At 72.8% G+C, this 115,343-nt stretch carries 97 protein-coding genes, 2 tRNA genes, 1 other RNA gene, 1 pseudogene and 1 riboswitch (1 of these 102 running past the window's edge); of the genes and pseudogenes, 64 read left to right on the forward strand and 37 right to left on the reverse strand.

What is annotated here, in order from left to right; all coding sequences use genetic code 11:
• Window positions 1-142: 142 nt before the first annotated feature.
• Window positions 143-346: pseudogene (locus tag IF651_RS18360) on the forward strand (type I restriction enzyme subunit R domain-containing protein); the annotation flags it as partial.
• A gap of 72 nt (window positions 347-418) precedes the next feature.
• The gene (locus IF651_RS11500) at window positions 419-1,192 is read left to right on the forward strand and encodes a type I restriction endonuclease subunit R, EcoR124 family (protein WP_422110480.1); all 774 of its coding nucleotides are present in this window, start codon (window positions 419-421) and stop codon (window positions 1,190-1,192) included.
• Window positions 1,193-1,200: 8 nt separating this feature from the next.
• On the opposite strand, the gene IF651_RS18245 is transcribed toward IF651_RS11500, so the two are convergent.
• The gene (locus tag IF651_RS18245; RefSeq protein ID WP_191829275.1) at window positions 1,201-1,782 is read right to left on the reverse strand and encodes a phosphatase PAP2 family protein; all 582 of its coding nucleotides are present in this window, start codon (window positions 1,780-1,782) and stop codon (window positions 1,201-1,203) included.
• Window positions 1,783-1,972: 190 nt separating this feature from the next.
• Between IF651_RS18245 and IF651_RS11510 the strand changes: the two genes are divergently transcribed.
• Window positions 1,973-3,685: a glycosyl hydrolase family 18 protein gene (locus IF651_RS11510; RefSeq protein WP_191829276.1), complete on the forward strand. Its 1,713-nt coding sequence runs from the start codon at window positions 1,973-1,975 to the stop codon at window positions 3,683-3,685.
• A gap of 68 nt (window positions 3,686-3,753) precedes the next feature.
• Entirely contained in the window at window positions 3,754-4,245 is a 492-nt protein-coding gene (locus tag IF651_RS11515) for an NUDIX hydrolase (RefSeq protein ID WP_191829277.1), read from the forward strand.
• On the opposite strand, the gene IF651_RS11520 is transcribed toward IF651_RS11515, so the two are convergent.
• The 3 genes from IF651_RS11520 to IF651_RS11530 form a co-directional block, all read right to left on the reverse strand.
• Window positions 4,230-4,406 carry a hypothetical protein gene (locus IF651_RS11520; RefSeq protein ID WP_191829278.1) on the reverse strand — a complete coding sequence of 59 codons (177 nt, stop codon included), beginning with the start codon at window positions 4,404-4,406 and terminating at the stop codon, window positions 4,230-4,232. The genes IF651_RS11515 and IF651_RS11520 overlap by 16 nt on opposite strands.
• A 179-nt stretch (window positions 4,407-4,585) precedes the next feature.
• Window positions 4,586-5,824, reverse strand: coding sequence for an acetyl-CoA C-acyltransferase (locus IF651_RS11525; protein WP_191829279.1), 1,239 nt, complete (start codon window positions 5,822-5,824; stop codon window positions 4,586-4,588).
• A gap of 76 nt (window positions 5,825-5,900) precedes the next feature.
• On the reverse strand, window positions 5,901-7,142 hold the full coding sequence (locus IF651_RS11530) for an acyl-CoA dehydrogenase family protein (protein ID WP_191829391.1): 1,242 nt from the start codon (window positions 7,140-7,142) through the stop codon (window positions 5,901-5,903).
• Between the two features lie 88 nt (window positions 7,143-7,230).
• Here IF651_RS11530 and IF651_RS11535 point away from each other — a divergent pair, with 88 nt between their 5' ends.
• A complete protein-coding gene (locus IF651_RS11535) occupies window positions 7,231-7,644 on the forward strand; it encodes a DUF6221 family protein (protein WP_191829280.1) in 414 nt (137 codons plus the stop codon).
• A gap of 37 nt (window positions 7,645-7,681) precedes the next feature.
• Here the strand turns inward: IF651_RS11535 and pnuC are convergent, their stop codons facing one another.
• Together pnuC and IF651_RS11545 are read right to left on the reverse strand one after the other, a co-directional pair.
• Window positions 7,682-8,380 carry a nicotinamide riboside transporter PnuC gene (gene pnuC / locus IF651_RS11540; protein WP_191829281.1) on the reverse strand — a complete coding sequence of 233 codons (699 nt, stop codon included), beginning with the start codon at window positions 8,378-8,380 and terminating at the stop codon, window positions 7,682-7,684.
• A 94-nt stretch (window positions 8,381-8,474) separates the two neighbouring features.
• Window positions 8,475-8,598, reverse strand: a riboswitch (FMN riboswitch).
• Between the two features lie 100 nt (window positions 8,599-8,698).
• Window positions 8,699-9,472 (reverse strand): TetR/AcrR family transcriptional regulator, encoded by a 774-nt coding sequence (locus IF651_RS11545; RefSeq protein ID WP_191829282.1) that lies wholly within the window; start codon window positions 9,470-9,472, stop codon window positions 8,699-8,701.
• A gap of 62 nt (window positions 9,473-9,534) precedes the next feature.
• Between IF651_RS11545 and IF651_RS11550 the strand changes: the two genes are divergently transcribed.
• On the forward strand, window positions 9,535-10,077 hold the full coding sequence (locus IF651_RS11550) for an MOSC domain-containing protein (protein ID WP_191829283.1): 543 nt from the start codon (window positions 9,535-9,537) through the stop codon (window positions 10,075-10,077).
• Here IF651_RS11550 and IF651_RS11555 read toward each other — a convergent pair.
• Window positions 10,059-11,201 carry a class I SAM-dependent methyltransferase gene (locus tag IF651_RS11555; protein WP_191829284.1) on the reverse strand — a complete coding sequence of 381 codons (1,143 nt, stop codon included), beginning with the start codon at window positions 11,199-11,201 and terminating at the stop codon, window positions 10,059-10,061. The genes IF651_RS11550 and IF651_RS11555 overlap by 19 nt on opposite strands.
• Window positions 11,202-11,360: 159 nt before the next feature.
• Here IF651_RS11555 and IF651_RS11560 point away from each other — a divergent pair, with 159 nt between their 5' ends.
• The 5 genes from IF651_RS11560 (at window position 11,361) to IF651_RS11580 (ending at window position 19,184) form a co-directional block, all read left to right on the forward strand.
• On the forward strand, window positions 11,361-12,887 hold the full coding sequence (locus tag IF651_RS11560) for a 3' terminal RNA ribose 2'-O-methyltransferase Hen1 (protein ID WP_191829285.1): 1,527 nt from the start codon (window positions 11,361-11,363) through the stop codon (window positions 12,885-12,887).
• On the forward strand, window positions 12,884-15,631 hold the full coding sequence (locus tag IF651_RS11565) for a polynucleotide kinase-phosphatase (RefSeq protein WP_191829286.1): 2,748 nt from the start codon (window positions 12,884-12,886) through the stop codon (window positions 15,629-15,631). The genes IF651_RS11560 and IF651_RS11565 overlap by 4 nt, the downstream gene beginning before the upstream one ends.
• A gap of 55 nt (window positions 15,632-15,686) precedes the next feature.
• Window positions 15,687-17,552, forward strand: a complete 1,866-nt coding sequence (locus IF651_RS11570) for an ABC transporter ATP-binding protein (RefSeq protein ID WP_338403916.1) — start codon at window positions 15,687-15,689, stop codon at window positions 17,550-17,552.
• Window positions 17,549-18,451, forward strand: a complete 903-nt coding sequence (locus tag IF651_RS11575; protein ID WP_191829287.1) for an energy-coupling factor transporter transmembrane component T — start codon at window positions 17,549-17,551, stop codon at window positions 18,449-18,451. Before IF651_RS11570 ends, IF651_RS11575 begins: the two co-directional genes overlap by 4 nt.
• Window positions 18,452-18,548: 97 nt before the next feature.
• Window positions 18,549-19,184 carry an ECF transporter S component gene (locus IF651_RS11580; RefSeq protein WP_191829288.1) on the forward strand — a complete coding sequence of 212 codons (636 nt, stop codon included), beginning with the start codon at window positions 18,549-18,551 and terminating at the stop codon, window positions 19,182-19,184.
• 6 nt (window positions 19,185-19,190) lie between these two features.
• Here IF651_RS11580 and IF651_RS11585 read toward each other — a convergent pair whose 3' ends face one another.
• Both IF651_RS11585 and IF651_RS11590 read right to left on the reverse strand, forming a co-directional pair.
• Window positions 19,191-19,391, reverse strand: coding sequence for a hypothetical protein (locus IF651_RS11585; RefSeq protein ID WP_191829289.1), 201 nt, complete (start codon window positions 19,389-19,391; stop codon window positions 19,191-19,193).
• A 187-nt stretch (window positions 19,392-19,578) separates the two neighbouring features.
• Window positions 19,579-19,869 (reverse strand): DUF4231 domain-containing protein, encoded by a 291-nt coding sequence (locus IF651_RS11590; RefSeq protein WP_241744376.1) that lies wholly within the window; start codon window positions 19,867-19,869, stop codon window positions 19,579-19,581.
• 108 nt (window positions 19,870-19,977) lie between these two features.
• Between IF651_RS11590 and ppk2 the strand changes: the two genes are divergently transcribed.
• The 7 genes from ppk2 to IF651_RS11625 all read left to right on the forward strand — a co-directional run bounded on the left by ppk2 (window position 19,978) and on the right by IF651_RS11625 (window position 28,933).
• On the forward strand, window positions 19,978-20,886 hold the full coding sequence (gene ppk2 / locus IF651_RS11595; protein WP_191829290.1) for a polyphosphate kinase 2: 909 nt from the start codon (window positions 19,978-19,980) through the stop codon (window positions 20,884-20,886).
• Window positions 20,887-20,973: 87 nt separating this feature from the next.
• On the forward strand, window positions 20,974-21,273 hold the full coding sequence (locus IF651_RS11600) for a Dabb family protein (RefSeq protein WP_191829291.1): 300 nt from the start codon (window positions 20,974-20,976) through the stop codon (window positions 21,271-21,273).
• A 72-nt stretch (window positions 21,274-21,345) separates the two neighbouring features.
• The gene (locus IF651_RS11605; protein WP_191829394.1) at window positions 21,346-22,266 is read left to right on the forward strand and encodes a TIGR03560 family F420-dependent LLM class oxidoreductase; all 921 of its coding nucleotides are present in this window, start codon (window positions 21,346-21,348) and stop codon (window positions 22,264-22,266) included.
• A gap of 501 nt (window positions 22,267-22,767) precedes the next feature.
• Window positions 22,768-24,684 (forward strand): glycosyltransferase family 2 protein, encoded by a 1,917-nt coding sequence (locus IF651_RS11610; RefSeq protein ID WP_191829292.1) that lies wholly within the window; start codon window positions 22,768-22,770, stop codon window positions 24,682-24,684.
• Window positions 24,681-25,418, forward strand: a complete 738-nt coding sequence (locus IF651_RS11615; RefSeq protein ID WP_191829293.1) for an efflux RND transporter periplasmic adaptor subunit — start codon at window positions 24,681-24,683, stop codon at window positions 25,416-25,418. Before IF651_RS11610 ends, IF651_RS11615 begins: the two co-directional genes overlap by 4 nt.
• The gene (locus IF651_RS18250; RefSeq protein WP_191829294.1) at window positions 25,415-27,550 is read left to right on the forward strand and encodes a glycosyl hydrolase; all 2,136 of its coding nucleotides are present in this window, start codon (window positions 25,415-25,417) and stop codon (window positions 27,548-27,550) included. Before IF651_RS11615 ends, IF651_RS18250 begins: the two co-directional genes overlap by 4 nt.
• Before the next feature lie 60 nt (window positions 27,551-27,610).
• Entirely contained in the window at window positions 27,611-28,933 is a 1,323-nt protein-coding gene (locus IF651_RS11625; RefSeq protein WP_191829295.1) for a uracil-xanthine permease family protein, read from the forward strand.
• Between the two features lie 18 nt (window positions 28,934-28,951).
• Here IF651_RS11625 and IF651_RS11630 read toward each other — a convergent pair whose 3' ends face one another.
• Genes IF651_RS11630 through IF651_RS11640 form a run of 3 tightly spaced genes read right to left on the reverse strand, consistent with a single transcriptional unit; the run spans window position 28,952 to window position 30,598 of the window.
• Complete coding sequence (locus tag IF651_RS11630; protein WP_338403917.1) at window positions 28,952-29,602, reverse strand: GNAT family N-acetyltransferase; 651 nt, start codon at window positions 29,600-29,602, stop codon at window positions 28,952-28,954.
• On the reverse strand, window positions 29,599-30,276 hold the full coding sequence (locus tag IF651_RS11635; protein ID WP_338403918.1) for a LytR C-terminal domain-containing protein: 678 nt from the start codon (window positions 30,274-30,276) through the stop codon (window positions 29,599-29,601). Before IF651_RS11635 ends, IF651_RS11630 begins: the two co-directional genes overlap by 4 nt.
• A gap of 25 nt (window positions 30,277-30,301) precedes the next feature.
• Window positions 30,302-30,598, reverse strand: coding sequence for a type II toxin-antitoxin system VapB family antitoxin (locus IF651_RS11640; protein ID WP_191829296.1), 297 nt, complete (start codon window positions 30,596-30,598; stop codon window positions 30,302-30,304).
• 144 nt (window positions 30,599-30,742) lie between these two features.
• Between IF651_RS11640 and IF651_RS11645 the strand changes: the two genes are divergently transcribed.
• Both IF651_RS11645 and IF651_RS11650 read left to right on the forward strand, forming a co-directional pair.
• On the forward strand, window positions 30,743-31,846 hold the full coding sequence (locus IF651_RS11645) for a sensor histidine kinase (RefSeq protein WP_241744377.1): 1,104 nt from the start codon (window positions 30,743-30,745) through the stop codon (window positions 31,844-31,846).
• A gap of 14 nt (window positions 31,847-31,860) precedes the next feature.
• Window positions 31,861-32,547, forward strand: coding sequence for a winged helix-turn-helix domain-containing protein (locus tag IF651_RS11650; protein ID WP_191829298.1), 687 nt, complete (start codon window positions 31,861-31,863; stop codon window positions 32,545-32,547).
• Window positions 32,548-32,560: 13 nt separating this feature from the next.
• Here IF651_RS11650 and IF651_RS11655 read toward each other — a convergent pair whose 3' ends face one another.
• From IF651_RS11655 to IF651_RS11685, 7 genes are all read right to left on the reverse strand, one after another.
• Window positions 32,561-33,949 carry a TrkH family potassium uptake protein gene (locus IF651_RS11655; RefSeq protein ID WP_338403919.1) on the reverse strand — a complete coding sequence of 463 codons (1,389 nt, stop codon included), beginning with the start codon at window positions 33,947-33,949 and terminating at the stop codon, window positions 32,561-32,563.
• 66 nt (window positions 33,950-34,015) lie between these two features.
• Window positions 34,016-34,777, reverse strand: a complete 762-nt coding sequence (locus tag IF651_RS11660) for an ABC transporter permease (RefSeq protein WP_191829299.1) — start codon at window positions 34,775-34,777, stop codon at window positions 34,016-34,018.
• Complete coding sequence (locus tag IF651_RS11665; RefSeq protein WP_191829300.1) at window positions 34,774-35,547, reverse strand: ATP-binding cassette domain-containing protein; 774 nt, start codon at window positions 35,545-35,547, stop codon at window positions 34,774-34,776. Before IF651_RS11665 ends, IF651_RS11660 begins: the two co-directional genes overlap by 4 nt.
• Window position 35,548: 1 nt before the next feature.
• Complete coding sequence (locus IF651_RS11670) at window positions 35,549-36,169, reverse strand: TetR family transcriptional regulator (protein ID WP_191829301.1); 621 nt, start codon at window positions 36,167-36,169, stop codon at window positions 35,549-35,551.
• 107 nt (window positions 36,170-36,276) lie between these two features.
• On the reverse strand, window positions 36,277-37,944 hold the full coding sequence (locus IF651_RS11675; protein ID WP_206715280.1) for an ABC transporter permease: 1,668 nt from the start codon (window positions 37,942-37,944) through the stop codon (window positions 36,277-36,279).
• Window positions 37,941-38,912 carry an ABC transporter ATP-binding protein gene (locus IF651_RS11680; RefSeq protein WP_191829302.1) on the reverse strand — a complete coding sequence of 324 codons (972 nt, stop codon included), beginning with the start codon at window positions 38,910-38,912 and terminating at the stop codon, window positions 37,941-37,943. The genes IF651_RS11675 and IF651_RS11680 overlap by 4 nt, the downstream gene beginning before the upstream one ends.
• A 56-nt stretch (window positions 38,913-38,968) precedes the next feature.
• Entirely contained in the window at window positions 38,969-39,673 is a 705-nt protein-coding gene (locus IF651_RS11685; RefSeq protein ID WP_191829303.1) for a TetR/AcrR family transcriptional regulator, read from the reverse strand.
• Between the two features lie 307 nt (window positions 39,674-39,980).
• On the opposite strand from IF651_RS11685, the gene IF651_RS11690 reads away from it, so the two are divergent.
• A complete protein-coding gene (locus IF651_RS11690; protein ID WP_191829304.1) occupies window positions 39,981-47,885 on the forward strand; it encodes a DUF5979 domain-containing protein in 7,905 nt (2,634 codons plus the stop codon).
• 291 nt (window positions 47,886-48,176) lie between these two features.
• Here the strand turns inward: IF651_RS11690 and IF651_RS11695 are convergent.
• Window positions 48,177-48,265: transfer RNA gene (locus tag IF651_RS11695), tRNA-Ser, on the reverse strand.
• Between the two features lie 149 nt (window positions 48,266-48,414).
• Between IF651_RS11695 and ffs the strand changes: the two genes are divergently transcribed.
• From ffs to IF651_RS11715, 4 genes are all read left to right on the forward strand, one after another.
• Window positions 48,415-48,511: signal recognition particle sRNA small type (gene ffs / locus IF651_RS11700), an RNA gene on the forward strand.
• 50 nt (window positions 48,512-48,561) lie between these two features.
• Window positions 48,562-51,366, forward strand: a complete 2,805-nt coding sequence (locus IF651_RS11705; protein WP_191829305.1) for a DNA polymerase III subunit gamma and tau — start codon at window positions 48,562-48,564, stop codon at window positions 51,364-51,366.
• 48 nt (window positions 51,367-51,414) lie between these two features.
• A complete protein-coding gene (gene recR, locus IF651_RS11710; protein ID WP_191829306.1) occupies window positions 51,415-52,014 on the forward strand; it encodes a recombination mediator RecR in 600 nt (199 codons plus the stop codon).
• A gap of 15 nt (window positions 52,015-52,029) precedes the next feature.
• Window positions 52,030-52,599, forward strand: coding sequence for a DUF5063 domain-containing protein (locus tag IF651_RS11715; protein ID WP_191829307.1), 570 nt, complete (start codon window positions 52,030-52,032; stop codon window positions 52,597-52,599).
• Window positions 52,600-52,617: 18 nt separating this feature from the next.
• Here IF651_RS11715 and IF651_RS17785 read toward each other — a convergent pair whose 3' ends face one another.
• The gene (locus tag IF651_RS17785) at window positions 52,618-53,424 is read right to left on the reverse strand and encodes a metalloregulator ArsR/SmtB family transcription factor (protein ID WP_191829308.1); all 807 of its coding nucleotides are present in this window, start codon (window positions 53,422-53,424) and stop codon (window positions 52,618-52,620) included.
• 49 nt (window positions 53,425-53,473) lie between these two features.
• Between IF651_RS17785 and IF651_RS11725 the strand changes: the two genes are divergently transcribed.
• On the forward strand, window positions 53,474-54,289 hold the full coding sequence (locus IF651_RS11725; RefSeq protein ID WP_338403920.1) for a TSUP family transporter: 816 nt from the start codon (window positions 53,474-53,476) through the stop codon (window positions 54,287-54,289).
• Between the two features lie 172 nt (window positions 54,290-54,461).
• Here the strand turns inward: IF651_RS11725 and IF651_RS11730 are convergent, their stop codons facing one another.
• The 6 genes from IF651_RS11730 to IF651_RS11755 all read right to left on the reverse strand — a co-directional run bounded on the left by IF651_RS11730 (window position 54,462) and on the right by IF651_RS11755 (window position 62,711).
• A complete protein-coding gene (locus IF651_RS11730) occupies window positions 54,462-55,607 on the reverse strand; it encodes an ABC transporter permease (protein ID WP_191829309.1) in 1,146 nt (381 codons plus the stop codon).
• 3 nt (window positions 55,608-55,610) lie between these two features.
• Window positions 55,611-56,594: an ABC transporter permease gene (locus tag IF651_RS11735; RefSeq protein WP_338403921.1), complete on the reverse strand. Its 984-nt coding sequence runs from the start codon at window positions 56,592-56,594 to the stop codon at window positions 55,611-55,613.
• Between the two features lie 4 nt (window positions 56,595-56,598).
• Complete coding sequence (locus tag IF651_RS11740; protein ID WP_191829310.1) at window positions 56,599-57,408, reverse strand: ABC transporter ATP-binding protein; 810 nt, start codon at window positions 57,406-57,408, stop codon at window positions 56,599-56,601.
• On the reverse strand, window positions 57,405-58,286 hold the full coding sequence (locus IF651_RS11745; protein WP_191829311.1) for an ATP-binding cassette domain-containing protein: 882 nt from the start codon (window positions 58,284-58,286) through the stop codon (window positions 57,405-57,407). Before IF651_RS11745 ends, IF651_RS11740 begins: the two co-directional genes overlap by 4 nt.
• Before the next feature lie 118 nt (window positions 58,287-58,404).
• The gene (locus IF651_RS11750) at window positions 58,405-60,087 is read right to left on the reverse strand and encodes an ABC transporter substrate-binding protein (protein WP_191829312.1); all 1,683 of its coding nucleotides are present in this window, start codon (window positions 60,085-60,087) and stop codon (window positions 58,405-58,407) included.
• A 110-nt stretch (window positions 60,088-60,197) separates the two neighbouring features.
• A complete protein-coding gene (locus tag IF651_RS11755; protein WP_206715282.1) occupies window positions 60,198-62,711 on the reverse strand; it encodes a glycoside hydrolase family 3 C-terminal domain-containing protein in 2,514 nt (837 codons plus the stop codon).
• Between the two features lie 249 nt (window positions 62,712-62,960).
• Between IF651_RS11755 and IF651_RS11760 the strand changes: the two genes are divergently transcribed.
• The 3 genes from IF651_RS11760 (at window position 62,961) to IF651_RS11770 (ending at window position 66,203) form a co-directional block, all read left to right on the forward strand.
• A complete protein-coding gene (locus IF651_RS11760; protein ID WP_191829313.1) occupies window positions 62,961-63,578 on the forward strand; it encodes a TetR/AcrR family transcriptional regulator in 618 nt (205 codons plus the stop codon).
• 109 nt (window positions 63,579-63,687) lie between these two features.
• Window positions 63,688-65,055 (forward strand): aspartate kinase, encoded by a 1,368-nt coding sequence (locus tag IF651_RS11765; protein ID WP_191829314.1) that lies wholly within the window; start codon window positions 63,688-63,690, stop codon window positions 65,053-65,055.
• 14 nt (window positions 65,056-65,069) lie between these two features.
• Window positions 65,070-66,203 carry an aspartate-semialdehyde dehydrogenase gene (locus IF651_RS11770; RefSeq protein WP_191829315.1) on the forward strand — a complete coding sequence of 378 codons (1,134 nt, stop codon included), beginning with the start codon at window positions 65,070-65,072 and terminating at the stop codon, window positions 66,201-66,203.
• A gap of 90 nt (window positions 66,204-66,293) precedes the next feature.
• On the opposite strand, the gene IF651_RS11775 is transcribed toward IF651_RS11770, so the two are convergent.
• The gene (locus tag IF651_RS11775; protein ID WP_191829316.1) at window positions 66,294-69,635 is read right to left on the reverse strand and encodes an SNF2-related protein; all 3,342 of its coding nucleotides are present in this window, start codon (window positions 69,633-69,635) and stop codon (window positions 66,294-66,296) included.
• A 139-nt stretch (window positions 69,636-69,774) separates the two neighbouring features.
• On the opposite strand from IF651_RS11775, the gene IF651_RS11780 reads away from it, so the two are divergent.
• From IF651_RS11780 to IF651_RS11805, 6 genes are all read left to right on the forward strand, one after another.
• Window positions 69,775-70,161, forward strand: coding sequence for a GntR family transcriptional regulator (locus IF651_RS11780; protein WP_191829317.1), 387 nt, complete (start codon window positions 69,775-69,777; stop codon window positions 70,159-70,161).
• A 5-nt stretch (window positions 70,162-70,166) separates the two neighbouring features.
• On the forward strand, window positions 70,167-71,126 hold the full coding sequence (locus IF651_RS11785) for an ATP-binding cassette domain-containing protein (protein WP_191829318.1): 960 nt from the start codon (window positions 70,167-70,169) through the stop codon (window positions 71,124-71,126).
• Window positions 71,123-71,935 carry a hypothetical protein gene (locus IF651_RS11790; RefSeq protein ID WP_191829319.1) on the forward strand — a complete coding sequence of 271 codons (813 nt, stop codon included), beginning with the start codon at window positions 71,123-71,125 and terminating at the stop codon, window positions 71,933-71,935. Before IF651_RS11785 ends, IF651_RS11790 begins: the two co-directional genes overlap by 4 nt.
• A gap of 92 nt (window positions 71,936-72,027) precedes the next feature.
• Window positions 72,028-73,071: an ABC transporter ATP-binding protein gene (locus IF651_RS11795; RefSeq protein ID WP_191829320.1), complete on the forward strand. Its 1,044-nt coding sequence runs from the start codon at window positions 72,028-72,030 to the stop codon at window positions 73,069-73,071.
• Window positions 73,068-73,874 carry an ABC transporter permease gene (locus IF651_RS11800; RefSeq protein WP_191829321.1) on the forward strand — a complete coding sequence of 269 codons (807 nt, stop codon included), beginning with the start codon at window positions 73,068-73,070 and terminating at the stop codon, window positions 73,872-73,874. Before IF651_RS11795 ends, IF651_RS11800 begins: the two co-directional genes overlap by 4 nt.
• A 44-nt stretch (window positions 73,875-73,918) precedes the next feature.
• Entirely contained in the window at window positions 73,919-74,653 is a 735-nt protein-coding gene (locus tag IF651_RS11805) for a glutamine amidotransferase (protein ID WP_191829322.1), read from the forward strand.
• An 11-nt stretch (window positions 74,654-74,664) separates the two neighbouring features.
• Here IF651_RS11805 and IF651_RS11810 read toward each other — a convergent pair whose 3' ends face one another.
• Together IF651_RS11810 and IF651_RS11815 are read right to left on the reverse strand one after the other, a co-directional pair.
• A complete protein-coding gene (locus IF651_RS11810; RefSeq protein WP_191829323.1) occupies window positions 74,665-75,573 on the reverse strand; it encodes a TSUP family transporter in 909 nt (302 codons plus the stop codon).
• A gap of 164 nt (window positions 75,574-75,737) precedes the next feature.
• Window positions 75,738-76,196, reverse strand: a complete 459-nt coding sequence (locus IF651_RS11815) for an RrF2 family transcriptional regulator (RefSeq protein ID WP_191829324.1) — start codon at window positions 76,194-76,196, stop codon at window positions 75,738-75,740.
• Window positions 76,197-76,322: 126 nt separating this feature from the next.
• On the opposite strand from IF651_RS11815, the gene IF651_RS11820 reads away from it, so the two are divergent.
• Window positions 76,323-77,093, forward strand: a complete 771-nt coding sequence (locus IF651_RS11820; protein ID WP_338403922.1) for an alpha/beta fold hydrolase — start codon at window positions 76,323-76,325, stop codon at window positions 77,091-77,093.
• Window positions 77,093-78,649 carry a SpoIIE family protein phosphatase gene (locus IF651_RS11825; protein WP_191829325.1) on the forward strand — a complete coding sequence of 519 codons (1,557 nt, stop codon included), beginning with the start codon at window positions 77,093-77,095 and terminating at the stop codon, window positions 78,647-78,649. Before IF651_RS11820 ends, IF651_RS11825 begins: the two co-directional genes overlap by 1 nt.
• On the opposite strand, the gene IF651_RS11830 is transcribed toward IF651_RS11825, so the two are convergent.
• Window positions 78,634-79,131, reverse strand: a complete 498-nt coding sequence (locus tag IF651_RS11830; protein ID WP_191829326.1) for an NUDIX hydrolase — start codon at window positions 79,129-79,131, stop codon at window positions 78,634-78,636. The genes IF651_RS11825 and IF651_RS11830 overlap by 16 nt on opposite strands.
• A gap of 384 nt (window positions 79,132-79,515) precedes the next feature.
• Between IF651_RS11830 and IF651_RS11835 the strand changes: the two genes are divergently transcribed.
• From IF651_RS11835 to IF651_RS11855, 5 genes are all read left to right on the forward strand, one after another.
• The gene (locus tag IF651_RS11835) at window positions 79,516-80,622 is read left to right on the forward strand and encodes a 3-deoxy-7-phosphoheptulonate synthase (protein ID WP_338403923.1); all 1,107 of its coding nucleotides are present in this window, start codon (window positions 79,516-79,518) and stop codon (window positions 80,620-80,622) included.
• A gap of 187 nt (window positions 80,623-80,809) precedes the next feature.
• The gene (locus IF651_RS11840; RefSeq protein ID WP_191829328.1) at window positions 80,810-81,388 is read left to right on the forward strand and encodes a sigma-70 family RNA polymerase sigma factor; all 579 of its coding nucleotides are present in this window, start codon (window positions 80,810-80,812) and stop codon (window positions 81,386-81,388) included.
• Window positions 81,381-82,133: an anti-sigma factor gene (locus tag IF651_RS11845; RefSeq protein ID WP_191829329.1), complete on the forward strand. Its 753-nt coding sequence runs from the start codon at window positions 81,381-81,383 to the stop codon at window positions 82,131-82,133. The genes IF651_RS11840 and IF651_RS11845 overlap by 8 nt, the downstream gene beginning before the upstream one ends.
• Before the next feature lie 113 nt (window positions 82,134-82,246).
• Window positions 82,247-82,951 (forward strand): fasciclin domain-containing protein, encoded by a 705-nt coding sequence (locus tag IF651_RS11850; RefSeq protein ID WP_191829330.1) that lies wholly within the window; start codon window positions 82,247-82,249, stop codon window positions 82,949-82,951.
• A 150-nt stretch (window positions 82,952-83,101) separates the two neighbouring features.
• A complete protein-coding gene (locus IF651_RS11855; protein ID WP_191829331.1) occupies window positions 83,102-85,177 on the forward strand; it encodes a cytochrome c biogenesis protein DipZ in 2,076 nt (691 codons plus the stop codon).
• Window positions 85,178-85,262: 85 nt separating this feature from the next.
• Here IF651_RS11855 and IF651_RS11860 read toward each other — a convergent pair whose 3' ends face one another.
• Window positions 85,263-86,690: a DUF4232 domain-containing protein gene (locus tag IF651_RS11860; RefSeq protein ID WP_191829332.1), complete on the reverse strand. Its 1,428-nt coding sequence runs from the start codon at window positions 86,688-86,690 to the stop codon at window positions 85,263-85,265.
• 174 nt (window positions 86,691-86,864) lie between these two features.
• Between IF651_RS11860 and IF651_RS11865 the strand changes: the two genes are divergently transcribed.
• The 6 genes from IF651_RS11865 (at window position 86,865) to IF651_RS11890 (ending at window position 92,496) form a co-directional block, all read left to right on the forward strand.
• Window positions 86,865-87,581 carry a DUF2625 family protein gene (locus IF651_RS11865; RefSeq protein WP_191829333.1) on the forward strand — a complete coding sequence of 239 codons (717 nt, stop codon included), beginning with the start codon at window positions 86,865-86,867 and terminating at the stop codon, window positions 87,579-87,581.
• An 88-nt stretch (window positions 87,582-87,669) separates the two neighbouring features.
• Window positions 87,670-88,446, forward strand: a complete 777-nt coding sequence (locus IF651_RS11870) for an FCD domain-containing protein (protein ID WP_191829334.1) — start codon at window positions 87,670-87,672, stop codon at window positions 88,444-88,446.
• 7 nt (window positions 88,447-88,453) lie between these two features.
• Window positions 88,454-90,052 carry an MmgE/PrpD family protein gene (locus IF651_RS11875; RefSeq protein ID WP_191829335.1) on the forward strand — a complete coding sequence of 533 codons (1,599 nt, stop codon included), beginning with the start codon at window positions 88,454-88,456 and terminating at the stop codon, window positions 90,050-90,052.
• Window positions 90,052-90,969, forward strand: a complete 918-nt coding sequence (gene prpB / locus IF651_RS11880; protein WP_191829336.1) for a methylisocitrate lyase — start codon at window positions 90,052-90,054, stop codon at window positions 90,967-90,969. Before IF651_RS11875 ends, prpB begins: the two co-directional genes overlap by 1 nt.
• 46 nt (window positions 90,970-91,015) lie before the next feature.
• A complete protein-coding gene (locus tag IF651_RS11885; protein ID WP_191829337.1) occupies window positions 91,016-92,161 on the forward strand; it encodes a bifunctional 2-methylcitrate synthase/citrate synthase in 1,146 nt (381 codons plus the stop codon).
• Window positions 92,162-92,310: 149 nt separating this feature from the next.
• Window positions 92,311-92,496 carry a hypothetical protein gene (locus IF651_RS11890; RefSeq protein WP_191829338.1) on the forward strand — a complete coding sequence of 62 codons (186 nt, stop codon included), beginning with the start codon at window positions 92,311-92,313 and terminating at the stop codon, window positions 92,494-92,496.
• Between the two features lie 49 nt (window positions 92,497-92,545).
• Here the strand turns inward: IF651_RS11890 and IF651_RS11895 are convergent, their stop codons facing one another.
• Window positions 92,546-93,082: an arsenate reductase/protein-tyrosine-phosphatase family protein gene (locus IF651_RS11895; protein WP_241744394.1), complete on the reverse strand. Its 537-nt coding sequence runs from the start codon at window positions 93,080-93,082 to the stop codon at window positions 92,546-92,548.
• Window positions 93,083-93,237: 155 nt separating this feature from the next.
• On the opposite strand from IF651_RS11895, the gene IF651_RS11900 reads away from it, so the two are divergent.
• The 16 genes from IF651_RS11900 (at window position 93,238) to IF651_RS11975 (ending at window position 111,733) form a co-directional block, all read left to right on the forward strand.
• Window positions 93,238-95,118 carry a DUF4012 domain-containing protein gene (locus IF651_RS11900; RefSeq protein WP_191829340.1) on the forward strand — a complete coding sequence of 627 codons (1,881 nt, stop codon included), beginning with the start codon at window positions 93,238-93,240 and terminating at the stop codon, window positions 95,116-95,118.
• Window positions 95,119-95,218: 100 nt separating this feature from the next.
• Window positions 95,219-95,797: a peptidase gene (locus tag IF651_RS11905; RefSeq protein ID WP_191829341.1), complete on the forward strand. Its 579-nt coding sequence runs from the start codon at window positions 95,219-95,221 to the stop codon at window positions 95,795-95,797.
• Between the two features lie 174 nt (window positions 95,798-95,971).
• Window positions 95,972-97,456, forward strand: coding sequence for a sugar transferase (locus tag IF651_RS11910; RefSeq protein ID WP_338403924.1), 1,485 nt, complete (start codon window positions 95,972-95,974; stop codon window positions 97,454-97,456).
• Window positions 97,457-97,549: 93 nt separating this feature from the next.
• Window positions 97,550-98,578 (forward strand): GDP-mannose 4,6-dehydratase, encoded by a 1,029-nt coding sequence (gmd, locus tag IF651_RS11915; RefSeq protein ID WP_191829343.1) that lies wholly within the window; start codon window positions 97,550-97,552, stop codon window positions 98,576-98,578.
• A complete protein-coding gene (locus tag IF651_RS11920) occupies window positions 98,575-99,591 on the forward strand; it encodes a GDP-L-fucose synthase family protein (RefSeq protein WP_191829344.1) in 1,017 nt (338 codons plus the stop codon). The genes gmd and IF651_RS11920 overlap by 4 nt, the downstream gene beginning before the upstream one ends.
• On the forward strand, window positions 99,578-100,873 hold the full coding sequence (locus tag IF651_RS11925) for a glycosyltransferase family 4 protein (protein ID WP_191829345.1): 1,296 nt from the start codon (window positions 99,578-99,580) through the stop codon (window positions 100,871-100,873). The genes IF651_RS11920 and IF651_RS11925 overlap by 14 nt, the downstream gene beginning before the upstream one ends.
• Window positions 100,870-101,922 carry a glycosyltransferase gene (locus IF651_RS11930; RefSeq protein ID WP_191829346.1) on the forward strand — a complete coding sequence of 351 codons (1,053 nt, stop codon included), beginning with the start codon at window positions 100,870-100,872 and terminating at the stop codon, window positions 101,920-101,922. The genes IF651_RS11925 and IF651_RS11930 overlap by 4 nt, the downstream gene beginning before the upstream one ends.
• Complete coding sequence (locus IF651_RS11935; RefSeq protein ID WP_191829347.1) at window positions 101,919-103,157, forward strand: polysaccharide biosynthesis protein; 1,239 nt, start codon at window positions 101,919-101,921, stop codon at window positions 103,155-103,157. Before IF651_RS11930 ends, IF651_RS11935 begins: the two co-directional genes overlap by 4 nt.
• Window positions 103,154-104,284, forward strand: coding sequence for a hypothetical protein (locus IF651_RS11940; protein WP_191829348.1), 1,131 nt, complete (start codon window positions 103,154-103,156; stop codon window positions 104,282-104,284). The genes IF651_RS11935 and IF651_RS11940 overlap by 4 nt, the downstream gene beginning before the upstream one ends.
• Window positions 104,281-105,759, forward strand: a complete 1,479-nt coding sequence (locus IF651_RS11945; protein WP_191829349.1) for a hypothetical protein — start codon at window positions 104,281-104,283, stop codon at window positions 105,757-105,759. Before IF651_RS11940 ends, IF651_RS11945 begins: the two co-directional genes overlap by 4 nt.
• Window positions 105,756-106,895, forward strand: a complete 1,140-nt coding sequence (locus tag IF651_RS11950; RefSeq protein WP_191829350.1) for a glycosyltransferase — start codon at window positions 105,756-105,758, stop codon at window positions 106,893-106,895. The genes IF651_RS11945 and IF651_RS11950 overlap by 4 nt, the downstream gene beginning before the upstream one ends.
• On the forward strand, window positions 106,882-107,562 hold the full coding sequence (locus tag IF651_RS11955; protein WP_191829351.1) for an LbetaH domain-containing protein: 681 nt from the start codon (window positions 106,882-106,884) through the stop codon (window positions 107,560-107,562). Before IF651_RS11950 ends, IF651_RS11955 begins: the two co-directional genes overlap by 14 nt.
• Complete coding sequence (locus IF651_RS11960) at window positions 107,549-109,141, forward strand: tyrosine-protein kinase domain-containing protein (RefSeq protein WP_191829352.1); 1,593 nt, start codon at window positions 107,549-107,551, stop codon at window positions 109,139-109,141. The genes IF651_RS11955 and IF651_RS11960 overlap by 14 nt, the downstream gene beginning before the upstream one ends.
• Window positions 109,142-109,210: 69 nt before the next feature.
• Window positions 109,211-110,527, forward strand: coding sequence for a UDP-glucose dehydrogenase family protein (locus tag IF651_RS11965; RefSeq protein WP_191829353.1), 1,317 nt, complete (start codon window positions 109,211-109,213; stop codon window positions 110,525-110,527).
• Window positions 110,528-110,655: 128 nt separating this feature from the next.
• Window positions 110,656-111,051, forward strand: a complete 396-nt coding sequence (locus tag IF651_RS18040; RefSeq protein WP_191829354.1) for a CAP domain-containing protein — start codon at window positions 110,656-110,658, stop codon at window positions 111,049-111,051.
• A gap of 70 nt (window positions 111,052-111,121) precedes the next feature.
• Entirely contained in the window at window positions 111,122-111,733 is a 612-nt protein-coding gene (locus IF651_RS11975) for a hypothetical protein (protein ID WP_191829355.1), read from the forward strand.
• Window positions 111,734-111,755: 22 nt separating this feature from the next.
• On the opposite strand, the gene IF651_RS11980 is transcribed toward IF651_RS11975, so the two are convergent.
• The 4 genes from IF651_RS11980 to IF651_RS11995 all read right to left on the reverse strand — a co-directional run.
• A complete protein-coding gene (locus IF651_RS11980) occupies window positions 111,756-112,991 on the reverse strand; it encodes an FAD-dependent oxidoreductase (protein ID WP_191829356.1) in 1,236 nt (411 codons plus the stop codon).
• A gap of 372 nt (window positions 112,992-113,363) precedes the next feature.
• Window positions 113,364-113,440: transfer RNA gene (locus tag IF651_RS11985), tRNA-Pro, on the reverse strand.
• 133 nt (window positions 113,441-113,573) lie between these two features.
• Complete coding sequence (locus IF651_RS11990; protein ID WP_338403925.1) at window positions 113,574-114,458, reverse strand: metallophosphoesterase; 885 nt, start codon at window positions 114,456-114,458, stop codon at window positions 113,574-113,576.
• A 44-nt stretch (window positions 114,459-114,502) separates the two neighbouring features.
• A protein-coding gene (locus IF651_RS11995; RefSeq protein ID WP_191829357.1) for a transglycosylase domain-containing protein crosses the window boundary here: on the reverse strand, window positions 114,503-115,343 show its 3' portion. The gene runs 1,514 nt beyond the window's last position; 841 of the gene's 2,355 nt are visible here — the last part of the coding sequence; the start codon falls outside the window, past its right edge; its stop codon occupies window positions 114,503-114,505.

Genomic DNA, 115,343 nt, shown 5'->3' on the forward strand with positions numbered 1-115,343 from the left:
CAACCGTCGACGCCGTCAGCGCGGCCTCGGCAGACTCACCCCGGTCGAGTTTGAGATGATCTACCGGACCGCAGACGCGGCCTGACTACCGCACACCCCGAGTGTCAACCAGACCGGGGGCAGACCCTCGGACAGCTTCCAGAACTACTACAAGGACCTGTCGCTGCGGATGAAGAACCGCGAGCTCGACCTGGTCATCGTCGTCAACATGTTCCTCACCGGGTTCGACGCCACCACGATGAACACCCTGTGGGTGGACAAGAATCTGCGGGCGCACGGTCTGATCCAGGCGTATTCGCGGACCAACCGGATCCTCAACTCGGTCAAGACCTACGGCAACATCGTCTCCTTCCGGGACCTCGAGGAGCAGACCAACGACGCGATCGCGCTCTTCGGCAACCCGGATGCCGCGGGGATCGTGCTGCTCAAGCCGTACGGGGAGTACTTCGACGAGTACGCGGAGAAGGTCACCGAGCTGCGTGAGCGGTTCCCGCTCGGTGCGCAGATCGCGGGGGAGCAGGCGCAGAAGGACTTCATCGCCGTCTTCGGGGCGCTGCTACGCCTGCGCAACATCCTGCTGTCGTTCGACGACTTCAGCGGCAACCAGATCCTCACGGACCGGGACCTGCAGGACTACCAGTCCCTCTATCTGGACTTCTACCAGTCCTTCCATCGCGCCGACACGGCCGAGCGGGAGTTGATCAACGACGACGTGGTGTTCGAGATCGAGCTGATCAAGCAGGTCGAGATCAACGTCGACTACATCCTCATGCTCGTCGAGCGCTTCCGGGCGGCGAAGGGTGACGGTGAGGACAAGGAGATCAAGGCGACGATCGACCGCGCCGTCGACTCCAGCCCGTCCCTGCGCAACAAGAAGGATCTCATCGAGGAGTTCGTCGACCGCCTCTCCATCGACGAGAGCGTGGCCGACGAGTGGCGCACCTACGTCGCGGCCAAGCGCGAGGCCGAGCTCGAGCGGATCATCACCGAGGAGAACCTCAAGCCCGACCAGACGCGCGACTTCATCTCCGCGGCGTTCCGCGACGGGCAGGTCCGGACCACCGGCACGGCCGTCACCACGATCCTGCCGCCGGTGTCGCGGTTCGCGAAGAACTCGGGTCACGGCGCCAAGAAGCAGACGGTCATCGAGAAGCTCACCGCGTTCTTCGAGCGGTTCTTCGATCTCATGTGAAGGCTGGCTCACGCCCTCAGTCGGGCGCAGGCAGCGCCGACGGCGACGCCGAGCACCGTACCGAGGACGACGTCGCTCGGGCGGTGCGCCCCGACGGCGACGCGGTCCAGCGCGGTGAGCACGACGACGAGCGCGAGCACGGCGGCGACAGTCCGGCGGGCGGTCGGCGAGAGCGCGCTGCCCGCCACGAGACCGTGCACGACGACCGCGACCACGGTGAGGTTCGTGACATGCCCGGACGGCGTGCTCGAGCCGGGCGTGGGGACGAGCGCGACGACGTCGGGCCGCGGGCGCCGCCAGGCCGCCTTGGCGCCCGCCTGGGCCGCCCAGCCGAGGAGGACGGTGCCGACGGCACGTGCGGAGGTCTTCGGCGAAGGCATTCCCGAGCGCGAGAGGCGGGCGGCCGCGAGGGCGACCGCGGGGAGCACGACCAGGTCGACGCGACGGGCGGTGAACGCGACGTCCCACGCGACGGCCGCGTGCCGGAGCGACGGACGCTCGCGCGTGCACGTGACCGCGGCGCGCACGGCGCGCTCGTCCCACGCGGCACACGTGCGCGCCACGTCGCGGATCCGCGGGGCGAGGGGCACCTGGGGAACCTACGTGCTGGCGCGGTGGCCCGCACGACGGCGGGACGCCGGGAGAGGTGTAACCCGAAGGACACGCGAACGAGACACGATGGTTTCGTTCGGACTCTGGTCTAAAGGTCGCGCCAGCGATAATGTGAAGGAGACCGAACAAACCCCGGCGACGTCCGGGCCGAAGAGCGACGAGGCCTTCATGTCTGATCGATCTCCCACCCGCCCGGTTCCTCCCAGCACCGCACCCGGCGCGCGGCGTCGGCTCGCTGGCGCCGTCGGCGCCACGGCGTCCACCGCGCTCCTGCTCGGCGCACTCGCAGCCCCCGCCGTGGCCGCACCGGCGGACCCCCCCCACGGCGCCGCGGACCTCAACGGGTACCGCAGCGTCGGCTACGTCATGGCCGACTCGCGCGTCACGCGCGACTTCCAGATCGCCGACCTCGTGCGCACCGGCGCGATCGAGGACCTGACCCACATCAACTACGCGTTCGGGAACGTCACCGCGGACCTCGTGTGCGACATCGCGGACGTGCCCGGCGAGGGCGACCCCGAGAACGACTACCTCGCCGAGGTCTCCGCGGCCGACTCCGTCGACGGCACGGCCGACGTCCCGGGCCAGGCGCTCGCGGGGAACTTCAACCAGCTCCGCGAGCTCAAGGACGTCAGCCCGGGCACGAAGGTCCTCGTCTCCCTCGGCGGGTGGACCTGGTCCGACCACTTCTCCGAGGCCGCGTCGACGCCCGAAGGCCGGACCGCGCTCGTCGACTCGTGCATCGACCTGTACATCGACGGAAACCTGCCCGAGGTCGGGGGCAGAGGTGGCCCGGGGGCCGCGGCAGGGATCTTCGACGGCATCGACATCGACTGGGAGTGGCCGGTCACCGGCGGCGAGACCGCGAACGCGCGGCCCGAGGACAAGGAGAACTTCCTCCTGCTCATGGAGGAGTTCCGCAGCGCGCTCGACGCGGCCGGGGCGGCGACGGGCGAGGACTACCTGCTGACGGCCTTCGCTCCGGCGGGTGGCTGGAACGCCGGCGAGGGCGGCTGGCTCGACCCGCGCCTGTTCGACGTCGTCGACTTCCTCAACGTCCAGGGCTACGACTTCCACGGCGGCTGGGTGCCGAACCAGACGGGCCACCAGGGCAACCTGCACCCCGACGGCGACAACAACTGGGGTCTCGGTCTCGACGGAGCGCTCGGGATGTACGTGGATGCGGGTGCGGACCCGAGCCAGATCAACGCCGGCCTCGCCGCGTACGGGCACGGCTGGTTCGGCGTCGAGGACGGGTCGCAGGCGTGGCAGCCCGCGCAGGGCTACGTGGGCACCAAGACCTACGCGGAGCTGCAGGCGCTCGACGGCGAGTCCTTCTTCGACCCGGAGCTCGGCGCGTCCTGGCTGTACGACGGCGACGAGTGGTGGTCCTACGACGACCCGACGTCGGTCACGGCCAAGGCGGAGTTCGTCGCCACGCAGGGCTACGGCGGCGCCATGTGGTGGGACCTGTCCGGTGACCACCGCAACGAGCTCGGCGACGCGCTGGGCTCGACGCTGCGCGCCGCCACCCCGGGCCCCGGCGTCGCGGCCGAGTGTGCGGTCCCCTGGTACGGCTCGGGCGTCTACACGGGCGGCGACGTCGTCTCGCACGGGGGCACCGAGTACGCGGCCCAGTGGTGGACCCGCAACCAGGTGCCGGGCTCCAGCAGCGCCTGGCAGCAGATCGGCCCGTGCGGCACGGCGCCCGACGTCGAGGTCCAGCCCTGCGCGTCCGAATGGTCGCGAGAGGCGGTCTACACCGGAGGTCAGACGGTCACCCGTGCGGGCGTGAACTACACGGCGCAGTGGTGGACGCGGGGCGAGCTGCCCGGGTCGACCCCGTGGGGCTCGTGGGACCCGGTCGGCCTCTGCGCATGACCTGTCGCCGCGCCCCTCGTGTCACTCGTCGACGAGCCGGTCCGGCGCGGGCTGTGTAGGAAGGGGGGATGAAGCAGTCAGCGGGACTCGTGCTCTACCGCGTCGCGGACGGCGTGGTCGAGGTGCTGCTCGGGCACATGGGCGGTCCGCTGTGGGCGCGCAAGGAGGCGGGCGCCTGGACCATCCCCAAGGGCGAGCTCGATCCGGGGGAGGAGGCGCACGCGGCCGCGCTGCGCGAGTTTGCGGAGGAGCTCGGGGTGCCGGCGCCGTCCGGGGCGGGCCCGGACCTCGAGCTCGGGACGGTGCGCCAGCGGGCGGGCAAGCTCGTCACGGCATGGGCCCGGGAGGGGGATCTCGACGTCGGCGCGGTGGTGAGCAACACGTTCGCGCTCGAGTGGCCGCCGCGCTCGGGGCGGATGCAGGAGTTCCCCGAGATCGACCGGGCCGGGTGGTTCCCGCTCGCCCGTGCCCGTGGCGTGGTGGTGTCGGGCCAGGTGGAGCTCCTCGACCGGCTGGAGGCCGAGCTCGGACGACGAGCGGACGGTCAGCCCAGCAGGTAGGGAGCGGCCAGGAAGCCGCCGAGCAGACCGAGCACGACGACGGCGCCGGCGGACAGGTGCGAGCGGCGGGCGCGGTCGGTGGCGCGGCGCACGGGCCCGGCCGTGCGGGCGCGGCGCGAGTCGGCGCGGGAGTCGGTCAGGTGATGGGTCATGGTGGTCATGTCGGCTCTCTCGTCGTGGACGTTCCAGGACTAGAGACCGTGCACGGCCCGATCTGTGACGCGATCTGACCAACCTGTGAAGCGATCTGCGTCACACGGCGACCGGTGAAACGCGCCAGCCCTGATGCATCATCGTGCACCAGGGCTGTTCGGCTCGCGCGCGCAACACTCTCGGACGGTCAGCCGGCGCGCAGGACGAGCGCGTCGCCCTGGCCGCCGCCGCCGCACAGGGCCGCGGCGCCGACGCCGCCGCCCCGGCGCCGCAGCGCGAGCGCGAGGTGCAGGGCGAGGCGCGCGCCGGACGCGCCGACGGGGTGCCCGAGGGCGATCGCCCCGCCGTCGGCGTTCACGACGTCCGCGTCGATGCCGAGGTCCGCGATCGACTGCAGCGCCACGGCGGCGAACGCCTCGTTGATCTCGACGAGGTCGAGGTCCGACGCCGCGAGCCCCTCGCGCTCCAGCGCGGCCTCGATCGCCCGCGAGGGCTGCGAGTGCAGCGAGCTGTCCGGGCCGGCGACCTGCCCGGCCGCACCGATCTCGGCGAGCCACGTCAGTCCGTTGCGCTTCGCGAAGGCACGGCTCGCGACGACGACCGCCGCCGCGCCGTCGGACAGCGGCGAGCTCGACCCGGCCGTGATGGTGCCGTCCGCGACGAACGCGGGCCGCAGGCGCTCCAGCGCTTCGAGGCTCGTGTCCGCGCGGACACCCTCGTCGTGCTCGACGACGACCGGGTCGCCCTTGCGCTGCGGGACGCTCACGGGCGCGATCTCCTCGCCGAGGCGGCCGGCGTCGCGCGCGGCCGCCGCGCACTGGTGCGAGCGGAGCGCGAACGCGTCCTGCTCGGGCCGTGCGATCCCGCGGGTCGCGCACCCGCGGTCGGTGAGCTCGCCCATGACCTCGCCGGTGAACGGGTCGTCGAGTCCGTCGTACGTGATCGAGTCGGCCATCGTGACGTCTCCGAACGCGTGGCCCGCGCGGGAGCCGAGCAGCAGGTGCGGGGCGTTCGTCATGGACTCCTGGCCGCCTGCGACGACGACGCTCGCCTCGCCCGTGCGGACCAGGCGCGCGGCGTCGATGATCGCGGTGAGCCCGGACAGGCACAGCTTGTTGACCGTCACCGTCGGCACGTCCCAACCGATGCCGGCCTGGATCGAGGACTGACGGGCCGGGCCCTGCTTGCCGCCGGCCTGGATGACCTGGCCGACGATCACGGTGTCGACCTGCTCGGCCGAGACGCCCGCGGCGGTCAGCGCGCCGCGGATCGCGTGCGCGCCGAGGTCGGTCGCGGACAGCGACGCGAGCGCGCCGCGGAAGCGGGTGAAGGGCGTGCGAGCGCCGTGCAGCAGGACGGGCGTGACCTCGTCCTCGGGGGTGATCTCGGTGGGGAGGCCGCCGTCGGCCACCGGGGACTGCGTCATCGTCGCGCTCCGTTCGGGAGAGGTGGCCCCGGCGCCGCGAGGAGGGGAGCGGCGCCGGGGAGCAGGGTGGGGTGGGTCAGGCGAAGGCGGAGACACCCGTGATGTCGCGGCCGACGATGAGCGCCTGCACGGACTCGGTGCCCTCGTAGGTGTGCAGGGCCTCGACGTCGGCGAAGTGCCGCGCCACCCGGTTCTGCAGCAGGATGCCGTTGCCGCCGAGCAGGTCCCTGGCGCTCGCGGCGATCTCGCGTGCCCCGCGGGTGCACGTGTACTTGGCGAGCGACGCCTGCGGGCCGGTGAGCTCCCCCGCCTCGTCCCGGCGCGTCATCTTCGCGACGAGGAGCTGCAGCTGGGTGAGCGTCGAGAGCATCCGGGTCAGGCGCTCCTGGATCATCTGGTTCGCCGCGAGCGGGCGGCCGAACTGCACGCGCTGCGTCGCGTAGGCGACCGCGGTCTCGTAGCACGCGACCGCGTGCCCGACGGCGGCCCACGCCACCCCGAGCCGCGTCGCGAACAGCACGCGCGACGTGTCCTTGAACGACCGTGCGCCGGGGAGCGCGGCGTCGGCGGGGACGAACACGTCGTCGAGCACGACGTGCGCCTGCCAGATCGCGCGCAGCGAGAACTTGCCGGTGATGGTCGTGCCCGTGTAGCCGGGGGTGTCCTGCGGGACGACGAACCCGTGCACCTGTCCGTCGGCATCTTCACCCACGAGCCGGGCCCACACCACGGTGATGTCGCCCGACGACCCGTTGCCGATCCACTTCTTCTCGCCGTTCAGCACGTAGCCGTCAACCCCGCCACGAGTCGTCGCGACCGCGGTCGTCTCGAGCGAGACCGAGTCGGAGCCGTGCGTCGGCTCGGTGAGGGCGAAGGCCCCGATGATCTCGCCGCGGGCCATCGGCTCGGCGTACCGGGCGCGCTGGGCGTCCGAGCCGAGCATCTGGATGGACCGCAGCGCGAGCCCGCCCTGCACGCCGCAGATCGTCGCGACCGAGCCGTCGCCGCGAGACATCTCCATCGCGGCGAGTCCCGCGGCCATGAGGCTCACGCGCGGACGGCCCTCGACGTCGACGCCGTCGCGCAGGAGGTCGAGGTCGCCCAGTCGCTCGACCAGGTCGAGCGGGACCTCGGCGCGCTCCCAGTAGTCGTCGATGACGGGCAGGACCTCGTCCTGGACGAACTGGCGCACGAGCTGCTGGTGCGCGCGGTCGGCGTCGGTCGCGTCCGCGAACGCACCGGCGTAGTCGATGTCGAGCGGTGTGGTGAGGTCGTAGCCGGGCTCGGTGACCCCGGGCGTGATCGGCGTTGCGGGCATCGGTGCTCCCTCGGCGTGCGGTCGTCGGCCGGCCAGGACGACGGTCGCGCCGACCGTTGCGGGGCCGGCGTCGACGGTGGTTCCCTCCATGGTCGCGCGATACCGCGTCTCAGTCAATGTGAGACCTAGTATCGAAGCCTCGCCCGACACCGGCTCGATCGTCGCGCCCGGCGCCACGGGCACCGTGGGCGATGATGAACCCATGACGCTGACCCAGTTCCTGCTCGCGCGGATCGCCGACGACGAGGCAGCGGCGGACTCGCCGGTCGGGTCGGCGGGAACCTTCTGGTCACCGGCACGCGTCCGGGCGGAGTGCGCGGCGAAGCGACGCATCGTCACGCTGGCCTACGAGGCCACGGGGTACGACATGACCGTCGATCTCGAACGCGAGTCGGACTCACGCACCGAGAGCGGCGTCGAGTTCGTCGGTGACCGCATCCTCAGGGCGCTCGCGACGCCCTACGCCGACCACCCCGACTACGAACCCCGGTGGGGCGCCTGACCACGGGCCGGCGCCGCGGACGCGCGCCGGGAGGTGCCTAGGCCTGCGTGCCGGCGGCGACCTCCGCCGCCGTGGCCTGCCGCCTGACCCGCCACCACACGAAGAACCCGACGAGCGTGAACGCGCCGTAGAACACATACATGAACGCCGACGCGTAGAACCCCGCGTCGACCAGGAGCGGGACGCCGACGACGTCGACCGCCACCCAGACCAGCCAGAACTCGACCCAGCCCTTCGCCATGCCGTACGTCGCTAGCAGCGAGCCCATGAAGATCCACGCGTCCGCCCACACGGGCTCGTACGACTCGAGGGCACGGAAGATGGGCGTCAGGACGAGCGTTCCCCCGACCAGCGCGCCGACGAGGAACGCGCGCTGACGCCACGTGGCCCAGTGGGGCACGACGGCGACGCCGTGGCTGTCCGCGTCCGCGTCGCCGAGCTTCCGCTGGGTCCCGCGCCACTGGACCCAGCCGTAGACCGACACGATCACGAACATGACCTGCCGTCCCGCCTGACCGAGCAGGTTCACCGGGTTGGGCGTCGCGAACACCGCGCCGAGGAACACCGTGAGCAGCAGCAGGTTGCCGACGATGCCCACGGGCCACGCCCACACCTTGCGCCGCATGCCGCCCAGCGCCGACGCCAGGCCGAACCCGTTGCCGACGATCTCCCGCCACAGCAGGTGCTGGTCGCCGATCGTCAGCTGCGCGTCGAACAGCGCGTGAATCGGATCCATCGGATGTCCTCGTCCTCCCGGGCACGACGGCTCCGGGGGCGTGAGGACGGCCGCGACCGGTCGCCGTCGGCTGTCGACGGGCACGGCCACGCCGCACGTGCTTCTCCCATCCGGACTGTCACCGTCGGTCCCGGAGTTCCACCAGGTCAACCGCGCGTAGGGCGCGGGTCGCGGACTGTCACCGCCGGCTCGGAATTGCACCGACCCCGGAGCACGTTCGTGCGTACTGCACTGCAACGGCAGATGCTACCGACCCATTCCCCGAGCTGTCAGCCCTCCGTACGGCTCTGGGGTCACCGGGGGCCGACAGGTCGTGGGTCAGGACAGGGCGTCGCGGACCGCGCGGGCGACGGCGTCCGCGACGTCGTCCGCGGTCGTGCCCGGGTCCACCACGGTCACCACCACGCGGGGGGTCGTGCCCGGCCCGACGGCGCGGGCGTCGTCGGGCACCTGGCGTGCGGGCCCGGCGGGCGCGGCGGCACGGCCCGACGTCGCGGCGCGGCGCAGGTCTGCGAACGCCTCCTCGAGCTGTGGGCGCAGGTCCTGGTCGGGCGCTCGCAGCCAGCGACGCAGGAGCGCGTTGTGGACGGCGACGACGGACGCGGCGAACGCGATCGAGGCCGTGGACCGGCGCTGGTCCGGAGGGAGGGCGTCGCGCAGGTAGGCCGTGAACGCGCGCTCGTAGCGGTGCGTGGTGACCAGCTCTCGGTCGCGCAGCGCCGGGACCTGCTGCAGCAGGTCGTGGCGCGCGAGCGACGTCTCGCGCTGGCCCACGTGGTGGTCGAACACGAGCCGCGCCGTCCGGCACACCTCGACGTACGGGTCGACGGACAGGTCGGCCACGAGGTTCCCCGCGGCGTCGGGCACGGGGCGGGTGGCCGCGAGCATGACGACCACCTGGTCGAGCAGGAGCTCGTGGTCGGCGAAGACCACGTCCTCCTTGGAGCGGAAGCGCCGGAAGAACGTGGCGCGGCTGACCTGGGCGGCGTCGGCGATCTCCTCGACCGTGGTCTGCTCGTACCCCTGCCGGGTGAAGAGCTCGATCGCGGCGTCGACGGCCTGGGCGTGGGTGCGGCTGCGGACGTCGGTCATGGTTGCCGACGGTACACCGGGCGGGCTCGCCCGCCAGGGCGGGACGGTGCGAGGCTGGTGCCGTGACCGAACCACCGACGGCCCCGGCGAGCGACCCGTCGACCAGCCCGCAGCTCGATCCACCCCGCGTGCACGCGATCCACGTCGCCAAGGCGCGCCGCCTGCCCACCCGGACCGTCCCCGAGGTCGAGGCGGAGGCCGGGCGCGGGCTCGTGGGAGACAGGTACCACGGGTCGAAGCACCGGCACGTGACCGTGCAGACGCTCACCGACCTGGCCGCCGCGTCCGCCGAGCTGGGCTCGGACATCGATCCCGGACTGACCCGTCGCAACGTGACCCTCACGCACGGCGACCTGCCCACGAGGCCGGGCTCGTTCCTGACCATCGGCGACGTCGAGCTGCAGGTGCTCCGGATCGCCGCACCGTGCCGGCTGCTCGACGACTGGATCGCGCCCGGAGCGATGCGCTCGATGCACGGCCGCGGCGGTGTGGTGTGCCGGCTGCTGACCTCCGGGACGATCCGAGTCGGCGACGAGGCGCGCTGGCCGATGTCGGACGGCACGCCCGAGGCATCGCGGCCGACGCGTCAGAGGACGAGCCGGTAGAACCGGAAGAACGAGAAGTCCTCGACCGGGAGGACCTCCAGGCCCGAGAACCCCGCGTCGAGCGCGTAGCGCCGCAGCGTCGCGGGTCGAAGGACCGTCCCCGTGCCGACCGACGGCTGCGACGAGAGCCCGTCGGGCAGGCACACGAATAGGCTGTAGCCGTACATCACCCGGTCCACGTCGTCGGCGGGTGCCGTGAACTCCTCACCCACGGCCTCGTCCATGACGACGACGAGACCGCGCGGCCGCACGGAGCGCCGCACCGCGTCGAGCACCGCGACGGGCCGGGGCATGTCGTGGACGCACTCGAACGCGAACGCCGCGTCGAACGGGTCGGTCGCGTCCAGCTCGGACGCGTCGCCGTGGTGGAACGTCACGCGGTCGGCGAGTCCCGCCGCTGCCGCGGCTGCTCGCGCCGCCTCGACCGACGGGCCGTCCAGGTCGACGCCCTGCACGACGGCGTCCGGGAACGCACGTGCGATCGCGAGCGTCGACCACCCGAACCCGCACCCGACGTCGAGGGCCCTCGCCCCGGGACGCGACAGCGCGCTCTCGGCCGCCGGCAGGCGCCGCAGCGTCGGCCCGAGCTCGTGCTCGAACCATGGCCGGTTGATGTCGGCCTGGGCCTGGCGCGCGTCGTCGCCCAGCTGGTCCCACGACACCCCGCCGCCCGTCCGGTACGCGTCGAGCAGGTGCGGGAGCTGCGGCCCGACCGCGGCGATCATCCGGGCGAGCGGAGCCGTGTACGCGAGCGACGACGCGTCGGTGAGGACCTCCGCGTGCGCGGCGGGCAGCGCGTAGAGACGCTCGCGCGCGACGTCCTGCGGGTCGGCGTCCAGCGCGGGTGCCGCGCCGGAGTCCTGGGCGACGAGGATCCCGGTCGCCGCCTGCTGCTCGAGCCACTCGCGCGCGTACCGCTCGTGCGTGCCGGTGGCCTCGGCGAGCGCGGTCGACGTCAGCGGACCGCCGTCGGCGAGCGCGCGGTACCAGCCGAGCCGGTCGCCGACGTGGACCGCCAGCACGTCGAACGCCCCGAGCGCCGCGTCGAACAGCCGCGTCGCGAACGCGTCCACGGGTGGTGGCAGGCGCTCCGGGACGGGTGTCGACTGCTCGTCGGCCGTCATCGTGCCGAGACTCCGTCCCTGCGTTGGCCGGGCGTGCCGAGGTCGACGACGCCCGTCCCTCGACGGTAGACCTCACGGCACAGCGCGTCGAGAGGTCGGGACGTGCGGGGTGGGCGAATTCGGTGCCGGTCGATGGCGCCAGGTGGCAGCATGGCGGCCATGCTCGTCACCCTGACCGCCACGGCGGCACCCGACGCCGGTCTCGACGATGCGACGGATCTCGGGTTCCTCCTGCACAAGCACCCCGGGCGGGCCCAGGTGTTCGAGCTGCCGGTCGGTCGCGCGCACGTCTTCTACCCCGAGGCGACGTCGGAGCGGTGCACGGTCGCGCTGCTGCTCGAGGTCGACCCGGTGGGGATCGTGCGGGACAAGCGGTTCGGCGGTGGCGGTGGTGGCTTCGCGCTCGCGCAGTACGTCAACGACCGGCCGTACGCGGCGTCGTCGATGGTCGCGGTCGCGCTGGGCAAGGTGTTCTCGACCGCGACGGCAGGCAGGTGCGACGCGCGCCCGGGGCTCGTCGACGTCGCGATACCGCTCGAGGTCCACGTCCCGTCGCTGCCGTGCCGGGGCGGGGTCGACCTCGTGCGCCGGTTGTTCGAGCCGCTGGGCTGGACGGTCGACGCCGCGGCCGAGCCGCTCGACCCGACGGTGCCCGCGTGGGGCGCGTCGCGCTCCGTCGACCTGCGGCTGCGCGGGAGGTCACGGCTCGCGGACGCGCTGACGCAGCTCTACGTCCTGCTGCCCGTGCTCGACGACGCGAAGCACTACTGGGTGTCGACGGACGAGGTCGACAAGCTCGTGCGCGCGGGCGAGGGCTGGCTCGCCGGCCATCCCGCGCGCGAGGAGATCGCGCGCCGGTATCTCGCCCACCAGCGGCGTTACGTCGACGACGCCGTCTCTCGCCTCGCAGAGCCCGACGACACGGCCGCCGACGTCGGCTCCGCTGCCGCGGGTCCCGGCCTCGCGGCCCCGGACGGGACCGGACCGGAGAGCGGGGCCGGGCCCGCCGACGCCGGGCCGCCGCCGCTCGCCCGGCAGCGTGCCGACGCGGTGCTCGCCGCGCTGCACGACGCCGGTGCCCGGACCGTCGTCGACCTCGGCTGCGGCGAGGGAGCGCTGCTGCGCAGGCTCGCCGCGGACCGGACGTTCACGCGGATCCTCGGGACCGACGTGTCGGCGCGCGAGCTCGAGCGTGCCGCCGCCCGCCTGCGCCTGCACGACGCGAGCGACGCCGAGCGCGAGCGCGTGCGACTCGTGCAGTCGTCCCTCACCTACACCGACGACCGGCTGGCGGGGTTCGACGCCGCGGTGCTCATGGAGGTCGTCGAGCACGTCGACCCGTCACGGCTCGACGCGCTCGAGCGTGCCGTGCTGGGCCACGCGCGCCCGCGGACCGTCGCCGTGACGACCCCGAACGCCGAGTACAACGTGCACTACCCGGCGCTGCACGAGGGGCCGCAGGGCGGGATGCGCCACCCGGACCACCGGTTCGAGTGGACGCGCGCGCAGTTCCGCGCCTGGGCGGACGCGGTAGGGGAGCGGTACGGATACGGAGTGGCGTACCGCGACGTCGGCCCGGTGGACACCGGCCCGCCCACCCAGATGGCCGTCTTCACCGAGCTGTCAGCGCTCGGTGGGCCCAGAGACTCACGAGGTGCTGACAGGTCGTCGGGGGGTGCGGCATGAGCGAGCTCAGGGTGCCGGCGTCCAGCCTCGTCGTGCTCGTCGGGGTGTCCGGGTCGGGGAAGTCGACGTTCGCGCTCGAGCGGTTCGGTCCGTACGAGACCGTGTCGTCCGACGTGTGCCGCGGCCTCGTGTCCAACGACGAGAACGACCAGTCCGCCACGAAGGCCGCGTTCGAGGTGCTCCACACGATCGTCGCGCAGCGCCTCGCGGCCAACCTCCTGACCGTCGTCGACGCGACGAACGTGCAGCGCGAGGCCCGCAAGAGCCTCGTCGCGCTCGCCCGGTCCCACGACGTCCTGCCCGTCGCCATCGTGCTCGACGTGCCGGCGCAGGTCGCGATCGAGCGCAACGTGGCGCGCCTCGACCGGGACTTCGGCGCGCACGTCGTCAAGCGGCAGCACGCCGCGCTGCGGTCGTCCCTGAAGTCGCTGCAGCGCGAGGGGTTCCGGACGGTCCACGTGCTGCGCGGCGAGGACGAGGTCGCCGCCGCACGGATCGTGCGCACGCCCCTGCTCACGGACCGCCGCGACGAGACGGGCCCGTTCGACGCCATCGGCGACGTGCACGGCTGCCTCGACGAGCTCGTCACCCTGCTGGACCGCCTCGGGTACGTCGTCGTGCGCGACGACGCGGGCCGGCCCGTCGACGCCGCCCACCCCGAGGGTCGGCGCGCGATCCTCCTCGGCGACCTCGTCGACCGCGGCCCCGACTCGCCGGGCGTGCTGCGCCTCGCGATGGGCATGGTCCGTGCCGGGCACGCGCTCGCCGTCCCGGGCAACCACGAGCACAAGCTCGTGCGTGCGCTCGCCGGCCGGGACGTCACGGTCTCGCACGGGCTCGAGACGACGCTCGCCCAGCTCGCGGACGAGCCCGAGGAGTTCCGGCGCGACGTCGAGTCGTTCTGCCGCGACCTCGTCTCCCATCTCGTGCTCGACGGCGGCGCGCTCGTCGTCGCGCACGCCGGGCTCAAGGAGTCCTACCAGGGCCGGGCGTCGGGGCGCGTGCGCAGCTTCGCGCTCTACGGCGACACGACCGGAGAGACCGACGAGTTCGGCCTGCCCGTGCGCTACCCGTGGGCGGACGACTACCGCGGCCGCGCGACGGTGCTCTACGGCCACACTCCGACGCCCGAGGCGCGGTGGGTCAACAACACGATGTGCCTCGACACGGGCTGCGTGTTCGGCGGCAAGCTCTCCGCGCTGCGCTACCCCGAGAAGGAGCTCGTCGAGGTCCCGGCCGCCCGCGTGCACTACGAGCCGGCCCGGCCCTTCCTGCCCGACGACGCGGGGCCCGGACCCGGCGCCGGTTCCCCCCGCGGGGTCGGCGGCGCGCGCGAGCCCGACCTGCTCGACGTGACCGACGTCCTGGGGCGCCGCGTCGTCGAGACCGCGACGCACGGGCGGGTGTCGATCGGCGAGGAGAACGCCGCGGGCGCGCTCGAGGTCATGAGCCGGTTCGCCGTCGACCCGCGGCTCCTGCTGCACCTGCCGCCGACCATGAGCCCCGTCGCCACCTCCACGCTGCCGGGTCTGCTCGAGCACCCCGACGCCGCGTTCGCCGCGTACGCGCGCGACGGCGTCGGGCACGTGGTGTGCGAGGAGAAGCACATGGGCTCACGCGCGGTGCTGCTGGTCGCGCGGGACTCCGGCGGTGGAGATGGTGCGGACGGGTCCGGTGGTGCAGGTCGCGGACGGTCGGTGTCGCGGATCGTCGCGGAGCGGTTCGGGATCGAGGCCCCCGGGGCCGTGCACACACGGACCGGCCGGTCCTTCCTCGACGAGCCGACGACTGCCCTGCTCCTCGCGCGCGCCGCCGCGGCCCTGGAGGCGGCCGGGACGTGGGACGCGCTCGGCGCGGGCTGGGTCCTGCTCGACGCCGAGATCCTCCCGTGGTCGCTCAAGGCGGACCAGCTCCTGCGCGACCAGTACGCGAGCGTCGGTGCGGCGGCGCGCGCCGTCATGCCCGCCGCGCTCGACGCCCTCGCCGCGGCGCAGGCGCGCGGGATCGACGTGGGGGAGCTGCGGCGTCGTACCGCCGAGCGGGCCACGGACGCGGAACTGTTCGTCGAGTCCTACCGTCGGTACCGCTGGGACACGGGGGGCGCGACCCCCGACGACGTGTCCGGCGAGGGGGCGATCGGCGACCCGTTGCGCGGCGTGCAGGTCGCGCCGTTCCAGGTTCTCGCGAGCGGGACCGCCCGGCCGGGGGGTGGGCAGGGAGCCGCCGTCGGACCGGGCTCGGCCGGGACGACGTACGGCGACCGCGACCACCTGTGGCACCTCGACGTCGCAGACGCCCTCGTCGCGGCGGACCCGGAGCTGTTCCGCACGACCCGGCGCGTCGTCGTCGACCTGTCCGACGACGCGTCCCGCGCCGCGGGCACCGCCTGGTGGGAGGAGCTGACGGCTGCCGGGGGAGAGGGCATGGTCGTCAAGCCGCTCGAGAACCTCGTGCGGCGCGGCGGCGGCGGGACGACGGGCGGCGGGCTGGTCCAGCCCGGTCTCAAGGTCCGGGGGCGGGAGTACCTGCGCATCATCTACGGACCGGAGTACACGCAGGAGCACAACCTGGAGCGGCTGCGGGAGCGGTCGCTCGGGCGCAAGCGCTCCCTGGCACTACGGGAGTACGCGCTCGGCCTCGAGTCGTTGGACCGCGTCACCCGGGGCGAGCCGCTGTGGCGCGTGCACGAGGCGGTGTTCGCCGTCCTCGCGCTGGAGTCGGAACGAGTGGACCCCCGCCTCTGACCGACCCCCCGCCCGGCCTCGCCATGGGGGCTTAGGTTCGCCTATCCTGACCTGCGTGGCGGACGAGGTGAGCGGGGACCGGGCGGCGGCTCGCTCGCCCCTGCTCGCCGTACGGGGCGTCAGCATCCGGCACCACGAGCACGACGACGACCCTGCGCACGACGACCCTGCGCACGACGGCGCGGCGGACGACCGATCGCGCGGCGCGACAGCACCGACACCGTGCGACGTCACGTTCGACGTCGGGCCGGGCGAGGCGGTGCTGCTCCTCGGTCCGTCGGGCTGCGGCAAGTCGACGCTCGCGCTCGCGACGAACGGCCTCGTGCCGCACGTCGTCGGCGCGGACCTCGACGGCACCGTGCACGTGCGCGGGCGGTCCACGGCCGACCACGACACGCCGGACCTGTCGCGCGACGTCGCGATGGTCTTCCAGGACCCGGACGCCCAGGTCGTCACGGGGACGCTGCTCGACGAGGTGTGCTTCGGTCCCGAGAACCTGTTCGCCCCGGTGGACGACGTGCTCGCGCGCGCCGAGGATGCGCTGCGCCGCGTCGGGCTGTGGGACCGCCGCGCCGACGACCCGGTCACTCTGTCCGGCGGCGGTCGTCAGCGCCTCGCGATCGCGTGCGCGCTCGCGCTGGGCTCGCCGCTGCTCGTGCTGGACGAGCCGACGGCGAACCTCGACCCGGCGGGGACCGAGGAGGTCTACGCCGTGCTGCGCGAGGTCGTCTCGACGGGGGACCGTGCCGTCCTGCTCGTCGAGCACGACCTCGACGCCGCGGTCTCGCTCGTCGACCGGGTCGTGGTGCTCGACGCCGCGGGCCGCCTCGTCCTCGACGGAACCACGCGTGACGTCCTCGCGGGCCGGGCGGACCTGCTCGCCGACCTCGGCGTGTGGCTGCCCACGGCGACGCTCGCGGCGCTGCGGCTGCGCGACGCGGGCGTCGGGATCGACACGTCGGGCGGGCTGCCGCTCACGCCCGCCGAGCTCGCGGCGCTGCTCGACGCCGTAGCCGTCCTCCCCGACCACGGCCAGCCCGACGTCCCGCCCACGACGCGGGACGCGGGCCGCGCGGGCGGGCCGACGCTCGTCGTGGAGCACCTGACGTTCCGGCGCGGTCGCGGCCGGGGCGCGACCACCGTCCTGCACGACGTCTCCCTGGCCGTCGCGCCGGGCGAGCTCGTCGCCGTCGTGGGGTCGAACGGGGCCGGCAAGACGACGCTCGCCCAGCTCGCTGCCGGGGTGCTGCGGGCGCCGCGCGGCAGCCTCGACGGGAGCGTGCGCGTCGCCGGTCTGGACCCGACGCGGACCGACCCGCGCGAGCTCGCCGGCCACGTCGGGTTCGTGTTCCAGAACCCCGAGCACCAGCTCGTCACGAGCCGGGTCGACGACGAGCTCGCCCTCGGCCTGCGTGTGCGGGGCGTGCCCGACGACGAGGTCGAGGCCCGCGTCGAGGACGTCCTGCGGCGGTTCGGGCTGACCCACCTGCGCGACCGGCACCCGTTCCTGCTGTCCGGAGGGCAGAAGCGACGCCTGTCGGTCGGCACGGCGATCATCTGCCGCCCGGACGTCCTCGTGCTCGACGAGCCCACGTACGGGCAGGACCGCGAGCGCGCCGCGGAGCTCCTCGACCTCCTCACCGCGCTGCACCGCGAGGGCACGGCCGTCGTCGTCGTGAGCCACGACATGCAGCTCGTCGCCGAGCACGCGACGCGCGTCGTCGCGCTCGCCGGCGGGCGGGTCGTCGCCGACGGGACCCCGTCGGCGGTCCTGGCCGACGACGCGGTGCTGAGCGCGTGCGGGCTGCGCGTCCCCGCGCTCGCGCGCGCGACGCGTGGTCTCGTCCGCCACCCGGCGTGGCGGGGCGTCACGCGCCTCGTGGACCTCCCGGTCGCGGCCGTCGCGCGGGTGCCGGCATGAGCGCCGTCGTGCGCCCCGGGCCCGCCGGCGTCGAGACCAGGCCCGCCGCCGTCGACCCCGGGCCTGCGGCAGGTAGCCCGGGCGACCGGTCCGGAGCGCGTCCGGGGACCTTCGCGGGGCCCGCGTGGGACCTGCGGACGTACGACCCGCTCGTCACGACGCTCGGGCCGCTGCCCGTCGTCGTCTTCGTCTTCACCACGCGCGACCTGCTCACCCCGGCACTGATCGCCGCCGCGGCGCTCGCCGTCGTCCTCGTCATGGTCCGTCCGCCCGGGCGTGTCCTCGCGGCACTGCTCCTCGGGCTGCCCCTGCTGGCGGTGGTCATGACCGTCTCGTTCGGCGTCCTCACCGACCCGCACACCGTGGACGGCACGACGCTCGTCGCGAGCGTCGGACCGTTCGAGCTGTGGTCGGGTGCGCTCGTCACCGGGCTCGCGACGAGCCTGCGGACCGTCGCGCTGCTGCTGCTCGTGCTGGTCGGCGGGCTGTCGACCACCGGTGCGGACGTCGTGCGGGCCATGGTGCAGCAGCTCCGGGTGCCCTACCGGATCGGCTACGCGGCGCTCGCCGCGCTGCGGTTCGTCCCGCGGTTCGGCCACGAGCTCGAGGTGATCCGCTCGGCGCACCGGGTGCGCGGCGTCGATCACGGTCGGGGCCCGCTCGCCGGGCTCCGCCGCCAGGCCGGGTACGCGGTGCCCCTGCTCGCCGGCGGGATCCGGCACGGCGAGCGCGTGTCCCTCGCGATGGAGGCGCGCGGTTTCGGGGCGCACCCGGCCCGCACCGAGCGGGTGCGGATCCCGTTCCGCGCGCGTGACGTCGTGTTCCTCGTCGCGACCTACGCGGTCCCCGCCACCATCGTGCTCGTCGTCGTGCCCGCCCTGGCGCGCTCGGCCGGCTGAACCCGGGCCGCCCACCCGGGTCTCCCGCCCCGGCCCGAGACCACCGACCACCGACCCGACACCCGCCCGACCACCGACCCGACCCGGAGAACCCAGAATGCCGACCTCGACCTCCCGGACCAGCCGGTCCCTCACCACGCGCTACCTCATGACGTGCGCGGCGATCGGCGCCGCGACCGGCGTGCTCCTCGTCCCCGCGAACTTCGTGTCCGCGGCGCTCGCCTCCACGGTCCCCGTGCTCTACTCGGCGATGGTCGGGCTGTGGATCATCGGACCGGTCCTCGCCCTCGCGCTCGTGCGGCGGCCCGGCGCCGCCGTGCTGACGATGCTCGTCGCGGGCGTCATCAGCAGCGCGTCGCCGCTCGGGGCGTCGTCGATCCTGACGTGCCTCATGATCGGGGCCGCCCTCGAGCTCGTGTTCCTCGTGACGCTCTACCGGGTGTGGTCGCCGTGGCTGTTCTGCACGGGCACGTTCGTGTTCGCCGCGCTCTACACGTGGTCCGCGTTCGTCGCGTTCGACGCCGCAGCGATGGCGACCGTCGTCCAGGTGCTGATCGTCGTGCTCATGATGGGCAGCGCGCTCGCGGGCGCGTGGCTCGGGCTGCTGCTCGCACGACGCCTCGAGAAGGCGGGCGTGGCGCGCGGTCTCGCGCCGGCGCGGACGCGGACGGCGGCGCCCGTGGAGACGGCGGCGGCGCCGTCGGGCACGGCCACCGCTGCCGAGAGCGCCTGAGGCGGCTCAGCCGCCGAGGAAGGCGCTCAGCGCGAGCGCCGAGAAGATCACCGCCCCGACGACGACCGCGAGGGCGACGACCCAGCCGCTGGTGCGCTCGGCGGCGGGGGGCCGGGAGACCGGGCGGGAACGGGGCGGCGGCCGCGTGCCGGGCGTGCCGGTACGGGCCGGCCGGGTGGCCGGGGTGTCGGGGAGCTGGCTCGTCACGTGCGCCTCCGGAGGTCGCGACGCCGCTGCCCGACGCCGTCCGTCCAGTCTTCGCCAGGACGTGACCCGCGCGCGTCGGCCGACCGGCGGATCCTGCACCCCGGTCGTGTACGACCTGCGGATGACAGCCGGGCGGCGGGCAGCCCGCGGGATCGGCCGACCGGCGTCGGGCAGGATCGGCCAGAGGTCAGCGGGGCGCGTTCTCCTGGTGCGGCGGTCGGTGGTCGTCGCCGCGGCCGTTGCGCGCGACGCGCTGCAACCAGCGGACCTCGCGCAGCGCGACGGCTGCCGCGACGAGCAGCGGGACCCAGGCCCAGGTACGGCCGCGCAGCACGAGGGTCAGGCACACGACGGCCACGACGATCCCGCCGAGAACCGTCGCGACGCTCGACCAGCGCGTGCGGGTGCGCACCGTGTCGACCCGCTGCCACCACCTGCGCAGCCGGTCGTGGGGGCCATCGCCCGTTGGTACGGTCACGGGGCCACCCTAGCGATGCCGGCGGGAGTCGCCCTCCGGTCGCGCCCGTGCGTGGGACGACGCAGGTTGGATGCACGGCACGTGGCCGTCGAGCACCGAGGAGAGCGCATGAGCGTCGTGAACCCGCCGAGCGACCTGCGGGAGTACATCGAGTTCCTGCGCGACCGCGGCTACACGGTGCGGGACGGGCACACGCCCGACCCGGACCTCATCGACCCCGAGGGGAACCCGGTCTACACGTGGCAGGAGGGATACCCGTACGACGAGCTCATGGACCGCGACGCGTACGAGCGCGAGAAGTACCGGCTCCAGGTCGAGCTCCTGAAGTTCCAGTACTGGCTGGAGGACAACGACCGGCGCGCGATCATCCTGTTCGAGGGCCGGGACGCGGCAGGCAAGGGCGGGACCATCAAGCGGTTCACCGAGCACCTCAACCCGCGCACCGCACGCGTGGTCGCGCTCTCCAAGCCGAGCGACCGCGAGCGCGGTCAGTGGTACTTCCAGCGCTATGCCCAGTACCTGCCCACCGCCGGCGAGATCGTGATGTTCGACCGCTCCTGGTACAACCGCGCGGGCGTCGAGCGGGTGATGGGCTTCTGCTCGGACGAGGAGTACCGGACGTTCATGGCGCAGGCCCCGGCGTTCGAGCGGATGCTCGTCGACTCCGGGATCCACGTGACCAAGCTGTGGTTCTCGGTGTCGCGCACCGAGCAGCGCACCCGGTTCGCGATCCGTCAGCTCGACCCGGTGCGGCGGTGGAAGCTGTCCCCGATGGACCTCGCGTCGCTGGACCGCTGGGACGACTACACGGCCGCCAAGGAGGAGATGTTCCGGCGCACCGACAAGAGGTACGCGCCGTGGACGATCATCCGGTCCAACGACAAGAAGCGCGCACGCATCAACGCGATGCGGTTCTTCCTCAGCAGGTTCGAGTACGAGGGCAAGGACCACGAGGTGGTGGGGACTCCCGACCCGCTCCTGGTCATCCGGCGGAAGAACGAGCCGGCGGACGAGTAGCCGGAGGGCGCCGCACGGCCGACGCGCTCGACCGGCTCGCGCCGGCAACCCCAGGAGGGCTCGCGAGGAAGGGCCTAGGGTGTGGGTGTGATCCAGCACACCGTCGCCTTCCGCCTCGTCCATGCCGCCGACAGCCCGGAGGAGGTCGAGTTCCTCGCGACCGCGCGGCGGACGCTCACGTCGATCCCGGGCGTGCGGGACTTCACCGTCTCGCGGCAGGTGAGCGCCAAGAGCACGCTCACGTTCCAGTTCTCCATGGTGTTCGCCGACGCGGCCACCTACGCCGCGTACGACGCCCACCCCGCGCACCAGGGATTCGTCGCGGAGCGCTGGGTGCCCGAGGTCGCCGAGTTCGCAGAGCTCGACCTCGTCCCCCTGACCGACTGAGCGCACGCGGGGAGGGCCGGTCGCCGCGCGGGCGGTGCTCCCCGCGTGTGCCAGGGTGACGTCATGACCCAGATCGACCTGCGCATCTTCACCGAGCCCCAGCAGGGGGCCACCTACGACGACGTCCTGGCCGTGGCACGGGCCACCGAGGACCTCGGCTTCGACGCGTTCTTCCGCTCCGACCACTACCTCGCGATGGGTGGCGACGGTCTGCCTGGCCCGACCGACGCCTGGACGACCCTCGCCGGTCTCGCGCGCGAGACGAGCAGGATCCGCCTCGGCACGCTCGTGTCGTCGGCGACGTTCCGCCACCCGGGGGTGCTCGCCATCCAGGTCGCGCAGGTCGACCAGATGTCGGGCGGGCGTGTCGAGCTCGGCCTCGGCGCGGGCTGGTTCGCGCGTGAGCACGAGGCGTACGGCATCCCGTTCCCGGAGCGGCGGTTCGGGATCCTCGAGGAGCAGCTCGCGGTGATCACGGGGCTGTGGGAGACCCCCGTCGGGGAGACGTTCGGCTTCGACGGCGAGCACTACACGCTGACCGACTCGCCCGCGTTGCCGAAGCCCGCGCAGGCGCGGGTCCCCGTGATCGTCGGCGGCCACGGACCCAAGCGGACCCCAGCGCTCGCCGCCCGGTACGCGAGCGAGTTCAACGTCGCGTTCCCCGACCCAGGCGTCCTGCCCGACCGGATCGAGAACGTGCGCGCCGTGTGCCAGGACGCCGGCCGGGACCCGGACTCGCTGGTCTACTCGGGCGCGTTCGTCCTCGCCGTGGGCAAGGACGAGGCCGAGTTCCGTCGCCGGGCCGCGGCGATCGGGCGCGAGCCCGACGAGGTGCGACGCAACGGCCTGGCCGGGACCGTCCCCGAGGTCGCCGACAAGCTCGCGGTCCTCGCCGAGCAGGGCGCGACCCGCTTCTACCTGCAGGTCCTGGACCTGCACGACCTCGACCACCTCGATCTCGTCGCGCGCGAGGTCGCGCCGCAGCTGCGCTGAGGCGTCGCCGGTCCGGCCGGGCACGCGCGGCAGCGCGCTGCGGCGTCCCACCTGTCGGGACGCACGGCGCGCCGGCGCCGTGAATTCTTCGTTTCCGCCGATGAACGAGCGGTTTCCGGTTCGTGGAGGACGGCGCCGACGAGCGTGCCCGACGACGTCCGCGGCCGACGGCGGAACACGCGTGGGAACGCTGCCACGCCGCGGATGCCGTGCCTCCGCCGCGCTGCCGGGCGTGCCGGCGAGCATCTTCACACACGGTCGGGTGCCCCGGACGGTCGCGACACGTCGCCTCCCTTCACCCGTGACAGCACCCGGTGCGCGAGCTAGGTTCGCCGCAGACGACGAGGTGGCCCGCTCCCGAGCAGGCCACCTCGCACCGTCTCCGGGCGTTCGCCCGGTGGAAACGCACCACGCAGCACCCCCGACGCCGACGAGGTCGCCGCACCCGCGGACGCCGACCGGTGTCCGCGACTCGAGCCCACAGAGACCCGAGGACACGCGATGGCCGTCTCCGAGTTCGACCGCCTTGTCGTCACCCCACGACGCACGCAGTACGTGCGCTCCGCGTCGTTCGGCCCCCCGGCCGAGCCCGCACGGTCCACCGCCCCGCCCCGGGACGAGAACTCGGCGGCACGCTCGCCGTCGCTCGTGCTGATCATGCTGATCGCCACGCTCGGGGTCGTGGCCTATGCCGTCTTCCTGCTCAACCCTGCCAACCGGGGCGACGCGCTGCCCTACGTCATGGTCATCACCGCCGAGACGGTGCTGGTCACCCAGGCGCTGCTCGCGATGTGGACCGTGCTCTCGAGCGGGCACGACACGCGCGGCTTCTCCTTCCACCACGCGAAGGACCGGCTGTTCGACGTCCCCGAGATCATCCGCGACAACGCCGAGGACGACCCGACCCGCTGGAACCTGTACCTGCACGACGAGCCCGTCACCGTCGACGTCTTCATCACGACCTACGGAGAGGACCTCGACACCATCGCGCGCACCGTCCGCGCCGCCGTCGCGATCCGCGGAACCCACCGCACGTGGGTGCTCGACGACGGCCGGTCCGACGACGTGCGCGACCTCGCCGCCCAGCTCGGTGCACGCTACGTGCGCCGGCTGTCGAGCAACGGCGCGAAAGCCGGGAACGTCAACCACGCGCTCGCCATCGCCAAGGGCGACTACTTCGTCATCCTCGACGCCGACTTCGTCCCCCGGCCCGAGTTCCTCGTCGAGACCGTGCCGTTCTTCGTCAAGGACGACGTCGCGTTCGTCCAGACGCCGCAGACCTACGGCAACCTCGACAACCTCATCTCGCGCGGTGCCGGGTACATGCAGGCCGTGTTCTACCGGTTCGTCCAGCCCGGCCGGAACCGGTTCAACGCCGCGTTCTGCGTCGGCACCAACGTGATCTTCCGCCGCGCCGCGATCGACGACATCGGCGGCATGCACACCGACTCCAAGTCGGAGGACGTGTGGACGTCGCTCATGCTCCACGAGCGCGGCTGGAGGACGGTCTACATCCCCACGACCCTCGCCGTCGGCGACACCCCCGAGACCGTCGAGGCCTACACCAAGCAGCAGCTGCGCTGGGCGACCGGCGGATTCGAGATCATGCTCCAGCACAACCCCCTGAGCCCGCGGCGCACGCTCACGCTCGACCAGCGCCTGCAGTACACGGTGACCGCCACGCACTACCTGGCGGGCATCGCGCCGCTCGTGCTGCTGCTCGTCCCGCCGCTGCAGATCTACCTGGACCTGACGCCCATGAACCTCACGATCTCGTGGGGCACGTGGCTGCTGTACTACGCCGGGTTCTACGTGCTGCAGATCGCCATCGCGTTCTTCACCCTCGGCTCGTTCCGGTGGGAGGTGCTCATGCTCGCGTCCGTGTCGTTCCCGATCTACACCAAGGCCCTGTGGAACGCGATGACCGGCAAGGAGCAGGCGTGGCACGTGACCGGGCAGAAGGGTGCCGTCCGGTCGCCGTTCACCTTCATGATGCCGCAGGTGCTGTTCTTCGCGTTCCTGCTCATCACGTCGGCGGTCGGGGCGTGGAAGGAGTGGGGCGACGCGATGCCGAGCCTCGCCCTCGCGTGGAACGTGACCAACACGTTCATCCTCGGGGCGTTCGTCGTGACGGCGTTCCGGGAGTCGGTCGCGGCGAAGAGCGTGGCACGTTCCGAGAGAGGGCAGCGGCCCGGCGGGGTGCGGCGGCGGGGGCGGGCGGTCGCGCCGGGTCTTCCATCCGGCGCCTCGTTCCTCGGCGCCTCCCGCCAGGCCCGCCACGACCCGGTGCGACCGCCCGTCCCCGCCGCCTCGTCCGACCGTGCGGACTCGCGGCGGTCCGCGGGTGCGCTCGCCGTCTCCTCCCTGCCCGACGGCGCGTCGTCGGGTCCCGTCGTCCCTGCCGGAGGTGTCGCATGACCTGGTCCAACCGCTTCCGACTCGTCGCCGGGCTGCTCGCGGTCGTGCTCGTGTGCGCCGCGCTGACGCTCGTCATGAACCGCCGCCTCGCGCAGGCCACGAGCGAGTCGGCCACGATCCGGGCCGAGTCGCTCGGCATCGGCACGGACTACGCCGGGACCGTCAGCGAGGCGCTCGTGGAGGACGGTGACGAGGTCGCCGCGGGCGACCCGTTGTTCACCGTGAGCAGCCTGACGCTGCAGCACGACCTGGCGCTCGGGCTCGTGAGCACCGACACGGCCGCGTACCAGGTGGACGACGACGGCACGATCACGCTCGTCGCCCCGTACGACGCCGTCGTGACGGAGGTCGCCGCGCGCCAGGGCGCCTTCGTCGAGGCGGGGTCCACGATCGCGACGCTCGACCGGGCCGGTTCCCTGACCGTCGACGCCCAGGTCGAGCTCGACCCGAGCGACTTCGCGCGCGTGCGCACCGGCGCGCCCGTCAGGATCCTCCTGCCGGACCGGAGCGAGCTGACGGGCGAGGTCGCGTCCGTGTCCGTGACCGACGACGAGGAGGAGAACAGGGTGCTCGCGACGGTCGAGGTGACCAGCGACGAGCTCGCCGACGGTGCGAACGACGGGCTCGTGTCGTCGGGAACTCCGGTCGTCGCGAGCATCGACCTGCACGTCGACGGACCGCTCGCCGGGGTGAACGAGACCTTCGGGGACTTCCTGCGGAAGGTGGGGCTGTGAGCACGCCGACGAACGGGCGCTACGCGCCGTGCGCGCTCGCCCTGGCGACGGCCCTGGTGCTGCTGAGCGGCTGCAGCGTCTTCGGGTCCGACGCCGCGCCGGCCGACAGCGAGGACGGTGGTGCCGTCGTGGTGCAGCCCGCCGCGGACCGCACCGGTACGCTCCCGGACGTGGACCCCTCGATCCTGCCGCAGGAGTCGGTGGCGCCCGCGCCCACGATGCGTCTCGCCGACGGTCTCGTCCCGCCGACGAACCGCTGGTTCTCCGGGCTCGTGCTCGGCGACGAGCCGCTCCCCGTGTTCCCGGTGCCGCTCGCGTTCGGCACGACCGACGGCGGGTTCGGCGTCGGGCTGCCGGCCGTGGAGGTCACCCCGACGGCGATCGTCGGGCCCTTCGTCCCGCAGGTCGGGGTCGACGTGGGGGCCGCGTCGTCGGTCCTCACCGCGTACGACACGGCCTCGGTGACCCTCGAGCTGCGCGACGCCGACGGCTCGCCGCTCGGAGACGTGAGCCTCGTCCAGGGGTCGCCCGTCCTGCGGTACACCGCGGCGACGGACCAGACGGCCGGGCTGACCCAGGCGTTCGTGGCGTCGGACGACGCGGACGGGCTCGTCACGGCGGAGATCGACGGGCGCACCTGGCTCCTGGTCGGTCCGGACGGGCCGTCCGACGCGGAGTCGATCGCCGCCGACGGACGCTCCGTCGACCTTGCTGCGGGGGAGTCGGTCGCGTTCGTCCCGGCCCCCGACCCGGTCGGGTCGTCGGGGCAGACCTCCGACGAGGTGCTCGTCACGCTCGCGACGGCGGCGGCCATCCCGGTGACCGGCACGAGCCTCGCCTACGGCGCCGACGACTCCGGCGTGACGACCGCGATCACCTACGAGACGGGCTCGCCCGACGCGGGGACCGTCGTCGTGCGGATGCCGCACCAGCGCGAGGACGGGGCGACGTGCGACCTCGGCACGTACGCGACCGTCCACGGCACGGTCGAGGTGTGCGTCACGCGCACGCTCTCGTGGTCGAGCCCCGCGGTCGAGCCGGCGGGCGCGCTCGACGTCTCGGGGCTCACCGCCGACCAGGAAGCGGAGCTCGCCGACCAGGTGCGCGCGGACGCCGCGGCACGCGAGGACGGGCTGGACCTGCCGTCGGACACGTACTTCGGCGGCAAGTCGCTCGCCCGCGAGGCGAACCTGCTCGTCCTCGCGGAGCAGCTCGGTCTCGACGACGTCGCTGCCCCGCTGCGCGAGCAGCTCACCGCGGCGCTGCGCGAGTGGGCCGAGCCGGACGGCTGCCAGTCCCGCGACGCCCGGTGCTTCGTGTACGACCCGGCGGTGCGCGGGGTCGTCGGGAAGACGCCGAGCTTCGGTTCGGACGAGTTCAACGACCACCACTTCCACTACGGCTACTTCCTGTACGCCGCGGGCATCCTCGCGGCCGACGACCCGGGGCTCGCCGCCGACCTCGCGCCCGTCCTGGACCTGCTCGCCGCAGACGTCGCGGCGGGTGCGGGCAGCGACGACTTCCCGGCGCTGCGGGTGTTCGACGCGTACGCCGGGCACTCCTGGGCTGCCGGGTACTCGCCGTTCGCGGACGGGAACAACCAGGAGTCCGCGTCCGAGGCGGTGTCCGCCTGGAACGGGCTCGCGCTCTGGGCCGCGGCGAGCGGCGACGACGAGCTGGAGACCCAGGCCCGGTGGCTGCTCGGCGCCGAGGCCGCGTCGGCGCGGGAGTACTGGACGGACTTCGACACCGACGACCCCGCGGTCGACGGGTTCTCCCACTCGGTGACGTCGCTCGTGTGGGGCGGCAAGCGCGACTGGGCGACGTGGTTCAGCGCGGAGCCGAGCGCGATGCTCGGGATCCTCGTGCTGCCCACCCAGCCGGTAGCGCAGTACCTCGCGGGCGACCCGGAGCGCATCCGGGCCAACCTCGACGAGGCGCTCGGCGGCCCGCGCGAGGACCCGGCGTCGTGGGACGTCATGTTCGGCGACCAGCTCCTCATGTACTCCTCGCTCGCGGGGCCGGACGACGCGGCGTCGGCGCTCGACGTGGCCCGCGACCTGCCGGACGAGCGCATCGACGACGGCAGCACGCGCTCGTACCTGCTCGCGTTCCTCATGTCCCGCACCTGACCGCCCGGGCACTACCCTGCTCCGGGGGCTGTTCACAGGATCTACACGGGCGGGAGAGCCATGAGCGCCATCGGGTGGCGGGTGCACGGGAACGGCAGGACGGTCGCGCCGGGGGACGCGGTGGCGCCGGACGAGCGGCTCAGCTGGCCGCGCACCGTCGGGATCGGCATGCAGCACGTCGTCGCGATGTTCGGCGCGACGTTCCTCGTGCCGCTCATCACCGGGTTCTCCCCGGCGACGACGCTGTTCTTCTCGGCGATCGGTACGGCCGGTTTCCTGCTCATCACGAGGAACCGGCTGCCCAGCTATCTCGGGTCGAGCTTCGCGTTCATCGCGCCCATCGGCGCGGCGACCGCGTCGCAGGGGCAGTCGGTCGCCGTCGGCGGCATCCTCGTCACGGGTCTCGTGCTGGCGGGCGTCGGTCTCGTCGTGCACCTCGCGGGTGCGCGGTGGATCGACGTCGTCATGCCGCCGGTCGTCACGGGCACGATCGTCGCGCTCATCGGCTTCAACCTCGCCCCGGCGGCGTGGGGCAACTTCCAGCAGGCGCCCGTGACGGCCGTCGTCACCCTCGCCTCGATCATCCTCGTGACCGTGCTGTTCCGGGGCATCCTCGGGCGGCTGTCGATCCTGGTCGGCGTGGTCGTCGGGTACGTCGTCGCGACGATCCAGGGCGAGGTGGACTTCGAGCCCGTGCGGGACGCCGCGTGGCTCGGGCTGCCCGAGTTCGTCACGCCGACGTTCGACGTCGCGGTGCTCGGGCTGTTCGTGCCCGTCGTGCTGGTCCTCATCGCCGAGAACGTGGGGCACGTGAAGTCGGTCGCCGCGATGACGGGCAAGAACCTCGACGACCTCACGGGCCGCGCGCTGTTCGCGGACGGTCTCGCGACGACCTTCGCCGGCGTCGGCGGCGGGTCCGGCACGACGACCTACGCCGAGAACATCGGCGTCATGGCGGCGACGCGCGTGTACTCCACCGCCGCCTACTGGGTCGCCGCGGCGACCGCGCTCGTGCTGTCGCTGTCGCCGAAGTTCGGTGCCCTGGTCGCGACGATCCCGGCCGGTGTCCTGGGCGGGGCCACGACGATGCTCTACGGCATGATCGGCGTCCTCGGCGCGCGCATCTGGGTGCAGAACAAGGTCGACTTCTCCGACCCGGTGAACCTCACCACGGCCGCGGTGCCGCTCGTCATCGGCATCGCGAACTTCACCTGGGTCACCGGTGACCTCACGTTCGAGGGCATCGCGCTCGGCACGGCGGCGGCGCTGGTGATCTACCACCTCATGCGGACCATCGCCCGATGGCGCGGCACGAGCGAGGAGCCCGCGAGCCCGGCGTCCGCGCCGGGCGGCGACGAGCACGCGGTCCACGACGCCCGCTGACGGCGGGTGCACGTCGGGCTAGGACAGGCGCAGGCCCAGCGTCAGGCCGTCCTCGGTGACCGCGAGCTCCGTGAGCCCCAGGTGCCGGTAGAAGCCCACCGCCCCGACGTTGGCGCGCGCGACCCCGAGGTGCACGCCGGGGACGCCGGCCGACCGCAGGGCGTCGAACAGCGTCGCGAGCAGCCGCCGCCCGTTGCCGCCGCCCTGTGCCCCCGGCAGCAGGTCGACGTGCAGGTGTGCCGGGTAGTCCGCGACCAGGTGCGGGTCCGTGCGCCGCGGTGCGTGGATCAGCCGCACGAGCTCGGCGTCGCGGGAGGCGTCCGGGAAGTCGTCGAGCGGATAGCGCTCGCGCAGGGCAGGCCACCACTCCCGTTCGCACCGCTCCTCGAACGCGAGGGTGTCCCGCGTGCCGACGACGTACCCGACGGCGTCCCCTGCGTCGTCGAGCACCGACGCGAGGTCCGGCTCGAGCGCGAGGTACGCGCCGAGGTAGACCTCGCCGAGGAGCCGTGGATCGCGAAGGTCGGCCGTGGCGTCCTGGCCGGCGGCCCCGGTGCGCAGGCAGACGTCGTAGAGGCGGTCGACCTCGGTACGGTCACCGACGCGGGCCGGCCGGATCGGGAGACGAGAGACCGGCGGCACCGGGGGTCCCGGTGGCCCCGAGGTCACCCCTGGGCCGCCTCGGCGGCGGGGTCGTCCTCCGCGGGCGGGGCCGGCGACGGCGTCGGGGCGACCTCGTCGAGCGGGACGCAGCCGGCGGGGTCCTCGAGCGGGGTGTCGGCGTCCAGGCCGACCAGCTCCGGGTCGACCAGGCCGACGAAGTCCTCGCCGATGTACAGGTCGACCGCCCCGCCCTCACGGTCGTCGAGCACGAGGCCGGGATCCTGGTAGTGCGCCGCGAGGGTGTACGCGGCGGCGATCCCCTTCGCGCCGAAGTGGATCTGCGTGCGCGCCATCGGGTCCGGTCCGTCCACGCCGTCGGCGTCGGGCGCGTTGCCGATGGCGTCCACGGTGAAGCCGCGCTCGAGCAGGGACTCCTGGTTGGTCCCCGCCAGCGGGGCGCTCGAGCCGGACGCGTTGAGCACCGTCACGTGGACCTTCTTCGCGGCGACGGGCAGCGTCTCCTCCGGCAGGCACGGCACGTCGACGTCGGCGAGCTCGTCGGCCTCCTCGGGGGTCGACAGCGCGCGGTCGAACGGTGCCTCGATCGCTCCCGTGTAGACGGCGAGCGCACCGAGCCCGACGAGAGCGAGGAACGCGATGAGCAGCCCGAACACCACGGCCTGGCGCTCGTGCATACGCCGACGGCGCACGGTCCGGGCGCGTCGGGGGTCGGTGCTCACGCCAGAAACCTACCGGACGCTCGCCTCATCGCACGGTCAGCACGCGCGCGTGGAGGATCGCACGCTGCTGGAGCGCGGCGCGCAGCGCGCGGTGCAGCCCGTCCTCCAGGTACAGGGCGCCCTGGTACTCGACGACGTGGGCGAACAGGTCGCCGTAGAACGTCGAGTCCTCGGAGAGCAGGGTGTCGAGATTGAGCGTGCGCTTCGTGGTGACCAGCTCGTCGAGCCGCACCTGACGTGGCGGTACGTCCGACCAGTCCGACGCGCTGACCCTGCCGTGGTCCGGGTAGGGGCGCCCGTCTCCGACGGCCTTGAAGATCATGCGGGCAATCATAGGTGCCCGACGGCGGCACGGGGCCCAGGTGTTCGGCTGATGGTCACGTGGTCGTCACGACTTCCCCACGGCGGCGGGGACTCGCTGTCCTGGGCGTGCCTCCCGAGGGTGGGCGCGTGGTGGACTGCAGCCATGACGCCCACGCTGCCCGACGCGCCTCCCGCCGCGACGCGTCGTCGTGCGCTGAGCCCGTTGTCGGCCCGACGCCGCGTGATCGGCTGGGTCCTGGCGCTGACGTCCCCCGGAGCGATCTCGCTCCTGTTCCTGGACACGGGCGGTCTCGTCGGCCTCCCCACGCAGGTGCTCGTCTTCCTCGCCCTGACGGTCGCCGTCGCGCTGGTCGGGGGGACGTGGCCGGCGCTCGCGTGCGCGCTCGTGTCGTTCCTCTGCATCAACTGGTTCTTCACGCCGCCGACCCGGCTCCTGAGCGTCGCGGACCCGGAGAACCTGCTCGCGCTGCTGCTGTTCGTGCTCGTCGCCGTCGGGGTCGCGTCGGTCGTGGACCTCGCGGCGCGGCGCCACGTCCAGGCGTCGCGAGCAGCGGTGCTCGCGGAGACGGATGCGGCCCGCACGGCGCTGCTCGCCGCGGTCTCGCACGACCTGCGCACGCCGCTGGCGGCGATCCGCACGGCCGTCGACGGGCTGCGCGCGACGGACGTCGAGCTCGCGCCGCAGGACGCGGACGCCCTGGTGGAGACGGTCGCGACGTCGACCGGGCGGCTGGAGCAGCTCATCGACAACCTGCTCGACCTCTCGCGCCTGCAGGCCGGGGCGGTCGTGCCGTCGCTGCGAGCGGTGTCGTTGGACGAGGTGGTGCCGGTCGCGATCGAGCCGGTCGCGGGCTCCGTCGAGCTCGCCCTGCCGGACGACCTGCCCTTCGTCCACACCGACCCCGGGCTCCTCGAGCGCGTGGTCGCGAACGTCGTCGCGAACGCGGTGCGCTGGTCGCCGGGCCGAGTGCAGGTGGCGGTGGCGGTGTCGCCCGCCAGGGTCGAGCTGCGCGTCGTGGACCGCGGTCCCGGTCTCGACGCCGCCGCGAAGGCCCGGATGTTCGAGCCCTTTCAGCGCCTCTCCGACACCGGGGGGAGCGGCGTGGGTCTGGGCCTCGCGGTGGCTCAGGGCTTCGCCCGGGCGGTCGGTGCGACGATCCTCCCCGAGGACACCCCTGAGGGAGGGCTGACGATGGTCGTGTCGGTGCCCCGCGCCGAGCCGCACCGCGACGAGCCCGGGGTCTGAGCGTGGCGAATCAGGTGACCGGAAACCGCGTGCTCGTCGTCGACGACGACCCCGGTCTGCTGCGCGCGATGGCGATCACGCTCCGCGTGCACGGCTGGGACGTCACGACCGCCGCCACCGGACGCGCCGGGACGGACGCAGCGGTGACCGCGCACCCCGACGTCGTGCTCCTCGATCTCGGCCTGCCCGACGTGAGCGGGCTCGAGGTCATCGCGGCGGTGCGTGGGTGGAGCCGCGTGCCGATCATCGTGCTCTCCGCGCGCCAGCTCGGCGACGACAAGATCGACGCGCTCGACGCGGGCGCGGACGACTACGTGACCAAGCCGTTCGCGATGCCGGAGCTCATGGCGCGCCTGCGCGCGGCGGTCCGCCGCTCGGCGCACGAGCCGGGCGAGGACGAGCCGGTCGTGGAGGCGGGCGACCTGCACGTGGACCTCGCGCGGCGCGAAGTCTCCCGGGGCGGCGAGGTCGTGCGGCTCACGCCGACGGAGTGGGCCCTGCTCGAGCTCCTCGTGCGGCACCGCGGTCGCGTCGTCGCGCGCGAGCAGATGCTGCGCGAGGTGTGGGGGCCTGCGGCGACCCGCGACACGCACTACCTGCGGGTCTACGTGGCCCAGCTGCGGCGCAAGCTCGAGGACGACCCGGCGTCGCCGCGGCACCTGCTCACCGCGCCCGGGATGGGCTACCGGTTCGAGCAGTGACGGGGTGCCTCCGTCAGCCGATGACGGCGGTGCTCTCGGGGCGCCGATAGAGCCGGGGGCGCGAGCGCAGGGCGAGCGCGGTGCCGAGGGTGATCGGCCCGAGCCGCCCGAGGAACATGAGCAGGACGAGCGCGAGCTGGTGCGGCCACGCGAGGTCCGCGGTGATCCCGGTGGACAGCCCTGTCGTCGAGAACGCCGACACCACCTCGAACAGCACGCGGTCCAGACCGTGCGGCGAGGTGGCCGTGATCACGAGCGTCGGGACGAGCACCACCGCGACCCCGAGGAGCGCGACGCTGACCGCCTGCCGTTGCGTGGCGGGGGAGACCCGACGGTCGAACGCGGTGACGTCCGGGTCGCCGCGCAGCTCGGACCAGATGAGGAACGCGAGGATCGCGAACGTCCCGACCTTGATCCCGCCCGCCGTGCCGGCGCTGCCGCCGCCGACGAACATGAGCACGTCGGTGCCGAGCCACGTCCCGCTGTGCATCGCGGACGTGTCGACCGAGTTGAACCCGGCGGTGCGCGCCATGACCGACTGGGTCACCGCCGCGAGGAGCCGGTCGCCCACCCCGAGCGCGCCGAGCGTGCGCGGGTTGGTCCACTCCGACGCGAGGAAGAACAGCGTCCCGCCGCCGAGCAGCACCCCGGTGGCGAGGACCGTGATCTTGGTGTGCAGGCTCCAGCGCGACGGCCTGGCCCGCCGGTGCCGGTAGAGCTCGAACAGGACGGGGAACCCGATCCCGCCGACGACGACGGCGGCGCACAGTGGGAGGCACACCCACGGGTCGCCGACGAACCCCATGAGCGAGTCGGGGTACAGCGCGAACCCCGCGTTGTTGAACGCCGAGACCGCGTGGAAGAGCCCGCCCCACGCGGCCTCGCCCGGGGTGGCGTCGTACGCCACGAGCAGTCGTAGCCCGACGGCGAGCGCGACGACGCCCTCGACCAGGACGGTCACGCGCAGCACCCCGACGAGCACGGACCGCAGGTCGCCGAGACCCACGTTGCGGGTCGACGCCGCGGCGACCATGCGGGTGCGCACGTCGAGCCGGCGCGAGATGAGCAGGCCGAGCATCGACGCGACCGTCATGACCCCGAACCCGCCGAGCTGGATGAGCACGAGGATCACCACCTGGCCGAACGGGCTCCAGAAGGTCGCCGTGTCCACGACGACGAGGCCCGTGACGCACGTGGCGGACGTCGCCGTGAACAGCGCCTCCACCGGTGTCGCCGACCGACCGGTCGCCGACACCGGGAGCAGCAGGAGCAGGGTGCCGACGCCGACCGCCACCGCGAACCCGGTGGCGACGAGCCGGCCGGGTCGCGCTCCCGACGACGGCCGGTGCGGCCCGCGGGGTCGGAGGCCGGGCACGACGCGCGGGGGCAGGAGACGGTGCACGCTCCCGGTCTACCCCACCGCCGCCGTCGGCTGTCCCGTCTTGACGGGATCCTGACGCCCCGCACCTCATCGGCCGATGAGCTCGGCCCGAGACCACCACCACGTGGTCGCCGCCCAGCCCGCGACCGCGACGAGCGGTGCGGTCGCGAGCTGCCAGGCGCTCACCACGACCCCGTCCCCGCCCATGCCGAGCCACAGCCCGGGCGCGGCCCACGGGAACCAGGCACCGCCACCCACCACGGTGACGACCTGCGTGACGACGACGATCCCCAGCACCGCGCCGACGCCCGCGAGCGCGTCGCGCCCCCACGTGGCGACGAGGCCGAACGGCAGCGCGAGCAGCGCCGCCAGGACCCCGCCGACGACTGCTCGCGCGGCACCGGGCCAGGGGGAGCCCGCCGTCGTGCCGAGGACGAGGCCGAGGCACAGCGCGACGGCCACCGCCGCGACGCTCGCCGCCGTCGCCCAGAGCGTGACGACCGCGAGCTTGGCCGACGCGATCCCCGCGCGGGACGGGCGTCCCGTGAGCAGGGGCTCGATCGTGCCCTGCGCGAGCTCGCGGCCGAACACCCAGCTCACGACGAAGCCCCCGGCGAGCAGCACGGCGACGGTCAGCACCTGACCGGTCGTCGTGGTGACCGCGTCCCACCCGTGGCCGGGGACCATCGGCCGGACCTTGAGCGCGAGCGTGCTGTCCCCGCCGTGCTCCGCGGCTGCGGCGAAGCCGACCGCGAGCAGCGGGACCGCGAGGACCAGGACGGCGGTCGCGACGTGCGCGACCCGCGACCGCGCGAGCTTGAGCAGCTCGGCGCCGAACGTCGGGCTCATCGCGGGCCCTCCGACTCGGCGGGGGTCACGTTCCCTGCGGCGGCGTGCACCGTGCGGAAGAACTGGCGCTCGAGGTCGACCCCGTCCGGCGGCAGCTCGCCGACGAGCAGGCCGTCGTGCACGACGGCGATCGAGGTGGCGACGCGCGCCATCTCGTCGAGGTGGTGGCTGGAGACGAGGACGGCGGCGCCCTGCGCGGCCCGCGCGAGGACGCGTTCGCGCACCTCGATGACGCCGGCGGGGTCGAGCGCGTTCGTGGGCTCGTCGAGCACGAGCAGGTCGGCGTCGTGGACGAACGCCGCGGCGAGCGCGAGCCGCCGCCGGTTGCCGTCCGAGAGCGTGCGGGCCGGCCGCGCGGCCCAGCGGTCGAGCGCGAGCGAGGCGAGCAGCTCGTCCGCGCGGTGGGCGGCGCCGCGCGGGGTGCACCCGTGCAGCCGTGCAGCGGTGTGCAGGTTCTCGCGCACCGTGAGCTCGCCGTACGCATCGCCGCTGCCGACGAAGGCCACCCGCGAGCGCACGGCGGCCGGTGCGCCCCACGCGGACGACCCCCAGAGCTCGGCGCTGCCGCGGCCCGGTCGCAGCAGGCCGACGAGCAGCCGCAGGAGGGTGGACTTGCCGGCACCGTTGAGCCCGACCAGCGCGAGCACCTCGCCCGCGCGCACCTCGAGGTCGATCCCGCGGACGGCGGCGACGTCGTCGAAGGAGCGGGCGAGCGCGGTGGCACGGACGGCGGGCACGTCGCGTGCGGTGTCGGGGGTCGACGAGGTCACGTCACGCACCGCGACCACCGCACGTCGTCGGCCCCGTCCGGTCGAGCCGGGGCACGAGCACGGACAGCGCGCGCCGGACGGTGTCGGCGAGGTCGCTCCCGCCCGCGAGGTCGTCGGCGTCGGCCCAGTGCAGGAGCGCGGCGGTGAGAGCGGCCAGGGTCGCGCCGACGGCAGCGCGGGCCACGAGGGGGTCGGTGCCGTCCGCCACGAGCCGGTCGACCACGGCGTCCTCGGTGCGCGCGTTGTTCCGCCAGACGGCCCCCCGCAGGGACGGGGTGCGCGCCACGAGCCGCGTCCGCCGGCGGACCACCGCGACCGCGTCGTCGGGGATGTCCTGCCAGGCCGCACGCAGGCCGTCGACGGTGCGCGCGAGCGGAGGGTCGGTGCGGGGCCGCGCGCCGACGGCGGCGACGAGCACCGGGTCGTAGGGGTCGTCGAGGAGCACCTGCTCCTTGGTGGGGAAGTGCCGGAAGAACGTCATCTCGGTGACCCCGGCGGCGCCGGCGACCTGGGCCGCCGACGTCGCGTCGTACCCCTGGCGCTCGAACAGGTCGAGAGCAGCGGCGACGAGCGCGGCACGCGTGCGCAGGCTCCGCGACGAGGGCGACGACGGTGCGACCATGTCTTTGATGTTAGTCACTAACATCAAAGTGTCAAGACTCGAGCAGATGGTCGCGGCGCGTCCGGTCGCCGGGACGGGCCACGACCACCTGCTCGGCGGCGACCGGGTCAGGTGGAGGTCACGTCCCGCCGCCGGAAGCCGACGAAGCCGACCGCGAGGAGGGCGAGCGCGACGAGCGTGAGCAGGCCCAGGCTGCCGGCGTCGAGGTCGTCGCCCGGCAGCTGCGGGACGTGCCAGTACGGCGAGACGCCCCGCGCGGCGTCGGGCAGGTCCTCGAGGAGCGAGCCGAAGATGCCCACGACGAACGCCCACAGGAACAGCACCCACGCGAGCCCGGCGAGGCCGGGCCGCCAGCCGAGGCAGACCCAGACGACACCGACCAGCGCGAGCACTGCGGGCAGGTACACCACCGCAGCCGCGACGTACTCGCCGAGCGTCGGGGTCGTCACGCCCACCGTCAGGGCGCCGAGGCCGAGCGCGAGTCCCGAGACGACGAGCAGGACCACCGAGCCCAGCACGGTCACGGCGAGCTGGGCGCCGAGCCACCGTGTGCGGCTCGTCGCCGTCGCGAGCACGGGCTCGGCCCGCCCGCTCGTCTCCTCGGCCCGGGCCCGCAGCGCGGAGGAGATCGCGAACCCGCCCACGGCGAGCGCCATGAACACGGTCAGGACCGCGACGAACCCGTTCACCAGGTCGTCCTCGCCGAAGAGCGCGGCCATCTCGGGGCTCGTCGCGGTGAGCTCGTCGACCATGTCTCCGACGGAGTCGACGAACGTGCCCGACGCGTACGCCATGACGGCGATCCCGGCCCCCCACGCGACGACCGAGCCGAGCTGCTGTCGCCACGCGAGCGCGAACGGCGAGCGCAGGCTCCGGGCCGCGTCGGCCGGACCGGCACGGGGCGGGAAGAGCCCGGCGCCGACGTCGCGCCGGGTCGCCAGGGACGAGGCCAGGAGCAGGAGCAGCACGACGAGCGCGAGGGACAGCGCGAGCGGCCACCAGCGCAGGTCGACGAACGATCGGATCTGCTGCGCCCACCCGATCGGGGAGAGCCACGAGACCCAGCTCCCGTGCGTCTGCTGGACGTCGCCGATCGCGCGCAGCAGGAACGCGACACCGAGCGCGGCGAGCCCCAGGCCCGACGCCGTGCGGGCGTGCTCCGTGAGCTGGCTCGTCACGAGCCCCACCGCGGCGAACACGAGGCCGGTCACGCCCACGGCGGCCCCGAGCGCGAACGAGTCCGCCGCTGCGAGGCCGGCCGCGACGAGGACGGCGCCGCTGAGCACCGCGACGAGCGCGTTCGCGATCAGCGCCAGCAGGAAGGTGGCGGTCGCCGGGGCGTGGCGACCGACGACGCCGGCCCGCACGAGCTCGGATCGGCCCGTCTCCTCCTCGGCGCGCGTGTGCCGCACGACGAGCAGGACGTTCATGATCGCGACGGCGATCATGGCCCACAGCGCGAACTCGTTGGCGACCAGCGCGCCGAGCGTGTAGTCGTCGAGCCCGTAGCCCGGGCCGGACATCATGATCGCGGCCGGGCTCGACACGAGCTCCGCGCGGACCTGGCGGTCGGCCGCGGTGGGGTAGACGGCGTCGAGCGCCGTCACCGCGTAGAGGAAGAGGAGCGCGACCGAGAACGCCCACACGGGGGTGCGCACGCGGTCGCGACGCAGCGCGAGGCGCAGGAGCGTCCCCGTCCCGGCGAGCGACGAGCCGCCGCGGTGCTGCTGGTGCCGCGCCGGTGCGGTGCGCGGGGTGGTCGCGGTGGCGCTCACAGCGCACCGGCCGTGTCGATGCGCTCGAGCTCGTCGCCGTAGTGGCGCATGAACAGCTCCTCGAGCGAGGGCGGCGCGACGTGCAGGGACCGGACGCCGTAGGGACCGAGGGTGGTCACGAGCCCGGCCATGTGGTCGTTGTCGACGTCGAACCGCGCGCGCGGACCGTCGTCCGTGGGCTCGACGAGGAGGTCGTGCACGCCCGGCAGCGTCCCGAGGTCGGTCGCGTCCCGCTCGGTCACGACGGTCACGGCGGACCGCGTGAGGTGGCGCAGCTCCTCCAGGGTCCCCGACTGCACGACCTTGCCCGCGCGGATGATCGTCACGGTGTCGCACAGCTTCTCGACCTCGGCCAGGATGTGGCTCGAGAGCAGCACGGACCGGCCTTCGGCGACGAGCTCGCGCACGCACTCGGTGAACACGGCCTCCATGAGGGGGTCCAGGCCCGAGGTCGGCTCGTCGAGGACGAGCAGCTCGACGTCGGACGCGAGCGCGGCGACGAGCGCGACCTTCTGCCGGTTGCCCTTGGAGTAGGTGCGCGCCTTCTTGGTCGGGTCGAGCTCGAACCGGTCGAGCAGGAGCGTGCGACGGGCCGGGTCGACGCCGCCGCGCAGGCGGGTCAGGAGGTCGATCGCCTCGCCGCCGGTGAGGTTCGGCCAGAGGTTCACGTCGCCGGGCACGTACGCGAGGCGGCGGTGCAGCGCGACGGCGTCGCGCCACGGGTCGCCGCCCAGGAGGCTGACGGAGCCCGAGTCGGCGCGCAGCAGGCCGAGCAGGACGCGGATCGTCGTGGACTTCCCGGCGCCGTTGGGGCCGAGGAAGCCGGCGACCTCGCCCTGGCGGACGGTCAGGTCGAGACCGTCGAGCGCCGTGAACGCACCGAAGGTCTTGCGCAGGTCGTGGATCTCGACGGCGGGCGTGCCGGCGCGCGCGACCGCGGCGCGGGAGGTGGTGGTCGGAGTCGTCATGGGTTCTCTCGTCTCGGGGAGGTGTGCGGGCTCGAGGGACGACGGCGTGGGCGACGTCAGGCCGACGCGGCGTCGTCCTCGGCGGGCGGGTCGCCGACGTAGAGGAGGTACTCGTCGAGCATGCGGCGCGTCGTGAGGAACCCCTCGGTGTACAGCTCGAGGGCGGGCAGGGCGATCGAGTCGAGGTAGCGACGGGTCGCGCGCGCGAGGTCCGCCGGGTCCTGGGGCGGGTCGAGCGTCAAGGACAGCAGGAGCGAGCCCATCGAGCTGAGCACGAGGAAGCGGGCGCGCGCCTCCTCGTCGCGGCTCGGGGTGGCCACGCCGGCGTCCACGGACGCGCGAAGGTACGACACGGCGTCCGTGGTCAGGTGCTCGAGGAACTCGCGCGCGAGCGCGCCGCCGGACTGGAGGCTGCGCAGCGCGTAGCCGACGGTGGGGGCGTAGTCGTCCACCCGCGCGAACCAGGACGCCATGGGCATCGCACCCGCGGCGTCGGTCATGACGTCGTGCTTGGTCTCGCGCACCGTGGCGAGCACGTGCGCGTCGCACGCCTCGCGCAGGCCGTCCTTGGATCCGAAGTGGTGCAGGACCAGCGCCGCGCTGACGTCGGCGTCGGTGGCGATGGTGCGCAGCGGTGCGCCGAACCCGTCCCGGGCGAAGCGCTCGATCGCGGCGTCGCGGATGCGTGCACGCGTCGTGAGGTCGCGCTCGGTCCCGGTCTGGCGGGGAGAGGCCGTGCGCCGGGGGGTTTCTGAACGCATGTTCAGCATGCTAAACGTCTGTTCAGCCGCTGTCCAGGCATGGGGGCGCGCGTGGACGGCCGGTCGGAGGACCTCCGTCACGGCCCGGTCTCGGCCCGCCGCTCGCCGAGACGACGTGGACATCCTGTGGCAGTGTCGTGACGACGGAGGTGCGCGACGCCGCGCGCCTGTTCGGGCTGGGTGAGCGGAGGACACCGCCATGGGGGATCGTCGATCGGCGACGGACGGCACGACTCGAAAGGGTCGGGCGCGGCAGGAACGGCTCGCGCGCCGTGCGCGGAGGGCGTGGGCAACGCTGGGTACTGCTGTGCTCGCTCTTCCGCTCGTCCTCGTGCCGGCGATGCCCGCGTCGGCGGCAACGTGGGCGATCGGGAAGTCCGAGACCAGCACGGGGCCGTACCAGCCCGGACAGACCGTGACGTGGGTCGTGACGATCTCGTGCTCCGACCCCAACCAGGACCCGTGCACGCCGACCACGATGACGGACCCGATGCCGGAGTACGTCGATCTCGTCAGCGCGTCGATCCAGAGCGCGGGGACGGGTACGGTCAACCCGCAGATCGACGTCGATCAGGACACGGACACCGTGACCTACACGGCGGACAGCGTGAACAACGGTCAGCAGTCGCAGATCCTCATCACCGGGGTCGTCTCCGACGACATCCCGTACAGCCAGGACGGCGTGCCGATCACCAACACCGCGACGGTCGTCTCCGACAACGCTCCCGAGGAGCCGGCGTCCGACGACATCATCCCCGAGGTCCCGCTGGTCCTCGACTCCGAGACCACCAAGTCGATCGACCCGGACGGCGCGATCGCGAGCCCCGGCACCCCGGCGACGGTGACCATCGGCGGCACGAACACCTCCAACGACCCCGTGGACTCCCTGGTCATCACCGAGCCGACGGCCGGGACGGACCCGAACCCGTTCACCTATCTGGGCTTCACGGGCTGGGGGGCGGTGGCCTGGCCCGAGGGCGCGACGTCGGCGGACGTGACGTTCACCTGTGCCGACGGGTTGACCCCGACCGACAGCAGCACGACCCCGGACACCCTGCCCGACCCGCCGGCCGGCTGCGAGGTCGAGGGCTTCACGGTCGAGTTCGAGGGCGACATCGAGATCGGAGCCTCCGCGTCGATCCCGTTCGACGTCGAGCAGTCCGACGCGGTCACGGAGCTCACCGACACCACGACGCTGACGAACACGACGTCGTCGAACGTGATCCACGGCGACGACTCGTCCGACCCCACGGACGCGAGCGACACCTACGTCATCACACCGCCGAACAACTCCGTCACGCCGACCAAGTCGTTCGACCCCGCCGTGGTGAGCGCTGGCTCTCCGACGACCGTGACCCTCGGGGCCACGAACGACGGCGACCCGACGACGTCGATGACGATCACGGAGCCGTCGCCCGGCACGGACAGCCCGTTCGAGGGCGACGACCCGCTCACCTTTACCGGCTGGGGCACCGACGGCGCCGGGGCCGGCGTCGTCTGGCCGAACGACGCCGACGCCGCGAGCGTGACGTTCACGTGCGCCGACGGCACGACGACCGACCCGATCCCCGCGGAGGCGGAGGACACGTTGCCCGACCCGCCGGCCGGCTGCGACGTCGTCGGGTTCTCGATCGAGTACACCGGGAACATCGTCACCGGTGCCCAGGCGACGATCCCCTTCACCGCGGACACCGACCCGGACCAGGCCGAGGACAACGTCCTGCACCCGAACGAGATCACGGTCGACATCCCGAACGACTCCGAGACCGCGGACGCGACGCTGGAGACGCTCACGGACCGGCTCGCCACGGTCACGACCAAGTCGATCTCGCCGTCCACGATCCCGGCGCTGCCGGGGCAGACGGTGATCGTCGGGCTCCCGACGCAGCTCCTGCCCTTCGGCGAGGACGGGTCCACGACGAACGCCGACCAGATCGTGGTCCAGGACCCGACCGACACCGGTGACCCGGGGCCGTTCTGGGACAGCTTCACCGCGTCGTCGGTCCGGTCGACGGACGTGCCGGCCGGCACCGAGCTCACGATCAACTACTGGAACGGCACGGAGTGGGTCGAGGCCCCCGGCTGCGGCAGCCCTGTGCAGGGTGCCGCGACGGTGAACTGCGACCTGCCGGACGACGCCCAGGGTGTCCAGTTCGTCTACGACGACACGACGGGCGACGGGATCCCGCCGGGCACGAGCGTCTCACCGAACTTCGTCGCGTCGTACGACGGCCCTGAGGACGCCGACGACCCGATCGAGAACTGCGGCGCGTCGAGCGCGTCGAGCGGCACGGTCGCACCGACCGACCCGGCCGAGGGCTGCGACTCCGTCGACCCGTTCCCCGTGCCGGTCGGCCCGGGTGACCTCGACTTCATCGAGAAGTCATTCCTCGCCCCCGAGGGCCAGTCCGGCGAGCCGTACACGCTGCGCGCCCGCACGCAGGACGGGATCACCGCGCAGATCACCTGGTCGACCAACGGTTTCGAGGGCGTGGACCCGATGGTGATCAGCGACATCGCGGACCCGGTGGCCGCGGACGACCCGGCCATCGCCGGGTCGTTCTACGACGCGTTCGACCTGGTCCGGGTCGAGGCGATCGACCCGTCCGTGGACCCGCTCATGATCTACGACGCCGTCACCGGCGTCGAGCTGTTCATCGCGGGCGCCTGGGTGGACGCCGTCGCCGACCCCTGCAGCGTGGCGGCGCCGTGCACCACGTCCTTCCCGGGCTACACGCTCACCGCCGACGAGCAGGCCAGCGCGACGTCGGTGCGACTCACCTACACCGAGTCCCCGACGCGCGCGGAGTTCCCGACCGACCCGACCCAGCCCGCTGCCGGGTCGGGCGTGGCGCGCTCGACACTGGCGGACGGGCGGCACCTCGACTTCACGTTCCGGCTCCGCGACGACCGCCGCAGCGGCGGACCGGCGCTCGGCGAGCAGCAGGGCGAGATCTACAACAACCCCGACGACCCGGGCCTCGTCACGGACACCGCGCGGGGTACCGCGACGTTCCAGGGGACGGACCGCACCGACACCGACGCCGACGACGTGCTCATCCTCGACGAGCCCATCAACGTGGGGATCACCAAGGACTGGACGGGCGGCCCGTTGTCGGTCCCGCCGGAGGGCACCCCGTACGAGGACTTCCCCTCGACCGTCGCGACCATCACCGGGTCGAACAACTCCGTCGCCCGGGTGGACGAGCTGCGCATCGCCGAGCCGTCCACGGCCAACGGTGACTTCGTCGTCGAGCCGGAGGTCGACGCGGGCACGAGCCCCTTCGACGCGTTCACCCTGACGGACATCATCGACGTCGCGCCCCCGGACGGGGTCGACACGACCACGGTGACGCTGACCACCGTCGGCGGAGGGACGACCGACTACACCGAGGCCGAGGCAGAAGCGCTGACGGCCGCCCAGCTCGAGGACGTCGTCGGCGTGGAGGTCACGTTCGACGGTCGCATCGCGTCCAACGAGTCCGGCAACAACGAGGGCGTCCTGGAGATGAACCTCAAGCTCCGCGAGTTCGACCGGTACACCGGCGAGCGGGTCACCGTCGACCACGACCCCAACCCGGTGCCGAACAGCGCCGGGGCGGAGGTCTCCGACCCGGGCGGCACGACCGACCAGACGCCGCAGGCCTGGGACACGGCCGACATCGAGCTCCAGGACGCCGAGATCACCATGGAGGAGACCAAGTCGTTCAGCCCGGCCACCATCGTGGAGCCGGGGACGGACGCCGAGGAGAACCCCACGTCGACGCTGACCATCACCGGCCAGCCGACCGGCCCGTCGCGCGCCGTCGAGATGACGCTCCAGGACATCGACGGCAGCTTCTGGAACCAGTACGACCTGATCGGCTTCGACGCCTCGACCCTCACCGCGCCGATCGACCAGGTGCAGGTGGACGCCTGCACGGGCGGCACGTACGACGAGGACAACGACACCTTCTCGGACTGCACGTGGACCGACGGGGAGCCGTCGAGCACGTTCGCGCTGCCCGCGGGCGTGGACGCCGCGGACGTCGTCGGACTGCGGTTCACGTTCACCCGGGCCGACGGGGAGATCTGGGAGAACCCCGCGAACCCGACGCAGGCGGTGAACCTCGAGGTCCAGGTGCGTGACACCCTGCGTTCCGACCCGAGCACCCCGGTGCCGAGCGACCTGGAGCTGAACGACCCGGCCCCGGGCGAGGATGCGCCGGGTGTCGCCACCAACGACGTTACCGCCACGGTCACGGGAGCGGACCTGGTCTTCAACCCGGACGACCCGGAGAACCCGATCCCGGTGAGCAGTGACGCCGACGCGTCGGGGACGATCGTCTACCAGCACACCGAGAACGGCGTGGAGATCGTCAAGGACTTCAACTCCGACATCACCGGGGGCACTGAGCCGCCGGGGGCGCCGTTCCCGATGAACATCACGGTGACGAACGTCGGGAACCGGCCCATCTACGACCCGGTGGTGATCGACGACCCGATGCCCAGCGACGCGGACGGACCGCAGCTGCGACTCGCGGACGTCGACGAGCCCTACAGCTACGCGCTCACGGAGCCCACCGAGCTCGATCCGCCGCTGCCGGCGCCGCCAGGACAGCCGAATGGGCCCCAGATGCCCACGGACCCGGACGACGTGACCGTGGACCGCACCGGCAACATCGCGGGCCTCACCTTCACGTTCCCCGAGGGCACCGTGCTCGAGGTGGGTCAGGTCTACACGATCACCGTGCAGGTGGAGTTCCGGACGACCCTGGCTGCGAACACGGTCGTGAACAACACCGCCGGTGTGACAGGCGACCGGCCGTGGGACGTGTGCCAGGCGCAGTCGAGCGAGGACGGGAGTCCCATCGACGGGCGCCTCGACGAGGACACCGGGGCGTGCGAGGCGGACGCGGACGTGACGCCCGTCCCGTCGGGCGTCCTGGCCGAGTCGAAGTCCGTCAAGGCGACGAACGACGAGTACCCGCTCGGCATCATGGTCGACCCCGACCAGCCGGGGAGCGTCACCCCGGAGGAATGCGAGGCGGACGCGGACGGCTTCTACTCCTACCCGTGCACGCCGATCATCCCGCCGGGGGCGGACGAGACGTGGCGGATCCGAGTCGACAACGTCGGCAACCTCCCCATGGACAAGGTGGTCGTCTACGACCGGCTGCCCGTGCCGGGAGACACCTCGTCCGACCCGACCAGCAGCTCTGCCCGCGGCTCGCAGTGGAGGCCGTACCTCAACAAGAACGAGCCGCCACGGCTGGTCAACGCACCGCCCGGCAGCACCACGACGTTCTACTACACGACCGTCGACGACTACTGCGCCGACGACCTGATCGACCCGGTGAACGAACCGACCTGCCCGGACGACCCGGAGACAGGGTGGACCGCGCTCACTCCCGACCTCACGGAAGCGCAGTACCAGCAGATCACGGCGTTCAAGGCCGTCATCGAGATGGACCCGGACAACCTCTTCCAGCCGGGCAGCTACATCGCGGTGGAGGGAACGACGACCACCCCGCCCGAGGCGCCGGAGGCGGGCGACCGGTCGATCGCGTTCAACTCGGCCGCGGCGTCCGGCGTCGTGGTGACCCAGTCGGGCGACGAGATCAACTCGCTGCGTGCCGAGGGCGTCAAGGTCGGCGTCGCTACGGCGACCGGTCCGCTCGAGGTGAACAAGCTCGTCACCGGTGACGGCGCAGAGAACGCGCCGAGCTCGTTCGACCTGGAGGTGCAGTGCACGTCCGCCGTCGGGACCTGGGTCGAGACCGAGCTCGACCCGATCCCGATCACGGTGACGCCGGGGACCCCGGTCGTCGTGCCGAACCTGCCGTACGGGGCCGAGTGCGTCATCACCGAGGACGCTGGCGCCGGGCAGACGCGCCTGCTGCTCGAGCCGAGCAACGTCACGATCGACAGCGAGGGCCCGGACGACCCGACCACGATCACGGCGATCAACGTGTACGACCTGTCGAGCATCGTGATCGACAAGGAGGTCGTCAGCGATGCCGTCGACCAGGACGGCGACGCGGTCGAGTTCGGGCCGTTCGACGGCACGGTGGACTGCACGTTCCTCGGCGAGGAGGTCTACGCGGACGGCTACGGCCCCGACGACCCGATGACGTTCGAGCTGGAGGACGGCGGCTCCGTCGAGTTCGACGGGCTCCCGGTGGGGGCCGAGTGCACCGTCACGGAGACGGGCGCCGGCAACGCGTCGTCGACCACCATCACGGTCCAGCAGGGCCCGCTCGGGGACCCGGTGGTCACGGACGGCACCTCGGCGGACCTCACGCTCGCGGGCGACGTCGTCGGCCAGCCGCGCAACGCGGTCACCCTGACCAACACCTACGACGTCGGCGTGATCGACCTGCAGAAGGTCGTGGACGGCGAGGGCGCGGACGCCTACGGGGCCGGGCCGTTCGACATCGACGTCGTCTGCACGTTCGACGACGGGGACGGCACGGGGCCGCAGACGGTCTACGACAGCACCGTCGTGCTCGGCGGCGGCGGCCCGCTCGACGCGGAGATCGCGAACCTCCCGGCGGGTGCGGTGTGCGACATCGAGGAGACCGACGACGCCGGCGCGACCGGCGCGGTCGTCGTCCCGGACCAGGTGACGGTCGACGCGGACACCCCGGCCGAGGTCGTCATCACCAACACGTTCGACGTCGGCTCGATCGAGGTCGACAAGGATCTCGCGGGTCTCGGCGCGCTCTACGGGCCGGGCCCGTTCGAGGTCGAGCTCGCGTGCACGTACGAGGGCGTGGACCTGACCATCCCGGGCGGAGCGGTGCGCGAGATCGACGGCGGGTCGAGCGTCACGTACGCCGGGCTGCCCGTCGGCTCCGAGTGCACGCTCACGGAGACGGACACGTTCGGTGCGTCGTCGACCACCATCACGGTGGACGGGGGCGACCCGGTGGACGGGACGTCCGTGGACGTCACGGTGCCCCCGGCGACCGACGGCGACCCGACGACGGTCGAGGTGGGCATCACGAACACCTTCGAGACCGCACCGCTGGTCGTGCAGAAGGTGGTCGACGGCGACGGGGCGGCGTTCGCGCCGCCCATGCCGGAGATCCCCGAGCTGCCCACGACGATCGAGGAGCTGCTCGACTTCGACTTCAGCTCCATCCCGTTCGACGAGTTCCCGTACGAGGTGTCGATCGAGTGCACCACGTCGCAGGGGACGCCCGCCTCCGTCCCCGGTGGCCCGAGCCGGATGTTCGGACCGGGCTTCCCGGCCCTGTACTTCGGTCTCCAGGACGGCGACGAGTGCACCCTGACGGAGACGGAGGACGGCGGAGCGACCTCGAGCACGATCGACCCGGACCCGGTCACGATCACCGGCGAGGCGACGATCGAGGACCCGATCACGGCGGTCGTGACCAACACCTACGACGCCGGGTCGGTCGAGGTCGACAAGGTCGTGGACGGTGACGGCGCGGACGCGTTCGGGGCCGGGCCGTTCGAGTCCACCCTCGCGTGCACGTTCGAGGGCGCGGACGTCACGATCCCGGACGGAGCGACGCGCTCGTTCGTCCCGGGTGAGCCCGCGGTCTACGACGGGCTCCCGGTCGGCGCCGAGTGCGTCGTGACCGAGACGGCGACCGGCGGAGCGACGTCGAGCACGGTCTCGGCGATCGGCGACGGTGAACCCGGCGCGGTGACGGTCGCCGGGGACCCGGCCGCACTCACGGTGACCAACACCTTCGACGCGGGCGAGGTGGTCGTCACGAAGCAGCTCGCCGGCCCCGGCGCCTCGGAGCACGAGGGCGACGAGTTCACGGTCGAGCTCTCCTGCACGTGGGTCGTCGACGGCGAGACGACGGACGTCGACCTGCCCGACGGCGGAGAGCGGACGCTCTCGGCGGCGGACGACTGGACCGCGGTGTACCTGGTGCCCCAGGACGCGTCGTGCACGGTCGCTGAGACCGACGCCGGGGACGCCGAGGAGGTGAGCATCGCCGTCGACGGGACGGACGTGACGGCGGACGGTACGGACGGCGCCGCGACCTCGGACGCGTTCGACGGCCCGACGGCAGACGACGGCAGCGTCGACGTCACCGTGACGAACACGTTCCCGAGCAGCGGCGGGAGCGAGTCCGGCGGCGACCTCGCCAGGACGGGGTCATCGGTGCTCGTGATCACCGTGCTGGCGGTCCTGCTGCTCGCCACCGGGGCGCTCGTCGTGACCGGCTCCCGCCGTCAGGAGGAGTGACGAACGCCGTCGCGGCGACCAAACCGTGGCGCCCCCTGCCCAACGGGGCCGATGAGCCGTAGGGTGGGTCGTAGCCGTCGGCGGCACCGCCGACGTTCACGTCCCGGCGCGTCGGACCGTCGGGACGTCGGAGGACCCGCTGCACACACGTGCGGCGGGTCTTTCCGTTCGTCCGTCGGCCCGCGTGCTCCGGCTGACCACCGCCGCAGGCTTGAACCGAACGCTCGGACGGAGCACCCGGAGGCGGGAACGACGACGGGCCCGCCGCGTGGTGCGGCGAGCCCGTCGGTCTGGCGGAGGATGGGGGATTCGAACCCCCGAGGGCTGTTAACCCAACACGCTTTCCAAGCGTGCGCCATAGGCCACTAGGCGAATCCTCCTGGTGCGGTGCCGTCGGGACGCCCGCAGCAGCGGGACGCGACCGGACGACAGCAGCGCAGACGAGGATACCGGACACGAGGGCGCCGCAACGAATCGGAGTTCTCCCGTGCGGGTTTCGAGGTCCGGGTGGTCCTGGGCTAGGGTTGGGGCAGACCCCTCGTGCGGCATCATCTCGCCGAACTCCCCCAGGGCCGGAAGGCAGCAAGGGTAGGTGAGCTCTGGTGGGTGCACGGGGGGTCCTTCTGCTCCCCGGGTGCTCTCGTGCGTGTCGGTCGTGGCGTCTAGAGTGACCGGGGTGAGCACCGCCCTGTACCGCCGCTACCGGCCCGAGACCTTCGCCGAGGTGATCGGTCAGGACCACGTGACCGCGCCGCTCATGCAGGCGCTGCGCAGCGGCAGGGTGAACCACGCCTACCTCTTCTCGGGGCCGCGCGGCTGCGGCAAGACGACGTCCGCCCGCATCCTCGCGCGCACGCTCAACTGCGAGCAGAACACGCTCGAGCACCCCGTCGACACCCCGTGCGGGCGGTGCCCCTCGTGCGTGGACCTGGCACGCGGAGGCCCGGGGAGCCTCGACGTTGTGGAGATCGACGCGGCGTCCCACGGTGGCGTGGACGACGCGCGGGACCTGCGCGAGCGCGCGACCTTCGCGCCGACGCGCGACCGGTACAAGATCTTCATCATCGACGAGGCGCACATGGTCTCGCCCGCGGGTTTCAACGCGCTGCTCAAGATCGTCGAGGAGCCGCCCGAGCACGTGAAGTTCGTCTTCGCGACCACCGAGCCGGACAAGGTCATCGGCACCATCCGCTCGCGCACCCACCACTACCCCTTCCGCCTCGTCCCGCCGGACGTCCTGGGCCCGTACCTCGAGCAGCTGTGCGCTGCCGAGGGTGTCACCGTCGGGTCCGGGGTTTTCCCGCTCGTCACGCGAGCGGGCGGAGGGTCGGTGCGGGACTCCTTGTCCGTCATGGACCAGCTCATCGCCGGCGCCGAGGACTCGCACGTCGACTACGAGCGCGCCGTCGCCCTCCTCGGTTACACCCACGCGACGCTGCTCGACGACGTCGTGGACGCGCTGGCAGCACGCGACGGGGCCAGCATCTTCCGCGTCGTCGACCAGGTGATCGCGACCGGGCACGAGCCGCGGCGGTTCGTCGAGGACGTGCTCGAGCGCCTGCGCGACCTCATCGTCATCGCCGTGTCGGGCGACGAGGCCGCAGCCGTGCTGCGCGACCAGCCTGCGGACCAGCTCGCGCGCATGCGTGCGCAGGCCCAGAACCTGGGCGTGGCCGAGCTGTCCCGCGCCGCCGACCTCGCCAACGACGCGTTGACGGAGATGAGCGGCGCGACGTCGCCGCGCCTGCACCTCGAGCTCCTCGTCGCGCGGCTGCTGCTGCCGGGTGCGGACGACGGTGCTGCCGGCTTCGCCGCCCGCCTCGACCGGCTCGAGCGTGGCGGTCTGGCGGCCCCGGCAGGGGCGGCGGTGCCGGCGGCGCCCGGACCGGTGGCGACCGTCCGCCCCGACGTCGCCGCGGCGCCTGCACCGGCCCGGCCCGCGCCGGGTGCAGCGGGTGGGCTCACCGGTGCCGCCGCCGTGCGCGCGGCGCTGCGGCCGGCAGCCGGCGACCCCGTCGTGCCGGAGACCGGCGCAGCACCCGACCCCGTGCCCGTGCGTGCCACCGATCCCGTGCCTGTCACCGACCCTGTGCCTGCCACCGACCCTGTGTCTGCGTCCGACCCCGAGCCTGCTTCCTCGGGTCGTGCAGCGGACGCGGAGCCGGTCGGGACCGGTCACGAGACCGTCGGGCCGATCGAGGACGAGGCGGTCACGCCGCCGACGAGCGCGGTCGACGCGGGCGAGCCGGACGGGACGGCGTCGTCGTCGTCGTCCGACGAACCCACCGCGGGGACCATGACCACCGAGATGCTGCGGCGGCGCTGGGACGAGGTCGTCGCCGCACTGGGCAACCAGGTCACGCGCGCGCTCGTCGGGCCGAACGCGCAGGTCGTCTCGCTCGACGACGGCGTGCTCCGCATCGGCTTCGTCGCCCCGGGCATCGCCCGCACCTTCTCGCAGCCTCGGCACGTCGAGGCGGTCGAGGAGTCGTTGTACCAGACGCTCGGCGTCCGGGCGCGGGTCGAGGCGTCCGTGCAGGAGGGCGGGGCGGGACCAGCCGTCTCCGGTCCGGAGCGTGCCCAGGACCCGCCGTCGCCGGACGGGCCGCCGTACTCGGACGAGCCCGTCCAGGACGTGCCGCGCACGCCCGGGGACACCTCCGCTGCGGGTACGGCACGGTCCGGGCTGCGACCCTCACCCGGCACCGGAGGGGTGAACCCGCCGTCGCAGGGCGAGAACGTGGCTCCGCGGGGCACCGCGCCTGCCGGCACCGGCTCCGGCCGTGTCGCACCCGGCGGCCTGGGGGGCGCGCGAGCCGTCGGTGCCGCGGCCCCCGGTCCGTCGCGGTCGGCGCCACAGGCGACTGCAGTCGCCGTGGAGCGGGACCGATCGAGCCCGGGCGTCGGTGTCGCGGTGGCCGAGCGACCCGACCCCGGCGCGTCGACGACTCCCGGGGAGGCGTCCGTCGACGCTGCCGAGGCGGCCGACGCCGCATGGCTCGCGGGCGGTGGCCTCACGGCGCCCGTGCCGGCACCGGCGCCCGCAGGGACGGCGTTCCCGGCCGACCCCGCACCGGCGCCCGAGCCTTCGGTGCGCAGGACCTCTCCCGCGCCGGGTGCACCCGGTGCGGTCTCTCCCGCCCCAGCTGCCCTCGCCCCGGCCGCAGCCGCCCCGCGGTCGACGAGCCGGGCGTCCACGGACACCGGCGTCGCCGCTCCCGTCGACAACGCTCCCGTCGACGACGCTCCCGCGCGCCGCGTTCCCGAGTCCCCGCGTCGGCTCGCCGAGCGTCAGGTGCGAGAGGCGCGGTCGCGCACGGCACCTGCCGTCGCGCCGCCGACCTCGGTCGGGGTCGCAGAGTTCGACGAGCCGTCGGCGGACGATCCCGACATCGTCTCGAGCGGGCTGGTCGGGGCCGCGCTCGTCGCGAGGCTGCTGGACGGGAAGGTCATCGAGGAGATCCAGGACCAGGGCTCCTGAGCGCGCGGGAGGGCCTGACGGGTGGGTAGGGCCCCGTAGGCTGGGGGCGTGTACGAAGGCGCGGTCCAAGACCTGATCGACGAGCTCGGCCGACTTCCCGGCGTCGGGCCCAAGAGCGCGCAGCGCATCGCGTTCCACCTGCTCGCTGCGGACACGTCCGACGTCCGACGGCTCGCCGACGCCCTGACCGAGGTGAAGGCCCGCGTGCGGTTCTGCGACACGTGCGGCAACGTCGCAGAGTCCGAGCAGTGCCGCGTGTGCGCCGACCCGCGCCGTTCGGTGGACGTGATCTGCGTCGTCGAGGAGCCGAAGGACGTCGTCGCGATCGAGCGCACGCGCGAGTTCCGCGGCCGGTACCACGTGCTCGGTGGCGCCATCAACCCGATCGAGAACGTGGGGCCCGGTGACCTGCGGATCTCCCAGCTCATGACTCGGCTCGCGGACGGCCAGGTCACCGAGGTCATCCTCGCGACGGACCCGAACGTCGAGGGCGAGGCGACGGCGACGTACCTCGCCCGGATGCTCGGTCCCATGGGTCTGCGCGTGACACGCCTGGCGTCCGGGCTACCGGTCGGGGGAGACTTGGAGTACGCGGACGAGGTGACCCTCGGCCGGGCGTTCGAGGGCCGACGACTCGTCGGCGGCTGACGGAGGGTGGACACCATGGGGGAGATCGAGAACGATCCCGACCTGCAGGAGATCGCCGAGGGCATGGCGGGCCAGGCCCGCGCCTACCTGACGACGACGACCCAGGTCGCGGCCGGCGCCGTGCCCGGTGCCGCCCTCCCGCTCCTGCTCCTCGCGCTCTCCGACGTCCTGGCCGCAGGAGCGCGGCTCGGCGCGGTCGGCGATGTCGTGCCGGTCGAGCGGTTCGAGCCCGACCCCGGCCCGGACACGGACCTGGATCCGCTGCGCACCGCGTTCACCCGCCTGTTCGACGGGTTCGACGACTACGTCGAGGTCACGGACCCCCTCGTCGGGCCGGAGATCGGCGCGGCCAGCCTGTCCGGCGACCTCGCGTGCGTCGCCGAGTGCCTCGCGAAGGGCTTGCAGCACTACGAGACCGGTCGCGAGCTCGAGGGCCTGTGGTGGTGGCAGTTCTCGTACGTCTCGTTGTGGGGTGAGCGCGCCGCGAGCGGTCTGCGCGTCCTGCAGAGCGCGCTCGCGCACCTGCGGCTCGACGTCGAGGACGACGTCGCCACCGAGGCGGAGTACGACGCCCTGCAGACGTGATCGCGGGCGCGCGGGCGGTCAGGACCCGCCGGGCGTCGCGCCGTAGTGGTCGCCCAGGGCGGCGGGGTAGTCCTCCCACCGCAGGTCGGCAGGGTCGCGCCCCTCGCGAGCGGCGACGAGCCGGTCGAGGTAGTACTCCCAGCCCGGCCCGACGGAACGTGCGTCGTCGCCGGGTGCGAGGAGCTGACGGAACGTGAGCGTCGTGACGCCCTCGGCCTCGGCGAGGTCGAACCCGATGTGCCAGGTCTCGTCACCCGTCGCCGTGTCGGCCGCGAAGCGGAAGGGTGGGTCGCAGCGCGTGATGGTGTACTCCTCGGGCTCGACGTCCTCGCCCTCGGCGGTCATCCGGAAGCTGACGTGACCGGTCGAGGGGTCTCCCGTCCAGCGTCCGATCCAGCGGGCGAGGCGGCCGGGTTCGGTGAGGCTGGCCCAGACATCCTCCACCGGCGCCCGGAACGTCCGGGTGACCACCAGCTCCGTCCCCGCGGGCCCGTGCTCGACCAGCCCGCCGGGGACGAGCCGTGCCCCGGCCGCGGAGCCGCCCGCGTCGTCGGGTGCCGGGACCGGCGACGACGTGGCGAGCGCTGCGAGGAGTGCACGCACCGGTTCGAGGCCCTCTGCCCGGGCCGAGTACACCCGGGTCCTCCCGCGGGTCACGACACCCACGAGTCCTGCCTCGCGCAGTACCCGCAGGTGGCGGCTCACTCCGGGACGCGAGACGCCGGGGCGTCCGGCCGCGAGGGCACCCGCGGTCAGGTCCTCGCGTCGGAGTGCGAGCAGCAGGTCCCGGCGCACCGGGTCGGCCAGCGCGGCGAACACGTCCATGGCTAAAGCGTAACGCGCCGGTTACGCATCGTCGTGGTACCACTAGGGGGTGCTGCCGACCTTCGTCCTCCCGTCCTCCGGAGCGCTCGAGATCGACGGGCTGACGCTCGTGCTGCTCGTGGTCGCTGCGCTCGCTGCGGGCTGGATCGACGCCGTCGTCGGCGGGGGCGGTCTCGTCCAGCTCCCTGCCCTGCTCCTCGTGCCGGGGATCAGCCCGGTGCAGGCTCTCGCGACCAACAAGCTCGCGAGCATCATGGGCACGTCCGTCAGCGCGGCGACCTACTACCGGCGCGTGGGCCCGGACCTGCGGACCGCGGGCCCGATGGCGCTCACGGCCCTCGTCGGCGCGATCGGCGGTGCGGCGCTCGCGTCCCGCATACCGGCCGAGCTCTTCACGCCGATCATCCTCGTCGTGCTGATCGGCGTCGCGGTGTACACGATCGCGCGGCCGCAGCTGGGGCACACGACGAACCTGCGCTGGGAGGGCAACGGGCACCGGTGGGCCGCCGCGGGGATCGGGCTCGTCATCGGGACCTACGACGGCCTGCTCGGGCCGGGCACGGGAACGTTCTTCGTCATCGCCCTGGTCAGCGGGCTCGGGTACGCGTTCCTGCCGGCGTCGGCGCTGGCGAAGATCGCGAACTTCGCGACGAACGCCGGCGCGCTCATCTTCTTCGTGCCGTACGGCGCCGTGATCTGGGGCCTCGGGCTCGCGATGGGCGTCGCCAACTTCGTCGGCGCGTACATCGGTGCGCGCATGGCCGTGGCGAAGGGCAGCGCGTTCGTGCGCGTCGTGTTCGTCGTCGTCGTCGGCGCCCTCGTGATCAAGCTGGGGTACGACGTCGTCCAGGACCTCCTGGGATGACGTGAGCCCGGACTGACGTGAGCCGCGCGGGCCAGGGACGTCCGGGACGACGAGACCCGGCCGGGCCGCGCGCCACGGACCAGGGGCGTGGTCCGTGGCGCGGTCTCCCGACCGGGTCCGCCGAGGTGGGTGCGTCGCGCGACCGTGGGGACGGTCGACGAGGGCCCACCGGCTAGGAGGAGCGGCGCGGCCACCCCGTCGAGATCGTCTCCTCGTCCTCCGCTTCCGTCTCGAGCGGGTCCTCGTGGAGCTCGGCGATGACCGACGAACCCGGAGCGCCCGGCGTCGACCCGTGCAGGTCCGGACGGTTCGCCACGGTCGTGACGCCGCTCGACGCCTTGTAGCCCTTCTTCCGCATCGCGCGGGCACGCTCGCCCGCAGACCGCAGCCGCGGGTTCACGTACTCGTCGATCCCGAAGTTGATGAGCGAGAGAGCCATCCCCAGCAGCGCGATGCACAGACCGGCCGGGATGTACCACCACCACGCGTCCGGGAACGCCCCGTTCTGCTGCGCCCAGAACAGGATGGTTCCCCAGTTCAGGTTGGTGATCGGGATGATGCCGATGAACGCGAGCGTCGTCAGGCCGAGCACGGCTGCGGTCACGGTGCCGACGAAGCTGGACGCGATGATCGCGGTGAGGTTCGGCAGCATCTCGACCGTGATGATCCGGTACAGCTTCTCCCCGTTCGCGCGAGCAGCCTGGACGAAGTCCCGGTTGCGCAACGACATCGTCTGGGCGCGCAGGACACGTGCGCCCCAGGCCCAGCCGGTGAGCGCGAGGACCGCCGCGATGAGGAACAGGCTCGGGCTCTCGTAGTTCGACGCCACGATGATCATCAGGGGCAGCGCCGGGAGCACGAGGAACACGTTCGTGATCGCCGACAGGCTCTCGCTCTTCCAGCCCGCCACGTAGCCCGCGGTCACTCCGACGAGGACCGCCACGATCATGGCGATGATGCCCGAGAGGAATCCGACGACGAGGACACCGCGGGTTCCGTAGATGAGCTGGCTCAGGATGTCCTCTCCCATGTTGGTCGTCCCGAGCAGGTGGGCCATGGACGGTGCCTGGGCCCCGTATGCCTCCGGGTCCTGCGCGCGCGGCTCGTAGGGCGCGAGAACGTCGCCGAAGATCGCGACCAGCGTGAAGAACCCGAGGATGATCAACCCGGTCAGGGACTTGCCGTTGCGGAACATCGCGAACGCGGAGCCAGCCTTCGAGCGCTTGGTCTTCGCGGGCCGCGACGGGGGAGCGGGGTCCGGCGTCGCCGGGTCGGTGGTGCTGTCCTCGCTCGTCGCGGGGCTCGTGGTGGACGTCATGGCTCAGGCCTCCGTCATACGGGTGCGCGGGTCGAGGGCGGCGTGCGCGACGTCCGCCAGGATGTTGGCCACGAGGACCGCGAGGGTGATGACGAGGAAGAGCCCCTGCATCAACGGGTAGTCCTTCGCGTTCGTGGCGTCGAGGAGCTGCTTGCCGACGCCCGGGTAGGAGAAGACGAGCTCCATGACGAGGGTCCCGCCGACGATGAAGCCGAGCGAGAGCGCGAAGCTCGACAGCTGCGGGAGGACGGCGTTGCGCGACGCGTAGTGGGTCAGGACCCGACGCGGGCTCAGCCCCTTGGCCTGGGCAACCGTCACGTAGTCCTCGTCGAGCACCGTCATCATCATGTTGCGCATGCCGAGGATCCAGCCACCGAGGGATGCGACCACGATCGTCAGCGCGGGCAGCGTGCCGTGGTGGATGACGTCCCCGACGAAGTCCCAGGACCAGTTGGGCACGACGCCCTTGCTGTACGCGTGGGAGGCCGGGAACCAGCCGAGCGAGACCGAGAAGACGGCGATGGCGATGAGAGCCATCCAGAAGTAGGGGACCGTCGACAGGAAGGTCGCGACCGGCACGATCGCGTCCGCCCTGCTGCCGCGACGCCAGCCGATCACGGCGCCGAGCGACGTGCCGAGGAAGAAGCTGAGGATCGTCGCGATCCCGACGAGCCCGATCGTCCACGGCAGTCCGGCCGCGATGACCTCGGTGACGGGCGCCAGCCCCTTGGAGAACGAGAGGCCGAGGTCGCCGTGGAGGAGGAGGCCCCAGTACTCGACGTACTGCTGCCACAGGGACTTGTCCGTGTTCAGCCCGAACAGGATGCGCAGCGAGTCCGCGGCCTCGGGACTCACCCGACCCTGGTTCTTGGCCAGGTAGGCGTTGACGGGGTCGCCCTTGAGCATGCGCGGCAGGAAGAAGTTGATCGTGATCGCCGCCCAGGCCGTGAACAGGTAGAAGGCGGTGCGACGCAGGAAGAATCTCACGGGGTCAGCTCCTCGACGGCGCAGCGGCCGGGCCGGTCCCGGAGAAGTGGATCTCCGGGTTCGGCGAGGCGTCGCGCAGCGAACGGGTGTACGGGTGCTGGGGATCGAGGATCACATCGTCCGACGGGCCGCGCTCCACGACGACACCGTGGTGCAGCACCATGATCTCGTCGCTGAAGTGCCGGGCCGTGGCGAGGTCGTGCGTGATGTACAGGACGCCCAGGTTGTTCTCGCGCTGCAGGTCGGCGAGGAGGTTGAGCACGCCGAGGCGGATCGACACGTCGAGCATCGAGACCGGCTCGTCGGCGATGAGCAGCGACGGCCGGGACGCGAGCGCTCGCGCGATGGCGACGCGCTGCCGCTGCCCGCCGGACAGCTCGTGCGGCCGGCGCTCGGCGATGTCCGGGTCGAGGCGCACGTGCTCGAGAAGGCGGGCGACCTCCGCGTCGACCTCGTCCTTCGGGACCACCTTGTCGAGCCGCAGCGGACGCTCCACGTGGTGGCGGATCGTGTGGTACGGGTTCAGGGAGGCGAACGGGTCCTGGAACACCATGCGGACCTGTTGGCGATAGCGACGCAGAGCGCTGCCCCGATGGGGGATCTGCTTGCCGTCGAGCAGGATGTCGCCCGACGTCGCGTGCTCGAGCTGCGTGAGGATCTTCGCGATCGTCGACTTGCCGCTGCCCGACTGTCCGACGAGAGCGATGGTTCGCCCGGACGTGAGGGTGAAGCTCACGTCGTCGAGCGCGAGCAGCTCGCCGGCGCCACGGATCTTGTAGCGCTTGGTGACGTGGGAGAACTCGAGGGTGGTCATGAGGTCGCACCTCCTGTGACGGCGCCGGCGGCGACGGTGTCGTCCGAGCGGCCGTACACGAAGCCGCCGCGCTCCCCCGTCAGGCTCGGGAACGAGCCGAGGAGCTTGCGCGTGTACTCGTGCTGGGCGTGGTGATAGATGTTCGCGGCGGTGTCGAGCTCGACGATCTCACCCTGGAGCATGATCGCGATCCGGTCGGAGATCTCGAGCAGGAGCGGCAGGTCGTGCGTGATGAAGACGACCGAGAATCCGAACTGCGTGCGCAGCTCGGAGATCTGCTGGAGGATCTCACGCTGCACGAGGACGTCGAGCGCCGTCGTCGGCTCGTCCATGATCATCAGCTGCGGCTTGAGCGCGAGCGCCATCGCGATCATCACGCGCTGGCGCATGCCGCCCGAGAGCTCGTGCGGATAGGACTTGAGCCGGTCGCGCCCGACCCCGACGAGGTCGAGCAGGTCGCCGCACTCCCGTGTGCGCTCCGCGCGGCTCATCCCGGGGCGGTGGGTCGTGAACACGTCGGCGAGCTGCTTCCCGATCTTCGTCACGGGGTTCAGCGAGCTCATCGCGCCCTGGAAGACCATCGAGGCCTTGTCCCAGCGGAAGCGCCGCATCTCCTCCTCGGACAGCGCGTTCATGTCGACGTCGGTGCCCGACTCGTCGTGGAAGATCGCGGAGCCCTGCGGGATGACGGCCGGGGGCTTGAGGAGGCGCTGCACGCCGTAGGCGAGCGAGGTCTTCCCGCAACCGGACTCGCCGGCGAGGCCGAGGATCTCCCCGCGGTTCAGGGTGAAGGAGACGTCGCTGACCGCCTCGACGGGTGGGTCGACGTCGTAGACCACGCTGAAGTTCGAGACCGTGAGCAGGGGGTCGGTGTTCACACGTCCTACCTGTTTCTGTGCTGGTTGGTGCGCGGGGTCCGCGGGGTGGGCGGGCGGAGGCCTCGGGAGGACGGCCGCTGCCCGCTCACCCCGCGGGTTCAGACGATCAGGGCTCTGATCAGCCCTTGACCTGAAGCTCGTTGAGGATCAGGACGGCGGTCATCTGCGTCGGGTCCGGGTTGGCGTAGGGGTCGTCCTCGCTCGGCCAGCCGACGTAGTTGCGCGTGTTGAACTCCGAGATGAACGGGCGCGTGCCGATCGGCATGGCCGGGACGTCCTCGACGAAGATCTTCTGGACCTTCTCGATGGCCTCGGTGCGCGTGGCGTCGTCGGTGGCGTTGGAGTAGTCCTCGAGCGCCTGGGTGGCTTCCGCGTTGTCGTAGCGACCGAAGTTCCAGTCGGCGGGCTCGCCGACGGGCTTGAGCTGCCTGCCGTCCATGATGTTGCTGTAGAGGTCGAACGGCGTCGCGCCGGCGTCGGTCCAGTGCAGGATCGCGTCGAACTCGCCGTTCTGCTTGGCGGCCCACCAGGTGTCCTGGTCGGGGGTGTCGACCTTGGCGTCGACGCCGATGGCCTTGACCTCGTCGGAGATGAGCGAGATGCCGGTGACGTAGTCGTTCCAGCCCTGCGGCACGGAGAGGGTGAAGGTCACCGCGTCGCCGTCGGGGTCGATCAGGGTCTCGCCGTCCATCGTGTAGCCGGCGTCGGTGAGCACCTTCTTGGCGCCGTCGACGTCGACCGAGTACTCCTGGCCGGCGAACTCCTCGGAGATGTACGGGTCGCCGGCGGGGGTCGGCAGACCCGTGACGGACGTCAGCAGCGGGACGCCACCCTCGCGGGCGACCTGCTGGTGCTTCTCACGGTCGACGACCATGTTGACGGCCTGGCGGAACGCCGGGTCGTCGAACGGCTTCTTCGTGGTGTTGACGTACATCGTGTCCGTGCCCAGGCCCGCGGGCGCGAAGTAGACGTTGTCCTCGTCCTTGTCGACGTAGGCCGACTCGACGTTCGGGATGAACGCCTGCGCCCAGTCCGCGTCGCCGGTCGCCAGGGCGGTCGTCAGCGCGGTGTTGTCGTTGTAGGACACGTAGTACAGCGTGGGGACCGCGAGCTCGCCGCCCCAGTAGTCGTCACGGGCGCTGAGCGTCACGCTCTCCGTGCTGAAGCTGTCGAGCGTGTACGGACCGGTGCCGACCGGGTCCATGTTGGTCTCCGTGGCGGGGTCTGCGACGTCGGCCCAGATGTGCTCCGGCACGACGAACTTGTGCAGCACCTTGTCGCGCTTCGCGAACATCGCGTTCTCGAAGGAGACGGTGACCTTGTCGCCGTCGGTCGTGACCTCGTCGATGCCGAGCGCGGCGTTGTCGAGCTCGGGCTTGTCCTTGAGGAGCTGGTACGTGAACGCGATGTCGTCGGCGGTGAGGTCCTCGCCGTCGCTCCACTTCACGTCGGGCCGGGTGGTGAAGGTGACCGACTTGTAGTCGTCGGACCACGTGATCTCGGAGGCGAGCCAGGGCTTGTCCTCCTGGGAGGGGTCGATCACGTTGACGAACCCGACGGGCTCGTAGATCGCGTTGGCATAGCCGAGCTTGAGTGCGGACGAGTCGCCGATCCAGGGGTTGTTCGACTCGGTCGCGATGGCGCCGTCGGGCTTGGCGATCGTGAGCGCCTCGGTGCCCTGGCCCTCGGCCCCCTCGGTGGTGGTGTCGTCGCTGTCGTCGTTGCCGGAGGACGACGAGCAACCGGTCAGCACGAGTGCTGTCGCGATGCCCAGGGCGATCGCGGAGGCCTTCAACCTCATGAGAACTCTCTCCTTCGAAGAACTTCCGCCCGACGGCCGTCGGGTCGGTGCTGCGGGATGTGCGGGTCTTGCTCGGGTGGGACGAGGAGCGTCCCGGGACCGCGGTCCGGTCACTCCTTGTCGATCGTGGTGTCCCGCACCTGGACCGCGGTGTCAAGGCGTAGGTCGCGGACGGAACGCCCTACCCGGATCCGGTACTCGCCGGAGGGTAGGTGCCAGCGTGCGCTGTTCGGGTCCCACACCTCGAGCACGCGGCGGGGGACGGTCACGGTGACGTGCTCGGCGGAACCCGCCGCGACGTCGAGCGAGGCGAAGCCGCCGAGCCAGCGCGCGGGCCGGTCGCGGTGCGCCACCGGCGCCGCGGGGGCGGCGGCCGGAGCCTCGAGGTACACCTGGACGGTCTCGTGACCGTCGCGGGTACCGGTGTTGGTGAGGTGGACGCCGACGGCGAGGTCGCCGTCGGGCAGCACGGTCACCGGGTCCAGCGCGTCGTACGACCACGTGGTCCAGCCGAGACCGTGACCGAACGGGACGGCCGGGACGCGACCGTCGCGCTCCCAGGCGCGATAGCCGACGTGCACGCCGTCCGTGTAGTCGACGAACCCGTCCCGGGGCCGCGCGTGCGGCACGGGCACGTCGGTCTCGTCGGCAGGCAGCGTCCAGGGGAGGCGACCCGTGGCCTCGACGTCGCCGGCGAGGACGTCCGCGATCGAGTGCCCGGCCTCCTGGCCGGGGAACCAGACCCACAGGACGGTCCGCGCGCGGTCGATCCAGGGCAGGAGCACGGGTGCGCCTGCGTTGACCACCACGACCGCGTCCGGGTCGACGTCCAGCACGCGCTCGACGAGCTCGTCCTGGCGGCCCGGAAGCGCGAGCGAGGCGCGGTCCCAGCCTTCCGACTCGACCTCCTCGTTCGTCCCGACGACGACCACGGTCAGGTCGGCGCTGCGCGCGGCCTCGACGGCCTCGGCGATCTCGTCCTCCGGGGACGGTCCGGGCACGTGGTGGCGCAGCTCGGCACGGACCATGTTCCCGTAGCCCTGGGCGCGGGTCACGAGCAGGGTGGCACGGACGTGCACGCGGCGGGGCGTGTCGACGTGCACGACGGTCGCCACGCCCGCCGGGTTGTTGATGGACGAGTCGAGGATCACCTCGACCCCCGAGCGGCGGGCGTCGTGCGCGACGACCGCGCCGTCGATCTCCACGGTGTGGCCGGGGACGACGCCGACCTCGATCGTGTGGTCGCCGGGCTCGTCCAGGACGACGTCGGCGTCGAGCACGACCGTGTCGACCGCGTCGGGCAGGTCGTGCCAGAACCCGTCCCAGCCCGACAGCGTCGTGGTGCGCAGCGTGCTGCCGTCGGCGTCGAGCCAGGTCGCGTGCAGCGCGGCGCCGTCGCGACCGCGCCGGACGAGGTCCAGCGGCGGGGCGAGGCGGCGCGGGTCGCCGCCTCGCGCGACGGTCAGCCGGGCGCCCGGGTAGCGTGCCGCGAGGCCCTCGGCCGGCGTCACGACGTGCGCCGGGGCCACGGTGGAGCTCCCGCCTCCGAGCACGTGGGGACGGACCGCGTTGGGTCCGACGAGCGCGATCGAGCCGGGCTCGGGTCGGTCCCAGACGGGGTCGTGGACGTCGGAGCGCAGCACGACGGTGCCCCGGGCCGCGGTGCGACGGACGAGGGCGCGCAGGTCGTCGTCGTAGGTGAGCGGCAGCGCGGGCTCGTCGAGCGCGCCGACGCGGCGTGCGAGCAGCAGGATGCGGGCGACCTTGTCGTCGATCTCGTGCTCGGGGACGGTCCCGTCCTCGACGGCCCGGAGCAGCCGGTCCTCCCACGGACCGCCGGGGCCGGGCATCACGAGGTCGAGCCCGCCGTTGGCGGACTGCTCGGTGGTGCGGGTCGCGACCCAGTCGGAGACGACGACGCCGTCGAAGCCGAGCTCGTCCTTGAGGACGTCCACCAGGAGGTGGCGGTGCGCGGTCATGGGGCTGGACTCCGCACCGTCGTCCACCTGGTTGTACGCCGACATGACCGACCAGGCGCCCGCCGCGACGGCTGACTCGAACGGTGCGAGGTAGACCTCGCGCAGCGCGCGCTCGTCGACGCGGGAGACGTACGAGGTGCGGTCGGTCTCGGAGTCGTTCGCGACGTAGTGCTTGACGCAGGCCGCGACGCCCTGGTCCTGCAGGCCGCGCACGACGCCGCTCCCGACCTCCGCGGTCAGGTACGGGTCCTCGGAGTAGCACTCGAAGTGGCGACCGCCCACAGGGGTGCGCTGGATGTTGACCTGGGGGGCCAGCACCGCGTCGACCCCGTGGTCGCGGGCCTCGCGGGCGAAGGCCCGGCCGGTCTCGAACGCGACCTCGCGGTCCCAGGTGGCACCGATCGCGCTGGGGCACGGGAAGAGGATCGAGGTCTCGCCCTCGGCGTCGCCCGTGCCGCGGACACCGGCGGGGCCGTCGGACAGGACGACGGGCCGCAGTCCGAGCGAGTCCTGGGCGTGCAGGCGCCACATGGACGAGCCGGTCAGGAGCCGCACCTTGTCGCGCAGCGGAAGAGCCTGCGCGGTGCTGCGCAGGGTCGCGAGCTCCGCTGCGGCGGGCGCTCCCGGGGGGGACTGCAGTGTCACGTTCCGTGCTCCTCGACGTCGAGTGGCTTGCTGCTGCGAGAACTTACCGTGCAGTCAGTAAGTTTGGCAAGCACCACTATAAGCGCAGGTCAGAGGGTTGATACCAGGGTTGATAGGTCACGATTTGGTGACGAGCGCGCTCGAACTGTGCGTAGGATCTGCTCCGGGCACCGGCGCTCGCGATCCGTCGGAGGGTCGCCGAGGTCGACGGGACAGGTGTGTTCAGGTGCGGACGGGAGGTAGGGGGCCATGGCGACGACCAGGCGGACGCAGCGCGTGCGCGCCGAGACCTTGCGCCGGCGGGAGGAGATCCTCAACGCGGCGATGGCGACGTTCGGCAGCAAGGGGTACCACGCGGGTCCGCTCGGCGAGATCGCGGACCAGGTCGACATGACGCACGCCGGGGTGCTGCACCACTTCGGCTCCAAGAACCAGCTGCTGCTCGAGGTGCTCCAGCACCGCGACGACACCGACGTCGCCGAGCTCGTGGAGCAGCGGATCCCGGGCGGGGTCGAGATGTTCCGGCACCTCGTGCGCACCGCGTTCCTCAACGCCCGGCGGGCCGGGCTCGTCCAGACGTACGCGGTGCTCTCCGCGGAGGCCGTCACCGACGAGCACCCGGCGCGCGCGTTCTTCCAGGACCGGTACCGCACGCTGCGTGCGGAGGCCGTGGAGGCCTTCGAGGAGCTGTGCGCCGAGCGTGGCGTCACCGCGACCGAGGCCGTCCGGCACGCGTCCGCCGCGATCCTCGCCGTGATGGACGGTCTGCAGGTGCAGTGGCTCGTCGACCCCGAGCGGGTGGACCTGGGCGAGGCCAGCGCCTATGCCATCGACGCGATCGTCGCGGCCGTCGTCGGACCCCTCTGACCTGCGCTCTTGCCACTCCGGGCGGCGTCATGTCTATCCTGGAGCGACCCACAAGCACCCGGCGGACCGTTGAGAGAGACGGCGGCCGGCGACAGATGGAGAGAAGCACGTGGCACTTGTCGTGCAGAAGTACGGCGGATCGTCCGTGGCGAACGCCGAGAGCATCAAGCGCGTGGCGAAGCGCATCGCGGAGTCCAGAAGAGCAGGTAACGACGTCGTCGTCGTGGTGTCGGCCATGGGCGACACCACGGACGAGCTGATCGACCTCGCCCAGCAGATCACCCCCCTCCCGCCGCAGCGCGAGATGGACATCCTCCTCACCGCCGGCGAGCGGATCTCGATGTCGCTGCTCGCGATGGCGATCACCAACCTCGGGGTGAAGGCCAAGTCCTTCACCGGCCAGCAGGCGGGCGTCATCACCGACGCCGTGCACGGCAAGGCGCGGATCGTCGACGTCGTGCCGCACCGCATCCGCGAGACCCTCGAGAAGGGCCAGGTCGCGATCGTGGCCGGGTTCCAGGGCGTCACCAAGAACACCAACGACGTCACGACGCTCGGCCGCGGCGGGTCCGACACGACCGCCGTCGCGCTCGCAGCCGGTCTCGGCGCCGACGTGTGCGAGATCTACACCGACGTCGACGGCGTGTTCACCGCGGACCCGCGCATCGTCCCGGCCGCGCGCAAGATCGACCGCATCACCTACGAGGAGATGCTCGAGATGGCCGCCAGCGGGGCCAAGGTCCTCGCGCTGCGCTGCGTCGAGTACGGGCGCCGGTACGGCGTCCCGATCCACGTGCGGTCGTCCTTCGCGTCCCGCGAGGGCACGCTCGTCACCGCGAACTCGCACGTCACCCACACCGTCCACGACGACCTGCACGTGCCGGTCGCAGTCTGGGACCGCATCCCCGGCACGCTCACCGTCCCCGACAACCACGAAGCCGCCACCGAGGAGACCGCCATGGAAGACCCGATCATCTCCGGCGTCGCGCACGACCGCAGCGAGGCCAAGATCACGGTCGTCGGCGTCCCCGACGTCCCCGGCGTCGCCGCGCGCATCTTCGAGGTCGTCGCGACCTCGGGCGTGAACATCGACATGATCGTCCAGAACGTCTCGGCCGCTCGCACGGGCCTGACGGACATCTCGTTCACCCTCCCCGAGGGCGACGCGAAGGCGGCCTCGTCCGCGCTGTCGGCCGTGAAGGACGAGCTCCGCTACGACTCGCTCCAGATCGACGACCAGATCGGCAAGCTCTCGCTCGTCGGTGCCGGCATGAAGTCGCACCCCGGGATCTCGGCGAAGCTGTTCGGCGCGCTGCGCGACGCCGACATCAACATCGAGATGATCTCGACCTCGGAGATCCGCATCTCCGTCGTCACCCGCGAGGACGCCCTGGACGACGCCGTGCGCGCCGTCCACAGCGCGTTCGAGCTGGACGGCGACGGCGAGGCCGTCGTCTACGCCGGGACCGGACGTTGAGAGGAGAGGCCGACATGACCGAGAACACCGCTGCTGCGCCCTCCACCGGGCTGAACGTCGCCGTCGTCGGCGCGACCGGCCAGGTCGGCGCCGTCATGCGCCGCCTGCTCGACGAGCGCGGCCTCCCCGTCGCGAGCATCCGCTACTTCGCGTCCGCGCGGTCCGCCGGGTCGACGCTGCCGTGGCGCGGCACCGAGATCGTGGTCGAGGACGTCGCCGCGACGGCCACCGAGGACCTGCGCGGGATCGACGTCGCGCTGTTCTCCGCGGGCGGCGCGACCTCCCGGGCGCAGGCCGAGCGCTTCGCCGAGGCGGGCGCCGTCGTCATCGACAACTCGTCCGCGTGGCGCATGGACCCCGACGTGCCGCTCGTCGTGTCCGAGGTCAACCCGGGCGCGCTGCGCGAGGCGCGCAAGGGGATCGTTGCGAACCCGAACTGCACCACCATGGCCGCGATGCCGGTGCTCAAGCCGCTCGCCGACGAGGCGGGTCTCGAGCGTCTGGTCGTCGCGACCTACCAGGCCGTGTCCGGCTCGGGCCTCGCCGGGGCCGAGGAGCTGCGCGCCCAGGCCGTCGCGGGGGCCGCGGCGGACGGCGACGGCGCGGGGCTCACCGGCCTCGTCCACGACGGCGGTGCCGTCACCTTCCCCGCGGCCGAGAAGTTCCCGCGGACCATCGCGTTCAACGTCGTGCCCGTCGCGGGTTCGATCGTCGACGACGGGCTGGGGGAGACGGACGAGGAGAAGAAGCTGCGCAACGAGTCGCGCAAGATCCTCGACCTGCCCGGGCTCGCCGTGGCCGGGACGTGCGTGCGCGTGCCGGTGTTCACGGGGCACTCGCTCGTGATCCACGCCGAGTTCGGCGCGGCGCTGTCGCCCGAGCGGGCGCGCGAGCTGCTCGACGGCGCCCCCGGCGTCGCGCTCGCGGACGTGCCGAACCCCCTGGAGGCGGCGGGCAAGGACCCGTCGTTCGTCGGGCGGATCCGCACGGACCAGTCCGTCCCCGGCGGCCGCGGGCTCGCACTGTTCGTCTCGAACGACAACCTGCGCAAGGGCGCCGCGCTCAACGCGGTCCAGCTCGCAGAGCTGGTAGCGGCAGACCTGGCCACGATCCGCGCGGCGTACACCCCGGCAGAGGCGTCGGTCTAGACCACCCCCCAGCTGCCGAGCACGACCTGAGGGACGTTATCCGCGCGATAACGTCCCTCAGGTCGTGTTCGGCGGCTGGGGGTAGAGGCGTCAGGCTTCGAGCAGGGCGCGGATCTCGGTCGCCGTGAGGGCGCGCGAGAAGAGGTCCTCGTCGTCGCCGAGGATCGCGCCGATCATGCGGGCCTTGCGGTCCTTGAGCTCCATGACCTTCTCCTCGATGGTGCCCGACGCGACGAGCCGGAAGACCATGACGTTGCGCGTCTGGCCGATGCGGTGCGTGCGGTCGACGGCCTGCGCCTCGGTCGCGGGGTTCCACCACGGGTCCAGCAGGTACACGTAGTCGGCCTCGGTGAGGTTCAGCCCGAACCCGCCGGCCTTGAGGCTGATCAGGAACAGCGGGGCCGTGCCCTCGCGGAACCCCCGCACGACGTCGGCCCGCTCGCGCGTCGAGCCGTCCAGGTAGGCGAACTCGATCCCCTGCGCGCGGCACCGGTCGGCCACGAGGGCCAGATAGCTCGTGAACTGCGAGAACACCAGCGCGCGGTGGCCCTCCGCGACGACCTCGACGAGCTGCTCGAACAGCACGTCCAGCTTGCTCGACGGCACGCCCGCGTACGTCTCCTCGTCGACGAGCGTCGCGTCGAGCGCCATGCGCCGCAGCGTCGTCAGGGACCGGAAGATCGCGATGCGGTTGCTGTCGAAGTCGTCGAGCAGCCCCAGCACGCGGGTACGTTCGCGCTGCAGGCGGGCGTCGTAGGCGCGGCGGTGCTTCGGCGCGAGCTGGACGGACAGGACCTGCTCCTGGCGGTCGGGCAGCTCGGGCGCGACCTGCTCCTTGGTGCGCCGCAGCAGGAGCGGGCGGACCCGACGCCGCAGTCGGGCCACCCGGTCACGGGCCAGCGCGCGGACGTCGTCGTCGGCGGTCGGCCGGGACGCGGCCTCCACCGGCTTCGCGTAGTCCTCGCGGAAGCGCTGCAGCGACGGGTACAGCCCGGGCGCCACGACGGCGAGCAGCGCCCACAGCTCGGTGACGTTGTTCTCCATCGGCGTGCCCGTCACGGCGAGCTTGAACGGTGCGCGCAGCGCACGGGCGCAGGCGTTGCCACGGCTCGCGTGGTTCTTGACGAACTGCGCCTCGTCCAGGATCAGCCCGGCCCACTCGGTCGCGCCGAACTCCTCGACGTCGAGCCGGAAGATCGCGTACGACGTGACGACGAGGTCCGCCTCCGCGACCTCCTCGGCGAGCGGCGCGGCCGCCCGCGCGCGCGTCCTGGCCCGGACCCCCACGCGCAGCCCTGGCGCGAACCGCTCCGCCTCGGCGACCCAGCTGCCCACCACCGACGCCGGCGCCACCACGAGGAACGGCGCGCTCGTACCCCGCTCGCGCGCGTGCGCGACCAGCGCGAGGGTCTGCAGCGTCTTGCCGAGGCCCATGTCGTCGGCCAGGATGCCGCCCAGCCCGTGGTCGTAGCAGAACGCGAGCCACTCGAAGCCCTTCTGCTGGTACGGGCGCAGCTCGGCCTTCAGGCCCGACGGCGCGGGCAGCGTCTGAGGACGAGCGGGGGCGTCGCCGATGCTCTCGTTCCTGGCGAGCGCGAGGAGACCACCGACCGACTCGCGCCAGCGATCGGACTGGTCCACGACGTCGGCCAGGTCCTCCAGCTCGCCCCACAGGCTCGCCTGGTGCCGGCTGATCCGCGGTGTGCCCGGCCGGTCGCTCAGCCGAGCGGCCTCGTCGAGGAGCTCGCGGAGGCGGTCGAGGGAGGAGTGGTTCAGACGCAGCCACGAGCCGTCGCCGAGCAGGAGCCGGTCGTCTCGGGCGGTCAGAGCCTTGAGCAGGTTGGGCAGCGGGACCTGTCGGCCGTCGACGTCGACGCTGACGGCGAGGTCGAACCAGTCCGTCTCGGCGGTCTCCGTCGCGCCGAGGCGGACGGTCGGCGTGGCGCCCAGCTCGGTGTACTCGGGGACGTCGCCGGCGTCCACCCGGACGTGGTCCAGGCCGTCGAGCGCGGGGAGCAGCACGTCCGCGGCGTCCATCGCCTCGAGCCCGGTCAGCAGGTGCTGGTCCTGCGGGCGCAGGTGGGCGAGCACGGGCAGGGCGCGCAGGGCCGTGTCGACCTCGGCGAGGGTGCTTTCCTCGGCGGGCAGGTCGCGCAGGTCGACGTCGAGCGCTGTGGCCCGCACCGGGCGGGTCACCGGGCCACGCGGGGTGTCGTACTCCCAGCCCCAGGTCAGACGCAGCCGGGTGGGCGACTCGAAGTCCGCCCGCACGACCAGGGTCGGCACCGCCGGCTCGGGCAGCTCCACGATCCCGTCTGCGCTGAACATCTCGATCTGGCGCGCGAGGCGCGGATGGTAGTCCGCCCAGTACTGCTCGGCGTCCGCGGACGGGATCTCGATCGGGTCGCCGGTGAGCAGGTCCGCCGTCAGGTCGCCGACCGGGGCCGTGCTGGGCCCGAGGAGCAGCACGCGTTCCCCGGCACCGTCGTCGAGCGCGAAGAGCCCGCCGTCCCCGACCGTGCCACGGACCGTGCCGGCGGCCGGGACGCCGTCGAACTCCAGTCGTGGCGCGATCCGCAGCCCGTCGTCGGCGGTGCTCACGTCGAGAGCCGCGCGAGCCCCGGTCGCGACGCGGATGGTGTCCGTCTTGGTGCTGCCGACCAACGGGACGCCCAGCTCGACGGCGCGGGCCAGGTGCGGCCACAGCAGCCGCGGCGGGAACGCGGCGAGACTCTCCCAGGAGCTGGCGCCGTACAGGTACGGTCTCGTGCCGCGCATCCCGGCGAGCTCGAGCAGCCACTGGTGGGCCTGCGGCTCCCACGGGATGCCGCGGTGCCCGTAGCGGAGCGAGTCCCAGGTCAGCTGCCCGGCCGACCACGCGCCGTTGCGGCCCTGCGTGGCGGGGCGGACCGACACCGTGCGCGGCCCGGGTGCCGGTCGCCCGAACCGCCGTCGTTCCACGCCGTCGACCCGCAGCTGCAGGCCCAGCGGCGCCGTGACCCGCGGAGCCGGGGTCTGGGCGGCGGCCAGCGGCAGCCGGTCGAGCACACGCTGCCAGGTGGGGACGACGGCGGCCCGGCCGTCCCGACCCCGGGTGGCTGCCGGTGCCGCGCCGGGCAGCGCGCCGCCCGCGGCCAGCTCGGCGGCCTCCAGCAGCAGGGCGGCCGCGTGCTTGCAGGCGATGCCCACCGGGCACGTGCAGTCGGCGTCGTCGAGCTCGATCCCGCTCCCGGAACGCGCGAAGTACGCGGCGCACTCGTACACGTTGCGCCCGCTGCCGCGCACCGTCCCCTCGAGGCTGAGCTCCGTGGCGTCCCAGTTCACGTCCAGGACCCGGCCCTGCGCCTGGTAGGCCGAGCCACGCTGGAACGCGGCCTGCCCCACCAGCACAGCGACGTCGGAGTCGCTCGGGGCGACGAAGAGCACGGCCACCTGGCGATGATGTCACGCGCCGCCGACGACGCTGCCGTGCGATCAGAGGTACGTCAGAGGTTGCGCGATCGCAGAGACCTATGGTTCATTAGTCAAGTAATGAACCACAGAACACGTGAAACGCGAGAGGATGGGCGCCATGTTCGACGGACCTGAACCCATCTACCTGCAGATCGCCCAGATGATCCGGTCGCAGGTCCTCGCGGGTGAGACGGCGGAGGAGGAGCAGGTCATGTCGACGACGGAGCTCGCGACGACGTTCCGCATCAACCCGGCGACCGCGGCCAAGGCGTTCGCCCTCCTCGTCGACGAGGGCGTCCTGTACAAGCGGCGCGGCCTCGGCATGTTCGTGGCACCCGGGGCCCGCGAGCGACTGCTCGCGAGCCACCGCGACTCGTTCTTCGCCGAGGTCCTCGATCCGGCGCTCGGGCAGGCCGACCTGCTCGGCATCCCGACGTCCGCGATCGTCGACCACGTCCTTGGCCGCGCACACCCCGACCAACCCACGACCGACACCCCGAGGTGACCACCGTGAACGCCCGGACCGCCCCCTCCACGAGCGCGCCCCCGAGCCCCCCTGAGCCGTTCGGTGCCCAGCTGCGCGACGTCGTCGTGCGCTACGGCAGCGACGACGACGCCGCGCTCGACGGCGCGACCCTGACCATCCGCCCCGGCACCATCACCGGGCTGCTCGGCCGCAACGGCGCGGGCAAGACCACGCTCGCCGCGCTGCTCGCCGCGTTCCGCCGGCCGACGTCCGGCACGGTGCGTGTCGGTGCCGACGGCGAGCTCGAGGACCCGTTCGAGAACCCGTGGTCGACGACGCACGTCCAGCTGGTCCGCGAGAGCGGTGACGTGTGGGGCGACAGCAAGGCGAAGGACACGCTCGACTACTACGCCGCGCTGCGGCCGCACTGGGACGCGGACCTCGCCGCGCGTCTCCTCGACGAGTTCGAGATCTCGCCGCGCAAGCACCCGGACCAGATGTCGCGCGGCAAGCGGTCGGCGTTCGGCGCGGCGATCGGCCTCGCGTCGCGCGCGCCCCTGACGATCTTCGACGAGGTCTACCTCGGCATGGACGCACCGAGCCGGTACGCGTTCTACGACGCGCTCCTCGCCGACTACGCCGAGCACCCGCGCACGATCGTCCTCTCCAGCCACCTGATCGACGAGGTAGAGCGGCTCTTCGAGGACGTCGTCGTCATCGACCGGGGGAAGGTGCTGCTCGCCGAGCCCGCGGAGGACGTCCGCTCGCGCGGCGTGAGCCTCACCGGGCCGGCCGAGCTCGTCGAACGGTTCGTCGACGGGCGCGAGGTCCTCGCCCGGCAGCGCCTCGGGGGCACCGCTCAGGTCACGCTCTTCGGCGCGTTCGGCACCGACGAGCGCGCCGCCGCGACGGGCGCCGGTCTCGAGGTCGGCAGCGTGCCGGTGCAGGACCTGTTCGTCCACCTGACCCGACGACCCGGGTCCGACCGGGAGGAGGCACGATGAGCACCGAGACCCACCCGAGGCCGTCGGCCGAGCGTGCGGCGGAGCGTGCCGCCCTCGCGGCCGCGGCCCACCGTCGTGGTGTCCGCGCGGCGACCGAGTACGCGGTCGGCGTGACGTGGTACGTCGGCATCTGGTTCTGGGCCATCGCGATCGTCGTCGGCGCCACCATCCTCGTCGTCATGCAGCGCAACGGCGACGTGGACGTCGACGCGGTGAACAGCGTCATGGACTCGGCGCGGTTCTTCCTCTTCGTCCTGGGCATCGTGGTGCCGCTGTCGATGGTCGCGCTGCACGTCGCAGCGGGCGGCACGCGCCGCTCGTTCACGCACGGCCTGTGGCTCTCGGGCGTCGTCGTCGGCGTGTCCTACGGTCTCGCCGTGGCGGCCGTCGGCTGGTTCCAGTGGTGGCTCTTCACCCGCAACGGCTGGTCCGCGACCAGCGCCCAGCACCAGCTCTACGCGGACGGGTCCGAGGTCGGCCTCGTGCTCCTCGTCCAGTCGCTGCTCTGCGCGACGTACTTCCTCGCCGGCGTCGTGATCGCCCTCGGCTACTACCGCGCGGGCTTCTGGGGCGGCACGGCCCTCGTCCCGGTCGCTGTCGTCCCCGCCGCCCTCGCGGAGATCAGCCTCCAGTCGGGCTGGTTCGGCCGGGCGCTCGCCGACTGGGTCGGCCTCGCCGGTGCGCCCGTCTGGGCCGCGACGCTCGGAGGTCTCGCGGCCTTCACCCTCGCGGCGCTCCTCGTCCGCGCCGTCCTGCGGAACCTCGCCCTCCGTCCCGTCGAGTTCGCCGCGAGCGTCGCCCGGGGCTGACCCGGGACCCGTCCACCACAACGACCAGGCCGCATCCGGGCCCGACGGCGCATCGCCGTCGGGTGGGTGCCGCACACCCTGAAGGAGCCACCATGACCGCACCGCTCCCGGCGCCCGCGTCGGCCCTCTCCCCTTCGACCGGTGCCGCCGGACCGGTCGTCGAGGTCCGCAACCTGCGCAAGACCTACCCCGGCCCGAAGGGGTCGACGGCGCGCAAGGTCGCCGTCGAGGACGTGAGCCTCTCCGTCGCGCCCGGCGAGATCTTCGGCATCCTGGGCCCCAACGGCGCGGGCAAGACGACGACCGTCGAGTGCCTCGCAGGTCTGCGCGAGGCGGACGGCGGGTCCGTCCGTGTGCTGGGCGTCGACCCGCAGACCCGTCCGGAACGGGTCCGCGACGTCCTCGGCGTCCAGCTCCAGGAGTCGGCGCTGAACGAGAAGATCACGGTCGACGAGGCGATGAGTCTGTACGCCTCGTTCTACGACGCGCCGGCGGACGTCGAGGAGCTGCTGGTGATGCTCGACCTCGTCGAGCACCGCCGCGTCGCGTACGCGAAGCTGTCCGGTGGGCAGAAGCAGCGGCTGTCGATCGCGCTCGCGCTCGTCGGCGACCCACGCGTCGCGATCCTCGACGAGCTCACGACCGGCCTCGACCCGCAGGCGCGCCGGAACACGTGGGACCTGGTCGAGCGCGTGCGGGACCGCGGCGTGACGATCCTGCTCGTCACGCACTTCATGGACGAGGCCGAGCGCCTGTGCGACCGGCTCGTCGTGATCGACGCCGGTCGCGTCGTCGCGCAGGGGAGCCCGGCCGAGCTGATCGACGCGCTCGACGACACGCGCACGGTGCGCCTGCGCGTGCCCGCCGCTGACCGCGACCTGACGTGGCACACGCTCGCGGGGCTCGTCGACGTCGAGTCGATCGACGAGGTCGGTCGCGAGATCGAGGTCAGCGGGACGCGGCGGGTGCTCCCCGCCGTCGTGCTCGCCCTGGCCGAGCACGACGTCGTGCCCGACGACGTCCGCACCGTCCCCAGGTCCCTCGAGGACGTGTTCGTGGCCGTGACGGGCCGTACCTACGACCCCGCCGACGGCGCCAGCGCCGCCGTGGGCCCCGCTGAAGGAGCAGACCGATGACTGCCGCGACCCTTGCCCCGACCCTCCCCGCCGCCCGGTCGCACGGGTGGCGCGGGTTCCCCACGCTGCTCGCCACCGAGTCCCGCCTGTGGCTCCGCGAGCCCGGCACCGTGTTCTTCTCGCTCGCGTTCCCGACCGTGCTGCTGCTCGGCGTGACCTTCGCCATCCCGGGCATGCGGGAGCCCATCACGGGTACCGGGAGCGCGTGGGACGGTCGGTCCGCCATCGCGGCGTACGTGCCCGTCGTGCTCGCCGCCGCCGTCGCCACGCCCGCGCTCACCACCATGCCCGTGTCGTTCGCGGGGTTCCGGGAGAAGGGCCTGCTGCGCCGTCTGTCGACCACGCCCATGCGGCCCCAGGGCGTCGTCCTGGCGCACCTCGTGATCAACCTCGTCGCGATCGCCGCCGCGGCGGCCGTGGCGCTCGCGGTGGGTGCCCTCGTGCTCGGCTACCCCGCGCCGGAGCAGGTCGGGACGGTCGCGCTCGCGTTCGTGCTGACCGCGACGTCCATGATGTCGCTCGGGGTGGTGATCGCGTCGCGCACCTCCAGGGCGAGCACTGCGTCCGCGATCGGCTCGCTCGTCTACTTCCCGCTGTTGTTCCTGTCGGGGCTGTGGACACCCGGCCCGATGATGCCCGACGCCGTGCGTCAGGTCGGTCAGCTCACGCCGCTCGGTGCGGCCTCGCAGGCGATGACCGCGGGCTGGTTCGAGGACGGGTTCCCGGCGCTGCAGGTCGTGGTGATGGCGGTGTGGACCGCCGTGCTGCTGCCCCTGGGCGTGCGGCTCTTCCGCTGGAGCTGACGTCCTCGCGCGCGAGGCTGCGGGGCGCTCCGTACCCTGTCGGCATGAGGCCCTTCCTCCTGCTGGCCTCGCGCGCCGAGGACGTCGCGGCGGACGGCGAGCACGACGCCGTCCTGCGCTTCGCCGGGCTGCGGGCCGACCAGCTGCACCGGGTGCGTATGGAGGCGGGTCCGCTCCCAGCGATCGCACTCGACGACTACTCGGGCGTGATCGTCGGCGGGAGCCCGTTCGACTCGTCCAGGCCCGACGGCGAGAAGTCGGACGTCCAGCGCCGTGTGGAGCGCGAGCTCGCCCCGCTGCTCGACGAGATCGTGGACCGTGACTTCCCGTTCCTCGGCGCGTGCTATGGCGTCGGGACGCTCGGGCTGCACGAGGGTGCGGTCGTCGACGAGACGTTCGGCGAGGAGATCGGGGCCGTGACGATCCGCCTCACCGACGCCGGCCGCGCCGACCCGTTGCTCGCCGACGTCCCCGACGAGTTCGAGGCGTACGTCGGGCACAAGGAGGCGGTGACCCGGCTGCCGCCGCACGCGGTGCTGCTCGCGTCGTCGGACACGTGCCCGGTGCAGATGTTCCGGTTCAGGGAGAACCTCTACGCGACGCAGTTCCACCCCGAGCTCGACCTCGACGGGATCCTCACGCGCATCGGCGTCTACAAGGAGTACGGCTACTTCCCGCCGGAGACGGCGGCGGACGTCGAGACGCGTGTGCGCGGCCGAGACGTGCACGTCCCGCACACCATCCTGACAACGTTCGTCCGCCGCTACGCCCGAGCGTGACCGTGCGCCGGTCAGGCGGGGGTCGTGATCTCGGCCGGGGAGGTCGCAGCGGGGGTCGGTGTGCGGCGGTGGGCGCGCACCGACCAGGCGATCGCTGCCGCCCAGAGGATCGCGATCGCGCCGAGAGCGACGCCCTGGACCGTGGTGCTCGCGTCGATCCAGTCGGACCGCAGGAGCGTGCGCACGTTGGTCAGCACGATGACGCCGCCGACTGCCGACCCGAGGATGCGCGGCGGCAGGTGCCGTACGAGCCACGCGGCGATCGGGGCCGCGACGAGACCACCGACGAGAAGTGCGAGGACCCACCGCAGGTCGATGCCCTGCGAGCCGAGGGAGAACATGAAGCCGAGCGACGCGGCGATCGCGACGAGGAACTCGCTCGTGTCGATCGACCCGATGACCTTGCGCGGCTCGATCCGTCCCGACGCCAGCAGCGCGGGCGTCCCGACCGGCCCCCACCCGCCGCCACCGGTCGCGTCGACGAACCCGGCGACGAGACCGAGCGGCCCGAGGAACCGCTTGCGCAGCGGCAGCCCGAGCCGCCCCGTCGGCAGGCCGACGAACGTGAAGCGCGAGAGCACGTAGATCCCGAGGCCGAGCAGCAGCACCGACATGACGGGGGCCGCGAGGTCGGCGGCGAGGTTCGACAGGAACGTCGCCCCGACGAAGGCCCCGATCGCGCCCGGGACACCGATGCGCAGCACGACCTTCCAGTCGACGTTGCCGAACTTCCAGTGCGCCGCCCCGGACGCGAGCGTCGTGCCGATCTCCGCGAGGTGCACCGTGGCCGACGCCGCGGCCGGGTTGGTCCCGATCGCGAGCAGCAGCGTCGTCGACGTCACGCCGTAGGCCATGCCGAGGCTGCCGTCGACGAGCTGGGCGCCCAGGCCGACGAGGGCCAGGAGGATCAGTGTGCGCACCGCGGGCTCCTTCTCGTGCCGCCGGGACCTCCCCGACTCTCCCGACAAGGTTGACTGATCTTGTCGGGTATTACCAGAGGGCGATCACATCGTGGGCGCGTGTTAACGGGACGCCGCGGCCAGGAACCGGCGCTGCCCGGGCCGCGGCCCTCGGTGCCCGACCGTCAGGGGTTCTCCCAGGCGTCCGCGCGAGCGGCGAGAGCCCGTACCTGCGGGGGCAGGTCGTGCTGCACGACCTGCGCGATCGTCACGCGGTCCAGCACGTCGCGAACGCTCGTGCGCAGGGCCACCCACACGTCCAGCAGGCCCGCTGCCGAACCCTCGTAGGACAGGCTCGGCGGTCGCTCGTCGCGCACGGTGACGAGCGGGCCGTCCACGGCACGGAACACGTCCGCGAGCGTGATCTCCGCCGCGGGGCGCGCGAGCCGGTGCCCGCCCGACCGGCCGCGCACGCTCGCGACGAGCCCCGCCCGGCGCAGGTCGGCGAGGATCCGCTCGAGGAAGCTCACGGGCAGCCCCTGACCCGCGGCGAGGTCCTCGGCGCGCACGGGCTCGCCCTGCGGGGACGCCGCGAGCTCGACGCACGCCCGCACCGCATAGTCCGCCTTCGCCGAGACACGCATGCACCCATTGTGCCGCGGACCGGAACTCCACCCGCGGTGGCAGGTGGCCAGCGCGCCGGCAACCCGTACGCTGACGTGGTGGATGTGCGGGCACGGTTCAATGTGCAGGTGGTCGCGGATGTGAGCGTGCCCACGGCGCCGCGTCGTCCCACCATGGTGCTCGCGCACGGCTTCGGGTGCGCGCAGTCGATGTGGCGCTTCGTCGTGCCGGCGTTCACCGACACCTACCGCGTGGTGGTGTTCGACCACGCCGGGTGCGGTGCGGCGGACCACTCCGCCTACGACCCGGAGCGCCACGCCACCCTCGACGGGTACGCGGCCGACCTGATCGAGATCGTCGAGGCCGTCGCGGACGGTCCCGTGACCCTCGTCGGCCACTCGGTGAGCAGCATGATCGCCGTCCTCGTCGCCACGGCCAGGCCCGACCTCGTCGAGCGGCTCGTGCTGGTCTCCCCGAGCCCTCGCTACATCGACGACGCCGGCTACCGCGGCGGCTTCACCGCCCAGGAGATCGACGAGCTGCTCGAGACGATGGACGCGAACTACCTCGGCTGGTCGCAGGTCATGGCACCCGTGATCGCGGGCAACCCCGACCGCCCGGGCGTCGGTGACGAGCTCGCCGACTACTTCTCGCGCGCGGACCCGGACGCCGCGCGGCGCTTCGCACGCGCCACGTTCCTCGGGGACAACCGCGCCGACCTGGGCCGGGTCCGCACGCCGACCCTCGTGGTCCAGTCGCGCGTGGACCCCATCGCCCCGGCCGAGGTGGGGCAGTACGTCCACGAGCACCTGCCGCACAGCGAGCTGGTGACGATCGACTCGTTCGGCCACTGCCCCAACCTGTCCCACCCCGACCTCGTCGTCGCGGCGATGCGGGGCTGGCTGGAGGAGAGCTGATGCCCACGTCCCGCGAGGAGCGCTGGAACGTCGTCCCCGTCGCGCTGCTCATGCTCGACGCGGACTCCCACGTCCTCGACGCGAACGCCGAGTTCCTCGGTCTGGTCGGAGGCGCGAGCGCCGTCGAGGTCGTGGGCCGACGGCTCAGCGAGCTGCTCACGGTCGGCGGACGCATCTTCTGGGACACCCACATCGCGCCGTTGCTGCGCGTCGACGGGCGGGTCGACGAGGTCGCCGTCGAGCTGCGGACGCACGACGGTCGTGAGCCCGTCCTGCTGAGCGCCGTCGAGCGCGTGTGCGAGGACCACCACGTCATCGAGGTGGCGATGTTCCGCGCGCGGGAGCGCGCCCGGTTCGAGCACGAGCTCGTCGGTGCGCGCCGCGCGGCCGAGGCGTCGGAGCGTCGGGTCCGCGCGCTGCACTCGACGGCCGCCGACCTCGCGAGCGTGGCGGGTCGGGACGGTGTCGCGTGGGTCCTCCTGCGCGCCGCGGTCTCCACGCTCGGCGCGGGCGACGCCGCACTGTGGCTGGTCGAGGACGACGCCGCGCTGCGGCGCTGGGGAGGCGCCGAGGGGATCGTGGGTCCCGCGCCGGAGGAGCTCACCGGGACGTCGACCCGGTCGGCGGGCGCCGTGGTCGTCCCGCTGCGGGTCGCGGGCGCGCTGCTCGGCGTGCTCGTGCTGGAACCGCGGCGCGCCGCGTCCGCCGACCCGCTCGACCCGGTCGTGCTCGCCGCCGCCGGCCAGCAGGCGGCGCTCGCGCTCGCGCGCGCGGCGCTGCACGAGCAGAGCGTCTCCGTGGCGGCCGAGCTCCAACGGGCGATGCTCGACGGCGCGCTGACCCTCGACCCGCGGGTCGAGGTCGCCGCGGAGTACCGCCCCGGGGTCCACGAGCTCCAGGTCGGCGGGGACTGGTACGACAGCTACCGCGTCGCGCCGGGCAGGCTCGCTCTGTCGGTGGGCGACGTCGTCGGCCGCGGACTGGGCGCCGCCACCGCGATGGGGCAGCTCCGCACGGCGTCGCGAGCGGTCGCCGACTCGCGTGCGGGCCCGGAGCAGGTGCTGGACCGTCTCGACCGGTTCGTCGAGAACACGGGCACCGGGTTCATGGCGAGCCTCGTGTACGCGCAGCTCGACCTGGACGAGGGCTTGCTGCACTACGCGTGCGCGGGGCACCTGCCGCCGCTGCACGTGCGGGCGGACGGCACGTCGGCGTTCCTGTGGGACGCGCGCTCGACGCCGCTCGGGGTGCGCACGGCCGAACCGCGGGCGTCCGCCGCCGTCCAGCTGGCACGGGGGGACGTCGTCGTGCTCTACACCGACGGGATCGTGGAGAGCCGGGACCGCGACCTGCAGTCCGGGCTCGAGGTGCTGCTCGGGGCGGCGACCGACGCGCTGGTCGGCACCGTCGACCCCGCTCTCGGGCTGGGCGCCCTGGCCGAACGACTCGTGGCCGACGCGCCCGAGCACGACGACTCGTGCGTCCTCGCGCTGCGGTGGTCGGGCGAGCCGGCGCGCGAGGCGGGTCCCGACGTGGCGGCTCAGCGCGCGAAGTAGGGACCGCCACCGGGGTCCGACAGCGCGCGCCGCGCGTGCTGCAGGCGCTCGCGGGAGGAGAGGGCGAGGTCGCTGGGCAGGTCGGCGGGGGAGAACCAGCCGACGGCCAGCGACTCGTCGTCGCCGACGTGCGCGGCGGCCGCGGCGACGGCCGAGACCGGGTGGCACACGAACGCGAGGTCGAGGTACTGCGACAGGTCGCCGTTGGGGTACCGGACCGGTTCGGTGACGGTCACCGCGACGAGCGCGTCGACGACGACCTCGACGCCGGTCTCCTCGAGCACCTCGCGTGCCAGCCCGACGGCAGGATCCTCGCCCGGCTCGAGGATGCCGCTGATCACGGCCCACTGCCCGGTGTCCGCGCGCTGCCCGAGGAGGACGCGACCGTCGTCGTCCAGCACGACGCCCGAGACCCCGGGCATCCACAGCAGGTCGGTCCCGACGTGGGAACGCAGGGCGGCGACGAAGTCGGGGATCGGCATGCCCACGATCGTAGGCCGAGCGCTCCGCCGCGATGCTCAGGGGTCCGGAGCGGCGGGCACGCGTGCTATCGTCCCTCCGTGACGTCTCAGTGGTATTGGCGCTTTACGCAGGCTCCCGGTGGGGCCGTGCGGGCGTTCGCCTGACCACAGACCACCACCCGGAGCCAGCACAGGGCCTTGGACGCAGACCGCGTCCGGGCCCTTCGTCGTGAGACGGGCCGCGCGGGGACCACGGGCGGCAGCGGGCCGGTGAGGGCCGACGCGAACTCCGTCTCGACGACGGCCCCGCATCCCCGCCGAACGAACCCAGGAGTCCCCGTGACCAGCACGACCGCCCGAGGCGCCCGCGTGGCGCAGTCCGACGAACCCGATAGCGTCGATGCCGTGGACAGCCCCGAGCTGCAGGCTCGCACGCACGACCTCCGGGTCCGCGCGCTCGACGCGCTGCCGCAGCCGCGCACGATGCTCGCCGACCTCCCGCTCGGGGCGACGCGCAGCGACCTCGTCACCACGTCCCGCCGCGAGATCCGCGACGTCCTGACGGGCGACGACGACCGCCTCCTCGTGATCGTGGGCCCGTGCTCGGTGCACGACCCGCAGGCCGCGCTCGACTACGCGACCCGGCTGGCCGCCGTCGCGCACGAGCTCGCCGACGACCTCCTGGTCGTCATGCGCGTGTACTTCGAGAAGCCGCGCACCACGGTCGGCTGGAAGGGCCTCATCAACGATCCGCACCTCGACGGCTCGCACGACGTGCACCACGGGCTGCGCCTCGCGCGCGAGGTGCTGCTCGGCGTCCTCGACGCCGGGGTCCCGGCGGCGAGCGAGTTCCTCGAGCCCACGAGCCCGCAGTACATCGCCGACGCGGTCTCGTGGGGCGCGATCGGCGCACGCAACGCGGAGTCGCAGGTGCACCGCCAGCTCGCGTCGGGCCTGTCGATGCCCGTGGGGTTCAAGAACGCGACGGACGGCGACGTGCAGATCGCGGTCGACGGCTGCGTGACCGCCGCGAGCGAGCACACGTTCTTCGGCATGGACTCGCTCGGCCGGGCCGCGGCCGTGGAGACCGCGGGCAACCCGGACTGCCACGTCATCCTGCGCGGCGCGCGCACCGGACCCAACTACTCGCCCGACGACGTCGCCGCGGCGCTCGCGGTCGCGCGCACCTCGGGGCTGGGCGGGCTCACGGAGCACGGGCTCGTCGTCGACGCGTCGCACGGCAACTCGGGCAAGAGCCACGTGCGCCAGGCGGAGGTCGTCCGTGAGCTCGCGGTGCGCCTGGCCGACGGCGAGCAGGGCATCACGGGACTGATGCTGGAGTCCTTCCTCGTCGCGGGCGCGCAGAAGCCCGCGCCGTCGGGCCTGACCTACGGGCAGTCCGTCACGGACGCGTGCATCGACTGGGGCACGACCGCGGACCTGCTGCGTGAGCTCGCCGGCGCCGTGCGGGACCGCCGGGAGTCCTCGGACGGACCGTCGTCCGGCACCTGAGCGACGTCGACCGGATGTCCCGGACCTCGATCGAGGGAGCTGGGTCGCCCGACCCATCCGGCAGGGCGTCGGCGCCGAACCTCTCTCGTCCCGGACGGTCCGGGACGTGGACGAGAGGTCGTCCCGTCGAGCTCGACCACGGCGCGTGCCGGTGCGAGGAGACGGGCCCGTGCGGCAGACTGTCCGGGTGCCACCACCCGTGACGACGAACCCGTCGGGCGCCGTCGACGCCGCGCTCGCCGCGTGCGCCGACGGTGACCCCGCCTCGTTCACACCCGTGTACGACGCGCTCGCGCCCGTCGCCTACGGCACGTGCCTGGGCGTACTGCGCGACGCGGACCACGCGGCCGAGGTGATGCAGGAGGTGATGGTGGAGGTGTGGCAGACGGCAGCACGTTTCGATGCCGCGCGCGGCTCCGCGCGCACCTACGTCGCGACCCTCGCACGCCGTCGCGCCGTCGACCGGGTGCGGGCCGAGCAGGCGCGCCGCGACCGGGACCAGCGCGACCTCGACACGAACCTGGCGACCGCGCCGCGCGACATCGTCGCCGACGACGTCGAGCGCATGCTGGAGGGCGCTGCCGTGCGCCGCTGTCTCGGGTCCTTGACCGACACCCAGCGCGAGGCCGTCGTCGAGGCGTACTACGGCGGATACACGTACCGCGAGGTGGCGGACCGGCTCGACGCCGCGCTGCCCACCGTCAAGTCGCGGATCCGCGACGGCCTGATCCGGCTTCGCGAGTGCCTGGGGGTGAACCGTGGCTGACGACATTCGCCCCGACGTGCGCGACCTGCTCCCCGCCTACGCGCTGGACGCCGTCGACGACCTGGAGCGTCGCGCGGTCGAGCGCCTGCTCGAGTCCGACCCGGACGCGCGCCGCGAGCTCGACGAGTTCCGCGACGTCGTCGCCGCGTTCGCGGTCGAGCAGGCGCCGCCGGCCTCGGTGCGCGACTCCGTGCTCGCCCGCGTGGCCGACACCCCGCAGGTCTCGGCGACGCCGCGCGCGGGCTCGGCGTCCGGCGTGACTCCGCTGCGCGCCGCGCAGCACTCGGCCGGTGGGCGTGCGCGCGTGCGCTGGGGGCTCGTCGCCGCCGCCGCGGCCGCCGTCGTGGCGGTCGGCGTCCCGACGACCGTCGCGGTGCGCGCGACCCAGGAGCAGCAGCGGCTCGAGGCACAGGCCGACACCGTCGACCGGATGCTCGCGGACCCGTCCGCGACGATCGTGCGCAGCGACGTCACCGGCGGGGGAGAGGCGTCGGTGCTCGTCGCGGGCGACGACTTCCTGTTCCGCGCCAGCGACCTGCCGGACGCGGGCGACGACAGCGACTACCAGCTGTGGGTCGTGGACGCCGAGGGCGCCGCGACGTCGGCGGGGGTGCTGTCCGCGGACGGCGGGTCCGTCGAGCAGCTCGTCGAGGACGTCCCGGGGACCGCGGTCGCGATGACCGTGGAGCCGGAGGGCGGGTCCCAGCAGCCGACGACCGAACCGATCGTCGTGCTGGGGGCCTGACGCCCCTCGTTCCCGGAGCAGGTCCCCGCGGGGACCCATCCGGTCCGGGCAGGTCTCCGAACCCACCTCGAGACGCCCCGCACCAGCGGGGCGACGACCTCGAGGAGAGACCGATGAACGTTCGCACCCGTACCTCTTACGCGGTCGCCGGCATCGCCACCCTGGCCGTGCTGGGCCTGTCCGCGTGCAGCTCCGACTCGGACGCCGGAGCCGACACGACCGCCGCCGACTCGCAGACCGACGACACGTCGGACGACATGTCGGACGACATGGCCGACGACTCCATGGAGTCCGAGGACTCCGAGGACATGGCCATGGACCCGGCCGCCAACCTCGTGGGCGCGGGCTGCGAGGCCTACGCCGAGCAGGTGCCCGACGGCGCCGGATCGATCACCGGCATGTCGACCGACCCCGTCGCGGTCGCCGCGTCGAACAACCCGATGCTCACCCAGCTCACCGCTGCCGTCTCCGGCGAGCTCAACCCCGACGTCGACCTGGTCGACACGCTCAACGGCGACGAGTTCACGGTGTTCGCACCGGTCGACGACGCGTTCGCGAAGATCGACCCGGCGACGATCGACACGCTCAAGACCGACGCCGACATGCTGTCGTCGATCCTGACCTACCACGTCGTGCCGGGGCAGCTCACGCCTGACCAGGTCGTCGGCGAGCAGACCACGGTCGAGGGCGGCACCGTCGAGGTGACCGGCTCGGGCGACGACCTCATGGTCAACGACGCGAAGGTCGTCTGCGGTGGCGTCATGACGCAGAACGCGACGGTCTACCTCGTCGACACGGTCCTCATGCCGACCATGTGACGCACCGCGACACCACCCGCACGACGCCGAGATCGACCCGTCCGCTGCGAGATCGACCCCCAGAGGGTCGATCTCGCAGCGGACGGGTCGATCTCGTGGTGCGTGGGTGGCTGGACCCATCCATGCACGTGGCCGCGACGAACCGTGGGTATGGAGACGCTCATCCTCATCGGTCTGCTCGGTGGCCTCATCACCGGCATCTCGCCGTGCATCCTGCCGATGCTTCCCGTCATCTTCTTCGCCGGGGGTGTGCAGGGTGCTCGTACCACGGCCCGTGCATCGACCCCGGGGGGATCGGACGGTGCCGCGCCCGGTGCCGGCAGCACCGACGCGGCCGGCAGCACCGAGAGCGCCGGCGTCTCGTCCTCGCTCTTCGCCGGGCTGCCGCAGGCGGTCGGCGTCGGGGGGCGGTCGCGGACCGTGTCGTCACGCCCCTCGCGCGGTGGGACCTTGACGGTCGACCTCTCGGGCGACGACGACGCGGCGGACCGCGCGGCGTCGGGCACGACGGGTTCCGGCACGACGGGGTCCGGCACGACGGGACCCGATGCGACGGGACCCGGCGGGACGGGCCGTGCGAACCCGGGCGGGTGGACGAGGTCCGGTCGGCGGACGAGTCGGCGATCGCTGCGCCCATACCTCGTGATCGCCGGCCTCGTGCTGAGCTTCAGCGTCTTCACCCTGCTCGGCTCGCTGCTGCTGACCGCGCTGGGTCTGCCGCAGGACCTGCTGCGCTGGGCCGGGATCCTCCTGCTCGTGCTGATCGGGATCGGGATGATCGTGCCGCGGTTCGAGGAGGTCCTCGAGCGTCCTTTCCAGCGCATCGCGCAGCTCGGTGCGCGCCGCGGCGCCGCCCGGCAGGACCGGGGCGCGTTCGTCCTCGGTCTGGGTCTCGGGGTGCTGTACGTCCCGTGCGCGGGTCCGGTGCTCGCGGCGATCACGGTGGCCGGGGCGACGGGGAACGTCGGGCCCGGGACGGTCGCGCTGACGGTCTCGTTCGCGATCGGGGCCGCGATCCCGCTGCTCGTCTTCGCTCTCGCGGGCCGCCGCGTCGCCGAGCGGGTCAAGGGCTTCCAGCGGCACACGCGGGGCATCCGGATCACCGGCGGCGTCGTCATGATCGTGCTCGCCGGTGCGCTCGCGCTCGACGCGCCCGCGGCCCTGCAGCGGGCGCTGCCCGACTACACGGGCTCGCTCCAGCAGCGCGTCGACGAGAACGACACGGTCCGCGAGGCGCTCGACCTCGGCGGCCTCGTCACCGACGAGAACCGGGAGCTGTCCAACTGCTCGAACGGCGCGTCCGAGCTCGAGGAGTGCGGTACCGCACCGCAGATCCGCGGCATCGACACCTGGCTCAACACGCCCGACGGCGAGGCGCTGGACCTCGAGGGGCTGCGCGGCAAGGTCGTCCTGGTCGACTTCTGGACGTACTCGTGCATCAACTGCCAGCGCGCGATCCCGCACGTCAACGCCTGGTACGAGCAGTACCAGGACGTGGGCGAGGGCTTCGAGGTGATCGGCGTGCACACGCCCGAGTTCGCGTTCGAGCGCGAGACCCGCAACGTCGTCGCGGGCGCCGAGGACCTCGGGGTCACCTACCCGGTCGCGCAGGACAACTCGTACGCCACGTGGACGGCGTACCGGAACCGGTACTGGCCCGCGCAGTACCTCGTGGACGCGGACGGCACGGTGCGTCACATCCGGTTCGGCGAGGGGGGCTACGAGAACACGGAGAAGCTCGTGCGCGAGCTGCTCGAGGACGCGAACCCGGGCGTGGAGCTGCCCGCACCCACCTCGGTGGGCGACGCGACGCCGGACGAGGAGACCACCCCGGAGACCTACTTCTCGATCAAGCGCGTCGTGAACTACTCGGGCGAGCCCACGTACGCCGCGGGTGAGCAGGAGTTCGCGCTCACCGACGACCAGCCGCAGGACACGTTCTCGCTCGGCGGCACGTGGGAGGTGGACTTCCAGGGCGCGACGGCGGTCTCCGACGACGCACGCCTCCGGCTCGCCTACCGGTCCACCGACGTGTTCACGGTCCTCGGGGGCGAGGGCACGGTGACGGCGCGGGTCACGCACGACGACCGCACGACCGAGCGGGAGATCGACGTCTCCGGGAACCCCACGCTCTACCCGGTCCTCGAGGGCGACGGCCCGACCGAGGGCGTCGTGGAGCTCGACGTCCCCGCGGGCGTCCAGGTGTTCACCGCGACGTTCGGGTGACGTCACCGGACCGGACCGGGCCGGGCCGGGCTGACCGGGCCGGGCTGACCGGGCCGGGCTGACCGGGCCGGACGGCGAGAGACGCTCAGCCCGGCGTCGTCGTCCACGCCCCGATCTGGGCGGACCCGCCGTCGAGCAGGTCGAGACCCTCGGTCGCGCCCTCGGTCCCGGCGAGGGGGACGACGACGTCACCGCCGTCCGCCCCGGAGCCGTGCGGCGCGACGAGCAGGCTCGTCACCCGGGGCGGGTCGCCCGCGGTCGACCCGCCACGCCAGGTGAGGGTCGCCGTCGCGGTGCCGCCCGGGGACAGCTCGACCGGGCCGCCGCCGTCGGGGCCCGTCGCGGTGTCGGGCTCGAGCAGGATGTCGGTCTCGGCGCCGTCGGACGCGACGAACCGCACGCCGGGCGGGCCGGAGAGCACGCAGGCGCCGGCGGTGTCGTTGCGTGCGGTGAGGGTCAGGAACCGGCGCCCGAGCGCGGCGTCGAACCCGCCCGCCGTGACGGACAGGTCGGCGGCGGCGCACGCACCGGCGGGGGCGCCGGCCGCCGCACCCGACGCGCCGGGGAGCGTGCCGGAGCGGGTGGCGGACGCGCCGTCGTCGGCGATCCCCTGCACCTGGTACGCGAGCGGAGGGCCGTCGTACCCGGTGGCGGCGAGCCAGCGCGCGAGCGTCGCCGGGTCCGCGGTCGAGACCACCGTGAGCAACGGGCCCGACGGGACCCCGGAGCGTCGCGCCTCGTGCGCGACCTGCGTGACCGTCGCGCGTGCCGCCACGTCGGCGACGAGGCGCAGCACCGCGTCGTCCGGGACCGAGGTGCCGTCGCCGTCGAACGACCCCGCCCCGTACCCGGTGACGACGATGCTGGTGAGGCCGCGCCCGTCGTCGCGCACGAGGCCCGCGACCGGTAGGAGGTCGGGTGCGGTGGCGACCTCGACGTCGGCACGTTCCGCGGTCAGCACGACGGACCGCACCCCGTCGTGGCCGACGAGTCGCACCGCGTGCGCCACGGGGTCGGTACCGAGCAGGCCGGGTCCGTCGTCCGACGTCGCGTACACCTCCAGGGCAGCGGTGCCGGCGGAGGTGCCGGCCGAGGTGCCGGTGACGAGCAGCTGCCACCGGCCCTGCCCCTCGAGCAGATCGCGGGCGTCGTCGGCCGTCCGCTGCGCGGCGCCCGGTCCGGGCAGCGGAGCGGCGAGCTCGAGCTCCGCCGACAGCCCGCTCGACGACGGCGTGACGACAGCACTCGCGACGCCGGGCAACGCGTCGAGCGCTGCCCGGACGTCGGCGCCGCGCGTGGTGGGGTCCGGGTCGACTGCCCCGCTCGGCGCCGGGCCGACGACGGGGTCGTCGGTCGGCCCGGCGGTCCGGCCGGTTCCGGTGGCGTCGGCGTCGAGGACCGACGGCGCGACGAACGCCGCCGTCAGGGCGAGAGCGATGCCGCCGAGCGCCGCGACGGTCGCCGCGGTCGTGGTGATGCCCCGCGGACGCGGGCTCGTGCTCGATGGGTCCACGACCAGGACGCTATCCCTCCCGGTGCCGGAGCCGGCCGGTGAGCGCATGACGTGCACGTTCCTCTCACCCGACGCTTCCTCGTCCTGGCGCTGACCTGCCATGACCTGGACGGGCGATCGGACCGCTCATAGCATTTCTTCGTTTGGGCGGCAATATCTGGCATCATCCGAGACATGACCCTGAAGACGGCCGCGGAGCTCGCCGCGGTCGACGAGCCCGCGTGGCCGACGCTGTCGCGCATGCTCGGTCGCGGCACGGTCGAGGTCGTCCCGGCCCCGGCCTGGTCGCTCGAGGTGCTCTTCCGGCTCCAGGTCACCGTCCGCTCGACCTTGGGAGCGCTCGCACTGCACACCGGCGGCGTGCTGGTCGACGGCGGGTGGCTGCGCCTGCTGGGTGGGGGAGGATCGGGCCTGCCGGACCTCGCGTCCGTCAACGGGCTCGGCGAGCCGGACGAGTTCAGCGCCGCGCCGTCGGTCCTCGTCGTCGCGTACGACGTGCTCGGGGGGACGTTCGCGATCAACGGTGGTGGGCTCGACGGCCCGCTGGGGAACGTGCACTACTTCGACCCGGGCGCGCTCGCGTGGCTGGACCTCGGGTTCGGCCAGGGAGCGTTCCTCGAGTGGGCGGTCAGCGGGGGCGCGGGAGACTTCTACTCGTCCGCCCGGTGGCCGGGGTGGTACGACGAGATCGCGTCGGTCGGCCTCGACGAGGGCCTGAGCGTCTACCCGCCGCTCTGGTCCGTCGAGGGGCGGGACGTGGCCCGGACCACGCGCTCGCGCGTGCCGCTGGACGAGCTGGTCGTCTGGCACTTCGAGATGGCCGAGCGCATGGCTCCCGTCGACGACGACGAGGACTGGCGACCCGGCGACGCGGGACCGCTCGGCCCCTGAGCGCAGTTCGCGTGCCGACCGCACCGCGCGGCGCGGGTCCTCGCCCACACCTGTATACAAGTGCGCAGTCAGGTGCCACGATGGTCGGGTGACCACCACGCCCGACCTGCGGACCGCGGTGGGCCCCCGCGGTCGGCCGCAGGGTCCCGACCCCGCGCTGGCACGCCGCCAGTCCGGCGCGCGCGCGGTGTACGAGCTGTTGCGCGGTCACATCATCGACGGGACCCTCGTACCGGGTGAGCGTCTCACCGAGCCGGTGCTCGCCGGCCGGCTGGGGGTGTCCCGCACCCCCGTGCGCGAGGCGCTGCGGCTCCTGCAGGCGGAGGCGCTCGTCGTCGAGCTCCCCACGGGCGGCGTGCGCGTCGCGCCGCTCGACGTCGCGGACGCGCGTCGCGTCTACGAGGTCCGCGCGCGGCTCGAGGGTCTGCTGGCCCGGGACGCGTGCGAGCGTGCCTGGCCCGACGACGTCGCGCGCCTCGCCCGCCTTGTGACCCTCATGGACGCCGTCCGGGACCACGAGGACGAGGTCCTGCGCATCGGCGCCCAGTTCCACGGCGAGATCGAGGCGCTCGCGGACAACCGCTGGTGCTCGGCGCTCCTGCGTCAGATCCGCGGCCACGTCGACCGGTACCGCGCGCTCGCCGCGCGCGGTCGCGTCGGGACCACCGACCACGTCGACGAGCACCGTGCCGTCGCCGACGCCGTCGCACGAGGTGACGCCGTGGCGGCCGAGGCCGCGATGATCACCCACATCGACCGCAGCGCAGCGCTGGCCGACCAGGCGCTGCGCGCCCCGACCGACCCCGCCGTCACTCCGACGACCGGCGCTGCCCCCACCGACGCTGCCACGACCGACGAGAGCTGAGCCACCGATGCCGTACACCCACCACCTGCGCGTCTACCCGAGCGCGGAGCCGCTCGACCGCACGGACCAGCTCGCGTGGAAGCTCGCCGAGCTCGCGACCGACCCGGTCGAGGTCACGCCCGAGGTCACGGACATGATCGTCAACCGCGTCATCGACAACGCCGCGGTCGCCGCGGCGAGCCTGACGCGCGGCCCTGCCGTCGCCGCGCGCGGCCAGGCGCTCGCCCACCCGTACCGGCCGGGTGCCACGGTCTTCGGGTGCGACCTCGCGACCCGCACCGGCCCCGAGTGGGCCGCCTGGGCGAACGGTGTCGCGGTGCGTGAGCTGGACTTCCACGACACGTTCCTCGCGGCCGAGTACTCCCACCCCGGCGACAACATCCCGCCGGTCCTCGCGGTCGCGCAGCACGTCGGCGCCACGGGGTCCCAGGTGGTCCGCGCGATCGCGACCGGCTACGAGGTCCAGGTCGACCTCGTGCGCGCCATCTCGCTGCACCGGCACAAGATCGACCACGTCGCGCACCTCGGTCCGTCGGCCGCCGCGGGCATCGGCACGCTCCTGGGCCTCGACACCGAGACGGTCTTCCAGGCGATCGGTCAGGCCCTGCACACGACGACGGCGACCCGGCAGTCGCGCAAGGGCCAGATCTCGACGTGGAAGGCGCACGCCCCCGCGTTCGCCGGCAAGGTCGCGGTCGAGGCGGTGGACCGCGCGATGCGCGGCCAGACGTCGCCCGAGCCGATCTACGAGGGCGAGGACGGCGTCGTCGCGTGGCTCCTCGACGGGCCCGACGCCGCGTACGACGTCGTGCTCCCCGCCCCCGGCGAGGCGAAGACCGCGATCCTCGACACGTACACCAAGGAGCACTCCGCGGAGTACCAGTCGCAGGCGCTCATCGACCTCGCCCGCGCTCTGCACGACGAGAACCCGTGGCTCGCGGACCCTGAGAACGTCGCCGACGTCACGATCTTCACGAGCCACCACACGCACCACGTCATCGGATCAGGCGCGAACGACCCGCAGAAGTACGACCCGGCCGCGTCGCGCGAGACGCTCGACCACTCGATCCCGTACATCTTCGCGGTCGCGCTGCAGGACGGCGGCTGGCACCACGTCGACTCCTACTCCCCCGAGCGGGCCGGTCGGCCCGACACCGTCGAGCTGTGGCACAAGGTCACCACGGCCGAGGACCCCGAGTGGACGCGGCGCTACCACGCGACCGACCCCCAGGAGAAGGCGTTCGGCGGGCGCGTCGAGATCGAGCTGGCCGACGGCGGGAGGATCGTCCGCGAGATCGCCGTCGCCGACGCCCACCCCCTCGGCGCCCGTCCGTTCGGGCGCGAGCAGTACGTCCGCAAGTTCCGCACGCTCGCCGCGGGCGTCCTCGAGGACGCCGAGGTCGAGCGCTTCCTCGGCCTCGCCGAGCGGCTGCCGTCGCTCACGGCGGCCGAGGTGCGCGAGCTGACGATCGTCGGCCGGCCCGGGCTCCTCGACTCCGTGCCCCCGCCGACCGGGCTCTTCGAGCTCGGGCGGGAGCCGGCGGCACCCGACGTCGAGGGAGAGGGCTTCACCATGCACGAGAAGACCGAGGGGGAGGGAGCCTGATGCTGTACAGCCAGGTCACGCCGTCGGACAAGCGGCGCGGGTTCCGTGCGGCGCTCGCCGCCGCGCGGTCGTCGGGCGAGCCCCTGCGCGTGCCGGGCGCGTTCAACCCGCTGTCGGCGCGGCTGATCCAGGACAAGGGCTTCGAGGGCGTGTACGTCTCCGGGGCCGTGCTGTCGGCGGACCTGGGACTGCCCGACATCGGGCTGACGACGCTCACCGAGGTCGCGGGGCGCTCGCAGCAGATCGCGCGTGTGACGGACCTGCCGACCCTCGTCGACGCGGACACGGGGTTCGGCGAGCCGATGAACGTCGCGCGCACGGTCCAGACGCTCGAGGACGCCGGGGTCGCCGGAGCCCACGTCGAGGACCAGGTGAACCCGAAGCGCTGCGGTCACCTCGACGGCAAGGAGGTCGTCGGGCTCGACGAGGCGGTCAAGCGCGTCCGGGCCGCGGCCGACGCGCGCCGCGACCCCGGCTTCCTCGTCATGGCACGCACCGACGTGCGCGGGACCGTGCCCGGCCCGGACGGGTTGCGGCTCGCGGTCGACCGCGCGAAGGCGCTCGTCGACGCCGGCGCGGACGCGATCTTCCCCGAGGCCATGGCGGACCTCGGGGAGTTCGAGGCCGTCGCCTCGGCGGTGGACGTCCCGGTGCTCGCCAACATGACGGAGTTCGGCAAGTCCGAGCTGTTCACGCGGCGACGGCTCGGGGACGCCGGCGTGGCGCTGATCATCTACCCGGTGACGCTCCTGCGGATCGCAATGGGCGCCGCCGAGCGCGCGCTCGACGAGATCGCCGCGACCGGGACCCAGGCCGGCCAGGTCGAGGGCATGCAGACACGCGCGCGGCTCTACGAGCTCCTCGACTACGCCGCCTACAACCAGTTCGACGAGGGCATCTTCACCTACCGCCCCTGACGGACCACCGCACACGACCTGACCCACCTCACGAGGGAGTGACCGCATGACCAGCTCCGGCGCACCGACCACCGACGACGGCGTCGAGATCCGCAAGGGCCTCGCGGGCGTCGTCGTCGACGTCACGGCCGTCTCGAAGGTGAACCCCGAGACGAACTCGTTGCTCTACCGCGGCTACCCCGTGCAGGACCTCGCCGCGCGCCGATCCTTCGAGGAGGTCGCGTACCTCCTGTGGCACGGCGAGCTCCCGACACGGGGCGAGCTCGCGGACCAGACCGCCGTCGAGCGCGCGCACCGCGCCCTGCCGGGGAACGTCCGCAACGCGATCCTCGAGCTGCCGACGACGTGTCACCCCATGGACGTGTGCCGCACCGCGGTGTCGCAGCTCGGCGCGCACGACCGGGACGCCGAGGACTCGTCGCCCGAGGCGGAGCAGGCGAAGGCGCTGCGTCTGTGGGCCGTCCTGCCCGCCGTCGTCGCACTCGACCAGCGCCGTCGCCGCGGGCTGCAGCTGGTCGAGCCGCGCGACGACCTCACCTACGCCGAGAACTTCCTCTGGATGGCGTTCGGGGAGGAGCCCGAGGAGGCCGTCGTGCGGGCGTTCGAGGTGTCGATGGTGCTGTACGCCGAGCACTCGTTCAACGCGTCGACCTTCACCGCGCGCGTCATCACCTCGACGCTCTCCGACCTGCACTCCGCGGTCACCGGTGCGATCGGGGCGCTCAAGGGCCCGCTGCACGGCGGCGCGAACGAGGCCGTCATGGCGACCTTCGCGGAGATCGGTACCGCGGACCGCGCCGAGGCGTGGCTCGACGACGCGCTCGCGAGCAAGCGCAAGATCATGGGGTTCGGCCACCGCGTCTACAAGCACGGCGACTCGCGCGTGCCGACGATGCGGGCGACGCTCGACGACCTGGTGCGCCACTACGACCGCCAGGACCTCCTCGACCTCTACACCGCGCTCGAGACCGCGATGACCGAGCGCAAGGACATCCTGCCCAACCTCGACTACCCCGCGGGCCCGGCGTACCACCTCATGGGCTTCGACACGCAGATCTTCACGCCGCTGTTCGTCGCGTCGCGCGTCGTCGGCTGGACCGCCCACGTCATGGAGCAGCGTGCGGCGAACGCGCTGATCCGGCCGTTGAGCGAGTACGTCGGGCAGCCACAGCGCGAGGTGCCCGAGGTCTGACCGGCAGACCGCTCGGGGCCTGTGCGGTGTGGTCTACATCACGATCCGACCGGTGCGAGGGCGGCCAACGGTACGTTCCGCCCAAAGCGCCGAGACCTGGACTCCCGTCCAAGATGTGAACGGTCACAGGCCTCTTGCATGCTGCTCGCATGGCTTGGGTGACGATCGGGTGGGTGATGGTCGTCGCCGGGGCCGCAGCTGCGATCTTCTTCGGACGCCGGGTGCGCGGGCGGTGCACGACCGGAGCCGACGGCCTCGCCGTCGGCTGCGGAGGCGGGCTGGCGCTCTGGGGAGGAATCGTCGTGATCGTCGCCACGATCCTCCAGGGACCGTGACGACGCGTCGGCCCTCCTCCCGCGCAGGGGGCTGGGAGGAGGGCCGACGTCACCTCCGGAGAGCGCACCTCAGCCGGGTCGCCTGCTCCCGGACCTCCGCGAGCATCTCCGCGTACCGGGCGTCCTCGCGGCCGTAGGGGTCTGCGACGTCGTGCGCCCGAGCGGGACCGATCGTCGCGCGCGTGCGACCGGCCGCGGCGACCAGGGCTCGCAGCCGCGCCTCGTCGTCTCTGCCGCTCACCGCGTCCGCGCCGGCGTGCTCGGCCAGGAGCACCAGCTCGGTGAGCAGGAACGTCCGCCGCAGGGCGCCCGGGACGACGCCGAGCACCGCAGCACGGTGCTCGGCCGTCATGGTCACGACGACGTCGCTCCTCTCGACGAGGGAGCTGTCCAGCGCGCGCGCCGTGAACCCGGAGGTGTCGATGCCCAGACCGGTCAGGCGGCGTGCCACGGGCTCGGCCACGGCGGCCCCGACGAGGGCCCGCGTGCCGGCGCTCGAGACCGAGACCGAGCTGTCGAGCACGTCCGCCAGCAACAGCTGGGCGGCGGGGGACCGGCAGATGTTCCCGGTGCACACCACGAGCATCGACAGCAAGGCTCTCCTCTCGACCGCCGGGCGAGGCGTCGGCGGGCTGGTTACTCTAGCGCGAGCGGTGTCGCCCTACCGGGCGGTGGCCCAGGGGGCGAGTCGCAGGGGGCGGCATGGTGCATGACGGCTGGGGTCCGCGATGGACCGGTGCGATGACCGGCGTCGACGTCGAGGAGCGGCCCGCCACGCCGGTGCGTGCGCGTCGTGCGCCGCGAGCACCGTCGCCACCCACGCCTCGGCCTCGGCGACGGCGCCGGCGTCGCGGGCTGCGCGTCGTCGTCGTGCTCGTCGTGGTCGTCCTCGCCTGGGCCGCCTGGCTCGCTCTCGACGCGCTGCGTGCGAGAGCCGCTCTCGAGAGCGTCGCCGCGGACCTGCCGGCGCTGCAGACGCAGGTCCAGCAGGGGCAGGACGCCTCTGCGACCCTCGTCGCGGTCCAGGAGGAGGCTGCGACGGCCGCCCGGGCGACGCACGGCCCGCACTGGCGCATCGCGTCGGCGCTACCGGTGGTCGGTGACGACGCCCGTGCGTTCGCCGACGTGGCGGGCGCCGTGGACGAGCTGGCCGCGCAGGCGCTGCCGCGCCTCGCGCGCGCGGCCGAGGTCGCCGCACCCGGGCGTCTCGTGCCCACGGGCGGTGTCGTGGACCTCGCACCGCTCCAGGAGGCACGCTCCGACGTTCTCGCCGCCGACGCGTCGGTCGGCTCGGCGCTCGAGACCGTGGAGGGCATCGACACCGGGTCGTTGGTACCCCAGCTCGCGAGCGCGGTCGACGAGCTCGCCGGGCAGCTCGTCGAGGTCCGGTCGGCCACGGCGACCGCGGCGCGCGCCGTCGACCTGCTGCCGCCGATGCTCGGTGCCGACGGGCCTCGGGACTACCTCGTGCTCGTCCAGAACAACGCGGAACCCCGCGCTGCGGGCGGTATCGCCGGGTCGGTGCTGCACCTGCGCGCCGAGGGCGGCGCGGTGGAGCTGGTGGAGGTGCGGGCGGGCAAGGACCTCGGCGGCTACGACGAGAGCGTCCTGGACCTCGCCGGTCCCGAGAAGGCTCTGTTCGGGGACGACCTCGGGCGGTTCATGGTCAACGCCACGTCGACCCCGGACTTCCCCCGTACCGCTCAGCTCGCGCGGGCGAACTGGGCGGACCGCACGGGCACGCAGGTGGACGGTGTCCTCGCGGTCGACCCCGTCGCGCTGCAGGGTCTGCTGGAGGCGACAGGTCCCGTCACCTTCACCGACCCGGCCGGCGCCGAGGTCCGGATCACCGGTGACGACGCGGCCGCCTTCCTCCTGGACGGGGTGTACCGCCGATACGAGGAGCCTGCGGTGCAGGATGTCGTGCTGGCGGGAGCAGCCGATGCCGTCTTCCGGGCGCTGACCAGCCTGGACGACGGCAGCCCGGCACGCGTCGTCGATGCGCTCGCCCGGTCGGCGCGCGAGGGCAGGCTGCTCGTGTGGTCCGCCGACGAGCGCGAGCAGGGTCGGCTCGCAGGAACGGTGCTGTCGGGAGAGCTGACGGGCGCGGAGACCGACGCGTCCGGCGAGAGCTCGCCTGTGGTCGGCGTCTTCCTCAACGCGTCGTCGGCCGCGAAGGTCGGCTACTACCTCGACGCGAGGGTCGCCGTCGAGGACCTGACGTGCCGCCCCGACGGATCGCAGGCCTTCACCGTCGCCGTGACCCTCACGTCGATCCTCTCGCCCGACGACGTCGCCGAGCTTCCGGGGTACGTCCTCGGGCAGGGCGGCGACGGGACGATACACACCAACCTGCTCGTCTACGCACCCCGGCACGGCGCGATCCGGGGCGCCGATTCCGACGGCGGTGCGGACCTGGGTCTCTTCTCGCAGGTCCACGACGGGTTGGTCGTCGGTGGACGCACGGTGGACCTCGAGCCAGGAGCCGCGCAGACGTACCGATACCAGGTCGTGAGCGGAAAGAACCAACCGGGCATCGTCTCGGTGACGAAGACTCCCGGTGCACGGACGACGAGCGACAGCGTTCCCGCTTCCGGGTGCGAGCAAGGTGTGTTCTCCTAGTACTGCACGGCGGGGGGCCGGGCATCCGTGGCGCATCGTCTCCGCGGAGCCGGAGGTGTGCTGGGCCCCCGCGACTCGATCGAGGCAGGGGGCCTTTGACATGAACGTTCGACGCGCAGCGACAACGCTGCTCCTGGCCGCGGCACTGGCCGCAGCACCGATGGTGGCGTCCGCCTACGAGGCGGACGAGTACGAGGTCGGCATCTCCACCACGACGCCCGCGCCCGGTGAGGCGTTCACCGTGACGGTCGGCGGACCCGTCGCGAACCCGACGATCACGCTCACCATCAGCTCGCCCGACGTCCCCGACGGGGCGATCTCCATCGCCGGTACCAAGGCCTCGACGAAGAGCACCACGAACGGCTTCGCGTCGTTCACCGTCACTCTCGCCGAACCCGGCACGTTCTCGCTCGTCGCGACCGACGCCGACGGCACGGTGCTCTCGTCGCAGCAGATCGTCGCGTCCGACGCGGCGGAGGACGGCGCCGCAGAGGGCGGCGTGGCGGGGGACGGCTCCGGCGAGGAGGGGGCGAGCGCGAGCGGCTCCGACGGCTCGGGGCTCGCGGAGACCGGAGCGGACGAGGTGCTGCTCATCTCGGGTGCCGCGCTCCTCGTCCTCGGTGGAGCGACAGCGCTCCTGGTCAGCCGCAGGCGGCGCTCGACGAGCGACCGCCCCTGACGTCCGGAGCCGGCCGAGCAGGAACCACAGCACAGCCGGCGGTACGCGCGGTGCGCCGAGCATCCACAGGGACTCGCGGAGCACGAGCGCTGTACCGGCGGCACGGACGTCGCGGGGGGCACCATGACGTTGGAGAAGGAACACAGGACCGGTGGGCCGGAGCAGCGTCCCGCCGTGCCGAAAGGGACAGCGAGAGGCAGCACCGCGTCCTTCGACACAGGACAGCTCGTCCGGATCGCGCTCGGCGCCTACCACAGGCCCGGGTGGAAGTCGCGGCTCGTCCGCCGCGTCGCGCTCGTCGACACGGCGGCCGTGGCGACCGCGCTGGCGGTCGCGTACCTCGTGCGGTTCGACGGCATCGGCGGGACCACGCTCGACCTGCAGTACCTGGCCATCTCGGTCGGGCTGCTCGGCACGTGGTTGCTCGCCCTGCGCATGGCCTTCTCGCGGGAGGGGCGGCTCCTCGGGACCGGGGCGCCCGAGTACGCGCGGGTGGTCAACGCGACCGTGGCGGTCTTCGGCCTCGTCGCGATCGTCGCGTACCTGGTGAAGTACGACCTGGCCCGGGGATACGTGGCGATCGCCCTCCCGGTCGGGATCGTCCTCCTGCTGCTCGGCCGCTACACGACGCGACGGCGTCTCGTCGCGCTCCGCGAGCGCGGCAGGTGCCGCTCCCGGACCGTCGTGGTCGGGGGCCGCGACGGTGCGGCGCACCTCGTCGACGAGCTGCGGGGGGCCACCCACGCCGGCTACCAGGTCGTCGGGGTCTGCGTCCCGGGAGGACCTGCCGACCCGGGGGAGCAGGTGGCGGGCGTCCCGGTCGTCGGCGACCTGGCTGACGCGTCTCGCCTCGTCGAACCGCTGCGCGCCGACACGGTCATGGTCACGGGCTCGGATCTCGTCACCCCACGAACCGTGAAGCGGCTCGCGTGGGACCTCGAGCCCTGGGGCGCGGACCTCGTCCTCGCGCCCGCCCTCACCGACGTCGCAGGCCCCCGCATCCGCACGCGTCCCGTCGCCGGGCTCCCGCTGCTCCACGTCGAGGCTCCCGGGTACTCGGGCCCGCAGCACGTGCTCAAGCGGACCTTCGACGTCGTGGGCGCACTCGTGCTCGTCGTGCTCTTCTCGCTGCCGCTGCTCGTCACCGCGGTCGCGATCAAGGCGACCAGCCGTGGCCCGGTCCTCTTCCGCCAGGAGCGCGTCGGTCTCCAGGGCGAGCCGTTCACCGTGCTGAAGTTCCGGTCCATGGTGGTCGACGCCGAGTCCCGGCTCGAGGACGTCCTCGGCAAGGGCAACGTGGGCGTCTTCTACAAGCCCAAGGTCGATCCGCGCGTCACCGCCGTCGGGCGGTTCATCCGCCGGTACTCGATCGACGAGCTGCCGCAGCTGTTCAACGTCCTCGGGGGGTCGATGAGCCTCATCGGGCCGCGCCCGCAGGTCGCGCTCGAGGTCGACCAGTACGACGCGGAGATCGGCCGCCGGCTGCTCGTCAAGCCCGGGCTCACCGGACTCTGGCAGGTCTCGGGCCGGAACAACCTCACGCTCGAGGAGAGCGTGCGGCTGGACCTCTACTACGTCGAGAACTGGACGATGGCGGGCGACCTGCTCATCCTCCTGCGGACGCTCCGAGCGGTGGTGGGGCGTGACGGCGCGTACTGAGAGCGGTCGGTCGCCCGTGCGGCGAGCACACCCGACCCGGACAGCATGTTCAGCAGCTCGGCAGCACCCAGTGACGACGAACGGGGCAGGCAGATGAAGAAGGCACTGGTCACCGGGATCACCGGCCAGGACGGCTCCTACCTCGCAGAGTTCCTGCTCCGCAAGGGCTACGAGGTCCACGGGTTGATCCGCCGTGCGTCGACGTTCAACACCGCACGGATCGACCACCTCTACCAGGACCCCCACCAGGAGGACGCGCGGCTCTTCCTGCACTACGCGGATCTGTCCGACGGCGCGCGGCTCGTCACGCTCCTCTCGCAGATCCGCCCCCACGAGGTCTACAACCTCGCCGCGCAGTCGCACGTACGCGTGTCGTTCGACGAGCCGGAGCACACCGCGGACACGACCGGGACCGGTGCGATCAGACTCCTGGAGGCAGTCCGCCTCGCAGGCATCGACACGCGCTACTACCAGGCGTCGTCCTCCGAGCTGTTCGGTGCGACTCCTCCGCCGCAGAGCGAGATCACCCCGTTCTACCCGCGGTCGCCGTATGCCGCCGCGAAGCTCTACGCGTACTGGATCACGAAGAACTATCGCGAGGCGTACGACCTCTTCGCCGTCAACGGCATCCTCTTCAACCACGAGTCGCCACGGCGTGGCGAGACGTTCGTGACGCGCAAGATCACGCGTGCGGTCGCCGCCATCCACGCGGGGACGCAGGAGGACCTGTACATGGGCAACCTCGACGCGATCCGCGACTGGGGCTACGCGGCCGAGTACGTCGAGGGCATGTGGCGGATGCTGCAGGCGGACGAGCCCGACGACTTCGTGCTGGCCACGGGGATCGGGATGAGCGTCCGGGACTTTCTCGAGGCGTCGTTCTCCCATGTCGGGCTCGACTGGCGGGACCACGTGCGCTTCGACGAGCGCTACCTGCGCCCGACAGAGGTGGACGCGCTCATCGGTGACCCCAGCAAGGCTCATGCCGACCTCGGGTGGAAGCCGGCCGTCGACGGCCGAGAGCTCGCCCGGATCATGGTGGAGGCGGACCTCGAGCTGCTCCAGCACGCCGGCTCGCCCTGGATCGACCGCGTCGCTCTCGCCACCTGGGACGCGGCATGACGGGCCACGGCGACGACCGCGACCGGGTCTCCTACGCACCGGCGCCGCTGGACCGGGACGCCACGTTCTACGTCGCAGGTCATCGAGGTCTGGTCGGCTCGGCCATCTGGCGGCGGTTGGAGTCGGCCGGGTTCGGGCGTCTCCTGGGCCGCTCCTCGGCGGAGCTGGACCTCACCGACCGCGATGCCGTCCTCGACCTCTTCCGCGAGCACCGACCTCGATACGTGGTGGTCGCCGCGGCGAAGGTGGGCGGCATCTTGGCGAACGCCACGTACCCGGTGGACTTCCTCAGCGAGAACCTGCGCATCCAGGTGAACGTCCTCGACGCGGCGCGCGCGTACGAGGTGGAGCGGCTCCTCTTCCTGGGTTCGTCCTGCATCTACCCGCGGCTCGCCCCGCAGCCCATCGTCGAGGAGTCGTTGCTCACCGGCCACCTGGAGCCGACGAACGACGCGTACGCGATCGCGAAGATCGCAGGCATCCTCCAGGTCCAGGCGGTGCGGCGTCAGGACGGCCTGCCGTGGATCTCCGCCATGCCGACGAACCTCTACGGTCCCGGGGACAACTTCTCCCCCGCCGGGTCCCACGTCCTCCCGGCCCTGATCCGGCGCTACGACGAGGCCGCCGCGTCGCGCGCACCCAGCGTCACCAACTGGGGGACCGGCTCGCCGCGCCGTGAGTTCCTCCACAGCGACGACATGGCGGACGCGTGCCTGCACCTCCTCGAGCACTACGACGGTCCTACGCACGTCAACGTGGGCACCGGCACGGACGTGACGATCCAGGAGGTCGCCGCCACGATCGCCGGCGTCGTCGGCTACGAGGGCGAGACGCTCTGGGACCGGACCAAGCCCGACGGGACGCCGCAGAAGCTCCTCGACGTCGCGCGGCTCCGGTCGACAGGGTGGACCGCGTCGATCGGGTTGGAGGAGGGCCTCGCCTCGACCGTCGAGTGGTACCGCTCGAGCACGAGGACCGGGAGCAGGACGGCGGCATCACATGTCGGGGCCTGAGGTGGGGAGCACGCTCGGCGGTCGCCGCATCACCGTGGTCGGGACCAACTATGCGCCCGAGACCACGGGGAACGCCCCGTACACGAGGGCGCTCGCCGTCGCGCTGGCGGACGCCGGCGGTGACGTGCGTGTCGTCACCGGGGTGCCGCACTACCCGCAGTGGCAGGTGACCGATCCGCGCTACACGAGGGGCAGCGTGTGGGCAGAGGTGATCGACGGCGTGCCGGTCACGCGCGTGCGGCACGTCGTGCCGGCGCGACCGGGAGTCGCGGGCCGCGGCGCCTTCGAGGCGACCTTCTTCTCGAGGGCGCTGCAGGTGGTGCGCAGGCAGCCGGCGGACCTCGTGATCGCCGTGACGCCCATGCTCTCCGGCCTGGCGGCAGCGACGTTCTCGGGCGCTCGCGCGCGAGCCGTGCTCGTGCAGGACCTGACGGGCAACGGCGCCTCTCAGTCGGGAGCCGCCGGCCCGCAGATCGGTCGGGCCCTCGGTCGGGTCGAGTACGCCATGCTCCGACGGTGCGCCCGCGTCGGGGTCATCACCGAGAGGTTCGAGGACGTCCTCGTCGCGAAGGGGGTCGACCCGTCGCGGATCGACGTGCTGCCCAACTTCTCGCACGTCGAGCGCACGGCCACCGACAGGCTCGCTGCGCGGCGCGCCCTGGGCTGGAACCCGGGGGACTTCATCGTCGCGCACACCGGGAACATGGGGATGAAGCAGGGACTCGAGAGCGTGGTGGATGCCGCGATTCTCGCGGAGCACGTCGGGCCGCCGGTGAAGTTCGTCCTCGTCGGCGACGGGAACCAGCGTGTCGCCCTCGAGCAGCGCGGGCGGAGCGCGAGCCGTCTTGATCTCGTCCCTCCGGTGACCGCCGAGCAGTACCCGGCGGTCCTGGCTGCGGCGGACGTCCTGCTGGTCAACGAGAAGCCGGGCGTGGTCGAGATGTCCATGCCCAGCAAGCTCACGTCCTACGCGGCCGCCCGCCGGCCGGTCCTCGCTGCCGTCGAACCGGGGAGCATCACGCACTCCTTCCTGACGGAGCACGATGCGGCGCTGGTCGTGCCGGCCGGTCGGCCCGGAGAGCTCCTGGACGCCGTGCTCGAGCTGGCCGCCGGCGAGAAGGAGCGGGACGACCTGGCGCACCGGATCGGACGGCTCTACGACACGGTCTACAGCAGGGAGGCCGCCGAGCGTCGATACGTCGAGTTCGCCGGCCGAGCGCTCGGGGTCTTCCCGAGTCGCACGACCGACACCGCCCGTCCGTCCACCAGGGCGGCGGCGTGACCGCGGGCGAGCGGACAGGGCCGGTGGTCTCGGTCGTCGTACCCGTGCACGACGACGCCGAGCATCTCCCCGCGTGCTTCGCCCAGCTGGACGCCCTCATCTACGAGAACCTCGAGGTGGTGCTCGTCGACGACTGCTCCGTCGACGACTCCGGGCGACTCATGCGCGAGTACGCCGCGAGCCGTCCGCACGTGCGGGTCATCTCGTCGGACGTGGTCCGTGGTGTCGCGCGGGCACGGAACACCGCTCTGGCGGAGGCGAGCGGCTCGTACATCTGGCTGACCGACTGCGACGACACGTGGTCGCCCGAGATCGTCTCCCGGCTGGTCGAGGCCGCAGAAGCAGCTCGGGCCGACGTGACGATGTGCGACGCCGAACGCGTCGTCGCGGACACCGGTGCACGGAGCGTCATCGCCGACTCCGTCAGCGGGGCGGCCGACGGGGCCGAGCTCCTCGCGCAGCTGCTCACCGGCCGTGTGAAGGGACACCTGTGGAACAAGCTCTTCCGCGCGGACGTGCTCGGCACCGACCCGTTCCCGCTGACGCGTGCGCACTCGGACCTGGGCGGGATGCTCACGCTCGCGGGGAGCGTAGGGCGGATCGCGACCGTTCGCGCCGTCCTCTACACCTACAGGGTGCGGGCGGGGAGCATCCTCAACTCGGCGACGTACTCGTGGACCGATCTGCCGACCTGTCTCGAGCAGGCGTGCGCAGCCGTGGGCGCACTGCCGCAGGCCACCGGTCGGCGCCTGTCTCCGGCGCTCGACGCCTTCGCCCTGCGTGCGGTCCATCTGCCGCTCGCCAACGAGGTGCTGCGCCGGGACGGCCCGTCGGACGTGCTCGTCCGAGCCCGCGCAGGCATCCGGCGCTTGCTCGTGCCGTCGCGGTTGGTGAGGAGCATGCGTCTGGTGGGTACGGGCACGCTCCTGCGAGCCGTCCTGCTCTGTGCCGCGCCACGGTGGTACGCGTCGCTCTACCGGCAGCACCGGGCGCGTCGCTGGGGTCGGACGGACGCCTTCCGGCTCGCGACCGGCGGAGCCCGACCGTGAGCACCGTGGTCGCGCCGCGGGCGATGGTGAAGGACTATGCGGGTGTCCTCGGAGGTCGCGTGCTCGCGGCGCTCCTGCAAGCGCTCACCTTCGTCCTCCTCGCGCGTGCCGCCGGCCCGGGCGACTTCGGACTGGTCGTCGCGACCACCGGTGCGACGACGGCGGTCTCGGCAGCCTTCGGCTTCGGCTTCGGCCCGTACCTCGCCCGGATACGGTCCCTCCGGCCCGACTCGACCGTGGTCGGGGACCTGGTCCGGCAGAACAACCGGACGAGCGTCGTCCTCGGTGCTGCAGCGCTCGTGGCGTTCGTCGCGCTCGGGCTGCTCGACCCCCGGTTCTGGGCGCTCGCGCCGCTCGCGCCGGCGCTCGTCGCCCAGCGCAGCTCCGCGGTCTGGCAGGGGTTGGCGGTCGCGGACGAACGCACGCGGCTCTTCGGCGCTGCCCTGTCGCTGCGTCGCCTCGTCCTGCTCGTGGGCCTGGGGCTGCTCCTGGCAGCCGGGGTCGACACGCTGCTCTCGTTCGCCATCGCCTCCGTGGTCTCGGAGTCATCGGTCAACCTCTTCCTCCGCCGTCGGCTGGCGTCCTCGGTTCCTGCGGGAGAGGGGCGGACCCTTCGCCCGCTCGTCCGCGAGGCCGTCCCGTTCTGGATCGAGACGATCGCGGGGCAGCTGCGCAACCTCGATGTCCTGGCGGTCACCGTCGCGGGCGGGACGGTGGCGGCAGGCATGTTCGCCGCGGCATCCCGTGTGAGCTCCGTGGTGAACCTCGTCCCCAGCACCCTCGCGACAGTTCTCATGCCCCGGGTGTCGAGATACGGGATGTCGCAGCGGCGTGCGACGGCTGCCGCCGTCACCGTGGGAACGGGCTTCATGGCAGTGGTCCTGGCCGGGATCGTCGTACTCGCACCGTGGGCGGTGCCGGTCGTGCTGGGCGACGCGTACACGTCGGCGGTGCCTGTGCTGCAGGTGTACTGCTGCGGCCTGCTCGTGCTGGCGTTCGTGACGATGATCAACGCGGTCCTGCAGGGTGCCGGTCTCGCTCGGGTCGTCGGTCGTGCGTCGATGATCGGCGCCGCGGCGATCATCGTCGGCGTCGCGGCAGGGGCGGCGACCGGCGGAGCCGTGGGCGCGAGCATCGGCTACAGCGCGGCATGGATCGTCCAGCTCGTCGTCCTCGCCGTCATGGTCCGCGCCGTGACCCGGCGCACGGCGCTATCACCGGAGGAGGATCGATGACCGTCGAGCAGGGTGGGACGCGGACGTTCATGGTCCTGTCGGGACCGTTCCGCAACGTGGGTGACACGATCATCCGACGACGGGGGATCCAGTGGCTCCAGGCCGCGGGCACGCCCCACGTGTACGTGGGTGCGGGTCGCGAGCGCTGGGTGGCGGACGTGGTGCCGGACGGCGACGTCGTGGTGCACACGCGGTTCACGGCGTGGCTGCGGGCCCTGCTGCGCACCCCTCGTCGGTCGCGCGCCCTGGCCCTCGAGCCGGGTGAGTTCTCCACCGACCACCGGTTCGCGCGGCCGGTGCTCGCCGCCGCCGTGCTGGCCGTCGTCGTCCGCCTGACCGGTGGCCGGGTCCTCCAGCTTCCTCGCGCGCTCGCGGCCTCGTCACCGGGGTGGGGTGCCGTGTACGGCGTCGCCGTCCGGGTGGCCGACATCGCCCTGTGGCGCGAGGAGCGGAGCGCGACCCGCTTCCGTCGAGGGAGCCTCGTCCCCGACATCGCCTTCGACGACCCCCTGGCCGACCCTGCGGGCTCCGCGTCCCGGAGCCTTCTCACGATCTCGCTGCGAGGAGACCGGGAGCCCGTCGACGCGCGCTGGTTCGACGCCGTCCGTGGTGCCGCAGCGGACCTCGGTCTCCAGCCCTGCGTGGTGGTCCAGGTCGAGAGCGACGGACCGCGGGCGACCGAGATCGCCGCCGAGCTGGACGCCGAGCTGGTCTCGTGGCCCGCGCAGGTGAGCTCGAGCGAGCAGGAGGAAGCACTGCGCAGCGTCTATCGGCGGACCGCGATCACCGTCAGCGATCGTCTCCACGTCCTGGTCGTCGCGGCGGTCGAGGGGTCGCTCGTCGCCCAGGTCGCGGTGCGTCCGACGACGAAGATCGAGAGGCACATGCTCGCTGCCGGTGTGCCGTGCCCGAGCTTCGACACGGGGCGCGACTCCGCCGCCGTCGTCAGGGAAGGGCTCTCGTCGCTCGCCTCGCAGCGGGAGGACGTGCTCCGACGCGTAGGGATCGCGCGAGAGAAGGCGGCATGGGTGCGGAGAGCGTCGACCACGACGCTGCGCGGACGCCCGACCTTCGGCATCGCGGAACGGCCCGTGACCGGTTCCCTGGTCGAGGAGCCGACGACGTGACCCGGCCGACGACCCTCCTCCGTCCGCTCGTCGGCGAGCTCTCGGCACGAGACGATCCGCCGCTGGTGCTGCGACGCGAGCGACCGGCCTCCACCCTGCTCGATGCCCTCGCGCCGACGACCGGCATCGGGATCGGCGTCGGCGTCCCTCTCGTGCTGGTGGCCACGTTCGAGATCGACGCGAGCCGCCTGCCCTTGCTCCTCGTGACCGCGATCGCCGGCTGGCGGCTCTCGTGGACCACGTTCAGGTCGAGCGGTGGCATCGTCCAGCCCTTCTTCTACCTGTACTTCTTCCTCTTCCTGGGTGTGGCCCCTCTCGTGCAGCTCGGCGTCGGCCGCCTGCCGTGGAGCGTGGTGCCCGACGACGGCTCGGTGCGGACGGCCGCGATGGTCGTCCTGCTGGCTCTGCTGGCGCACGAGGTGGGCAACCTGGTCGGTAGGGGGAGAGCGTCGCGACCACGCCCACCCACCCCGGTCCGGCGCGTGCTCGATGCGCGACGGGTACGCCTCCTGCTCACACTGGCTCTCGTCCTGTACGCCATCGCCATCGCGCGACTCGGCGGGCCGGGGGCACTCTTCTCCAGCCGCTTCGAGCGGGGAGAGACCCTCTACGGCACCCGGGCGTCCGAGGCCGATTCCCTCGGGATCCTCCTGTCCGTCGCGACGACCGCCGTGGTGTTCGTCGCCGCGTACGCGAGCGTGCTGGTCGCCAAGCGCTCCCGGTCCGCCGGGCAGCGGGTCGTCGCGCTTCTCGCAGTGCTCCTGGCGGTGACCCTGACCAATCCGGTCTCGTCCGCCCGGTATCACGTCGGAGTGGTCTGGGGAGGCCTGCTCATCGCCGTCCTCTGGCCGCTCACGCGGCGAAAGGTGGCGGCGCTCATGATCGCGTTCACCGCCGGTCTCGTCGTCGTCTTCCCGCTGCTGAACCTGTTCCGGACCGCGACGACGCGCGACTCCGACGGCCCGTCGACCGCCGTGCTCGGTACCGTCGACTTCGACTCCTTCCAGATGGCGGCCACGGCGGTGAGCTATGTGCGACTCGCCGGGTACCAGCTCGGAGAGCAGCTCCTCGGCGCGGTGACCTTCTGGGTCCCTCGCAGTCTCTGGCCCGGGAAGCCGCAGGGGTCCGGGAGCATCCTGGGCGAGTCGTTCGGCTTCCCGATCACGAACCTGTCGACGCCGCTGCCTGCGGAGCTGTACCTCGACGGCGGGCTCGTCCTCGTCGTCGTGGTGCTCGTGGTCTACGGGTTGCTCGGCGTTCGGGCCGACGCGCACGTGGAGAGCCGCACCATGTCCTGGACGGGACTCTTCGTGCCCGTCTTCGCCATCTACCAGGTGATCCTCCTGCGCGGGTCGCTGCTCCAGGCGATGATGCTGATCTCCCTCATCGCTGGTGCACTCTGGTTCGCCACGGCGCGCGTCGCCAGGCCGGACGACGCGGGGCCACGACCTGCCGATCGACGGGAGGTCCCGTGAGAGTGCTCCAGATCGTCACGCTGGTCAGCGCCGACGGGGCGTACGGAGGCCCCCTCACCGTCGCCCGGCTCCAGTCCCAGGAGCTGGCCCGCCGGGGCCACTCCGTGCACCTCGTCGCCGCGCGGGACACGGCGGGTGCGCTGGCTGCGCAGTCGTACCGGGTGACGCTCGCGGACGTGGCGTTCCGGCTCCCCGTGGGTCAGCACAGCGGCATCGTGGCGCCCGGTGTCCTCGCGGCGACAGGTCGGCTGCTGCGGGGAGCCGACGTCGTCCACGTCCACCTCGCTCGCGACCTCGTCACGCTGCCTGCGGCGGTCTCGACGCTCGGCAGCAGGACTCCGCTCGTCGTCCAGACGCACGGGATGGTCAAGCCCGACCCGCGCGCGAGCGCCTCTGCCCTCGACACCCTGGTGATGGGGCCCGTGCTGCGGCGTGCCGACGAACGGCTCGTCCTGACGACGGCGGACGCGGAGAACGTGCGGGCGGTCGCCGGCGCACCGCTGGCGACCCGTCGGATCCCGAACGGGGTCCCTGTCGCGAGCGGCGGCGCACGATGGGTCCCCGAGCACGAGCAGGAGGTGGTCTTCTGCTCGCGGTTGCACCCGCGGAAGCGCCCGGACGAGTTCGTGCGTCTCGCGCACGAGATGCGGGGACGCGGCTACCGCGGTCGGTTCACCGTCCTGGGTCCCGACGGCGGGAGCCTGGGTGCCGTGCGATCGCTCCGGGCGGAGCTCGCCGTCGACGACCTCGACATCGCCGGTGCCGTACCGCCGGACGACGTCGCAGCCCGGCTGTCGAAGGCCCAGGCGTTCGTGCTCCCGAGCCGGGACGAGCCCTATCCGATGGCCCTTCTCGAAGCGATGTCCCTCGGGCTGCCCTCGGTCATCAGCCGGACCACCGGGGTGTCCGAGCTGTTCGAACGGACGCGCGCGGCACTGGTGACGGACGCGAGCGCTGCGCAGATGGCCGACGCGCTGCTGCCGGTGCTGCGGGACGAGCGCCGGTGGGCCGAGCTCGCGCGCCGTGCCAGGTGCCAGGTCCAGGAGACGAACGGCATGGGTCGGGTGGGAGACGTGCTCGACGAGGCGTACCGCGCGGCGCGCGACGAAGGAGTGAGGCATCGTGGACAGCACTGAGGCACCTCCGGTCATCGACCTGGGAGCGGTGCCGGAGGCAGAGGTCGGCTGGGGCCGCTCGGCGCTCGTCGTCGCGCTGTGGCGCATCGTCGAGAGAACGCTGGTCACGAGCTCGGTCCAACCGAGCTCGGCGGTCCGTCGGGCGGCGCTGCGCGTCTTCGGCGCGGAGATCGGCCCGAGGGTGATCGTGAGGCCGCGGGTCCGTGTCCGCTTCCCGTGGAACCTGAGCGTCGGAGCCAACAGCTGGATCGGTGAAGGTGTCTGGATCAGCAACCGGGAGCGAGTCACCATCGGTCGGGACGCGGTCCTCTCGCAGGAGACGTTCGTGACGACGGGGAGCCACGCCCATCGCAGCGACATGAGAGTCGTCGCGTCACCCGTGACGATCGACGACGGGGCCTGGGTGACCGCGCGGTGCGTCGTCCTGGGCGGTTCCGTCGTCGGTCGTTCGGCTCTCGTGACACCGATGACGGTGGTCCAGGGCCGCGTGCCTGCAGGCAGCATGTTCGGCGCGCCGCCACCGAGGATCTTGGGCGACCGTTTCGCGGCACCCGGTACGCCACGGGGAGCACGAGCGCGCGGGCAGGAGACGCGAGACCATGGGACGGGCAGCCGGCCGGTCGCGGCGAGCCCGCGGGGGAAGCAGGGGGACGATGGAACTTCGTGACTACGTGAACATCATCGTGAAGCGGTGGCCTGTCGCCGTCGTCGTCGCGTTGACGGGTGTCCTTCTCGCCGGCGCGGTCTCCTTGGCGGCCACGCCGACCTACTCGGCGCGGTCGCAGGTGTACGTGTCGGTCCAGGGCTCGGACAGCACGACCGATCTCCTGCAGGGTTCCAACTTCACGGTGCGTCAGGTGAAGTCGTACACGGAGCTCGTCTCGACCCCGCGCGTGCTCGATCCGGTGATCGAGGAGCTGGGACTCGCCGACGACGCCGCGTCGCTCGCGGAGCGGGTCGGCGCGGAGTCTCCGCTCGACACGTCGCTCATCAACGTCACCGCCACCGACGAGTCCCCACGGCTCGCCGCCGACGTCGCGAACGCGGTGGCAGGGTCGCTGGCGGACGTGGTCGCCGAGCTCGAGACGCCTGCGGCCGGCGGCGACTCCCCGGTGCAGATCAGCACGGTGCGCACGGCGACGGTGCCGCAGTCGCCGTCGTCTCCGAACCTCCGGCTGAACCTGGCGCTCGGCCTCGTGGTGGGTCTCGCGCTGGGGATCGGTCTGGCGGTGCTCCGCGAGCTCTTGGACACGCGCATCCGGTCGGCCGCCGACGTCGAGGCCGTCGCGAGCGCCCCCGTGCTGGGCATCATCGGGTACGAGGAAGACGCTCCCGACCACCCGCTCATCGTGCAGGAGTCGCCACAGGCGCTCCGCGCCGAGGCGTTCCGGCGACTTCGTACCAACCTCCAGTTCCTCGAGCTCGACCAGCGCGCACGAACTTTCGTCATGACGTCGGCACTGGCGGGGGAGGGCAAGACCACCACGAGCATCAACCTGGCGATCACGCTCGCCGACGCAGGACAGCGCGTCGTGCTCGTCGACGCGGACCTGCGTCGGCCCTCCGTCGCGAAGTACATGGGGATCGAGGGGTCGGTCGGCCTCACGACGGTCCTCATCGGCAGGGTCGCGCTCGAGGACGCCGTGCAGCCGTGGGGGAGCGGGACGCTCGACGTCGTCGCGGCGGGGCAGGTCCCGCCCAACCCGAGCGAGCTGCTGGGGTCGGAGGCCATGGCCGACCTCGTCGAGCGTCTCGGGACCGACTACGACGTCGTCGTGATCGACTCGCCGCCGCTCCTCCCGGTGACCGACGCCGCCATCCTCGCCCGGCGCTCGGGCGGCGCCATCCTCGTCACGGGTGCGGGCACGGTGCACCGCCAGCAGGTGGAGGGTGCGGTCGCGGCGCTGGAGACGGTCGGGGCCAGACTCCTGGGCGTCGTCGCCAACCGCGTCCCGCTCAAGGGCGCGGGCTCCGGCTCGTACGGGTACTCGTACTACGAGTACACCAGCCGGCCGGTGCAGCCGGCGCGGCGGCGGGCGGAGCCCGCGCACGGGAGCCGGCGGAGCCTTCGCAGGCTGCTCCGGACCGACCGACAGGCCCCGCCGTCGTCGGCACCGGACGGGCCGGCCCCGGCAGACGCCGCGCCGGCCGAGATGCCCGCGGCAGAGCGCGTGCCCGCGGGGTCGTCCCCGTTCGTGCCCACGACGTCGTTCGACGAGGTCGTCGCGCCCCGCACCGGGCGCTGAGTACCACCGGCCGCAATGCGGCCACCGTGGCACGCAGGGGGTGTGCCACGAATCAGTGCAGGGGGAGACATGAAGATCTCGGTCATCGGTTGCGGCTACCTCGGCGCCGTCCACGCGGCGTGCATGGCGACGCTCGGCCACGACGTCGTCGGCGTGGACGTCGACGCGGGCAGGGTGGCGGAGCTGACTGCCGGCCGCGCACCCTTCTACGAGCCCGGACTGCCGGACCTGCTCGCCGAGGCGGGCGCGACCGGACGGATCACGTTCACCACGGACGTCATGGCAGCTGCCGACGCGGCCGTGCACTTCCTGTGCGTGGGCACTCCGCAGCGCGCCGACTCCTACGCGGCGGACCTGACGTACGTCGACGCCGCGTTTCGTTCCTTGCTGCCGCATCTCGGCCCCGAGGCGCTGGTGGCGGGCAAGTCCACGGTGCCCGTCGGCACCGCGGACCGTCTCGCCGCGGAGCTGTCCGGCGTCCGACCGGACGCCGCCCTGGTCTGGAACCCGGAGTTCTTGCGCGAGGGGTTCGCGGTCCAGGACACGCTGCGTCCTGACCGCCTGGTCTACGGGGTGCCCGACGACGATGCGCGGGGACGTGCTGTCGACCTCCTCGACGAGGTGTACGCGACACCGATCGCGGAGGGCACGCCGAGGCTCGTGACGGACCGGCCGACGGCAGAGCTCGTCAAGGTCGCGGCCAACTCGTTCCTCGCGACGAAGATCTCGTTCATCAACGCGATGGCGGAGCTGTGCGAGGTCGCGGGCGGAGACGTCACGCAGCTCGCCGACGCGATCGGTCTCGACGAGCGGATCGGTCGCCGGTTCCTCAACGCCGGGCTGGGCTTCGGTGGGGGATGCCTGCCCAAGGACATCCGCGCCTTCATGGCGCGTGCCGAGGAGCTGCACGCGGACCCCGCGGTCGGCTTCCTGCGCGAGGTGGACTCGATCAACCTGCGGCGCAGAGAGCGCATGGTCGACCTGACGGTCGGCGTGCTCGACGGGCGTCCGCTCGCAGGCGCACGGATCGCGGTGCTCGGCGCGGCCTTCAAACCCGACAGCGACGACGTGCGGGACTCCCCGGCCCTCGACGTCGCGGAACGTCTGCACGCCCGGAGCGCGCGCGTCGTGGTGACCGACCCGCAGGCGGTCGCGAACGCGCGCCGCAAGGCACCGCACCTGCGCTACGCGGACTCCGTCGAGGAGGCGGTCGACGGCGTGGACGCGGTCCTGGTCCTCACCGAGTGGCGCGAGTACCGCGATCTCGACCCCGGCAAGCTCTTCGGGCTCGTCGCCGCGCCGCGCGTGGTCGACGGCCGCAACGCGCTCGACGCCGACACCTGGCGCGCGGCCGGGTGGGTCTATCGAGCCCTCGGGAGGCCGTGAACGTGCTCCGGAGGGCTGCGGTCCGGGTGACGCTATGCGTCGCGCTCGTCGCGGGCTGTGGGGTGCAGGACCCCCGGCATGATGCGCCGCGCGGGGGGAGCGGGCCGCCGTCGGGCGAAGACGCGCTCGTGCTCGAGCCGACGGATCCGGCGCGCTACGCCGCGCTCGTCGTCTCGGAGACGAACGAGCTCCGTGCCGGCACGGACTCCCCGGAGCTGACGACCGACGTCTGCGCCACCGAGGCGGCGACGGCCCGGGCCGAGCAGCTCGTGGGGCGGTCGGAGCTCGACCACGCCCCGCTGGACGACGTGATCGCGTCGTGCGCACCACCCGGGGGCACTGCGGCGGAGAACCTCAGCCGCGCCGCGGCGAGCCCGGCGCAGGTCGTGGAGGCCTGGGACGGTTCGCCGGGGCACCGCGCGAACCTGCTCGACCCGGCGCTGACGCGGGTCGGCGTCGGGTGCGTGGTCGACACGACGACGGGGCCAGAGCAGATGCTCTGCTCGCAGGTCTTCCTCGGCTGAGGCAGCGAGGCGCCGAGGAGTCGGTCCGTCGACACGCCGTGAGATTGCTGCCTCCCGCTAGAGTGTGCGCGTGCTGAGCATGGACGAGGTCGTCGAGCGGGCCGCGCGGACCCGGCGTCGCCGACGAGCGGCGGTCTGGATCGCCGCCGTCCTGGCGGTGCTGGTGCTCCTCGGCGTCGTCGTCTGGCAGGTCGTCGCACGCACGGCACGTCTCGAACCCGGTTCCCTGAGCTGGTGGGATGGGCCGACGGTCGCGTCGTGCGCGATCCGCGACGACGAGCCGGCGGCGAACGTGGTCGGGTCGCAGGACCCCGAGGCGCGTGTCGTCTACTCCGTGCGGAACCCGAACAGGGTCGCCGTCCGGCTCACCGCAGGCGACGACGTGCTGCGCTTCCAGCGTGAGCTGTTCGACCCGACCGGGGACTTCCAGGGCGCCCCGTCGGAGGACCTGGTGGACAGTGTCGTCGTCCCGCCGGGGGAGGAGGCGTTCGTCCAGCTCGAGCCCGACATGTCCGGGTCGTGGATCTCTGGTAGCTACGTGTCCCTGTCGCTGGGGTTCGACGTGCTGGGGATCGAGCGGAGCGAGAGCCTGGCGATCGACCCGGTGGTGCTGCTCGTGAACGGGTCGAGCGCGGACGCCACGCTCGTCGCGGAAGCCACCCTCGAGGGCTGCGGGACCTAGCCCGCGGGGTAGCAGCGTGCACTCACGAGGTGAAGCCTTCGAGCTCCGCCCGCTCCACCGGGCCGTCGCGCAGGATCAGGGCCTTGACGTCGTCCATGCGTTCCCACACGTTGACGGCCATCGCGGCCTCGACCCGGCCGTCCGAGACCCAGAACGCGACGAGCTCGTGGTCGGCGACCGAGCCGCTGACCACGAGCTCGTCGTAGGCCTCGGGGCCGGCGACGAACCCGAGGTACTCCATGCCGACGTCGTACTGGTCGGAGAAGAAGTAGGGCAGCTCCCGGTACGGCTCGGCGGCGCCGAGCATCGCGCGCGCGGCGTGCGGGCCCTGGTTGAGCGCCGTCGCCCAGTGCTCGACCCGGATCGACCGTCCGTAGCGGGCAGACGGCACGCTCGCGACGTCGCCGGCGACGAACACGTCCGGGTCGGTGGTCTGGAGCGTCGCGGACGCGACGATCCCGCCCGTCGCCGAGTCGAGCCCGAGGCCGGCGGCCGCCGCGGTCCCGACGTTCGGCGCCGCGCCGACGGCGACGAGCACGACGTCGGCCTCGACGTGGGTCCCGTCCGCGAGCGCCACCCCGGTGGCGCGGCCCCGGACGCCCGTGATCGCCGTCGCCTCGGCGCGCCGGTGCAGGTGCACCCCGCGCTCCGCGTGGAGCTGCCCGTAGAGCTCGCCCATCTCCGGGCCCAGGACGCGCTCGAGCGGGTGGGCACCGCGCCCGACGACGCTCACGTCGAGTCCCTTCGACCGCGCGGACGCCGCGACCTCGAGCCCGATCCACCCGTCCCCGACGATCGCGAGGCGCCCTGCACCCGTGCGCGACGACGTGTCGAGCGCGGCAGCGAGCCGCTCGCTGTCGTCGACCGTGCGCAGGCTGTGCACACCGTCCAGGTCGGTTCCCGGGACGGGGGGAGTGCGCGGTGCGGAGCCGGTCGCGAGCAGCAGGCGGTCGTACGCCAGGCTCCGCCCGTCGTCGAGCGCGACGCGGTGCGCGGCCGGGTCGAGTCCCGCCGCGGTCACCCCGGTCAGGAGCTCGACGTCGTGGTCGGCGTACCAGGCCGCGTCGAGCGGGAAGATGCTCTCGCGCCCCACCTCGCCACGCAGGTAGTCCTTCGACAGCGGGGGTCGTTCGTACGGCCGGTGCCGCTCGTGCCCGACGACGGTCAACCCGCCTCCGTAGCCCTCCTCGCGGAGCGTCTCGGTGGCCTTGGCGGCGGCGAGCCCGCCCCCGACGACGACGACGTTCTCGATGCTCACGGCAACCTCCAGGTGGCGGGCGGTCGTCTCAGTCTGGTAGCCCTGGTCCGCGCGCGCCCGGCGTAGGGTCGTCAGGCGTCGAGCCCGGCCCGCCACGTGTCGAGGAGCCGTGCGACTGCGCGCGTGTGTGAGCGTGGCGGACCGCGGAAGCGTGGTGACGATCGAGCAAGTCTGCCCGGGCCCGAGGACCGCCCATCGTGTGGCGCGCACGCGTCGAACGCATCAAGCCTCCGGCCCGGCCCGGCCCGGCCCGGCCCGGCCCGGCCCGGTGCGGTGCGGTGCGAGGTCGAGCCGGACGCAGCCCAGCCAGGGGAGCGGGAACGACAAGAGGCTCTCTGCGCAGCGTTTCCGCTGCTCAGAGAGCCTCTTGGTTGGTCGGGGTGACAGGATTTGAACCTGCGACCTCGTCGTCCCGAACGACGCGCGCTACCAAGCTGCGCCACACCCCGAGTGCCGACCACGCGTCGTCGGGCACCGCGAACGATGCTCTTCTGCGTGGGAAGCCTGCTCAGAATAGCCCACGGGTGGCCCTAGGACGAAACCGGCCCGTGGTGACGTGGACGACGCTCGCGGACCGCCCTCTCAGCGGGCCGTCAGCGTCAGGAGCGTGGCCTCCGGACGGCACGCGAACCGGAACGGCGCGTACGGCGACGTCCCCGCGCCGGCCGAGACGTGCAGCCACGTGGAGCCCTCGCCGCCCGGCTCGTCGGGGCGCGCACCGGGCCACCCGTGCAGGCCCTTCGCCCGGCCCCGATCGAGGTCGCAGTTGGTGACGAGCGCGCCGAACCCCGGGACGCACAGCTGTCCCCCGTGCGTGTGGCCGGCGAGCACGGCGTCCGCGCCGTCGGCGTGCATCGCGTCGAGCACGCGGCGGTAGGGGGCGTGCGTGACGCCCAGGCGCAGCGTCGGGACGTCACTCGTCGAGCCCGTGGTGCCGGGCTCGGGGAAGACGTCGCGGTCGAGGTGGGGGTCGTCGACCCCGACGAGGTCGAGCTGCACGCCGCCGACCCGGAGCGAGTCCCGTCGGTTCGTCAGGTCCACCCAGCCCGCACGGGAGAACGCGGCCGCGAGCTCCGCCGCCGGAAGGGTCGGGGGCGAGCTCGTGAGCGGGGACCTGGCGTCGGGCAGGAGGTACCTCGCCGGGTTCTTGGGCTGTGGCGCGTAGTAGTCGTTCGAGCCCATGACGAACATGCCGGGCGCACGCTCGAGCAGCGGTTCCAGGGCGGACAGCAGCGGGGCGAGCGCGTCCCGGTGGGCCATGTTGTCGCCCGTGTTCACGACGAGGTCGGGCTCGAGGTCGCCGAGGGCATGCACCCAGGCGATCTTGCGCTGCTGCGACGGGACGAGGTGCAGGTCCGAGACGTGGAGCACCCGCAGATCGCGCGCACCCGGCGGGAGCACCGGCACCGTGACGTCACGGACGGTGAAGAGCTTCGTCTCCAGGTGCGCGTAGGCGAGACCGCCCACGGCCGCCGCGGCGAACGCACCGACGGCCCGGGCCGCGTGCGGGTTCAGCCGTTCCCCCCGACGAGGTCGTCGAGCAGACCGCCGAGGTCGCCGGCGTCGCGACCGACGCCGTTCCCGCGGTCGCCGCGGTCACCGCCGTCGCGACCCCCTCCGTTGTCGCCGCCGCCGCCGTCGTCACCGCCGCCGCCGTCGTCACCGCCGCCGTCGTCGTCACCACCGCCGCTGTCACCGCCGTCGTCACCGCTGTCCGCGGTGGGCCTCGGCGGCGGGGCCGGCGCGTTGACCTTGTTCCAGTCGGGGGCGCCGAACTCCTTGGCGGGCTCGCCCTTGAGGGCGCTGTCCATGTAGGCCTTCCACGTCGGCGCGGCCAACGTCGAGCCGAACCACCACCGCTGGAACTCGCCGTTGATCGTGAAGTCGCGCATCTCGACGTCGTTCTCGGCGTTCCCGATCCAGACGGCCGTCGAGACCTGGGGGGTGAAGCCCAGGAACCAGGTGTGCCGGTTGAGCTGGGACGTCCCGGTCTTGCCGGCCGACGGCCGACCGTCGAGCTGCGCCGCCTTGCCGGAGCCCTGCGTCATGACGTTGGTGAGCGCGTAGGTGACCGTGTTCGCGACCTCGGGGTCGAGCGCGTTCTTGTCGCACTTGGCCGCGGGGACGTCGAGCTCGTCACCGGAGGAACCCACGACCTTGGTGATCGCGAGCGGCTGGCAGTAGGTGCCCCCGCTGGCGAACGTGGCGTAGGCGGCAGCCATCTGCAGCGGTGAGGAGTTCTGCGTGCCGAGCACCATGGACGGCACCATGGTGACGCCGCTCTCCTTCTGGTCCGTGATGGACGGCTGGTACCCGATCGACTCCGCGGTCGACTTGATGTCGCACAGGCGC

The organism is Cellulosimicrobium arenosum (assembly GCF_014837295.1).
GTDB classification, from domain to species: Bacteria; Actinomycetota; Actinomycetes; order Actinomycetales; family Cellulomonadaceae; genus Cellulosimicrobium; species Cellulosimicrobium arenosum.

Excerpts from the sequence above, each read along its gene's own strand:
- IF651_RS11510 (WP_191829276.1), top strand. The coding sequence starts at position 1,973 with ATGTCTGATCGATCTCCCACCCGCCCGGTTCCTCCCAGCACCGCACCC.
- IF651_RS11515 (WP_191829277.1), top strand. The coding sequence starts at position 3,754 with ATGAAGCAGTCAGCGGGACTCGTGCTCTACCGCGTCGCGGACGGCGTG.
- IF651_RS11520 (WP_191829278.1), bottom strand. The coding sequence starts at position 4,406 with ATGACCACCATGACCCATCACCTGACCGACTCCCGCGCCGACTCGCGC.
- IF651_RS11525 (WP_191829279.1), bottom strand. The coding sequence starts at position 5,824 with ATGACGCAGTCCCCGGTGGCCGACGGCGGCCTCCCCACCGAGATCACC.
- IF651_RS11530 (WP_191829391.1), bottom strand. The coding sequence starts at position 7,142 with ATGCCCGCAACGCCGATCACGCCCGGGGTCACCGAGCCCGGCTACGAC.
- IF651_RS11535 (WP_191829280.1), top strand. The coding sequence starts at position 7,231 with ATGGTCGCGCGATACCGCGTCTCAGTCAATGTGAGACCTAGTATCGAA.
- pnuC (WP_191829281.1), bottom strand. The coding sequence starts at position 8,380 with ATGGATCCGATTCACGCGCTGTTCGACGCGCAGCTGACGATCGGCGAC.
- IF651_RS11545 (WP_191829282.1), bottom strand. The coding sequence starts at position 9,472 with ATGACCGACGTCCGCAGCCGCACCCACGCCCAGGCCGTCGACGCCGCG.
- IF651_RS11555 (WP_191829284.1), bottom strand. The coding sequence starts at position 11,201 with ATGACGGCCGACGAGCAGTCGACACCCGTCCCGGAGCGCCTGCCACCA.
- IF651_RS11560 (WP_191829285.1), top strand. The coding sequence starts at position 11,361 with ATGCTCGTCACCCTGACCGCCACGGCGGCACCCGACGCCGGTCTCGAC.
- IF651_RS11565 (WP_191829286.1), top strand. The coding sequence starts at position 12,884 with ATGAGCGAGCTCAGGGTGCCGGCGTCCAGCCTCGTCGTGCTCGTCGGG.
- IF651_RS11575 (WP_191829287.1), top strand. The coding sequence starts at position 17,549 with ATGAGCGCCGTCGTGCGCCCCGGGCCCGCCGGCGTCGAGACCAGGCCC.
- IF651_RS11580 (WP_191829288.1), top strand. The coding sequence starts at position 18,549 with ATGCCGACCTCGACCTCCCGGACCAGCCGGTCCCTCACCACGCGCTAC.
- ppk2 (WP_191829290.1), top strand. The coding sequence starts at position 19,978 with ATGAGCGTCGTGAACCCGCCGAGCGACCTGCGGGAGTACATCGAGTTC.
- IF651_RS11610 (WP_191829292.1), top strand. The coding sequence starts at position 22,768 with ATGGCCGTCTCCGAGTTCGACCGCCTTGTCGTCACCCCACGACGCACG.
- IF651_RS11615 (WP_191829293.1), top strand. The coding sequence starts at position 24,681 with ATGACCTGGTCCAACCGCTTCCGACTCGTCGCCGGGCTGCTCGCGGTC.
- IF651_RS11625 (WP_191829295.1), top strand. The coding sequence starts at position 27,611 with ATGAGCGCCATCGGGTGGCGGGTGCACGGGAACGGCAGGACGGTCGCG.
- IF651_RS11640 (WP_191829296.1), bottom strand. The coding sequence starts at position 30,598 with ATGATCTTCAAGGCCGTCGGAGACGGGCGCCCCTACCCGGACCACGGC.
- IF651_RS11645 (WP_241744377.1), top strand. The coding sequence starts at position 30,743 with ATGACGCCCACGCTGCCCGACGCGCCTCCCGCCGCGACGCGTCGTCGT.
- IF651_RS11660 (WP_191829299.1), bottom strand. The coding sequence starts at position 34,777 with ATGAGCCCGACGTTCGGCGCCGAGCTGCTCAAGCTCGCGCGGTCGCGG.
- IF651_RS11670 (WP_191829301.1), bottom strand. The coding sequence starts at position 36,169 with ATGGTCGCACCGTCGTCGCCCTCGTCGCGGAGCCTGCGCACGCGTGCC.
- IF651_RS11680 (WP_191829302.1), bottom strand. The coding sequence starts at position 38,912 with ATGACGACTCCGACCACCACCTCCCGCGCCGCGGTCGCGCGCGCCGGC.
- IF651_RS11685 (WP_191829303.1), bottom strand. The coding sequence starts at position 39,673 with ATGCGTTCAGAAACCCCCCGGCGCACGGCCTCTCCCCGCCAGACCGGG.
- IF651_RS11715 (WP_191829307.1), top strand. The coding sequence starts at position 52,030 with ATGGGGGAGATCGAGAACGATCCCGACCTGCAGGAGATCGCCGAGGGC.
- IF651_RS17785 (WP_191829308.1), bottom strand. The coding sequence starts at position 53,424 with ATGGACGTGTTCGCCGCGCTGGCCGACCCGGTGCGCCGGGACCTGCTG.
- IF651_RS11730 (WP_191829309.1), bottom strand. The coding sequence starts at position 55,607 with ATGACGTCCACCACGAGCCCCGCGACGAGCGAGGACAGCACCACCGAC.
- IF651_RS11740 (WP_191829310.1), bottom strand. The coding sequence starts at position 57,408 with ATGACCACCCTCGAGTTCTCCCACGTCACCAAGCGCTACAAGATCCGT.
- IF651_RS11750 (WP_191829312.1), bottom strand. The coding sequence starts at position 60,087 with ATGAGGTTGAAGGCCTCCGCGATCGCCCTGGGCATCGCGACAGCACTC.
- IF651_RS11760 (WP_191829313.1), top strand. The coding sequence starts at position 62,961 with ATGGCGACGACCAGGCGGACGCAGCGCGTGCGCGCCGAGACCTTGCGC.
- IF651_RS11770 (WP_191829315.1), top strand. The coding sequence starts at position 65,070 with ATGACCGAGAACACCGCTGCTGCGCCCTCCACCGGGCTGAACGTCGCC.
- IF651_RS11780 (WP_191829317.1), top strand. The coding sequence starts at position 69,775 with ATGTTCGACGGACCTGAACCCATCTACCTGCAGATCGCCCAGATGATC.
- IF651_RS11790 (WP_191829319.1), top strand. The coding sequence starts at position 71,123 with ATGAGCACCGAGACCCACCCGAGGCCGTCGGCCGAGCGTGCGGCGGAG.
- IF651_RS11795 (WP_191829320.1), top strand. The coding sequence starts at position 72,028 with ATGACCGCACCGCTCCCGGCGCCCGCGTCGGCCCTCTCCCCTTCGACC.
- IF651_RS11800 (WP_191829321.1), top strand. The coding sequence starts at position 73,068 with ATGACTGCCGCGACCCTTGCCCCGACCCTCCCCGCCGCCCGGTCGCAC.
- IF651_RS11805 (WP_191829322.1), top strand. The coding sequence starts at position 73,919 with ATGAGGCCCTTCCTCCTGCTGGCCTCGCGCGCCGAGGACGTCGCGGCG.
- IF651_RS11815 (WP_191829324.1), bottom strand. The coding sequence starts at position 76,196 with ATGCGTGTCTCGGCGAAGGCGGACTATGCGGTGCGGGCGTGCGTCGAG.
- IF651_RS11825 (WP_191829325.1), top strand. The coding sequence starts at position 77,093 with ATGCCCACGTCCCGCGAGGAGCGCTGGAACGTCGTCCCCGTCGCGCTG.
- IF651_RS11830 (WP_191829326.1), bottom strand. The coding sequence starts at position 79,131 with ATGCCGATCCCCGACTTCGTCGCCGCCCTGCGTTCCCACGTCGGGACC.
- IF651_RS11850 (WP_191829330.1), top strand. The coding sequence starts at position 82,247 with ATGAACGTTCGCACCCGTACCTCTTACGCGGTCGCCGGCATCGCCACC.
- IF651_RS11855 (WP_191829331.1), top strand. The coding sequence starts at position 83,102 with ATGGAGACGCTCATCCTCATCGGTCTGCTCGGTGGCCTCATCACCGGC.
- IF651_RS11865 (WP_191829333.1), top strand. The coding sequence starts at position 86,865 with ATGACCCTGAAGACGGCCGCGGAGCTCGCCGCGGTCGACGAGCCCGCG.
- IF651_RS11875 (WP_191829335.1), top strand. The coding sequence starts at position 88,454 with ATGCCGTACACCCACCACCTGCGCGTCTACCCGAGCGCGGAGCCGCTC.
- prpB (WP_191829336.1), top strand. The coding sequence starts at position 90,052 with ATGCTGTACAGCCAGGTCACGCCGTCGGACAAGCGGCGCGGGTTCCGT.
- IF651_RS11885 (WP_191829337.1), top strand. The coding sequence starts at position 91,016 with ATGACCAGCTCCGGCGCACCGACCACCGACGACGGCGTCGAGATCCGC.
- IF651_RS11890 (WP_191829338.1), top strand. The coding sequence starts at position 92,311 with ATGGCTTGGGTGACGATCGGGTGGGTGATGGTCGTCGCCGGGGCCGCA.
- IF651_RS11895 (WP_241744394.1), bottom strand. The coding sequence starts at position 93,082 with ATGCTCGTGGTGTGCACCGGGAACATCTGCCGGTCCCCCGCCGCCCAG.
- IF651_RS11900 (WP_191829340.1), top strand. The coding sequence starts at position 93,238 with ATGACCGGCGTCGACGTCGAGGAGCGGCCCGCCACGCCGGTGCGTGCG.
- IF651_RS11905 (WP_191829341.1), top strand. The coding sequence starts at position 95,219 with ATGAACGTTCGACGCGCAGCGACAACGCTGCTCCTGGCCGCGGCACTG.
- gmd (WP_191829343.1), top strand. The coding sequence starts at position 97,550 with ATGAAGAAGGCACTGGTCACCGGGATCACCGGCCAGGACGGCTCCTAC.
- IF651_RS11920 (WP_191829344.1), top strand. The coding sequence starts at position 98,575 with ATGACGGGCCACGGCGACGACCGCGACCGGGTCTCCTACGCACCGGCG.
- IF651_RS11925 (WP_191829345.1), top strand. The coding sequence starts at position 99,578 with ATGTCGGGGCCTGAGGTGGGGAGCACGCTCGGCGGTCGCCGCATCACC.
- IF651_RS11940 (WP_191829348.1), top strand. The coding sequence starts at position 103,154 with ATGACCGTCGAGCAGGGTGGGACGCGGACGTTCATGGTCCTGTCGGGA.
- IF651_RS11960 (WP_191829352.1), top strand. The coding sequence starts at position 107,549 with ATGGAACTTCGTGACTACGTGAACATCATCGTGAAGCGGTGGCCTGTC.
- IF651_RS11965 (WP_191829353.1), top strand. The coding sequence starts at position 109,211 with ATGAAGATCTCGGTCATCGGTTGCGGCTACCTCGGCGCCGTCCACGCG.